Annotated in this window: 95 protein-coding genes, 5 tRNA genes and 1 pseudogene (1 of these 101 running past the window's edge); 64 read left to right on the plus strand and 37 right to left on the minus strand. The window is 63.4% G+C overall.

Annotated features, from left to right (window positions below; genetic code table 11):
- Positions 1–178 precede the first annotated feature (178 nt).
- Positions 179–676, plus strand: coding sequence for a response regulator (locus tag C2L71_RS02715; RefSeq protein WP_239926266.1), 498 nt, complete (start codon positions 179–181; stop codon positions 674–676).
- A 112-nt stretch (positions 677–788) separates the two neighbouring features.
- The gene (locus C2L71_RS02720) at positions 789–1,217 is read left to right on the plus strand and encodes a GtrA family protein (protein WP_239926268.1); all 429 of its coding nucleotides are present in this window, start codon (positions 789–791) and stop codon (positions 1,215–1,217) included.
- A 94-nt stretch (positions 1,218–1,311) separates the two neighbouring features.
- Here the strand turns inward: C2L71_RS02720 and C2L71_RS02725 are convergent.
- Positions 1,312–1,387, minus strand: a tRNA-Arg gene (locus C2L71_RS02725).
- Between the two features lie 65 nt (positions 1,388–1,452).
- On the opposite strand from C2L71_RS02725, the gene rlmD reads away from it, so the two are divergent.
- Entirely contained in the window at positions 1,453–2,790 is a 1,338-nt protein-coding gene (rlmD, locus tag C2L71_RS02730) for a 23S rRNA (uracil(1939)-C(5))-methyltransferase RlmD (RefSeq protein WP_103264267.1), read from the plus strand.
- Positions 2,791–2,918: 128 nt separating this feature from the next.
- Here rlmD and C2L71_RS02735 read toward each other — a convergent pair whose 3' ends face one another.
- The gene (locus C2L71_RS02735; protein WP_103264268.1) at positions 2,919–3,350 is read right to left on the minus strand and encodes a MaoC/PaaZ C-terminal domain-containing protein; all 432 of its coding nucleotides are present in this window, start codon (positions 3,348–3,350) and stop codon (positions 2,919–2,921) included.
- A 263-nt stretch (positions 3,351–3,613) separates the two neighbouring features.
- On the opposite strand from C2L71_RS02735, the gene C2L71_RS02740 reads away from it, so the two are divergent.
- Positions 3,614–4,537, plus strand: a complete 924-nt coding sequence (locus C2L71_RS02740) for a LysR family transcriptional regulator (protein WP_103264269.1) — start codon at positions 3,614–3,616, stop codon at positions 4,535–4,537.
- Here the strand turns inward: C2L71_RS02740 and C2L71_RS02745 are convergent.
- Positions 4,534–5,469: a ketopantoate reductase family protein gene (locus C2L71_RS02745; protein ID WP_103264460.1), complete on the minus strand. Its 936-nt coding sequence runs from the start codon at positions 5,467–5,469 to the stop codon at positions 4,534–4,536. The two genes, C2L71_RS02740 and C2L71_RS02745, sit on opposite strands and share 4 nt — an antisense overlap.
- A 433-nt stretch (positions 5,470–5,902) precedes the next feature.
- On the opposite strand from C2L71_RS02745, the gene C2L71_RS02750 reads away from it, so the two are divergent.
- The 15 genes from C2L71_RS02750 to C2L71_RS02820 all read left to right on the plus strand — a co-directional run bounded on the left by C2L71_RS02750 (position 5,903) and on the right by C2L71_RS02820 (position 22,457).
- Positions 5,903–6,436, plus strand: a complete 534-nt coding sequence (locus C2L71_RS02750) for a peptidylprolyl isomerase (protein ID WP_103264270.1) — start codon at positions 5,903–5,905, stop codon at positions 6,434–6,436.
- A gap of 37 nt (positions 6,437–6,473) precedes the next feature.
- A complete protein-coding gene (locus C2L71_RS02755) occupies positions 6,474–7,838 on the plus strand; it encodes a tetratricopeptide repeat protein (protein WP_103264271.1) in 1,365 nt (454 codons plus the stop codon).
- Between the two features lie 89 nt (positions 7,839–7,927).
- Positions 7,928–8,332, plus strand: a complete 405-nt coding sequence (ndk, locus tag C2L71_RS02760; RefSeq protein WP_103264272.1) for a nucleoside-diphosphate kinase — start codon at positions 7,928–7,930, stop codon at positions 8,330–8,332.
- A 275-nt stretch (positions 8,333–8,607) separates the two neighbouring features.
- Positions 8,608–9,645, plus strand: coding sequence for a 4Fe-4S dicluster domain-containing protein (locus C2L71_RS02765; RefSeq protein WP_103264273.1), 1,038 nt, complete (start codon positions 8,608–8,610; stop codon positions 9,643–9,645).
- Positions 9,635–10,546, plus strand: coding sequence for an FAD/NAD(P)-binding protein (locus C2L71_RS02770; protein WP_103264274.1), 912 nt, complete (start codon positions 9,635–9,637; stop codon positions 10,544–10,546). The genes C2L71_RS02765 and C2L71_RS02770 overlap by 11 nt, the downstream gene beginning before the upstream one ends.
- A 1-nt stretch (position 10,547) precedes the next feature.
- Positions 10,548–11,336 carry an NADH-quinone oxidoreductase subunit B family protein gene (locus tag C2L71_RS02775; protein WP_103264275.1) on the plus strand — a complete coding sequence of 263 codons (789 nt, stop codon included), beginning with the start codon at positions 10,548–10,550 and terminating at the stop codon, positions 11,334–11,336.
- Positions 11,337–11,347: 11 nt separating this feature from the next.
- Entirely contained in the window at positions 11,348–12,640 is a 1,293-nt protein-coding gene (locus C2L71_RS02780; protein ID WP_103264276.1) for a Ni/Fe hydrogenase subunit alpha, read from the plus strand.
- Positions 12,641–12,766: 126 nt separating this feature from the next.
- Positions 12,767–13,822 (plus strand): rod shape-determining protein, encoded by a 1,056-nt coding sequence (gene mreB / locus C2L71_RS02785; RefSeq protein WP_103264277.1) that lies wholly within the window; start codon positions 12,767–12,769, stop codon positions 13,820–13,822.
- Between the two features lie 17 nt (positions 13,823–13,839).
- Entirely contained in the window at positions 13,840–14,721 is an 882-nt protein-coding gene (mreC, locus tag C2L71_RS02790; RefSeq protein WP_103264278.1) for a rod shape-determining protein MreC, read from the plus strand.
- Positions 14,718–15,245: a rod shape-determining protein MreD gene (gene mreD / locus C2L71_RS02795; protein WP_103264279.1), complete on the plus strand. Its 528-nt coding sequence runs from the start codon at positions 14,718–14,720 to the stop codon at positions 15,243–15,245. Before mreC ends, mreD begins: the two co-directional genes overlap by 4 nt.
- 10 nt (positions 15,246–15,255) lie before the next feature.
- On the plus strand, positions 15,256–17,418 hold the full coding sequence (mrdA, locus tag C2L71_RS02800; RefSeq protein ID WP_103264280.1) for a penicillin-binding protein 2: 2,163 nt from the start codon (positions 15,256–15,258) through the stop codon (positions 17,416–17,418).
- 45 nt (positions 17,419–17,463) lie between these two features.
- On the plus strand, positions 17,464–18,666 hold the full coding sequence (gene rodA, locus C2L71_RS02805) for a rod shape-determining protein RodA (protein ID WP_103264281.1): 1,203 nt from the start codon (positions 17,464–17,466) through the stop codon (positions 18,664–18,666).
- A gap of 14 nt (positions 18,667–18,680) precedes the next feature.
- On the plus strand, positions 18,681–19,775 hold the full coding sequence (locus tag C2L71_RS02810; protein WP_103264282.1) for a YcjF family protein: 1,095 nt from the start codon (positions 18,681–18,683) through the stop codon (positions 19,773–19,775).
- Between the two features lie 44 nt (positions 19,776–19,819).
- The gene (locus tag C2L71_RS02815; RefSeq protein WP_103264283.1) at positions 19,820–21,754 is read left to right on the plus strand and encodes a TIGR03960 family B12-binding radical SAM protein; all 1,935 of its coding nucleotides are present in this window, start codon (positions 19,820–19,822) and stop codon (positions 21,752–21,754) included.
- On the plus strand, positions 21,747–22,457 hold the full coding sequence (locus C2L71_RS02820; protein WP_103264284.1) for a TIGR03936 family radical SAM-associated protein: 711 nt from the start codon (positions 21,747–21,749) through the stop codon (positions 22,455–22,457). Before C2L71_RS02815 ends, C2L71_RS02820 begins: the two co-directional genes overlap by 8 nt.
- A 59-nt stretch (positions 22,458–22,516) precedes the next feature.
- On the opposite strand, the gene C2L71_RS02825 is transcribed toward C2L71_RS02820, so the two are convergent.
- A tRNA-Asp gene (locus C2L71_RS02825) sits at positions 22,517–22,593 on the minus strand.
- Positions 22,594–22,868: 275 nt separating this feature from the next.
- Positions 22,869–22,945 (minus strand) — tRNA-Asp (locus C2L71_RS02830).
- A gap of 527 nt (positions 22,946–23,472) precedes the next feature.
- On the opposite strand from C2L71_RS02830, the gene C2L71_RS02835 reads away from it, so the two are divergent.
- From C2L71_RS02835 to C2L71_RS02870, 8 genes are all read left to right on the plus strand, one after another.
- Positions 23,473–23,964: a MarR family winged helix-turn-helix transcriptional regulator gene (locus tag C2L71_RS02835; RefSeq protein WP_103264285.1), complete on the plus strand. Its 492-nt coding sequence runs from the start codon at positions 23,473–23,475 to the stop codon at positions 23,962–23,964.
- The gene (locus tag C2L71_RS02840; RefSeq protein WP_103264286.1) at positions 23,955–26,117 is read left to right on the plus strand and encodes an ABC transporter ATP-binding protein; all 2,163 of its coding nucleotides are present in this window, start codon (positions 23,955–23,957) and stop codon (positions 26,115–26,117) included. The genes C2L71_RS02835 and C2L71_RS02840 overlap by 10 nt, the downstream gene beginning before the upstream one ends.
- The gene (locus C2L71_RS02845) at positions 26,114–27,988 is read left to right on the plus strand and encodes an ABC transporter ATP-binding protein (protein ID WP_103264287.1); all 1,875 of its coding nucleotides are present in this window, start codon (positions 26,114–26,116) and stop codon (positions 27,986–27,988) included. The genes C2L71_RS02840 and C2L71_RS02845 overlap by 4 nt, the downstream gene beginning before the upstream one ends.
- A 50-nt stretch (positions 27,989–28,038) precedes the next feature.
- Positions 28,039–28,773, plus strand: a complete 735-nt coding sequence (locus C2L71_RS02850) for an HAD family hydrolase (RefSeq protein WP_103264288.1) — start codon at positions 28,039–28,041, stop codon at positions 28,771–28,773.
- A 389-nt stretch (positions 28,774–29,162) separates the two neighbouring features.
- Complete coding sequence (locus C2L71_RS02855; RefSeq protein ID WP_103264289.1) at positions 29,163–30,728, plus strand: ribonucleotide reductase subunit alpha; 1,566 nt, start codon at positions 29,163–29,165, stop codon at positions 30,726–30,728.
- 3 nt (positions 30,729–30,731) lie between these two features.
- Complete coding sequence (locus C2L71_RS02860; protein WP_103264290.1) at positions 30,732–31,271, plus strand: RrF2 family transcriptional regulator; 540 nt, start codon at positions 30,732–30,734, stop codon at positions 31,269–31,271.
- Entirely contained in the window at positions 31,253–32,134 is an 882-nt protein-coding gene (locus tag C2L71_RS02865) for an HhH-GPD family protein (protein ID WP_187143243.1), read from the plus strand. The genes C2L71_RS02860 and C2L71_RS02865 overlap by 19 nt, the downstream gene beginning before the upstream one ends.
- A gap of 246 nt (positions 32,135–32,380) precedes the next feature.
- Positions 32,381–32,962: a manganese efflux pump MntP gene (locus C2L71_RS02870; protein WP_103264291.1), complete on the plus strand. Its 582-nt coding sequence runs from the start codon at positions 32,381–32,383 to the stop codon at positions 32,960–32,962.
- 118 nt (positions 32,963–33,080) lie between these two features.
- On the opposite strand, the gene pheA is transcribed toward C2L71_RS02870, so the two are convergent.
- Positions 33,081–33,932: a prephenate dehydratase gene (pheA, locus tag C2L71_RS02875; protein WP_103264292.1), complete on the minus strand. Its 852-nt coding sequence runs from the start codon at positions 33,930–33,932 to the stop codon at positions 33,081–33,083.
- 412 nt (positions 33,933–34,344) lie between these two features.
- Here pheA and C2L71_RS02880 point away from each other — a divergent pair, with 412 nt between their 5' ends.
- From C2L71_RS02880 to C2L71_RS02890, 3 genes are read left to right on the plus strand one after another with little or no spacing between them, the layout of a single operon-like run.
- Complete coding sequence (locus tag C2L71_RS02880; RefSeq protein ID WP_103264293.1) at positions 34,345–35,574, plus strand: hydrogenase small subunit; 1,230 nt, start codon at positions 34,345–34,347, stop codon at positions 35,572–35,574.
- Positions 35,575–35,580: 6 nt separating this feature from the next.
- Positions 35,581–37,245: a nickel-dependent hydrogenase large subunit gene (locus C2L71_RS02885; protein ID WP_103264294.1), complete on the plus strand. Its 1,665-nt coding sequence runs from the start codon at positions 35,581–35,583 to the stop codon at positions 37,243–37,245.
- A 1-nt stretch (position 37,246) separates the two neighbouring features.
- Entirely contained in the window at positions 37,247–37,933 is a 687-nt protein-coding gene (locus tag C2L71_RS02890) for a cytochrome b/b6 domain-containing protein (RefSeq protein ID WP_103264295.1), read from the plus strand.
- A 299-nt stretch (positions 37,934–38,232) separates the two neighbouring features.
- Here C2L71_RS02890 and C2L71_RS02895 read toward each other — a convergent pair whose 3' ends face one another.
- Positions 38,233–38,793 (minus strand): NADPH-dependent FMN reductase, encoded by a 561-nt coding sequence (locus C2L71_RS02895; RefSeq protein WP_103264462.1) that lies wholly within the window; start codon positions 38,791–38,793, stop codon positions 38,233–38,235.
- 294 nt (positions 38,794–39,087) lie between these two features.
- Here C2L71_RS02895 and C2L71_RS02900 point away from each other — a divergent pair, with 294 nt between their 5' ends.
- A complete protein-coding gene (locus tag C2L71_RS02900) occupies positions 39,088–39,516 on the plus strand; it encodes a viscotoxin-A3 (protein WP_103264296.1) in 429 nt (142 codons plus the stop codon).
- Between the two features lie 20 nt (positions 39,517–39,536).
- Entirely contained in the window at positions 39,537–40,052 is a 516-nt protein-coding gene (locus C2L71_RS02905) for a hydrogenase maturation protease (RefSeq protein WP_103264297.1), read from the plus strand.
- Between the two features lie 171 nt (positions 40,053–40,223).
- On the opposite strand, the gene C2L71_RS02910 is transcribed toward C2L71_RS02905, so the two are convergent.
- The gene (locus C2L71_RS02910; protein ID WP_103264298.1) at positions 40,224–41,897 is read right to left on the minus strand and encodes a putative bifunctional diguanylate cyclase/phosphodiesterase; all 1,674 of its coding nucleotides are present in this window, start codon (positions 41,895–41,897) and stop codon (positions 40,224–40,226) included.
- 301 nt (positions 41,898–42,198) lie between these two features.
- On the opposite strand from C2L71_RS02910, the gene C2L71_RS02915 reads away from it, so the two are divergent.
- The 3 genes from C2L71_RS02915 to C2L71_RS02930 all read left to right on the plus strand — a co-directional run bounded on the left by C2L71_RS02915 (position 42,199) and on the right by C2L71_RS02930 (position 44,245).
- Positions 42,199–42,621, plus strand: a complete 423-nt coding sequence (locus tag C2L71_RS02915) for a DUF488 domain-containing protein (RefSeq protein WP_103264299.1) — start codon at positions 42,199–42,201, stop codon at positions 42,619–42,621.
- 431 nt (positions 42,622–43,052) lie between these two features.
- A complete protein-coding gene (locus tag C2L71_RS02925) occupies positions 43,053–43,694 on the plus strand; it encodes a TetR/AcrR family transcriptional regulator (protein WP_103264301.1) in 642 nt (213 codons plus the stop codon).
- Positions 43,691–44,245: a flavodoxin domain-containing protein gene (locus C2L71_RS02930; protein WP_103264302.1), complete on the plus strand. Its 555-nt coding sequence runs from the start codon at positions 43,691–43,693 to the stop codon at positions 44,243–44,245. Before C2L71_RS02925 ends, C2L71_RS02930 begins: the two co-directional genes overlap by 4 nt.
- A gap of 48 nt (positions 44,246–44,293) precedes the next feature.
- Here C2L71_RS02930 and C2L71_RS02935 read toward each other — a convergent pair whose 3' ends face one another.
- The 9 genes from C2L71_RS02935 to C2L71_RS02975 all read right to left on the minus strand — a co-directional run bounded on the left by C2L71_RS02935 (position 44,294) and on the right by C2L71_RS02975 (position 51,227).
- The gene (locus tag C2L71_RS02935) at positions 44,294–44,893 is read right to left on the minus strand and encodes a helix-turn-helix domain-containing protein (protein WP_103264303.1); all 600 of its coding nucleotides are present in this window, start codon (positions 44,891–44,893) and stop codon (positions 44,294–44,296) included.
- A gap of 155 nt (positions 44,894–45,048) precedes the next feature.
- Positions 45,049–45,879 (minus strand): DNA-formamidopyrimidine glycosylase family protein, encoded by an 831-nt coding sequence (locus C2L71_RS02940; RefSeq protein WP_103264304.1) that lies wholly within the window; start codon positions 45,877–45,879, stop codon positions 45,049–45,051.
- A gap of 78 nt (positions 45,880–45,957) precedes the next feature.
- Positions 45,958–46,497, minus strand: coding sequence for a CarD family transcriptional regulator (locus C2L71_RS02945; RefSeq protein WP_103264305.1), 540 nt, complete (start codon positions 46,495–46,497; stop codon positions 45,958–45,960).
- 229 nt (positions 46,498–46,726) lie between these two features.
- Positions 46,727–47,401, minus strand: a complete 675-nt coding sequence (locus tag C2L71_RS02950) for a 4Fe-4S dicluster domain-containing protein (RefSeq protein ID WP_103264306.1) — start codon at positions 47,399–47,401, stop codon at positions 46,727–46,729.
- A gap of 22 nt (positions 47,402–47,423) precedes the next feature.
- Entirely contained in the window at positions 47,424–48,284 is an 861-nt protein-coding gene (locus tag C2L71_RS02955) for an ATP-grasp domain-containing protein (protein WP_204600447.1), read from the minus strand.
- Positions 48,281–49,012, minus strand: a complete 732-nt coding sequence (locus C2L71_RS02960; RefSeq protein ID WP_204600448.1) for an amino acid ABC transporter ATP-binding protein — start codon at positions 49,010–49,012, stop codon at positions 48,281–48,283. The genes C2L71_RS02955 and C2L71_RS02960 overlap by 4 nt, the downstream gene beginning before the upstream one ends.
- Positions 49,002–49,805, minus strand: a complete 804-nt coding sequence (locus tag C2L71_RS02965) for an amino acid ABC transporter permease (RefSeq protein ID WP_204600449.1) — start codon at positions 49,803–49,805, stop codon at positions 49,002–49,004. Before C2L71_RS02965 ends, C2L71_RS02960 begins: the two co-directional genes overlap by 11 nt.
- A 106-nt stretch (positions 49,806–49,911) precedes the next feature.
- Positions 49,912–50,787 (minus strand): transporter substrate-binding domain-containing protein, encoded by an 876-nt coding sequence (locus tag C2L71_RS02970; protein WP_103264309.1) that lies wholly within the window; start codon positions 50,785–50,787, stop codon positions 49,912–49,914.
- The gene (locus C2L71_RS02975) at positions 50,784–51,227 is read right to left on the minus strand and encodes a MarR family winged helix-turn-helix transcriptional regulator (RefSeq protein ID WP_103264310.1); all 444 of its coding nucleotides are present in this window, start codon (positions 51,225–51,227) and stop codon (positions 50,784–50,786) included. The genes C2L71_RS02970 and C2L71_RS02975 overlap by 4 nt, the downstream gene beginning before the upstream one ends.
- Positions 51,228–51,375: 148 nt before the next feature.
- On the opposite strand from C2L71_RS02975, the pseudogene C2L71_RS02980 reads away from it, so the two are divergent.
- Positions 51,376–51,750 (plus strand): annotated as a pseudogene (locus C2L71_RS02980) (carboxymuconolactone decarboxylase family protein); the annotation flags it as partial.
- 188 nt (positions 51,751–51,938) lie between these two features.
- Here C2L71_RS02980 and C2L71_RS02985 read toward each other — a convergent pair.
- The 4 genes from C2L71_RS02985 to nth all read right to left on the minus strand — a co-directional run bounded on the left by C2L71_RS02985 (position 51,939) and on the right by nth (position 54,663).
- Positions 51,939–53,081: an aldo/keto reductase gene (locus C2L71_RS02985; RefSeq protein ID WP_103264312.1), complete on the minus strand. Its 1,143-nt coding sequence runs from the start codon at positions 53,079–53,081 to the stop codon at positions 51,939–51,941.
- 75 nt (positions 53,082–53,156) lie between these two features.
- Positions 53,157–53,570 (minus strand): cupin domain-containing protein, encoded by a 414-nt coding sequence (locus tag C2L71_RS02990; protein ID WP_103264313.1) that lies wholly within the window; start codon positions 53,568–53,570, stop codon positions 53,157–53,159.
- 103 nt (positions 53,571–53,673) lie between these two features.
- Positions 53,674–53,964, minus strand: a complete 291-nt coding sequence (locus C2L71_RS02995; protein WP_103264314.1) for a P-loop NTPase family protein — start codon at positions 53,962–53,964, stop codon at positions 53,674–53,676.
- 36 nt (positions 53,965–54,000) lie between these two features.
- Entirely contained in the window at positions 54,001–54,663 is a 663-nt protein-coding gene (nth, locus tag C2L71_RS03000; protein WP_103264315.1) for an endonuclease III, read from the minus strand.
- A 113-nt stretch (positions 54,664–54,776) separates the two neighbouring features.
- Here nth and C2L71_RS03005 point away from each other — a divergent pair, with 113 nt between their 5' ends.
- From C2L71_RS03005 to C2L71_RS03030, 5 genes are all read left to right on the plus strand, one after another.
- A complete protein-coding gene (locus tag C2L71_RS03005) occupies positions 54,777–54,971 on the plus strand; it encodes a hypothetical protein (RefSeq protein ID WP_103264316.1) in 195 nt (64 codons plus the stop codon).
- 489 nt (positions 54,972–55,460) lie between these two features.
- On the plus strand, positions 55,461–58,949 hold the full coding sequence (mfd, locus tag C2L71_RS03015; RefSeq protein WP_103264318.1) for a transcription-repair coupling factor: 3,489 nt from the start codon (positions 55,461–55,463) through the stop codon (positions 58,947–58,949).
- A gap of 157 nt (positions 58,950–59,106) precedes the next feature.
- Complete coding sequence (locus C2L71_RS03020; RefSeq protein WP_103264464.1) at positions 59,107–60,204, plus strand: dipeptidase; 1,098 nt, start codon at positions 59,107–59,109, stop codon at positions 60,202–60,204.
- 126 nt (positions 60,205–60,330) lie between these two features.
- Positions 60,331–60,786 carry a MarR family winged helix-turn-helix transcriptional regulator gene (locus C2L71_RS03025; protein ID WP_103264319.1) on the plus strand — a complete coding sequence of 152 codons (456 nt, stop codon included), beginning with the start codon at positions 60,331–60,333 and terminating at the stop codon, positions 60,784–60,786.
- 5 nt (positions 60,787–60,791) lie between these two features.
- Complete coding sequence (locus C2L71_RS03030) at positions 60,792–62,123, plus strand: MATE family efflux transporter (protein WP_239926271.1); 1,332 nt, start codon at positions 60,792–60,794, stop codon at positions 62,121–62,123.
- A gap of 100 nt (positions 62,124–62,223) precedes the next feature.
- Here the strand turns inward: C2L71_RS03030 and C2L71_RS03035 are convergent, their stop codons facing one another.
- The 6 genes from C2L71_RS03035 to C2L71_RS03070 all read right to left on the minus strand — a co-directional run bounded on the left by C2L71_RS03035 (position 62,224) and on the right by C2L71_RS03070 (position 69,508).
- Positions 62,224–62,625 carry a PaaI family thioesterase gene (locus C2L71_RS03035; RefSeq protein WP_103264321.1) on the minus strand — a complete coding sequence of 134 codons (402 nt, stop codon included), beginning with the start codon at positions 62,623–62,625 and terminating at the stop codon, positions 62,224–62,226.
- Positions 62,626–62,788: 163 nt separating this feature from the next.
- Complete coding sequence (locus C2L71_RS03040) at positions 62,789–63,478, minus strand: hypothetical protein (RefSeq protein WP_129588466.1); 690 nt, start codon at positions 63,476–63,478, stop codon at positions 62,789–62,791.
- A gap of 633 nt (positions 63,479–64,111) precedes the next feature.
- Positions 64,112–65,248 (minus strand): 4Fe-4S binding protein, encoded by a 1,137-nt coding sequence (locus tag C2L71_RS03050; RefSeq protein WP_239926273.1) that lies wholly within the window; start codon positions 65,246–65,248, stop codon positions 64,112–64,114.
- Positions 65,241–66,788, minus strand: a complete 1,548-nt coding sequence (gene gltX, locus C2L71_RS03055; RefSeq protein WP_103264324.1) for a glutamate--tRNA ligase — start codon at positions 66,786–66,788, stop codon at positions 65,241–65,243. Before gltX ends, C2L71_RS03050 begins: the two co-directional genes overlap by 8 nt.
- A gap of 468 nt (positions 66,789–67,256) precedes the next feature.
- Positions 67,257–68,042, minus strand: a complete 786-nt coding sequence (locus C2L71_RS03065) for a lipoprotein intramolecular transacylase Lit (protein ID WP_103264325.1) — start codon at positions 68,040–68,042, stop codon at positions 67,257–67,259.
- Between the two features lie 95 nt (positions 68,043–68,137).
- Positions 68,138–69,508, minus strand: a complete 1,371-nt coding sequence (locus C2L71_RS03070) for an ATP-grasp domain-containing protein (protein WP_103264326.1) — start codon at positions 69,506–69,508, stop codon at positions 68,138–68,140.
- A 274-nt stretch (positions 69,509–69,782) separates the two neighbouring features.
- Between C2L71_RS03070 and metK the strand changes: the two genes are divergently transcribed.
- From metK to rlmKL, 5 genes are all read left to right on the plus strand, one after another.
- Positions 69,783–71,048, plus strand: a complete 1,266-nt coding sequence (gene metK / locus C2L71_RS03080; RefSeq protein ID WP_103264328.1) for a methionine adenosyltransferase — start codon at positions 69,783–69,785, stop codon at positions 71,046–71,048.
- 118 nt (positions 71,049–71,166) lie between these two features.
- A complete protein-coding gene (gene priA / locus C2L71_RS03085) occupies positions 71,167–73,530 on the plus strand; it encodes a replication restart helicase PriA (protein ID WP_103264329.1) in 2,364 nt (787 codons plus the stop codon).
- Positions 73,531–73,688: 158 nt separating this feature from the next.
- On the plus strand, positions 73,689–74,648 hold the full coding sequence (locus C2L71_RS03090) for an AEC family transporter (protein WP_170042416.1): 960 nt from the start codon (positions 73,689–73,691) through the stop codon (positions 74,646–74,648).
- 256 nt (positions 74,649–74,904) lie between these two features.
- A complete protein-coding gene (gene rpoD / locus C2L71_RS03095) occupies positions 74,905–76,173 on the plus strand; it encodes an RNA polymerase sigma factor RpoD (RefSeq protein WP_103264331.1) in 1,269 nt (422 codons plus the stop codon).
- A gap of 226 nt (positions 76,174–76,399) precedes the next feature.
- Complete coding sequence (rlmKL, locus tag C2L71_RS03100) at positions 76,400–78,709, plus strand: bifunctional 23S rRNA (guanine(2069)-N(7))-methyltransferase RlmK/23S rRNA (guanine(2445)-N(2))-methyltransferase RlmL (RefSeq protein WP_103264332.1); 2,310 nt, start codon at positions 76,400–76,402, stop codon at positions 78,707–78,709.
- 75 nt (positions 78,710–78,784) lie between these two features.
- Here rlmKL and C2L71_RS03105 read toward each other — a convergent pair whose 3' ends face one another.
- Entirely contained in the window at positions 78,785–79,483 is a 699-nt protein-coding gene (locus C2L71_RS03105; protein ID WP_103264333.1) for a YczE/YyaS/YitT family protein, read from the minus strand.
- A gap of 151 nt (positions 79,484–79,634) precedes the next feature.
- Positions 79,635–79,709 (minus strand) — tRNA-Ile (locus tag C2L71_RS03110).
- Positions 79,710–79,910: 201 nt separating this feature from the next.
- Here C2L71_RS03110 and C2L71_RS03115 point away from each other — a divergent pair.
- A tRNA-Val gene (locus tag C2L71_RS03115) sits at positions 79,911–79,985 on the plus strand.
- A gap of 516 nt (positions 79,986–80,501) precedes the next feature.
- Positions 80,502–82,871 carry a PAS domain-containing protein gene (locus tag C2L71_RS03120; RefSeq protein WP_170042418.1) on the plus strand — a complete coding sequence of 790 codons (2,370 nt, stop codon included), beginning with the start codon at positions 80,502–80,504 and terminating at the stop codon, positions 82,869–82,871.
- Between the two features lie 31 nt (positions 82,872–82,902).
- Here the strand turns inward: C2L71_RS03120 and C2L71_RS03125 are convergent, their stop codons facing one another.
- Positions 82,903–83,412, minus strand: coding sequence for a DUF6125 family protein (locus tag C2L71_RS03125; protein ID WP_103264335.1), 510 nt, complete (start codon positions 83,410–83,412; stop codon positions 82,903–82,905).
- A gap of 291 nt (positions 83,413–83,703) precedes the next feature.
- Between C2L71_RS03125 and trpS the strand changes: the two genes are divergently transcribed.
- From trpS to ribF, 9 genes are all read left to right on the plus strand, one after another.
- A complete protein-coding gene (gene trpS / locus C2L71_RS03130) occupies positions 83,704–84,750 on the plus strand; it encodes a tryptophan--tRNA ligase (protein WP_103264336.1) in 1,047 nt (348 codons plus the stop codon).
- 288 nt (positions 84,751–85,038) lie between these two features.
- Entirely contained in the window at positions 85,039–85,509 is a 471-nt protein-coding gene (locus tag C2L71_RS03135; protein ID WP_103264337.1) for a ribosome maturation factor RimP, read from the plus strand.
- Between the two features lie 27 nt (positions 85,510–85,536).
- A complete protein-coding gene (gene nusA, locus C2L71_RS03140) occupies positions 85,537–86,757 on the plus strand; it encodes a transcription termination factor NusA (RefSeq protein ID WP_103264338.1) in 1,221 nt (406 codons plus the stop codon).
- Between the two features lie 25 nt (positions 86,758–86,782).
- On the plus strand, positions 86,783–87,058 hold the full coding sequence (gene rnpM / locus C2L71_RS03145) for an RNase P modulator RnpM (RefSeq protein ID WP_103264339.1): 276 nt from the start codon (positions 86,783–86,785) through the stop codon (positions 87,056–87,058).
- 17 nt (positions 87,059–87,075) lie between these two features.
- Complete coding sequence (infB, locus tag C2L71_RS03150) at positions 87,076–89,832, plus strand: translation initiation factor IF-2 (protein WP_103264340.1); 2,757 nt, start codon at positions 87,076–87,078, stop codon at positions 89,830–89,832.
- 334 nt (positions 89,833–90,166) lie between these two features.
- Positions 90,167–90,607 carry a 30S ribosome-binding factor RbfA gene (gene rbfA / locus C2L71_RS03155; RefSeq protein ID WP_103264341.1) on the plus strand — a complete coding sequence of 147 codons (441 nt, stop codon included), beginning with the start codon at positions 90,167–90,169 and terminating at the stop codon, positions 90,605–90,607.
- Positions 90,608–90,616: 9 nt separating this feature from the next.
- Positions 90,617–91,663, plus strand: coding sequence for a DHH family phosphoesterase (locus C2L71_RS03160; RefSeq protein WP_103264342.1), 1,047 nt, complete (start codon positions 90,617–90,619; stop codon positions 91,661–91,663).
- The gene (gene truB, locus C2L71_RS03165) at positions 91,660–92,673 is read left to right on the plus strand and encodes a tRNA pseudouridine(55) synthase TruB (protein ID WP_103264343.1); all 1,014 of its coding nucleotides are present in this window, start codon (positions 91,660–91,662) and stop codon (positions 92,671–92,673) included. The genes C2L71_RS03160 and truB overlap by 4 nt, the downstream gene beginning before the upstream one ends.
- Entirely contained in the window at positions 92,657–93,580 is a 924-nt protein-coding gene (ribF, locus tag C2L71_RS03170; protein ID WP_103264344.1) for a riboflavin biosynthesis protein RibF, read from the plus strand. Before truB ends, ribF begins: the two co-directional genes overlap by 17 nt.
- Positions 93,581–93,617: 37 nt before the next feature.
- Here the strand turns inward: ribF and C2L71_RS03175 are convergent, their stop codons facing one another.
- On the minus strand, positions 93,618–95,768 hold the full coding sequence (locus C2L71_RS03175; protein ID WP_103264345.1) for an LTA synthase family protein: 2,151 nt from the start codon (positions 95,766–95,768) through the stop codon (positions 93,618–93,620).
- 296 nt (positions 95,769–96,064) lie between these two features.
- On the opposite strand from C2L71_RS03175, the gene C2L71_RS03180 reads away from it, so the two are divergent.
- Together C2L71_RS03180 and C2L71_RS03185 are read left to right on the plus strand one after the other, a co-directional pair.
- Positions 96,065–98,182, plus strand: a complete 2,118-nt coding sequence (locus tag C2L71_RS03180; protein ID WP_187143253.1) for a sodium-translocating pyrophosphatase — start codon at positions 96,065–96,067, stop codon at positions 98,180–98,182.
- Between the two features lie 528 nt (positions 98,183–98,710).
- Positions 98,711–100,066 (plus strand): CaiB/BaiF CoA transferase family protein, encoded by a 1,356-nt coding sequence (locus tag C2L71_RS03185; protein ID WP_103264347.1) that lies wholly within the window; start codon positions 98,711–98,713, stop codon positions 100,064–100,066.
- A 15-nt stretch (positions 100,067–100,081) separates the two neighbouring features.
- Here the strand turns inward: C2L71_RS03185 and C2L71_RS03190 are convergent, their stop codons facing one another.
- Positions 100,082–100,870 (minus strand): enoyl-CoA hydratase/isomerase family protein, encoded by a 789-nt coding sequence (locus C2L71_RS03190; RefSeq protein ID WP_103264348.1) that lies wholly within the window; start codon positions 100,868–100,870, stop codon positions 100,082–100,084.
- Positions 100,871–101,113: 243 nt separating this feature from the next.
- Between C2L71_RS03190 and C2L71_RS03195 the strand changes: the two genes are divergently transcribed.
- Positions 101,114–102,670: a GGDEF domain-containing protein gene (locus C2L71_RS03195; protein WP_103264349.1), complete on the plus strand. Its 1,557-nt coding sequence runs from the start codon at positions 101,114–101,116 to the stop codon at positions 102,668–102,670.
- Positions 102,667–103,998: a GGDEF domain-containing protein gene (locus C2L71_RS03200; protein ID WP_103264350.1), complete on the plus strand. Its 1,332-nt coding sequence runs from the start codon at positions 102,667–102,669 to the stop codon at positions 103,996–103,998. Before C2L71_RS03195 ends, C2L71_RS03200 begins: the two co-directional genes overlap by 4 nt.
- A gap of 80 nt (positions 103,999–104,078) precedes the next feature.
- Here C2L71_RS03200 and gdhA read toward each other — a convergent pair whose 3' ends face one another.
- The 3 genes from gdhA to C2L71_RS03215 all read right to left on the minus strand — a co-directional run bounded on the left by gdhA (position 104,079) and on the right by C2L71_RS03215 (position 107,932).
- Positions 104,079–105,410, minus strand: coding sequence for an NADP-specific glutamate dehydrogenase (gene gdhA / locus C2L71_RS03205; RefSeq protein ID WP_103264351.1), 1,332 nt, complete (start codon positions 105,408–105,410; stop codon positions 104,079–104,081).
- 264 nt (positions 105,411–105,674) lie between these two features.
- Positions 105,675–106,286 (minus strand): hypothetical protein, encoded by a 612-nt coding sequence (locus C2L71_RS03210; protein ID WP_103264352.1) that lies wholly within the window; start codon positions 106,284–106,286, stop codon positions 105,675–105,677.
- Between the two features lie 245 nt (positions 106,287–106,531).
- Positions 106,532–107,932: an MFS transporter gene (locus tag C2L71_RS03215; RefSeq protein ID WP_103264353.1), complete on the minus strand. Its 1,401-nt coding sequence runs from the start codon at positions 107,930–107,932 to the stop codon at positions 106,532–106,534.
- Positions 107,933–108,449: 517 nt separating this feature from the next.
- Between C2L71_RS03215 and C2L71_RS03220 the strand changes: the two genes are divergently transcribed.
- A complete protein-coding gene (locus tag C2L71_RS03220; RefSeq protein WP_129588467.1) occupies positions 108,450–109,880 on the plus strand; it encodes a helix-turn-helix transcriptional regulator in 1,431 nt (476 codons plus the stop codon).
- Positions 109,881–109,979: 99 nt separating this feature from the next.
- Here the strand turns inward: C2L71_RS03220 and C2L71_RS03225 are convergent, their stop codons facing one another.
- Both C2L71_RS03225 and C2L71_RS03230 read right to left on the minus strand, forming a co-directional pair.
- Positions 109,980–110,201: a 4Fe-4S dicluster domain-containing protein gene (locus C2L71_RS03225; protein WP_103264355.1), complete on the minus strand. Its 222-nt coding sequence runs from the start codon at positions 110,199–110,201 to the stop codon at positions 109,980–109,982.
- Between the two features lie 59 nt (positions 110,202–110,260).
- Positions 110,261–112,321, minus strand: a complete 2,061-nt coding sequence (locus C2L71_RS03230; RefSeq protein ID WP_170042420.1) for an FAD-dependent oxidoreductase — start codon at positions 112,319–112,321, stop codon at positions 110,261–110,263.
- A 358-nt stretch (positions 112,322–112,679) separates the two neighbouring features.
- Here C2L71_RS03230 and uvrC point away from each other — a divergent pair, with 358 nt between their 5' ends.
- Positions 112,680–115,106: an excinuclease ABC subunit UvrC gene (uvrC, locus tag C2L71_RS03235; RefSeq protein WP_239926275.1), complete on the plus strand. Its 2,427-nt coding sequence runs from the start codon at positions 112,680–112,682 to the stop codon at positions 115,104–115,106.
- 4 nt (positions 115,107–115,110) lie between these two features.
- On the plus strand, positions 115,111–115,343 hold the 5' portion of the coding sequence (gene rapZ / locus C2L71_RS03240; protein ID WP_103264357.1) for an RNase adapter RapZ. It continues 796 nt past the right edge of the window; the window shows 233 of its 1,029 coding nt (coding positions 1–233); its start codon is at positions 115,111–115,113; the stop codon falls past the right edge of the window.

Consider the following 115,343-nt stretch of genomic DNA (forward strand, 5'->3'; position numbering starts at 1 on the left):
AAGTACGTGGCCGAGAGCGAGTGGGGCTCGAGGCGCTATCTGGACGTGACTCTGCTGGAGGGGTAGCCGCACCGGACGGCGGGCTTATGAGGCTGTCGGAAAAGTGCGCAAGATTCTTGACGGTACCGGCGGCCGGATCCGTGTTTCGAGCGTGGTTGGCCAGGGATCGACCTTTACCGTGGACATCCCTTTCGACGTACCGATAGAATGCCCGGTCGACGAGGGTGAGGAGGAGGCCGTGTTCGAAGGACCCGTTGCAACCGACGACTCCCTTGCCTATGATTTCACGGGCAGGCGCATCCTCGTGGCAGAGGACAACGATCTGAACCTCGAGATAGCCGTTGAGCTTCTGTCCATGGTCGGAGCCCAGGTGGACGGTGCGACGACCGGTCTCGAGGCCCTTCGGGCTTTCGCCGATTCCGAACCCGGTCATTATGACATCGTGCTCATGGATGTCCAGATGCCCGAGATGGACGGTTATGAAGCGACGCGCGCCATCCGCGGTCTCGATCGCGCCGATGCGAAAACCGTTCCCATACTCGCGATGACCGCGAACGCGTTCGCGGAGGACGAGGAGCGCAGCCGTGCGTGCGGGATGGACGGTCACCTGAGCAAACCCCTTGATATTCGTCTGGTTTATGCCACAATAGACGGGTTTCTGGATCGGCGCGGCTAGCCTCGGGCTCGTCGCGCCATAGAGCCGCCCCCGCCCAGGTTCCAAGAAGGAGGGCGGCTCAGGGAGCCTCGCACGGGCGGTCGAGCTGCCTGCGGGGCGCGGTGGCAAGGAGATGCGCGGCGTGAAAAGGCTGTTCGCCCAGATCATGAAATTCGGCGTCGTCGGTGTGGTCGCTTTCGCTATCGACTACGGCTTGCTGATCTTTCTAACCGAGGTTTTCGGCATCCCGTACCTGGTTAGTGCGACCATATCGTTCACGGTGTCCGTGGTGTTCAACTATGTCGCATCGATGCGCTACGTGTTCGCGCACAAGGAGGGCATGAGCCGACGACGCGAGTTCATGGTGTTCATAGTGCTGTCGGTCATAGGATTGGGCATCAACAACGTGTGCTTGTGGGCGGGCACCGACGTGCTGGGCGTCGACTACCGTCTTACGAAGATCGTCGTCACGGCCATCGTCATGGTGTGGAACTTCGTCACGCGCAAGATCTTCTTGGATGCCGGCGACGAGCCCGGAGAGATACTGGGCGATATCGAATAGACGGTGCGTCGCCGAGGCGCCGGGCAGAGGGGCGCCTCGGAAGGCCTGGAAAAGAGAACGGATCGCCGCAACGGCGATCCGACCTACTTCGAACTGGTGCCCTCGACAGGATTCGAACCTGCGGCTTTCTGCTCCGGAGGCAGACGCTCTATCCCCTGAGCTACGAGGGCATGTCGGAAGATTATACGCTATCATGGCTCGGACGGAAAACAAATTCAAGATTTAGGCGCATATCATGGAAACGGTTACGATAGATCGCATGGGCTACGGGGCTCAGGCTGTGGGGAAGCTCGCCGACGGCAAAACGGTGTTCGTAGAAGGGGGCGCTCCTGGCGATGTGGCGGTCGTCGAAGTCGTCGAGGAGAAACCGGCGTTCGCGCGCGCGCGCATCGTCTCGCTTGTAAAGCCCTCATCTGATCGTGTGCCTGCGCGGATGGACGACGCTGCGTCCTTCGGCGCCTCATGGGCTCATCTGTCCTACGACGCGCAGCTTGCGGCCAAGCGCGGAAATGTATGCGCTGCGCTCACGCGCATTGGTCGTATCGATGAGGATCGCGCCGAAAAACTTGTGCAGCCGTGCGTGCCGAGCAAGCGCGCGTGGGGATACCGCAACAAGCTCGAGCTTGCTGCCGGGCGCGACCCTCGCGGCAGGTTTTTGCTCGGCTTCTTCCACGAGGGAACGCACGATATCGTCGCGGCGGCGTCCTGCCCGCTCGCTCATGATGCCATCGCCAAGGCGCCCGCATCCTTGCGCGGTGCGATCGGGTTTGCTGAAGGTTCGCAGGATTTGGGGATCTACCGCATCGGCGTGCGCCACAGCCTGAGAACTCGCGAGCTCGAGGTCGCGCTCTGGACGAAGCCGGGCGCGTTTCCGCGGGCGCACGTGGCGAAGACCGTCATGAGTGCGCTCAAAGCGACGAGCGTCGTGCGCGTGCTGGCCGATCCGGGCAAGGCGCGCAAGATCAAGGGCGTAGAAACGCTTGAAGGGAGGGGGCGCTGGGGCGAAGAGCTTTTGGACATGCGCTTCGAGACTTCTGCGCCATCGTTTTTCCAGGTGAACACCGCCCAGGCTGAGAGGCTGGTGATCGAGGTCGTCGAAGGGCTGGGAGGCACGATGGGCCCAGAGGGTCCGGAGGGTCTCGATGGTTTACTCGTGGCAGACCTGTACGCGGGCGGCGGAACCTTTAGTGTGCCGCTTGCCTTGGCGGGAGCGGATGTCGTTGCCGTCGAAGCGGCCGGCACATCGGTCCGCGATCTGCGTCGCAATGCCGATGCGAACGGTGTGGACATCGACGTCGTGGGGGGCGATGCTGCACGCGAGCTGCCCGACATCGGCGATATCGACGCGCTCGTCGTCGATCCGCCGCGGTCGGGACTCGCCGACGGCGTCGTGGAGAGCATTGCTGCCGTCGCACCTGCGCGCGTCGCATACGTGAGCTGCAATCCGTCCACGTGGGCACGCGATGCGGCGCGTTTCGAGGGGGAAGGGTACCGCTTGGTACGCGCTCAACCGGTTGATCTGTTCCCTCAGACCTACCACGTCGAGGTCGTAAGCGTGTTCGAACGGGTCTAAACGCGCCTGCTCGAACACGCTGACATTCGGGAGACGGGCGGTTTTCGCCTGTTCGGGGCAGGGGGCGCATCCCTTGTCCCGAGTTCTCGCTGCGGGCGGGGATGCACCCGCAGCGAGAAGCGGTTCTGCTAATCGACGAGGAACTTGAGGATATGGGTAGCCACGCAGACGACCGTGCCGTCTTGGTTAGTGATAACAACGTCCGCATACGTCTTCATCTCGGCTTCGTCGACGCGCGTGACGGTGTAGGTGGCCGTGAGCGTGTCACCGAAGTAGACGGGGTTCACGAAGCGCACATGATCGTAGCCGTACGATGCGCTGGGAATAGGCGACTCGTACTTCTGTTGGATAAGGGTCGAGGCGGTGCTGCCGAGTGCGAAGGCGAGCACGCCGTGGACGATACGGGTGCCGTAGCGCGTGCTCTTCATGAACGCCTCGTTGAAATGCATCTGGCTGAAGTCGCCGGTGATGCCGCCGAACTGGTAGACGTCTGATTCGCTGACTGTCTTGGTGAAGCTGCACGTGTTGCCAACTTCCAACGGTATGATGCTCGTGCCCATCGTCGTTCCTCCTCTGCTTTACGGTACGTTCGTTGCGACCCGACGCGCGAAATGCGCGTGTAGGCGACGCTGTTCCAGCATACGCTATCGCAGGGCGCTTTTGCCTGTGCATTGTTTTGACGGGAATGCGCCGGTTTCATGCAACGCATCGCTCGGAAGAGCACCGGGCGAAAGGGCGGTGTTGGGGAGGGCGCTTTGAAGCCTGACGCCCTATACTGGATGGTTGTTAATCGCAAGTCCGCGAGGGCATCGAAAGGGTCGCAATGAATCTTGCGCAACTGTACTATTTTCAGCATCTTGCCGAGATCCAACACTACACGCGCGCTGCCGAGGACCTCTGCATCTCGCAGTCCGCCCTGTCGCATTCCATCTCCGCCCTCGAAAAGGAACTGGGCTGCCCGCTATTCTCCCGCGAGGGACGCACGGTCGCGCTCACCGAGGACGGGCGGCTCTTCAAGCGGTCGGTCGACAATGGCCTCATGGATATCGAGGGCGGCATCGCGGAGGTGAAGCGGCGCCATGGGCGGTTCTCGGGGACGGTCAGCGTGGGTGCTATCGCCACTGTGCGATCGGATTATCTGCCTGCGGCAATGAAAGCCTATCGCGAGGAGTATGGACCATTCGTCGATTTTCGCATCGCGCAAGGGGAGACTGAAACGCTCAATAAGCTGCTTGACGAAGGGGGATGCGATCTTGTGATAGCCGGCCCCGTCGAAAGGCCTCGCGTCGCATGCGAGACGCTGTTCTACCAGCGTCTCGTTGTGGCTGTCGGACGGGGACACGCGCTTGCTGCGCTCGACAAGGTGTCTTACGACGATCTGGCGGGATGCGACATCGTCACGTATCGATCGGGGATTGCCTGCGGCGACACGCTCGATGCCTTCCTGAGAAGAACCGGCGCCCCGCTCGACGAGATGAATCTCATACGCAACTACGAGGATGAGATCATTCTCGGGGCGCTGGTCGTGCGCGAGCCCGTTGTCGCCCTGACGATGCTGACATCGAATCTGCTGCCGAACCCTGACATGGCCGTGCTGCCGCTCGCCGTGGAGGGCGCACGGGAATTCTACCCGGTATCTTTGACGTATCGGGAGAAGACGTTCCGCGATCCTGCCGCTCAGGCGTTCATCAACTTTGCGCGCACGTTTGAAGCGCCGCCCTATGTTCGCGACGACTTCCCGTTTTAAGCAAGCACGTATTCCCGGATGAAGCGCTCGATGCCGGTTACGCAGGCAACAAGGGTCTCGTTGACAGGAGTGGGAACGCCGTAACGCGCGCCCTGTGCGACCACGGCTCCGTTGATGACCCCGATCTCGGTGGGGCGGTGCTTTTCCAGACTCTGCAAGATGGAGGGCTTGAAGTCATAAGGAAGACCCGCCCGCGCGAGTTCCAGTACGTCCATCGGATCTTCGTAGGTGAGCGTGATGCCCGCGGCATTGGCCACGGCCATGCCCTCTTGCACTGCGGCCTTGGCCGTGGCGACGAGGTTCTCTTCCTGGTACATCGCGCCGTAGGGAAGGCGCGTGATGCCGCATACCGCGCCCGTCGCCACGTTGACAAGCAGCTTGTCCCAGATGACTCCCATGATGTTGTCGGAGACGATGCAATGCATCCCCGCGCTTTCGAAAGCAGCGCCGATGCGCCGGACGCGTTCGGTGATGCTGCCGTCGAGTTCTCCGATGAAGGTGTCCTTGCCGGGCAGCGTGGCTTGGACGCGCCCAGGTTCAAGCAGCATGCCGCCGATGTAGGTCTTGCCGCCGATGACGTGCTCCGATCCGACGATGGCGCAGAGCGCGTCTTCTGCGCCGAGTCCGTTTTGCAGCGACATGACAACAGTCTCGTCGCCTATGAGGCTCATGTTGTCGCGTATGGTCTGTTCCGTGTCGAACGATTTGCACAGCACGATGACAAGATCCGCTTCTCCCATGCCGGCGGCGCTCTCATGACCGAGCACGGGCGCTGTACGCTCGCCATTCGGCTCCACAAGAACCAGGCCCGTCTCATTCACGGCGTCCATGTGCGCCTTGCGTCCGATTAGATGCACCTCGTTGCCATCGAGCGCAAGCGCTCCTCCGATGGCACTTCCAAGCGATCCTGCTCCTAGAATGCAGACTTTCATGCATGCCTCCTCGTTCGATGTTGCGTTGCGGTTTGCAGCGCGGGCTTCGAGCGAATTCTCCGTGCGGCCGGAGATGGGTGTGGCCCGTATGCCGCTTGGTCCCTTTGCATACGCTCGCGTATGCCGCGGTTGCAGTCTGACCATCATCGCACATTCCAGGCTCCTGCGCGCGGTGGAGTGCGGAGGAGGTGCCGGTTTTCAGATCGGCGCGAACCTGTTTTTGACAGGAGGGTTGCAGAAAACGATGCGACCGAAGGACCGCCCTATGGCCGCCGTGAATGTTATAAGGTTTTTCCCTCCATAAAGCCATCACCTGCTAGAATCTTCCTTCGTGTATGGTGAAAACCGCTCGCGAAGTGCCCGGAACGCGTTCCCGCGGGGCAGCATCCGATGCAAGGCGAGCTTGAATGAGAAGATGCGAGAAGGAGCCGACATGGCGCAGTACACTCCGGAATACCTGCCGACGGGCGATGAGATCGCCGTCATCAAGACCTCGAAGGGCGATATCCGCGTGCAGTTGGCCGGCAAGGATGCCCCGATTCACGTGGGCAACTTCGTCGAGCTCGCCCGCAAGGGCTTCTACGACGGCCTGAAGTTCCACCGCCACGTCCCCGGCTTCGTCATCCAGGGCGGCTGCCCGAACACCCGCGATCTGACCTCGGATGAGGTCGTGAAGAAGGCCGGCAACCCCTTCGCGGGCCTCGGCACGGGCGGTCCGGGCTACTCCATCAAGGAGGAGTACTCCACCAACCCCAACAACAAGCACCTCGACGGCGCTCTCGCCATGGCACGTTCACAGGATCCCAATTCTGCCGGCTCGCAGTTCTATTTGTGCCTCGGTCCGCAGCATACGCTCGACTCGGGCTATACGGTGTTCGGACAGACGGTCGAGGGCAAGGACGTCATCGGCCAGCTGCGTGTGGGTGATGTGATCGAGACGATCGAGATCGAGAACGCTGTCGACTAGCGCGTTCGCCCCGTTTTCCAAGAAACGAAGGAAGCAGATGAACAACGAGGTATTCCAGCAAGCCCGTGCGAGCTACGCGCGCAAGGACTACGAAGGCGCTCTGGCGGCGTACACGCGCTGCCTGCAGGACGCCGGCCATCCTCTCGCTCCGGGCGAGCTGGGGCTGCTCTACCACCAAATCGGCAACTGCCTGATCAAGCTCAAGAACCCGAACGAAGCCATCCATGCTTACACGCAGGCAACGGCCGACGCGGCCTACGATGCGTGCGGGGCGGTGAACTACAACCTTGGTATGGCCTATGCGTCGCTCCACGACTACGAAGATGCGGTCAAGCATTTCGAGATCGCGGTATCTGATGCGAAGTACGACGCGCGCTACAAGGCCTATACCGGTATGGGCAATGCATTGCTCAAACTCGGCAAGTCCGCCGAGGCGGGTGTTGCGTTCCGCGAGGCTGCGCTCGACGAGGCCAATCCCGATCCTACGAAAGCCCTTTTGAATCTGGGCGTGTGCTTCATGGCGCTCGACCGTCCTGCTGATGCCGTGGCATCGTACGAAAGCGCTCTGCAGTTCGATATGCAGCCGGATACGCGCAACAAGCTCTATGCGAACCTCGGCCAAGCCTATGTCGCCTGCGGCCAGATGCAGAAGGCGGTCAATGCCTTCGAAGAATCGATTACCGACAAAACGTATTTCCTATCCGATTCGGCAAGCGTCGACTACCAGCGCGCCATCGCGGCGGTGGCTCAGGGAACATCCGAGATTACACAGGTCATTCAGCCTATACCGGCTGCCGCCTCGGCAGACATGTCAGGGCTCGATGTTGCCGCGGACGGAACGGCCGTCTACGTCGATCAGGATCCCTACGCTGGCGCCCAGGATCCTTACTACTATGCTGACCCATATGCTCAGCAGAGTCCCTACGGCGTCTCCGAGAGCGAGGATCGGTTCTTCAATGCCAGCGACGAGGAGCTTGAGCAATGGTCGCGAGGCCTCGCGAAGCAGGACCGCAAGCGCCGCAACGTCGGACTCAAGATCGTCGTCGTTATCATCGTGCTGCTGCTGCTCGCTTTCGGCGCCGCGGTGTTCCTGTACACGCAAGGTTGGGGCTATCCGTCTCAGGAGACCGTCGTGGAGGAGCTGTTTGCCGACCCGCAAGCGGCATCGTTGGTGTTCTCCTCGGAGGTGCCGGCTGATCAGATCGAGTCTATGACGGGTCTTATCTCGCAGGATTCTGACGTCGCCATCGACGGTATGAATCGTTCTATGAGCGCTTCGACCGTGTACGTAACCGCCACCACGCCCGAGGGCGGCGAGGTCCAGTACGAGGTCTCCCTCGTTCGCGACCTCGCAGGTTGGAAGGTATCGAACGTCGAGCTGTACTTCCCGAGTCAGAACTGACGAAAACGGCTTTGTGCCGTTTTGCCGTCCTGAGTGAGGCGGCTTGGTTCACCAATGCAATGTTTCCAAACGAGAAAGAGGGAATCACCATGGCAGTGCAGAAGACCTACACCATGATCAAGCCTGACGGTGTGAAGAACGGCCACATCGGCGAAATCGTCAATCGCTTCGAGCGGGCGGGCCTCAGGATCGAGCGTATGGAGCTTGGGATGGTCACCGACGAGCAGGCGAAAGCCAACTACGCCGAGCATGAGGGCAAGCCGTTTTATAAAGGCCTCATCTCGTACATCACGAGCGGACCTGTGGTGAAGATGGTCGTTTCCGGTGAAGGCGCGGTGGCAAAGTGCCGCTCGCTCATGGGCGCCACTAATCCGGCGGAAGCTGCCCCCGGCACGATTCGCGGTGACTTCGGTCTTATCATGGATGAAAATGTCATCCACGGATCCGACTCTCCCGAGTCCGCCGAGCGTGAAATCGGTATTTTCTTCGCGTAAGAAGGCGCGCCAGCCATCCGGTGGACGCACCGATTTGACGCACGGGAAGGCTTTCGTGCCGGCGTTCATTGCCTGTATCCCTTGCATCGTCGATGCAAGGGATACAGGGCGAGTCCGATCGCTTGGCGCGGCGCCGCGATGCTCGGCAGACGCGAAGCGCCATCGTGAACGAGGCGATAGTCGACACGAGTAGCTTCATGCCGATCGCGCAATAGATTCGCAGGACGATTATCGGATCCGCCAAGGCGCTCACTTAGACGAGAACGGACGAGAGCATGCTGTACCGCGTCATCGATTCCGAGGAACTGCCGTCGCTTGTGTCGGCGTTTATGAAGGACTACGAAGTGGTCGCGCCGGTCAAACGCGACGGGAGCTATGTGTTCGATGTTATCGGGTCGCCCGACGAGATCGAACTGAGCTACGAGACCACCATCTCATCCCCTAAGAAGTACCTCTTGCCGCCCGACGAGACGCTGCTTGCCTTCGATGCGCGCGCGAACGGCGTGACGGACTTCGCTGCGCAGATCACACCGCGCGTCATCTTCGGCGCGCACGCCTGCGACATCAACGCCATCAATCGGCTCGATCTCGTGTTCCGCGACGGTCGCTATCCCGACCCCTACTATACGGCTCGGCGCGATGCCACGCTTGTGGTGGGCCTGAGCTGCATGCCGCAAAGCACCTGTTTTTGCCATCTGTGGGACGCTGACGAGGCGCGCTTCGGCTACGATCTGTTTCTCCAGGACATCGGGGACAAGTACCTGGTGAGCATCGGCAGCGTGGAAGCGGCTAACATCCTCGAGGCTTCCTGCAAGCCGCGGGAAGCCACCGACGAGGAGCGCATCGCGTTTCGCCATGTCACACGTACGCGTCAGCAGTCATTCGATCACGCCATTCCCGACATCCAGGACGTCGCCATGCTCATGGACGCCTTTCACGATGATCCGTTCTGGGAAGAACTGGGCGGCGGCTGCCTGTCGTGCACGGCCTGCTCGGCGGTGTGCCCCACCTGCTTCTGCTTCGACATCCGCGACACGTTTGATCCCGACGGCAAGACCGGCAGGCGCGAGCGCATATGGGACGCCTGCACGTCGCCGCAGTTCGCCCTCGTGGCGGGCGGCCACAACTTCCGTCCGACCGCCGCGCGGCGCGTGCGGCATCGCATGTACCACAAGCTCAACGGCTTTCTTGCGAATCATGATCGTATGCTGTGCGTGGGCTGCGGTCGCTGCGTCAAGGCGTGCAAGGCCGGCATCAACCCCATCGAGGTGCTCAAGTTCTTCGTGAGGAAGGGGGCCGAGGATGCCCAATAGCTGTGCAGCGTCCACCGTTCAGGTGCGGCCGTTCTTCGATGAGCCCGCTCCGCTGTCCGGTTCCGACATGATGGCTGCGAATCCGTATCGGCCGTGGCCGGCGCGCATCACATCCATAACCGACATCACGGAAACCGAGAAGCTCTTCGAGTTTCGCCTGACCGACGAGCGCATCCGCGATGCGTTCCACCATGAACCCGGCCAATTCGTCGAGGTTTCCCTGTTCGGCGTGGGCGAGGCGCCCATCTCCATCTCCAGCTCGCCGTCGAAGCGTGGCTTCATCGAGCTTACCGTGCGTCGTGCCGGTGCCTTTACCCAGGCGCTGCACCGCATGCAGTGCGGTGACATCGTGGGTTTGCGCGGGCCGTTCGGGCGCGGGTTCCCGTTCGAGGATATGAAGGGCCATGACATCCTACTCGTGGCCGGAGGCCTCGGCATCGCGCCGTTGCGCTCGCTCATCAACAACATCCATGACGAGCGCTCCGAATTCGGCAAGGTCACCATCATCTACGGTTCGAAAACGCCCGCGGAGGTGATGTTCCGCAGCCAATTCGAGATGTGGCGCCATCGCAAGGACTTCGACCTGTATCTGACCGTCGACCATCCCGACGATACCTGGGATGGGGAAGTGGGTCTGGTCACGAAGCCTTTCGAGCACCTCGATATCGACGCGTCGAACACGTTCGGCGCCGTGTGCGGTCCTCCGGTGATGTATCGGTTCGTGATCGAAGAGATGCGCAAGAAGAATATCAGCTACGATCACATCTACATGAGCTTCGAACGTCATATGAAGTGCGGCATGGGCAAGTGCGGCCATTGCCAAATCGGGCACCAATACGCCTGTATCGACGGGCCGGTGTTCAACTACTGGGAAGCCAAGAACATCCAGGAGTCGATGTGATATGAGCGGATATGCCACCCCGGGTTTCACCGACAAGCTCACGGCACCACGCGTCGTCGTCGTGGGGCTGGCCAGCTGCTTTGGTTGTCAGTTGCAGATCACGAACGGCGAGGAGCACCTGCTCGACGTGCTCGGCCAGATCGATCTGAGCTACTGGCAGCTCGCATCGAGCGATCCCATGCCTGACGAGTTTGACGTCGCTATCGTCGAGGGCGCTGTGACCACCGAGGAATCCGAAGCCACGGTCCGCGCGCTGCGCGAGCGCGCGGACGTCCTTATAGCCATCGGCGCCTGTGCCACGACAGCCGGTATTCCCGGTATGGCAGCGGACCATTTTCTTGAGCGGCCGTCTCACGTATACGATCGGGTTCCGACGGCTTGCGGAGATATGATAGCCCCCCGCTCGGTGGGTTCGGTCGTGGATGTGGACTACGAGGTGCGCTCGTGCCCGGTGGATACCGTCGACTTCATCGACGTCCTGCAGCGCGTACTGTACGGGTCGAACAAGACGGTCTCCATGCGCACCATGTGCGGTGATTGCAAGCGCAACGAGACCGCTTGCTTTTTCGGGAAGGGTCGATTGTGCCTTGGTCTGGTGACCACGGCTGGCTGCGGTGCGAAGTGCGTAAAGCTGGGCCGGCCCTGCAATGGGTGCAGAGGGTTGTCGCCCGACGCGAACCTGCCCAGCGCCCGCGAGGCGTGCGAGCGCTACGGTGTGCCTGTCGCCGATTTCGACCAGGCGCTTGAGATGTTCAACCGAACCGATTTCGCTCTTGCCGCCGAGCAGTAAGGAAAGCGCTCATGACCAAGACCGCCATTCATATCGACCATATCGCGCGTATCGAGGGCCATGGCAATGTGCACGTGGTCATCGAGGACGGGGTCGTGCAGACCGTCGAGATGAACGTCGTCGAGCCGGCGCGCCTGTTTGAGAGCATGGTGCTAGGCCGCCGCTTCGAGGAGATTCCCTATATCGCCTCGCGCATCTGCGGCATCTGCTCGGCGAGCCACGTCGTGACCGACCTCAAGGCGATCGAGAGGATCTTCGGTATCCGCACGACCGATCGCACCAAGGCGTTGCGCGAGCTTTTGGTATACGGATCGTATCTCCAAAACCATGCATCGCACCTGTTCGTGTTTGCGACGCCGGATTTCGTCGGGACGAAGAGCGTCTTTCTGCTTGCCGAGACGAACCCCGAGCTTCTCCAGAAGGCGCTCGGGCTGAAGGCCCTCGGCAACGAGCTGTGCACAAAGGTGGGGGGCCGCAGCATCCATCCCATCACCGCGGTAGTGGGCGGCTTTACCCATGAGATCTCGGCAGAGGAGTACCGCGAGCTCGCCGACAAGCTGGAGGCGTCCGTGGAGTTCGCGGTCGAGACAGTCGACCTGTTCCGTTCCTTCCCTGTGCCCGATATCGCCACCGAAGGCGACATGCTGGCCATGGTCGAGGAAGGCTGCTACCCGGTGCAGGGCTCGGATACCGCACGTTTCCTCAAAGCGGGCATCGAGTTCTGCGCCGACGAGGTTCAGGAACGCGTCGAGGAGTATGCGGTGCCGCATTCGGCGGCGCTGTGCGCGCGTGTGCGTGAAACGGGCGCGCCCTACTTCGTGGGCGCCCTCGCGCGCATCAATGCCTCTTGGAGCCATTTGAGCCGAAACGCCAAGGTAGCCGCTGCAAAGGCGGGGTTGCGTCCGCCTGAGCCGAATCCGTTCATGAACAATGTCGCCCAAGCCATCGAACTCGTCGACGCGCTTGAGCGTTGTGCCGAGCTGTGTCGGCGTCTGGCCGAGCCTGACGGGTTCGACGGGGAGAGCAAGCCGGTGTCGTTCGAAGCCAGGGCTGGGCGCGCAGTGGGATTCACCGAGGCCCCGCGCGGAGCGGTCTTTCACGATCTGGAGCTCGACGAGCGGGGGCGCGTCGTCCATGCATCCATGATCACGCCCACCGCCCAGAACGTCGCCAACCTCGAGGCCGACATGCGCTTGCTCGCCGAGCGCCTGGTTGCCGACGGATCGGGGCAAGACGAGGTTCGGCGCAGCATCGAGAAGCTCGTGCGCGCTTACGACCCGTGCCTCAGCTGCAGCGTGCACTGAGCCGTAGGGTTCACGGGAGCCATGCGGCCGAAGGGGGGTGTGCCGCTTGTGGATTTTCCCCTGCCGAAAACCCCCTGTGATAGAATCTGAATCTACGTGAATCGAGATTCCAAGGGGTTTGCCTGTATGTCGTTTTTGGACGCGTTCTCGGGGTTGACCGGCCAGATGTCCACGGACATGGCCATCGACCTCGGAACTGCAAATACACTGGTCGCCATTCCGGGCGAGGGCATCGTGGTGAACGAGCCTTCGGTCGTGGCCATCGAGAAGAGCACTCACCGGGTGCTCGCCGTGGGCCATGAGGCCAAGAACATGATCAACCATACGCCCGAGGCGTTTTCGGCAGAGCATCCGCTGCATGACGGCGTCGTCGCGGATTACGATGTGACCGAGGCCATGATCTCGGCTTTCATCAACAAGGCTGCGCCGCGCAAATACCCGTGGCAGGCCAAGCCGCGCATCGTCATCTGCATCCCATGCGGCGCCACGTCGGTGGAGAAGCGCGCGGTGTTCGAGGCCGCCGTTCAGGCCGGCGCGCGCCAAGCTTACCTCATCGAGGAGCCTATGGCCGCGGCCATGGGCGCCGATCTGCCCGTCACCGAGCCGACGGGCTCGATGGTGGTGGACATCGGCGGAGGTACCACGGAGGTGGCCGTCATCTCCCTCGGCGGCATCGTCACCTCCTCGTCGCTGCGCCTTGCCGGCAATCGGATGGATGAGGCCATCGCCATGCACCTGCGTGACCTTCTGGGCATCAAGATCGGCGAGCGCACGGCCGAGGTCATCAAGATCAAGATAGGCTCCATCCTGCCGTTCGAGGATGGACGCGAGCGCGACATGATCATCTCGGGCCAGGACGTTATCACCGAGCAGCCGCGCGAGGTGACTATCCAGTCCGAGGATGTGCGCGCTGCGCTCGTGGATCCGTGCGAGGAGATGGTCCTGCACATCAAAGAGACGTTCAAGAAGACAAATCCGGACCTCGCATCCGACATCATCCAGAACGGTATTTTGCTCACGGGCGGCGGCGGCCTTCTGTCCGGCCTTGATCGCTACCTCACCGACAAGCTGGAGATTCCGGTGTGGGTGAGCGAGACCGCTCTCACGAACGTCGTCATGGGCTGTCTGAAGGTCCTCGAGACGCCGACGGCTCTCAAACAGACGCTCATGCGGTCGAAGTAAGGCCGGCCCGGCGTTCCATGGCTCTTCAATTCCAACAGAGAGGTTCGGCGTTAGTCCGCCGGGTGCTTCTTGTCGCCTTCCTGATCGTCTCGCTTGCTCTTTTGACGACCTATGCTCGCGAAGGGGAGACCGGTCCGCTCCACGGCGTGCAGAGTGCTGTGTCCGGCGCCTTTGCGCCCCTGTCGCGCGCCGGCGCGGCCGTCGGATCGGGAGCGGCCTCGGTCGGCGAGGGCGTTGAGGATCTCACTGCCAACGACGACACGCTTTCCGGTTTGCGCGATGCGAACGCCGAGCTGGTGGAACAGCTTGCCCAGGCCGAGGAGTACCGTCAGGAAGCCCAGCGCTTGCAGGGGCTGCTCGACATGAAAGACGCCTACGACATCGAGGGGACGGGCGCGCGTGTTATCGGTCGATCCGCGACGGCATGGGATCAGACTGTCGCTATCGACAAGGGCTCGGCTGACGGGGTGGACAGCGGCTTGACCGTTATGGGGCCTTCGGGAGTTGTCGGACAGATTGTGGCTACGACCGAGCACACGTCCACCGTACGACTGCTCACCGACCCGCAAAGCGGCGCGGCCGCATTGCTGCAGTCGACGCGTGCGGAGGGTGTGGTGCGCGGCTCGCTTGAAGGGCTGCTGTACCTTGAAAACCTCGACGCCGACGCCGAGGTGCAGGTTGGCGACATCGTCGTCACGTCGGGACTCGGAGGAAGCTACAAACGGGGTCTCGTCATCGGCACGGTGGTGAAGGTGGACGCTCGCCAGGGCGATGCCACGCGGCGCGTGGTGGTTTCTCCTACCGGCGCCGTGGAGGCGCTCGAAGAGGTGCTCGTAGTGTTCAGCGTCGGCTCGGATGCTGGCGCTTCCGATGGCGACCAAGGAGGCGATGGGCAGTGAACGTGACGCGCGAGAACATCATCGTCGCGGTGGGCGCTGTCGTTGCCGTGGTGCTTCAGGTGGTCGTGGCGCCCTCGATCGCTCTTTTCTCGGCCCAGCCGAATGTGCTCCTGGCCTATGTGCTCGTCGTCGCCATCGTGCGGCCGCTCGAAGCGGGACCGGTGTTGCCGTTCGTGTTGGGGCTCGTGTGCGATCTGCTGGGAACGGGGCCCGTGGGTGGCATGGCCTTTCTGTTTGTGCTTGCGTCGTTTGCCGCTTCACGTGCATTCGCGGTGCTCGACAACGACACGGTGTTCATGCCGCTTACCATCCTGGTGGCCGCTACGTTCGCCGTCGAGATGCTCTACGGCGCGCTTCTCATGGCGCTCGGCCTTGCGGTGAACCCGATCGATGCGTTCCTCTACCGGGCTCTGCCGTGCTCGCTCTACGATTGCGTCGTGGGCCTGGTGCTGTACCCGCTCTTCGCGCGCCTGCTTGCCGCAGGGGCCCAGGAACGCGAGATGCACACGCCTCGACTGCGATAGGAGCTCGTCGATGCTCATTGCCTTCATCGCAGCGCTCGTTACGCTTGTCGTGGCCGCCATCGTGGTGGTCGCGGTGCTCTTTTTGCGAAACCGCAGCAAGTCCGCGAATCTCAGTGTCAATAAGAACGTTCGGCCAATCAGCTCCGTTGGCGTATCCTCTTCGCTGGGCGACGCGGGCGGTCGGGTTGGCGGAGGCACTCCGCGCTCCTCGGCAGCTGCCCAAAGACCGGTTGCCAACCCCGCCGACAACCTCAGATCGCGGTTCGTTGCGATGGGAGTTCTGGCCGCAGCCGTCTTCGGATCGCTCACCGCGAAGCTGTGGAGCATGCAGGTGCTCTCCTCTGAGTCCTATGTGAGCGAATCCGAGGAGAACCAGTATGCCACCGTCTCGACGCCTGCTCCGCGCGGGTTGATATACGACGCAGCCGGGGTGGCTCTCGTGAAGAACCGTTCGTCGCTCACCGTGCTTGCAGACAGCGAGGTCGCCGACGATCACGATGTGCTCCAGCGGCTATCCACCGTGCTCGGGCTGCCGTACAACGTGGTGCGCCAGCGCATTCAGGATACCTCGACGGGCGCGCAGAGCCAGCGCGTGGTGGCGGGCGATGTGCGTCTGCGCGATGTCGCTTTTATCGCCGAACACTCCGATGCCTTCAAAAACGTGACCGTCCAGACGCGCACGGTGCGCGAGTACCCCTATGGCGGTCTTGCGGCGCACGTGCTCGGCTATACGGGAGCAGTATCTGAAGAAGAGCTGGCGGCCGTGCCCGAGGGTCGTGACATCGAGCTGGGCGACGACGTGGGAAAAACTGGCATCGAGCAGTTCTACGATAGGCTTTTGTCGGGCGACCATGGCCAGCGCAAGGTGGTGGCCGACGCAAGCGGCAACGTGGTGGAGGTCGTGAGCGAGACGCAGCCCACGAAGGGGTCGGATCTCTATCTTACCATCAAGGCTCCGGTGCAGTACGTGTGCGACCGAGCGCTTGCAAACCTCGTCGCCCCGGTGAACGGCGTTATCGGGACCGGCAAGGGCGTGAGCGCGTCGGCTGTGGTTATGGACGTGCGCGATGGGGGCATCGTGGCGATGGCGAGCTATCCCACCTTTGCGCCTGAAAAGTTCATCGGCGGTATCACCACCGAGGCCTGGGAGCTGTATTCGAGCGATGAGGCGTACAACCCGCTGCTCAACCGTGCCATCGGTGGTCTATATCCGCCCGCGTCCACGTTCAAGGCGTTCACAAGCCTTGCGGCGTTGGCTTATGGATTTGCGAACGGGGGGACCACGTGGAACTGCACCGGCTCGTGGGATGGCTGGGACACGGGCATCCCGCAGAGATGCTGGAACCACTCCGGCCACGGCACGCTCGATCTGCGCGGCGGTATCGTGAACTCCTGCGACGTGGTGTTCTACGATATCGCAAAGCAGTTCTGGGAGCATGGCGAGTCGCAGGGCGGGTCGATCGCCGATACCGCACTGCAGGACTATCTCAAAAAGTACCGGTTTGGAGAGACGACGGGCATCGACCTGTTCGGTGAATCGTCGGGTCGCGTGCCGACACCCGATTGGAAAGCCGAATGGTTTCGCAATCAGCCCGAGGAGGCGCGGTGGCAGGGCGGCGACATGACGAACATGATCATCGGCCAGGGCTACGTGCTAGCCACGCCTCTGCAGCTTGCCGTGGCGTACGGAGCTGTTGCCACGGGCAATATCATGAAGCCGCACCTGCTCAAAGAAGTTCATAACGCCGCAGGCGATGTCGCGGCCTCCTTCGAGCCGGAAGTTCTCGACGTGCCCGACGTGCCCGCCGAGAACTTGGCCACCGTGCGCGACGCGCTGCGCGGCGTTGCGACGGAGAACGCGGGCATCGCCGCGCTTTTCAATCGGTACGGAGTCCAAGCTGCTTGTAAGACCGGTACCGCTGAACACACCGACGACGAGGACACCGCTTGGTTTGCCTGCTATGCTCCCTACGATGATCCTCGGTACGTTGTGGCGTGCCTCGTCGAACACGGCGGCGGTGGCTCGGCGGTGGCTGCGCCGCTCGGAGCCGAGATCCTGGCTGCTGCGCTGGCTTATGACGAGGGAAGCCTGACCGAGGTGGGGGAGATCGCTGGTTCCACAGGCAAATCCGACGTGCACGCGTCGGGCGGGTCGGGCGGACGCACCGATTAACCGAACGATCGAAACCGTGAAGAAGCCAGGAAAGGAGGAACGACGATGCCACAGCTGCCCGAGATCAGCTCGGTGAAAACGTCGAACGGCGCGGTTCGGCAGCCCGCGCGCGAGCGGCGGTTTCCCTGGCTGAACCTTCCCTTCATAATCGTGATCACCTGTGTGGTGGCTTACGGACTGGTCATCGTCTACTCCGCCGTGCGCGGGCAGGAGGACTACAGCTTCTCGCGCCAGGCAGCGGGCGTGGCGGTGGGCGCGGTGCTCATGATGCTCGTGTGGCGCTTCGACTACCGGAAGCTGTCCGACTTCACGACACTGTTTCTCATCGTCAACGTCGTGCTCATACTCTCGCCCCACATCCCCGGCCTCGGAACCGATGCGGGCATGGGCGCGCAATCGTGGATCAAGCTGGGCATTCAGGTGCAGCCGGGCGAACTCGCCAAGGTCACCGTCATCCTGCTCGACGCGAGCATCGTGGCGCGCTACGGCGGCAGGCTTGACGATCCGCGCGAGTACTGCAAGGCGCTCGGCATCATGCTTGTGCCGTTTCTGTGCATCATGACCCAGCCTGACCTGGGCACCGGCCTCGTGTACCTGTTCATCGCGGCGGTGGCGCTCGTGGTGGGCGGCGCGCGGCCGAAGTTCCTGTTGATCACCCTGGTCGCAGGCATTGCGGCGGTGGCTGCGGTGTTCGCTCTCGACGAGGTTCTGGCCACGCGCAATGCCGACGGCACCGTGGAGTACAAGCTGCTCAAGAACTACCAGCGAGCGCGCCTGCTCGTGTTCCTCGATCCCGAGCTCGATCCCACGGGTGACGGCTACAACCTTAAGCAGGCCCAGATCGCCATCGGTTCGGGCGGCCTGTTCGGCAAAGGGCTGTTCCAAGGCACGCAGCACTCTCTCGGTCTTCTGCCCGAGGCGCAGACCGACTTCATCTTCTGCGTGCTGGCTGAGGAACTCGGGTTTTTCGGTGTAATGGTGCTGCTCGCCCTGTACGCAGCGCTCGTTTTGATATGCTTCAACATCGCGAGGTCGGCTGGCGACCTGTTCGGCACGGTCGTGGTCATGTGCGTCGTGGGGATGTGGCTGTTCCAGATCCTCGAGAACATCGGCATGGACTGCGGGCTCATGCCCATCACGGGCATTCCTCTGCCGTTCGTCAGCTACGGGTCATCGGGCATGGTGTTGAACTTCGTCATGCTCGGCATGATCGGCTCGGTGTGGACCCATAACGTATCCAAGCGGTAAGAAAAGGGGCGGTCATGCAGCTACCCGTTGACATAAAGGCGGTCATCGACGAGGCGCTCGATATCGACGAGGCGCGCCATACCGCGCTGTCGGTGAGTGTGTACTTAGACGATAGCGCTCCCAACGATTTGCAGGCCCATGTGCGCCAGGCGTTCGCGAGCGCCTCCCCGCACGCCCGCGTCTCGCTCACCTACCTGGACGGCAGGCCGTTCGCTCCCTTCGAGGGTGACGACATGTCCGTGATCGTGGCCGGTCTGAACGAGAAGGTCGGTGCCTACGCCGAGGAGCTGCGCGCCGCAGGCGTGCCTGTCATGGTGGTCACGACGCTGCCTTCGATCGTTTTCGAGTTGGCTGCGCAACAGGGCCATCCCATTCCGAGCGGGGATGTGGCAGCGCCGAAGCCCCCGGTTCCGGTGCTGCCTGCAGACAGACGCGGCGCCGACGCCGCGGAGCGGCCGGTGGAGCCGTTCGTCCTCGACGACGAGGCTGTCGCATCGCTCGACGAGCGCATGGGCGGCTGGGTTATCGAGACGTGCAGGGAGAAGCGCCTCGCGTTTGCGCTCGCGTTCCCCTTTGCCCGCAAGCCCCTGTCGCTTGAGGCGGTGAATACGACCGCGTTGCAGAACGCGGGCGTGGGCCTGCTCGTCATCATCCCCGGCGCAGATCTGCCGGTCATGACGCTTAACCAGGCGAAGATGCTGCTCATGGTAGCTGCAGCCTACGGTGAAGAGCTCAACCTGGAGCGCGTGAAGGAGCTCGCGGCGCTTGTGGGCGGAGCATTCGCCTGCCGTGCGGTTGCGCGCCAGATCGTGGCGTTCGTGCCCGGCCTCGGTTGGGCGGTGAAGGCGGCTATCGGCTATGCGGGCACCGTTGCGATGGGCCGTGCGGCCATCCAGTACTACGAGGACGGCGCGACGCTGTCCACGCTCGCTCAGGCGGTGGCCGAAGCGCGCGACAAGGTGGTGCGGGCCGCTGCGGGCCGCGCGGCCTCCACGGCTCGCGCGACCGGCGCGAAGGCTGTTGCCGGCGTACGCGAGCGTGCGTCAGGGGCGGCGGCAAGCGCTCGGTCCGTGGCTGCGAAGCGGATCTCGTCCGGCAAGGCGCGCTGAGCGTCTTCGGACGATCGGCGTCGCGACGAGCAAGGACGGTAAGCATGATTGACCTTTGGCCGCGTCTTGAGCCCTTGCTCGCTGACGCAGAGCGTCCTGCGCGCTATCTGAACCACGAGTACGGATGCGTGTACAAACCCGATGCAGACTTCCATTTTTGCATGGTGTATCCCGATACCTACGAGCTTGGCCAGGCGAATCAGGCGCTGCGCATACTTGTCAACGTCGTTAACGCACAGGACGGCATGGCCGCCGAGCGCGCGTTCCTACCCGCGCCGGCTCTGTGCGACACGCTGCGCGCCGAGGGGCTGCCGCTCTTTTCCATCGAGAGCTGTGCTCCTGTTGCGCAGTTCGACGTCGTGGGCATCACGTTGCCGCACGAGCTGGCCGCCACCAATGTGCTGGAAACACTCGATCTGGCCGGTATATCGCTGCACGCTTCCAAGCGGGACGAGGGCGATCCGTTCGTGGTGGCGGGCGGGCCCTGCGCATACAACCCCGAGCCCTACGCCCCCTTCTTCGACGCCTTCAGCATCGGCGAGGGCGAAGAGGCCCTGCCGGAAGGCCTTGCGCTCATCAAGCGGATGAGGTCCCAAGGCGCATTGCGGGCTGACATCCTTCGGGCGTTGGCGCGGATGCCGGGTTGGTACGTGCCCTCGTTCTACCGCTGGCGGAGCGAGGACGAGGCGCAGGATGGCGGATCGTGGATTGAGCCTGTGGAGGAGGGTCTTCCGACTGTCATCGAAAAGCGCCTGTTCACAAAGTTTGCGGAAAGTCCCGGTTGGGAGCCGTGCATCGTCCCGTTTACGGAAGTGGTGCACGACCGCTTAAATGTCGAAATACTGCGCGGCTGCGCACGCGGTTGCCGTTTTTGCCAGGCGGGCATGATGTACCGCCCCGTGCGCGAGCGTTCGGCTGACAACGTGGTGGAGTCGGTGGTGGCGGGCCTCGCGGCCACCGGTTACGACGAAGTGAGTCTGACGTCGCTCTCGTCGACCGATCATTCCCAGATTGCCGATATCCTCACGCGCTTGAACCGCTCCTGCGATGGTAAAGGCGTGCGCATCTCGGTGCCGTCCCAGCGTTTGGACGCCTTCGGTGTGGATATGGCGGAATTGGTTGCCGGGCAGAAAAAGGGCGGGCTCACGTTCGCGCCTGAAGCCGGGACGCAGCGCCTGCGCGATGTCATCAACAAGAACGTCACAGAGGATGACCTGTTTGATGCCTTGGATGCGGCCTTCGCAGCCGGGTGGCGGCGTTGTAAACTGTACTTCATGATAGGGCTACCCACCGAAACCGACGACGACATCAAAGGTATTGCGAGCCTTGCTCAGCGCGCCTACGACCGCATGAAGGCAGCCACGCCGCCCGACCAGCGGGGGGGCCTGCGCCTGAGCGTTTCGTGCGCCCTGTTCGTGCCAAAGGCGCAAACACCGTTTCAGTGGGACGGCCAGATCACGCCGGAAGAGGCGCTTCGGCGCGTGCAGCTTCTGCGCCGCTCGGTGAAGTACAAGGCGGTCGACGTGCACTGGCACGACTCAGCCACCAGTTTCGTGGAGGCGGTCATGAGCCGTGCGGGCCGTGAAGCGGCTGCGTGGGTGGAGGCCGCCTGGCGGCGCGGGGCACGTTTCGATGCGTGGTCGGAATGCTTTAACGAAGAAGCCTGGCACACAGCTGCTGATGAGGTGGGCATCGACCTGGAGGCCATCGCCCAGACATCGTACCCCTCGACGAGGGTCATGCCGTGGGCCCACGTGTCCACGGGCGTCTCGGAGCGCTTCCTCGCGCGCGAGCGCTCGCGCGCGGAAGCCGGCCGCACGACGCCCGACTGCACGTTTGGCGCCTGCTCGGCCTGTGGCGTCTGCCAGGCGCTCGATGCGGACAACGAGCTGGCCCAGCCCCGCGAGGCGAGCGGCTCGAATGCAGGCGGCGGGGCCGTCGCCCCTGCCCGCCGTTGCGAGGAGGCGCCCGATGCCTGATCCGAGCCTGTTCCGTCTGCGCGTGACGTTCTGCAAGCAGGGGCGCCTCGCGCTGCTGTCGCACCTCGAGCTCGCGCGCGCCCTCGAGCGCGCCGTTCGTCGCGCGAGGCTGCCGTTCGCGGTGAGCCAGGGCTTCTCGCCCCACATGAAGATCGCATTCGGCGCGGCGCTGCCCGTGGGGGTGGGCGGCACGCGCGAGCTGTTCGACCTTCAGATGACGCGCTACGTATCGCCCGAGCGCGCCCTCGAGGCGCTCCAGGCTGCGAGCGTGCCCGATCTCATGGTGAAGTCGTGCGAGTACATCGACTCACATGCGCTGGCGGCCTCCGCTGCGTTCCCTGTCAGTGCGTACCGTGCGCTCCTCTCCTGCGCGCCGGCCCAGCTGGCGGTGCCCGAGGGCGTTATGGTGATTCGCAAGAAGAAGGAGAAGGTGTTGCGCGTGGCGGAGTTCCTAGTAGGGGACATGGAGCTTACCGGCGCGACACTCGCCTTCTCGCTCGAGTCGAAGCCGACGGGCAGCTTGCGTCCCGATGTGCTGCTCGCGGCTTGCTGTGCGCAGGCGAACGGCGACGAGGAGGACCGCCCGCTCGCGCTGTTCGTAGAGAATGCCGAGCCGACTCTTATTGACGCGGATGCCTGCGGGCCCGACAACCCGTTGCGCGTAATCACCATCACTCGGATAGGGCAGCGGCCGGTTCGCTGAGCCCTTCGCCGCGGCGGAAACGAAAGAACCCGCCGGTGGGCAGGTTCTCGAATGCGAAGTGGCGGGATGTACGAGACTCGAACTCGCGACCTCCGACGTGACAGGCCGGCGCTCTAACCAACTGAGCTAACACCCCATGCTTTAGCAGCGGCGATTATTCTACCGGGACTTGCCGATGAGCGCAATACCCAATTTCCTCTCAAGGGCGGCTGCGCGGAAGCGCCAAAAGGGAGTCTGCAGCGGAATACGCCGGTAGGTCGAATGCGGTGCATGGCGAGAATCCGGCACAAGGCGCGCAGCTCCCCGATGCTGTTCGTGCGGCCGGGCACGGATCTTTAGGGCCGTTCGCGCAGGTGATTCGTGCGGCCGGGCAAATAAAAACCCGCCGAATCGGCGGGTTTCGCAAATAAGTGGCGGGATGTACGAGACTCGAACTCGCGACCTCCGACGTGACAGGCCGGCGCTCTAACCAACTGAGCTAACACCCCATGCTTTAGCAGCGCGGATTATATTACCGGTAGTCAGCGATCGGCGCAAGCCCCTAATTTGAAAAAGTTAGGGCGGCGCGTCGTGAAGACGCGGTCGGAACGCGTCGGCTCATGGGGCCGCATTGCAGGTTCGGAATCGTCGCGGGCCGTCGTATCGACGTCTCCTCGTTCTGGTCGGGTTCTAGAACGGTAGAAGAACACCGATTTCGGAACGATGAGCCAGCTTCGGGTGTGTACGGAGGCGTATCGACCCATAGTTTTTATCGTGACCCGGCATTATTCGGGAAGAAAGGGGACGGTAGCCTCGCGGCCCGCTTTCAAATTTCCGAATTCGGTGGTTTTCCGCCTCGGAGGCCGCGCCGGATGCGACGGCTGGTGCGGTAGGCCGCCGGGGAGAGATCAGCCTTGTGCTGCGAAGGCCACATGCGGGTTCTGTGGTAAAAGAAACATTTTGATGCAAAACTTCGAAGGAATGATAAAGTTTAGAATCTAAATTTAATACAAGAATGAGAGCGAGGAAGGTTGCGATGACGGATTCGTTCGCCGAAATGAAGCGCGAGCTGTACGAGCTCATGCAGCGTTCGCGGCGCGGGAACTTCGCGCCGCCTCTGCCCGAAGGTGTGACGCCCTCCGAAGCGCGGACGATCATGATGGTCGCCGGGCTCAGGTGTGAGGGCGAGGACGTCAGACCGGGGCGGGTGGCCGAGATGACGCACACGACGCCGAGCGCGCTGTCCCAGACGTTCAAGACGCTCGAAGAGAAAGGTCTCATCGAGCGCCGCCGTGCGAGTGGAGACTACCGCGCCGTCACGGTGAGCTTGACCGAAGAGGGGGAGCGCGTCGCCGAAGAGGGTCGGCGCCTGCGCGACGAGCATATGGATGCGGCCATGGCGTACGTGGGCGTCGAGGAGATGCAGCACCTCGTCCGCATCATGCGCAAGATGACCGAATTCTACGAGCAAGATTTCGAGCGCGCAGGCAAGAGCCGTGCCGAAGGAGATGACGCCCCGTGCGCATAATCCGTTATTTGAAGAACTGCAAGGTCGCGGTGGTTCTCATCGTGTGCCTGCTCATCGTGCAGGCATTCACCGATCTTGCGTTGCCGAACTACACATCCGACATTGTTGACGTGGGCATCCAGCAGTCTGGTGTGGAGCACGCCGCCACTGACGAGATGACGGCGAAGACTCACGACGAGATTGCCATGATGCTACCGGCCGACGACGAGCAGACGTTCCGCGACGCCTACACCGAGACGGACAGCGGTACGTACAAGCTGAACGACCAGGGCAAGAAGGAGCAGGAGGAGCTCGACCGTATGGTGGCCATGCCGCTTGTGGCCATCCACTACGCAAGCCAGATCCCCGACCTCGATCTCGACCAGGTGATGCAGGCCTACCAGACCGGCGCCATCGAGAAGCGGCAGATACTCGACATGCTCGACGAGGCGAAGTCCAAGATGGGCAATATGGGCGACTCCATTGTCGACCAGCAGGCCATCGCCGCAGCACGCGCTGAGTACGAGCAGCTGGGGTACAACCTCTCCGACATGCAGATGGGGTACCTTCTGCGCGTGGGCCTCGTCATGCTCGGGCTCGCGGCGCTCGGCATGGCGGTGGCCGTGATCGTGGGCTTTATCGCCTCGCGTACGGCGGCAAAGGTGGGTGCGACGTTGCGCGCGAAGCTCTTCCGCCGCGTCGTGTCGTTCTCCGACGCGGAGGTGCAGTCGTTCTCCGCTGCTTCGCTCATCACGCGCGGCACGAACGATGTGCAGCTCATCCAGATGGTCACTGTCATGCTTTTGCGTATGGTGCTGTACGCGCCTATCCTGGCCATCGGCGGCATCATCATGGTGTCGCGCACGAACCTGGCCATGAGCTGGATCATTGTCTTGGCCGTTGCGGTCATCGGCGTGCTCATCATCGTGCTCATGAAAGTGGCCATGCCCAAGTTCAAGATCATGCAGAAGCTCATCGACCGGGTGAACCTCGTGTCGCGTGAGATGCTCACGGGTCTGCCCGTCATCCGCGCGTTCGACCGCCAGCCCTTCGAGGAGCAGCGCTTCGACGAGGCGTCCACGCGCCTCATGAAAACGCAGCTGTTCACGAACCGCGTCATGACGTTCATGATGCCGCTGATGATGCTCATCATGAACGGCGTGTCGGTGCTCATCGTGTGGGTGGGCGGCTCCTACATCGACAACGGCACCATCCAGACCGGCGACCTCATTGCGTTCATCACCTACGCTATGGTCATCATCATGAGCTTCCTCATGATCGGGATGATCTCCATCATGTTGCCGCGCGCCGACGTGGCCGCCCAGCGCGTGAACGAGGTGCTGGAGACGAAGGCGTCCATCTGCGATCCCGCGCCCGAGAAGGCGCGCGACGCCGAGCTTTCCGCGAGCACCGGCGGCGCGGCCATTGCGTTCAACGACGTGAGCTTCAAGTACAGCGATTCGGCCGAGTGCGTGCTCGAGCACCTCGACTTCACGGCCGAGCCCGGCACGACCACGGCCATCATCGGCTCGACAGGATCGGGCAAGTCGACCGTGGTCAAGCTCATCGAACGATTCTACGACGTCACCTGCGGCTCCATCACCATCGACGGGGTGGACGTGCGCGACGTGAGCCAGGAGGCGCTGCGCGCGCAGCTGGGCTACGTGCCGCAGAAGGCGTTCTTGTTTAGCGGCACCATCGAGTCGAACGTGGCCTACGCCGACGAGGAGATGCCCGCAAGCCGCGTGGAGGAGGCCATCGACATCGCGCAAGCCTCCGAGCTCGTGGCATCGAAGGAGGAAGGGCTTGCCTCGCCTGTGTCGCAGGGCGGCACGAACGTGTCGGGCGGCCAGCGCCAGCGCCTGGCCATCGCCCGTGCGCTGGCCACGGAGGCGCGCGCGTACCTGTTCGACGATAGCTTCTCGGCGCTCGACTACAAGACCGACGCGGCGTTGCGCCAGGAGCTGCATGCGCGCCTAGGCGGCAAGACGGTAGTCATCGTGGCCCAGCGCATCTCGACGGTCCTGCACGCCGACAAGATCATCGTGCTCGACGATGGGCGCATCGTCGGCCAGGGCGTGCACGACGAGCTCATGAAGACCTGCGAGGAGTACCGGGAGATCGCGATGTCCCAGCTGTCGGAAGCGGAGCTGAACGGAGGTGATGCGGCATGAGCGCACAGAAGAACCCCGCGGGCAACGCCCCGCGACGCGGATTCGGCGGCGGTCACGGCCCCGGCGGGCATATGATGCCGGGCGAGAAGCCGAAGGACCTCAAAGGCACGCTCGGCAAACTCGTCGCCTTCATGGGCCGCTTCAAGGTGGCCATCGTGGTGGTGCTCGTGTTCGCCATCGGCTCGACCATCTTCAACATCGTCGGTCCGAAGGTGCTGTCCACGGCCACGACCGAGCTGTTCAACGGCATCGTGGCGAAGATCGACGGTTCGGGCGGCATCGATTTCGACGCGATCGCGCAGATCCTCTTGTTCACGCTGGGTCTGTACCTGCTGTCCGCGGCGTGCTCGTTCGTGCAGGGTTGGATCATGAGCTCGGTGTCGCAGCGCACGAGCTATCAGCTGCGCCGCGCCATTGCGGAGAAGATCGACCGCATGCCCATGGGGTATTTCGAGCGCACGAGCGTGGGTGACACGCTCTCGCGCATCACCAACGACGTGGACACGCTCGGGCAGAGCCTGAATCAAGGCGTGACGCAGCTCATCACGTCCGTAACCACCATCATCGGCGTGCTTATCATGATGCTCACCATCAACCCGCTCATGACGTTGGTGACAGTGGTCATCCTGCCCATCTCCATCGTGCTCATCATGGTGGTGGTGAAGCGATCGCAGAAGTTCTTCGTCACGCAGCAGAATACGCTCGGCGAGATCAACGGCATCGTGGAGGAGACGTTCTCGGGCCACGCCATCGTGAAGGCGTTCAACCGCGAGGACGGCACGGTGGACCACTTCAACGAGACGAACGCGCGCCTGTACAACTCGGCGTGGAAGAGCCAGTTCGTGAGCGGCCTCATGCAGCCCATCATGAACTTCGTGGGCAACCTGGGGTACGTGGCCGTAGCCGTCACGGGCAGCTTCCTCGCCGTGCAGGGCGTCATCACCGTGGGCGACATCCAGGCGTTCATCCAGTACGTGAAGAACTTCACGCAGCCCATCACCCAACTCACGCAGGTGTCGAACGTGCTGCAGCAGATGGCTGCCGCCGCCGAGCGCATCTTCGAATTCCTCGACGCGCCCGAGGAGGATCCGGAACAGGTGACGGCTCGTACGTCCGAAGTCGAGTGCAAGGTCGACTTCGAGCATGTGCGCTTCGGCTACGATCCAGAGAAACCTGTCATCAGAGATTTCTCCGCCCATGTGACCGAAGGCCAAACCGTGGCGCTCGTAGGACCCACCGGTGCCGGCAAGACCACCATGGTGAAACTGCTCATGCGGTTCTACGATGTGCAGGGAGGTTCCATCCGCCTTGGGGGCGTTGACATTCGCGACTTCGCGCGCGATGACTTGCGCAGTGTATTTGGCATGGTATTGCAGGATACCTGGTTGTTCCATGGCAGCATCCGCGACAACATCCGCTACGGCAAGCTCGACGCCACCGACGAGGAGGTGGAGGCGGCGGCGAAGGCGGCCTACGTCCACCACTTCATCCAGACGCTGCCCCACGGCTACGACACCGAGATCAATGAGGACGCGAGCAACATCAGCCAGGGTCAGCGCCAGTTGCTCACCATCGCGCGCGCCATCTTGGCCGATCGGCGCATGCTCATCCTCGATGAGGCCACGAGCTCGGTGGACACGCGCACCGAGGAGCGCATCCAGAAGGCCATGGACAACCTTATGGCCGGGCGCACCTCGTTCGTGATCGCGCATAGGCTGTCCACCATCAAGAACGCGGACCTTATCCTGGTTATCCGCGATGGCGACATAGTGGAGCAAGGTACGCACGAGCAGCTGCTCGAACTTGGCGGTTTTTACGCAGAGCTGTATAATTCACAGTTCGCTGAGACTATCGACGAGATCGAGGACTGACGCGTTTATCCCCGGGGATGACGCATGTCCCCGGGGAAGAAGCGAGTTGCATGCCCCAAATCGCCCAGCAACCTCCCGAACAGGTGCCCTTTGCAGGACCCGCAGAGTCCTCGCGCGAGGGCTCTGCGCGCCTTGCGGTGTTCGACTTCGACGGCACGAGCATTGCGGGCAATTCCCCGGTGCTGCTCGTGCAGCACCTTATGCGTCGCAAGATGCTCAAAAAGCGCGTTATCTTCCGTATCCTGCTATGGGCTGCCGCCTATAAGCTGCGTCTGCCCCAGAATGAGAGCTGGGTGCGCGGTCTTGTGTTCACGGCCTTCGAGGGCCATCCGGTCGCTGAGGTGGACAAGTTTCTGGCAGACTTCTACGACGAGCGCATATCCATGCTGTTCCGTCCCGAAGCCGACCAGGCCATGCGCACTCACGCCGAAGCGGGCGATATCGTGGTGGTCATCTCCGCGACTTTCGAACCCATCATCCTGCGCGCCATGGAGCATCATCCCTTCGAGCACCAGATATCCACGCGCATGCGCGCAGCAGCCGACGGCACCTATACGTGCGACGTGGAAGGGCTTCCCGTCGAAGGCGAAGAGAAGCTTGCGGCTGTGCAGCGCTTCGGCGATGAGCGCTACGGGGCAGGGAACTGGGAGCTTGCCTACGCCTACGGCGACCACCATTCCGATCGTGCCGTACTGGCCGCGGCGGTCCATCCGCGCGCGGTGAATCCGGATCGGCCCCTCGCGCGCACGGCGCGGGAGGAGTCCTGGGAAGTGCTCGACTGGTAGAACCTGCCGGGCGAGAGCGGGCGGAGTCGGCCGCTCGTACTCCCGTGCCTGCATGAATCGTCCGCGGAGCGTTTCGGCTTGGGCGAAACTCGCTCGACGCGCGACTCGCCCGTACTGCTCAAGACTGCCCGTCCCCCCCCGAAGGGCGAAGGTTGTTCAAGCAGCCTTCACGTTTCCGGAGACTCGCGTGGCGAAGTCCCTCAGAGCTTGCATGCAAGGGCTGTTGGTTCGCGGTGACGGGGAAGGAGATGGGCGGTTTCGGCGGCTTGACGATTTGTGGTATTTGGGAGGCCCCCTGTGCGGAACTGTGCTTCTCCGGTAAAATGCGACTCGAGTATATGCAATTTGCATACACGATCACGCTGACACGATGCGAAGGAGGTTGGGTTATGTTTGAGAACGATGCGAACAACTCGCCCAGCCAGAACGATGAATATAGCTCTTCTGCCGAGTACCTGCGCCGGGCGGCGAAGGCATGCGCCTCGGGCGATGCGGTCCTCGGTATGCACTTGTACTTGGCGGCTTTCGAGCAGGCTCGGCATGATGACGATCCCGTCCCCTCGGAGGATGCGCTCGGCGGCCTGAAACAGGCATGGCTTCTGGCCTGCAAACTCAAGGAACGCTCCATAGCCGAATACGTCTTCGAGCGCCTCGAGCCCTACCTCACGGTTGAGGAGACGTCGCGCTATGCCGAGCAGTTGCAAGATCTTGCACTCGATAAGCTCGAGGAGTACGGGCTGACGCGCGAGGATCTTGAGGATATGACCGACATGATCTCTCAGGACTTCTTGGGCATGGGCGTGGGTCCGCTCATGAAAGTGGAACACATCACCACCGCGCCCCGCTCCGGAGCCTCGATGGAGCAGGGCACTGACGCAGTGAAGGCCGATGCCGCCGAAGGCGCCGCTGCTGGAGCGCCGGAGCGCGCGGAAGCGTCGGCAGCCACTTTAGGCGAATCCACCGGTGCGGCTGAGCCGGCGTCGCGGACACCCGGCGCCGAGGATTCTGAGGGGCAGACGATCGTGTCATCCATGGAGGACATTTCCTATGATGACGTCGTTGGTTACAACGAGGTCGTTTCCATCATGCGCGATTTTGGGGTGGGCATGCAGCGGGATTCCGGCTTTCAGGAGCTCGTGTGCTTACTGAATGACCGTCACGGCCTTGATCGCATGCCTGCGTGCGACGCACTGCTGTTCAGGTCGCCAGCGCGCGAGGACGCGAATCGTTTCATGGCGGCTACGCTCGGTGAGCTTGGGCTTCCGGCCATCCGCATGCATATGGAGGAGAACCTCCAGGGCATGCCCGTTCTGTGCGTCATGGCGCAGGCTGACCGACAGCCGCGTCTCAATGCTGCCCGCAACGCCTTCGAGGGCGCAGGCGTGCTCATGCTCGAGGATCTCGACCTGTGGGTGTCTCCGCTTGCCGAGTACGGGGGCGACGATTTTGGCGGGCTTCTGATGGCAAGCCTGTCTCGCGGGGCGCGCGAGGCTATTTCGCTCATTCGGTCGGCGGTCGAGAATCCTGATGTGTTCGTGCTTGCGACCGCATCTGAGGCAGGGGAGATCGACCCGTTCTTCTTCGATCTGCTCGAGCCGCTGTCGGTCATCGATATCGATTATCCGACCGCTTCGGAGCGCGCCGATATCTGGATGGAGATCGCGCGCGAGCATCCGTCGCTGCGCGGAATCGATCGTGACGCCCTCGTGCGGTACTCGTCGCAGATGCCGCGTTACGACATGTACATGGCTGCTCGCGAGGCCATCGAGGAGGCTTACAAGGCGAGCCTCGTCGCGCGACGCTATCTGCCGGTGACGGCCGACAACCTGTTCGACAAGCTCGCGGCGTACCAGCCCCTCGACTCCGACGAGTATCGGGCGCTCGAGGACGCGGTCGTCAGCGATTTCAGGCGCGAGCTCGAACATCTCGAGGACCTTCTGAAGGGAGAGAGCTGATCGATGGATATCACGAGGCGCTGCGATTACGCTTGTCGCATACTCCGGGCGGCTTACAAAAGCGGTGATGCCTACGTGTCCGTGTCCGATATTGCTGAAGAGGAGGACATTCCCTACGCTTTCGCGCGCAGCATCCAGCATGATCTGGTGAAAGGCGGACTCATCAAGACGGTTCGCGGAGCGCACGGGGGACTCGCCCTCAACTGCGATCCGGCCGAGGTGACGCTGCTCGAGGTTCTCGAGGCTATCCAGGGACCGGTAAGCGTGTCGCTGTGCGTCCTCGATCCCGAGTACTGCGACAAGCGGCCGGAGTGCGCCTACAACAAGCTGTGGCAGGGAGCCGACCGACTGTTGAACGAATACTTCGGTTCCATCACGCTCAAGGATCTGATCGAACAGGGCGGCTCGCATCCTGTCGTCGAAGGCGTTCTGTCGTCTGGATCGTCGACGGTTCGGGGGTGCGACGCGGATTGCATGTCGCCCCGTATGTCTCGCAGTGCGCAGTCCTTCGCCGACGAGGAGCGATGCGAGCCGTGCGCGTAGGCTCCAACTCCGACTTGTGGCCCTGCGGCGGCCTGAGCCGCGATGCGTTCGTCGAGCTTGTGGTCTCCGAGGGCGCGCGGTTGTACCGCGAGCTTCCCTGGCGCAATGTCGACGACCCCTACGCCGTGCTTGTGTCCGAGGTCATGCTGCAGCAGACCCAGGTGAAGCGTGTGCTCAAGCACTGGGAGCGATGGATGGCGCTGTTCCCCACAATAGACGCCCTAGCCGCAGCTGATACGGCCGAGGTGCTCACCCAGTGGCAGGGCCTGGGCTACAACCGGCGTGCGCTTGCGCTCAAACGCGCCTGCGAAGCGTGCTCTGCGTGCTCGGGGGGAGCGCTGCCCAAGACCGCCGAAGAGTTGGAGGGGCTGCCGGGCATCGGCCCGGCGACGGCGGCAGGCATTGTCGCGTTCGCCTACAATCGCCCCTCCGTGTACATCGAGACGAACGTGCGCACGGTGTTCCTACATGAGCTGTTCCCTGAGCGCGACAAGGTCTCCGATCGCGAGCTTGCGCCTCTCGTGGAACTGACGTGTCCCGATGTCGATGCTCGCGGGTGGTATTATGCGCTGCTCGACTACGGCGCGCACTTGAAGACCCTGGTGGCGAATCCCTCCCGGCGCAGCGCGCATTATGCGCGGCAGTCGGCGTTCGAAGGCTCGCGACGCCAGAAGCGCGCCGAGCTCGTGCGCATCGTGTTGGCAGAGCCCGGCATCACTGCAGACGAGCTGGCAAGACGGCTTGATGCGTTCGAACGTGCCGGAGGTCGCGCCGGCGCGACCGTTCAGGAGTTCGAATCCATCGTGGCCGATCTCATGTCGGAGGGCTTCTTCCGCCGGGAAGGCGACGTGTTTCTTCCCTGATCCTTCCGCTGTGGTAGAATGCTCCTGTCCCGCGAGGGAGTAGCCGGCGCCTTTGAGGCGCGGTTCGGTCAACATGCTGCTTTCGGAAAAGAAAGCTGGCCGGCCTTGTATGGCAAGACTCGCGGTGTGGCGCAGCCGTCGCACCGCGTATTCTCGCAACCGACGCGTATGCGTCGGTATTTTTTTGCCCGAGGCTCCGAGGAGCGGACCGGCTGGAAGTTCGGATGAGAGCGAGAAGGGGTTATCGTGGGATTCGTCGAGCTGTTCTTGATCGCAGTCGGTCTTTCTATGGATGCATTCGCCGTGTCAGTGTGCAAGGGGCTGTGCATGAAGCGGCTCAACGTGCGCCAGGCGACGGTCATCGCGCTGTTCTTCGGTGGCTTTCAAGCACTCATGCCGCTTGTCGGTTGGGCGCTTGGCACGCAGTTCGAGCGCTATATCACGCCGGTCGATCACTGGATTGCGTTTGTGCTACTGGCTCTCATAGGAGGCAAGATGCTTTGGGATGCATTCCATGAGGCCGACGACGAAGGTCTGGCGTGCGCTGCCGATGGAAAGCTCGACCTGCGCGAGCTCACGATGCTCGCCATTGCCACGAGCATCGATGCGCTTGCCGTGGGCATCACGTTCGCATTCCTTCGGGTGGACATCGCCGTGTCTGTGGGGCTCATCGGTCTGACGACGTTCATCCTGTCACTTGTCGGCGTGGTTGTGGGGCATCGCTTCGGCGCGCGCTACGAGAAGCCTGCCACCGTTGTCGGCGGAATCGTCCTCATCATCATCGGCCTCAAAATCCTCATGGAGCACCTGGGCGTTATCGCCTTCTAAGGAATGAGACATCGACCCCCGGCCGGTTGATGACAGTATGGCGAAACGCCCTGTGGGTGTTTCGTGCGAGCAGGACTGCCGAGCGACCGAGCTCGTCCCCAGCCCTGACCCTCGCAGGTCAGGCGATCGGGTAGCTGCCGAGCACCTTTACTTCGCGCAGCTTCAGCCTCAAACAGTTGAGCGCCGTCTGGACGGCCAGATCGTTCACATCTTTCTCGAACTCTATGAAGAACATGTAGTTGCCGAGCGCTTGCTTGGTCGGGCGCGACTGGATCATGGACAGGTCGATGCCGGCGTAGGCGAACTCCGATAGGATCATGTTCAGCGTGCCCGCGCGGTTTACTTGTAGGAATAGTGCAAGCGACGTCTTGTAGCGCTCGCCTCTGAATACGGGTGGATGACCCTGGCGACCGATAAGGGCGAACAGCGTCTGGTTGCCGAAGTGATCCTCGATGTCGCGTTGCTCGATGCGTGCTCCGTACCGTTCAGCTGCAAACGCGTTCGCAATGCCGGCGATACTCGGATCTTCGGCTGCGCGGCGGGCGCTTTCGGCTGTGGACGACGTCGTGATGGTGCTGCGTCCCGGCAGCCGCTCGGCCAAAAAGCGCCGGCATTGCGCAAGACCTTGGGCATGCGAGGCGACGGCAGTCACGTCCTCGAGCTTCGCATCGGGATGGAGGACGAGGCAGTGGTGGATATCGACGACTTCTTCACCGAGAATGGCGGCCTGGGTTTTGAACGCAAAGTTGTCGAGCGTTGCCGTAACTGACCCTTCGAGCGAGTTCTCCTTCGCCACGACGCCGAACTCGCACTTTCCGCGATCGACGGCGTCGAACACCTCGTCGAACGAAGCGCATTCAAGCAAGTGCGGCTCGGCTATGCCGAGACGCGCTGCAAAAGCGCGTGCAGCTTCGTCGGTGTACGTGCCGGCGGGGCCGAGGTAGGCGAATACGGGTTCGGGTGCGGTCATGGGACCCTTCCTTCCGTCGTGTTTGGTGCGAGCGTCGGGGCCGAGCGGCTGGGCGCCTTGAACGCGCAGGACTGCTGGGCTTCGCGTGCGTGTAACCATGATACCCGTCTTTTGTCTGCGCGCAACGAAAAGAGGGGGTGGACGAACGTATGGTTTCGAGGGGCTTCGTTCTCCGGCAGCTGTAGGTTTCGTTGCGATGTCGTCAGGTCGACCAACCTTCAGCAACGAGTCTTGGTACAAAACCGCTGATGTGGGGCATGGTCTTGTTACGACGAAACAATTCTGTAACATTTTCATGCCATTTGCGGCTGAAACGTTGCGCCCGCCGCAGCATCCCCCCAAGCGACTCGGGTCTCGGGGAAAATACAACCATAGTATTGCAAGACGAGAAGGCACCTGAGGAGGTGTGCACATGGAAACAGAGGCCAAAGTTTCGGAGTTTCAGGATTTGCTGTCCTCGCGCGGGGTATCCCGCCGCGACTTCATGAAGCTTTGCGGCGCCATCGCCGTCGCGGCCGGGCTCGGAGAGCTTGCCGCACCGCGCGTGGCGCAGGCCCTCGAGAACTCCGTGATCGGCGCAACAAAGGGCAACCTGTACCCGGTCATCTGGATTGAGGGCGCGTCCTGCACGGGCTGCACCGAGTCGTTCGCGCAGGTCGAGTCCCCGGATCCTGCTTCGGTCGTACTTGAGCTGATCTCGCTCAACTACTCCGAGACGCTGTCGGCCGCGGCCGGCCACTCGATGGAGGAGGCCAAAGCGCAGACGATCGAGGCCGGCGATTACATCCTGATCTACGAGGGTGCGGTGCTCGAAGGGTGGAACGGCCAGGCGCTGCGCGTTGCGGACATGCCGGGCACGGCGCATCTTGAAGAGGCGGCAGCAAACGCCACCGCGGTGGTTGCGCTCGGCTCATGCGCGGTCAACGGCGGCTGGATGGGCGCTCATCCCAACACGTCGGGCGCACTCGGCGTGCAGGCGTATCTGAAGAAGGCCGGCATCGACGTGCCGGTTGTGAATATCCCCGGCTGCCCGGCGAACCCCGAGTGGCTCGTGTCGGTGCTCGTGGATGTTGTCATGCTCGGGAAGCTTCCGGATCTCAACGCCGAGAACAAGCCGGCCGGCATCTTCGATCAGACGATCCACGACAACTGTGAGCGTCGCGGGCATTTCGAGAACGGCGAGTTCGTCTATCAGTTCGGCTCCGAGGAAGAGGCCAAGGGGTACTGCCTGTATCCGTTGGGCTGCCGCGGTCCCCAGACGAAGTCGAACTGCGGCGTGACGCTGTGGAACAACCGCCGCAGCTGGTGCGTGCAGGCGGGTTCCCCCTGCATCGGTTGCTGCGAAGCCAACCCGAACGATCCGGGCCAGAACTGGGTCGAGGTCAACACTCCGTTCTACAAGCGCCATCGCGACCTGCGCATCGGCGACTGGATGGTCCAGCCCGGCACCATCGCACTCGGCATCACCGGCATCCTGGCTGCCGCGCTCGTCGTGCACGGTTTCGGCATGAAGGTATCCGGCCGCATGGACGGCGGCGCCGACTTCGAGAAGGTGCGCAAGTGGGACGAGAAGCATCCGAACCAGTCCATCGGACAGTACGATGCTGCTATGAAAAACGACGACGAGAAGGAAGGGAGGTAAGCCGACATGACCCGTTCAGTTATCGACCCGATCACCCGTATCGAAGGTCACCTGCGCGTGGAGATGGAAGTCCAGAACGGCAAGGTTTCCGACGCCTGGGTGTCCGGCGGCTGCTTCCGCGGCATGGAGCTCGTCGTGGAGAACCGCACGCCTGAGGATGCTGCGCAGATCGTGCAGCGCATCTGCGGCGTGTGCCCGGTATCGCACGCCCACGCCTCCACTATCGCGGCCGAGAAGGCCTACGGCATCCAGATTTCCAACAACGCGCGCATCATCCGCAACCTGCTCGAGGGTGCGCAGTTCCTGCATAGCCACATCCTGTGGTTCTACAACCTGGCTGCGCTCGACTACGTGAATCCGCTTAACGCGCTTGACGCCGATCCTGACGAGGCCTACGAACTGGCTCGTCTGGCCGGCACGTCCACGCGCAGCGATTTTGCAGCTCTGAAGGAGCGTCTGTCGAATTTTGCCGCCAATGGCCAGTACTCCATCTTCTCGGGCAACTGGTTTGACGCCGAGGACGGCACCGGCTATCAGCTGCCGCCCGCACTCGACCTCATCTGCACGGCGCATTACCTTGAGGCGCTCACCATGCAGGCGAAGGCCTCCGAGATTTCCGCGCTGCTGGGTGGCAAGATGCCGCACGTCATGACCCTTATCCCGGGCGGCACGGCCTTCGTGCCCACCGAGCAGAAGCTTGATGACCTCAAGTACCTTGTCAAGGAAGTGCGCGACTGGGTCGAGGCGACGATGATCCCCGACACGCTTGCTATTGCGCCGTACTACAAGGATGCGCTCAAGTGGGGCAAGGGCTGCGGCCGTTACGTTGCCTGGGGCGTGTTCGAGGGCCAGGAGCAGACGACCGACTACGTCGAGCAGATGAAGAATCGCTATCTGCCCATGGGCGTGATCGATGAGAACCTCAACATCTCCGACGTGCAGGAAAGCCTCATCACCGAGTACGTGGGCCACTCCTGGTACAAGGGCGAGGACACCTACACCTCCCCCTACTTCACCACCGAGCCGGAGTTCACCGAGTACAACGTGGACGACCGCTACACGTGGTGCAAGGCTCCCGCCTACGACGGCAAGCCCTACGAGGCTGGCGGGCTCTCCCGCATCTTGGCTGCGTACCTGCGCGACGTTCCGTTCGTCGTGGATCAAGTGGACGGGCTGCTCGAGGCCTTGGGTGCACCCGGTCAGATCAGCGCCGCGCAGTCGACGCTCGGCCGCACCGCCGTCCGCCAGATCGAGTCGCTCTATATTGCCAATCTCATGGTTGAGTGGGTCGACGAGCTGTGCGAGGCTGTGAAGGGCGGCGACAGCGAGTACTTCCGCGCTCCCGAAACCATCACTGGCGCCGGCACGGGCTTCTGGGAAGCTCCGCGCGGTGCGCTCTACCACTCCGAGAACGTCATCGACGGCAAGATCGATGGATACCAGATCATCATCCCGACCACCTGGAACATTGCGCCGATCAACGCCGAAGGCGAGCACGGCCCGATGGAGCAGGCGCTCATCGGCGTGCCGGTGGGAGACATCGAGAAGCCCATCAACGCTCTGCGCACCGTTCATAGCTTCGATCCGTGCACGGCCTGCGCGGTGCACATCACCGAACCGGCGACGGGCAAGAGCTTCGAGACCGTCACGAGCCCTTGGGGGGTGAAGTAATATGGCGCACTTGGCACACTACCGCGAAGCGCATCCGCTGCCCTTCGTCATCACGCACTGGATCAACCTCGTGTGCATGGTTCTGCTCATCATCACGGGCTTCAGCATCCACTTCCCGTTCTGGCCCGAGTTTATGGGCATCGCCCGCGGCGTGCATGTGTTCTGCGGCTTCGTGCTGTTCATCAACTGCATCGTCCGCGTGCTCATGGCCTTCTTCGTGAAGTCGTCTCCGACCGGCGGCACCCGCTCGCAGGTCACCGATTTCAAGACGTGGCTTCCGCAGAAGGACAACCGTCACCAGGCGGGTGCGTGGATCAAATACTACCTGTTCCTGAAGAAGGATCACCCGCTGGGCGCCAAGCTGGGCGTGCCGCAGAAGATCAGCTACCTGCTGATCCCCGTGCTCATCATCGTTATGTTCTACACCGGCTTGTGCCTGTGGAACCCCACGATGAACATCGGGTTCTTCGCCGCCGGCACGGATCTGGTGGGCGGCCTTATGTCGATGCGCATCATCCACTACTTCATGATGTACGTCTTCATCTGCTTCATGTTCATCCACCTGTACCTGGCCAATATCGAGGGCCTGTCCCCGACCAAGCTCATGCTGTTCCGCAAGGAGCACGGCGGTTTGGTCTACGACCCCGACAAGCACGTCATCGTGGGCGAGGACGACCTCAAGCACTAGGAAGCACCAATCTGGTTTCGAGATTCGGCGGCCGCACGGCCGCCGAATCTGTTGTATGCCGCGAGGTTCGGAGATCCCTGCTTCGTCGCTTCAGGCTGGGTATGCGTATCGTGTGACGCGTACCCAGCCTTCGCGATGGCCGGGTCATCTCCGAGTCTTTTGCTGTTTTTCGAACAAGATACGGAAGCCGAGAGCCCCAACAAGAGGCTTTTTGTATGACTTGAAGGCTGCGACTATCGTTCGGCTGACGGAGATCGAACGACCTGCGGGCTACGTTCGCTCATCGAGAGGTTCGCTTGCTAGTTCCCCTCGCGTTCCACGAAGGCGACGAAGGCGTCGGCTTGCGCTTCGAGGTAGGGAAGTGAGGCGTCCAGAGCGAGCATGCCCTCCGGGGCCTGCGTTCCCACGTGGGGGATGGTGAGGCGCGGCTTGTTCATCACGTTCGCATCGAGGAAGCTCAGGATGCCGACGAGCTGATCCTGGGCATGCGCGGCGCCGCTCATTCCGATGCTCGCGCCTGCGAGTGCGACGGGCTTGCCGGCCAGCACCTGCGGCTCGCCTTCGCCTGCGGGGCGCGAGAGCCAGTCGATGAGGTTCTTCAACGGCCCGGGAACAGCGTGGTTGTACTCGGGACTGAAGAGCCACACGCCGTCTGCGCTGCGCACGGCGGCACGGACGCGGGCGACAGGAGCAGGTTCGGGATGTTCGATATCCTGGTTCATGAACGGCACGTCGGCCCATTCGAGCAGCTCGAATTCGACGTCCGGATGGCGCTGTGCCATGACGGCTCGCGCCGCTTCGGCCAGCTGCCGGTTGTAGCTTCCTTTGCGCAGAGAGCCTGCGATGCCGAGAAAGCGCATGAACGCTCCTATCTTCTCGCTCGGATCCGGCCGTTTCGCGGCCGCTCCCATCATCCCAGAGCAGCGCGCACATTTCGCGGGAAAAGCATCTTTGTAGCCGAATTGATCGACAGGCGCACACTCCGCTGCTCGACGGAGATCGCCCCGCGATACTTCCTGCGAAAGCTCTTCCGGGTTCCCGCAGCCTCCGGGCTTCCACCGCGAACCCCCGCCGCCCGCGACGTCCTCGGCGGCCGGCGTGCGGCGCTTCGCTATAATGCAGGACGGAAACCCGAGCAAGGAGGACGGCGGATCGTGGCTGAATTGACCGACGAGCAGATAGCGCAGGAGGACGAGTTCCTCAAAGGACTGCCGCGCATCAATGTGGGCGCGCTGTTTTTGCCGCCCATTTGGGGTCCCGCCCACGGCTTCTGGGTCACCATTCTGTTCTATCCCATTTGGCTGTTCGCTGACAACATGTTCTACGCAGCGTGGACCGAGCGCACGCCGCTCGCCATCGTCGTCGCCCTGGTGGTGTTCGCCACGCTGACTGCGGGAACCGTCGCGTTTTCGATCATCGCCCAGCCCTTGGCGGCTCATCGTGCGGAAGCGCGCGGCGTGGACAGACAAGTCTACCTGCGCCGTCAGCGCGTATGGGCCGTCGTCTGCGTCATTGCCGGTCTTGCGATGATTGCGGGGGCCACGTATTACAATCTCGTCGTCCGACCGACGCTGGGGTTGTGATTGCTATGGGGGAAACAGACATGAAGGAAGGCTGCCGGCGCATCGGCGTGTTCTGCGTGGGCAACAAGCTCATGCTGGACGACGGGCTGGGCACTGCTGTCTACGAGGAGCTTGTCGAGCGCTACGAGATTCCGGAGAACGTGGAGCTGTTCGACCTGGGATGCCTGAGTCTCGACATGATCGAGCGCGTACGCGAATTCGACGTCATCATCACGGTGGACGCGGTGGACGGTACGGATGCGGAGCCGGGAACCGTGTTTCGCTTCGAGCCCGATGCCATGGCGCGGCGCACTGGTGCCACGGCTTCGCTGCACGATCTGAAGCTCGTCGACCTGTTCGATGCGGCCGCGCTTTTAGGTTACGAGGCTCAGGGCCTGTGCTTGGGCATGCAGGTAGAGAATCCTTCGCCGGTGGTCGCCACAATAGGCCTCACGCCGAAGGTGGCTGCCGCACTGCCGCTTTTGGTGGAGACCACGGCAGGCGAGCTCGCGCGCCTGGGCTCGCCGCTTTCCCGACGCGCTGTTTCCGAAGACTAATCCGCGCACGCGTCCGAGCTCTCCATAGGGATGCGGCTGCTCTCCGATTGCGGATGAACCCGTTCGCTCGCTTGATGACGGTTCGTATCCCGACACGGTGACCTGCGCCGCATTTCGACGACCGCTTTTGGGGCATGTCTGGTCAAGCTTTTGTTCCAGCATGCTGACCGTTTACGGGGTTTGCATGAATTTCCGCTCAAACTCGTCAGCGGGTACCGGTTTCGATACGAGAAAGCCCTGCACGCCGTCCGCTCCGATCGCGCGTACGGCGTCGAGTTCCAGTCGCTCCTCTACGCCCTCGACCGTGACCTGGATGCCCACGCTATGGCATAGGTCGATGACGGCGTCGATGAAGGCGCGATTGAACGCTTCGACGTGGATATCCTTGATAAACAATCGATCGATTTTCACGATGTCGGCCGGCGACTGCGAAAGCAGGCCGAGCGAAGAATATCCGGTGCCGAAATCGTCCATGGCCAGGCGCACGCCGAGGGAGCGCAGACGGTCGAACGTCGTACGCAGCGTGTCGAGGTCGGTGACGAAACAGCTTTCCGTCATTTCCAGCACGATACAGCGAGGTTCTGCGCCCGAGCTGACCAGCGTCTGTTCGACAAAGGGTACGAAGTCGGCTTCGAACAGCTGCAACGTAGATATGTTTACATTCATGACGAAATCCGGGAACATGCGTACCCAAGCAGCGCACTGGTTCATGGCTTGCTTCAGAACCCATCGACCAACAGCGCCGATGAGCCCATACGACTCCAGAACGGGGATGAACTCCGCAGGACTTACAGAGCCGAAACCTTCCGCGTCCCAACGCAATAGTGCTTCAGCGCCGGCCACATGCAATGTTTGAGCATCGACGAGCGGTTGAAAATGCAACGAGAATCCTTGCATATCGTCCAGCACTGATGTTTGGAGGCGATCGCTCAGTTCTAGTCGCCGCAGCTTCTCCTGCGACATAGCCGGCGAGTAGAAGGAGACTGTGTTCTTTCCCCGGTGCTTGCTTTCTTCAAGTGCGTTTTCTGCGTGCTTGATAAGTTCGAGCGCGCTTTCGCCATCCTCTCCGACAAGAGCGATGCCTCCTGAAACCGTGCAGAAGTACGGAACACCGTCAATGTCTTGCTGCCGGTTCGCGAAGGTGTGGATCGTGCGATAGAGATCTTGCATGGCATTGCGGTCGGCGTTATCGAACACGACGGCAAATTCATCTCCGTCGAAGCGGAAAGCCGAGGCGCCTTCAGGTAAGAGCCGCTGGAGCGATTGTGCGAAGCGACGCAGTACACCGTTTCCGAACGCGTGGTCGTTGAGGGAGTTTACACGTGAGAAGTCGTCAAGGCCCAGCAGCAGCACTCCGCCAGAGGGTCGTTCGCACGCGAGGAGGCGGTCGAGCACCTGAAGGCATTTGCCGTGCATGAATAGGCCGGTGATGGCATCCACCTTGCCCTTGCGTTCGAGGTTCGTGATGGCTCCCGAGAACAATACGGGCTCGCCCATGTCGTCGCGCATGAGAAGGCCACGGCATACGATCCATACGAGTTCGCCGGTGCGCGTACGCACCTGGTATTCGAGGTCGTGCTCGTCGGTCACGCCCGAGAGCATGGCTTCGATGGAGGCGTCGAAGCTCGGGCGGTCCCGTTCGATCACGTGTTGGCGCCAGCGGGGGATGAGTCCCTTAAACACGCGGTCGGGCAGGTTGAAGTCGTGCAGCATGTTCTCAGACACGACGGCCGTGTCTGTTTTCATGTCGATGATGTACAGGTAGTCGTCGGTGCTGAAGGCGATCGCATCGTAGAGCAACCGCGGGTCGAGGTCGAACGATTGCAGTGCTTCCTTCGTGTCCATGCAGCGCACCTCGCGTCTGTTCCCATGCTTTCGGCTTCGCCTTCTATTGTACTGGGAAACAGCATGGGAGTGATCAAAAATGGCGAAGATAGGGTATTTCCGCACCGTCGCAGATATAGAAGCCAACGTGCGGAAGCGGCTGCGATGGGGACTTGCAAGGCGTAGCGATTGCGTGACGAATCACCTGCGGATTCGCCACGGTGCTGTGATGCAAGGACCTTCGGAGGGCGGCGCAGGTATCCTGTAGGGAAAACCCTCCGGCCCGCAGTCGCGCGCGGCCGCCGAGAAGGAGCCTGCCCCTATGCAAATCAACACCATTAGTGCGTATGAGACCTCTGCTGAGCAGTTCTTCGAAGATCTCGCATCGTGGGGTGTCGATCTTTTGCTGGACACCCGCTTGAAGAACACGAATCAGCTCGCGGGCTTCACGAAGAAGAACGATCTGGCCTACTTTGTGCCTCGGCTTCTGCATGCCGACTACGTGCACGACAAGCTGTTCGCCCCGGCGCCAACGATGCTCGAGCGCTATCTGCACGGCAACATCGGTTGGGATGCCTTTGCTGATGCCTATCGAGAAGATATGCGCGAGCGCGATGCCGTGCCGCACTTCTTTAACCGCTACGGCGAGTACCGGAGCGTCTGCCTCCTGGGTACCGCCACCCACAAGCGCCGCAGCCACGTAGAAGTACTCCAGCAAATGCTCGAGGCCGCGACAAAGGCCTAGCGTTCTCGCGGATTCGACGCTGGACATCCCTTTCGCTCCCGCGGGTTCGGCGCTGAGAAACATCCCCCCGTCTTTGCAGCGTCGGTGCTCCAGCCCGCTTCTGTGGCTACGCCGGGAGCCGTGCCTTCTGTCGACGCCGGGCACCCGCCTTGTGCTGGCTGCACAGTCGACTGGAAGGCGACCATGCGTGCGTCCGTGTTCGCAGGCGCAGCGCTTCCAGTCCATTCCGTGCGGGACTATCTTCAACTCGATTCTGTTCGACGTTCTCTTCGGCAAAATGTTTCACGTAAAACATTCGTACGGTTATTTTGCGATCGAGAAATTCATGGACCATGCCAACCTCGGGCGCGCGACTGCCGGTTTCGATACTTCTTGCAAAACTAGCGATCGCTAGTATAATTGCGAGCATTCGCTAGTTTATAGGGGGATGAATGCGTGAGGGAAACACGAAAGCACGAATCGTCGAGGCGGCGTTCGGGTTGTTCGCGGAGCAGGGGTACCATGCCGTTTCCGTGCGCGACATCGCGGCGGCGGTGGGTATCAAGGATGCGTCGCTCTACAACCATTTCCCGGGCAAGCAGGCCATCTTCGACGCGGTGCTGGCCGCGCAGCTCGAGCGCACGCGCGCGGTGTTCGCGGAGCAGGGCGTCATGACCGCGCCGGTCGAGGACCCCGTCGGGTACGCCGGTGCGTTCGAGGAGACGGAGCGGCGGGTGCTGGCGGGGTTCCGGCATTTCTTCGCGGACGGAGACATGGTTCGGCTGCGCCGGCTGCTGGCCGCAAGCCGGTACGCCGACGCTCACGCTGCGGAGGCGTTCCGCTTCGTGTTCGTGGAGCAGCCCCTGGCCATCCAGCGCGCGGTGTTCGAGCACCTGATGGCCGTCGGGCAGTTCGCGCTCGACGACGCGCGTGCCCTCGCGCGCGAGTTCTACGGGCCGGTGTTCCTGCTGCTGCTCTCGGACGTTCCCTGGGAGGACGCGGAGCCGTTCATACGCGACCACCTGGGACGGTTCTTCTCTGCACATGCGATCGGGGCGCCTGTGGGCGCTGCGGCGGAAGGAGGTGCGCGATGAGCGCCATCGTGGTGTACGCGTCGCAGACAGGGTTCACGCGCCGGTACGCGGAATGGATCGCCGAGGAGCTGGGCTGCGAGGCCGTGCCGGTGGAGCGGGCTGACGCGATAGATGCAGGCGCGTGCGACGTGGTCGTGTTCGGCGGCTGGTTCCATGCGGGCGGTCTGGTGGGGAAGAAGTGGCTCGCGCGCACCCGGGCAGCGCACCCGGGCACCCCCTTCGTCGCGTTCGCCGTGGGCGCGACGCCGCCGGAGTGGACCGACATGGTGGACGAGGCGATGGCGCGGGAGTTTCCCTCGCCGGAGCTCGACGGCGTGGAGCGGTTCTACCTGCGCGGCGGGTTCGCCTACGAGAGGCTGAGCCTGCCGAACAAGCTGGCCATGAAGATGTTCTTCAAGATGCAGGAGAAGCAGGCGGCCACCGACCCACGCGCCGCCGAGATGCTCTCGGGCATGCGCGGCGGCTTCGACGGCACCGACCGCGCCGCCATCGCGCCGGTGGTCGCCCGGGTGCGCGAGCTGGCGGCCGCGGCCAGCCAGCCGCCGGCCTGACGGGCGCTCGGCCGGCCCGTTGCCGACCGCTTGCCGAGCCGGATGCGCCTAGCGGCGGGGGCGCGCGGCGGGATGCCGCATGAGGCCGTGCTCGGTGCACCAGGTGTAGAGCGTGCCGCCGGGCAGGTGCGGCAGGCGCGCCTCGCCGCCCTGCTCGGGGTACAGCTTCTCCACGGCCAGGCGGTCGTAGCCCACGACGGCGGCGAAGCCCAGGCTGTGGGCCTTCTCCATGGGATGGTCGAACGTGAGGTACCAGTCGCCCTCTGCGTCCTCCACCCGCACGGCGTGCGCGTCGTCGGCGGCTTGCACGGGCAGCGGCCCGAGCTTCCTGCCGCAGCAGGAGACGTCGGCGTCCCCCGTGGTGGTGATGATGTTTCCGCAGGAAGGGCAAACGCGGAATGCCGTGCGCCTCATAGTGCCTCCTTGGAGCTCGTCGGGGGAGAGGCTGCCTGCCAAAAGCGCTTCGACGGTGGCGCCCAGCTCTTCGGCGAGCGCGGGCAAAAGCGACACGTCGGGGCAGCCGCCCCCGCGCTCCCACTTCGACACGGCCTTGTCGCCCACGCCCACGAGCTGCGCCAGCTGGAGCTGCGTGAGCCCGCGTTCCTCCCGCAGGCTGCGGATGAGCTCGCCGGTGCGTCTGACGTCCATGGTTCTCCTCCTGGTTCGGTTTCGCGTGCCGTCCCACGATACCTGTGCGCGGCGGCGCGCGCAATGAACGCTCCGTAGAGTGCGAGGGTCCAGGCGCCGGCCTGACGGGCATCCGACCAGATGCCGGCGGCCGCGGGCAAGCGGGTCGGCGGGGGTCAGGCCAGCGGCTGGCAGATGGGGCAGTAGTAGACGTTGCCTCCCAGGTAGGGCTTCCTCGTCACCTCGCCGCCGCAGACGGGACAGCCGTCCTTCCACGTTTTCGCGGACAGGAGGCAGCAGTAGCCTCCGGGTCGGCCGTACAGGTCGCGCTCCACATCGCGGCCGCCCTGCGCGGCCATGGCTGCAATCGTGTCCTTCAGGGCCCGGAACAGGCGCGCGAGGTCGTCGCCCGCGAGAGAGGAGACCTTCGCCTTGGGGTTCAGCCGCGCGTTCAGCAGGATGTCCTGCAGCACCCCGTTGCCCACGCCGGGGATGCGCTGCTCGGTGGCGAGCAACGCCTTCACGCTGGTAGACGGCGGCACGCTGGCGACCAGTTCGCGAAAGCGCGCCTCGTCGTAGGCGTCCGACAGCACGGGCACGGCGTCGCGGGCCGCCACGTAGTACCCGTCGTCGTCCACACCGGTGTCGACGAGGGAGAAGATGCCGTACATGGAGGCGGTGCAGGCGAGATGTGTGCCGTCGTCGAAGGCGAGCAGCAACTGATGTTTCGCGGGAACGGGGTCGCCGGATGTCAGGTAGCGTGCGTTCACGCCCTCGCGCAGAAGCAGCGTTATGCCGTCGTCCAGCGCGAGTTCTACGTAGGGTCCGGTGGCCTTCGCGCCCTTCACGGTGCGGTCGATGAGGCGCGCCCCGTAGGTGGCGGGGTCGCCCGTATAGAAGGCGAACCGGTGGGGCGAGTGGTTCGCCTCGGCCGCGACGATGGTGCGGCCGGCGAAGGCGTCGGACATCTGCCGGGCGAGAACGAGGGCTTCGGGCAGCTCGATCATGCGGGCTCCTTTGGGTGGGCGCGCGGCCCCTGCGGCCGCGATGCCGCCAGTATAACAGGCCTCGTTCCTGGCGATGCGTCAGCGACGGCGAGCCTCGGCCTTCTTCACGCGATCGACGAGGAAGTCGCGCACGTCGTCGCGCTCGATGCCCAGCGATACGGACAGCTCGTCGCACAGCAGGTTCTCGGCTAGGTCGAAGTACTTCTTGTCCGTGGCGGTGATCTGGCGGCCGGCGCCGGAGCGGCGCACGGTGCGCTCGTGGACGGACTTCATGATAGGCACGAGGTCCTGCGGCGAGAACGTCTTGAGGCGCTTGTCGTATTCCTCCTTCAGGCGCCGCTCCAGCAGTGTGGGCGTGTTCGCACCCGGCTTCAGGGCGTCCTCGTCGATGGTCTGCGCGTTGGCGATGGAGTCGATGAGCGCGAGTGCCTCCTTGCGCGACATGGCGGGGCGCAGCGTGGGCGGCTCGGCCTCGCGGACGGCCACGAAGAGCTTGAGGGAGTTCTCGAACAGCGCGTGCAGCTCGAAGTAGTCCCGGCCCTCGAAGTACGCCTCGCGCACGGCGGCCACCTTGCAGACGTGATGGCGGTAGACGACGATGTCTCCGGGGGAAACCATGGCGACCTCCTGGTCTGATTGGGTGGGGAAACGGTTGTGCGATTCCATCGCGTCAGAAGGACGGCGCAGATCAGCATAGCTATTGTACCAAGTTTGACGCCGATGGCGCCCGCGTGCGATCGGCGAACGGTGGCGGCGGGAAGGGGCGACCGGTTTGCGGGCGCCGTGCAAGGATTATTCTGCCGCCCGTCCGAGTGCGTGCGCACGAGGCCGCCGCCCGTCCTTCCCCCTACTCTCCCTTGCTCACAGCCGCGCCGGCGGGGCAGGCGTGGTAGCAGTTGCCGCACTCGTCGCAGCGCTCGCCCAGGATGGCATAGGGCTCGCCGGGCACGATGGCCTTGAACGAGCAGCCCGCGAGGCAGGTGCCGCAGGCGATGCAGTCGTCCGTGATCCGCAGGCCCGGCTCCTCGTACGCGTCGCCGCCGAACGCGAAGCGCTCGCGGTGGAGCTTATGGTCGCGGTTGACCATGGCGTAGTCGTAGTCGTACAGCTCGCCGTGGAAGCGGTGCAGCACGAACACGCGCGTCTCGGGGTACTTGGCGATGTCGTACACGGCCACGTTGAAGTTGCGGTCGTGCGGGGCTTTGGCCTCGACTTCGGCCATCGATAGTTCGCGCACCTCGCCGGCCACGCGCATCTGGTAGCCGGGCTTGAACAGGGGCAGGTTGTTCTCGTCGAACACGACCTTGGCCTCCGTGCGCTCTCCGTTCACGGCCAGCCGCCCGCTCTGTTTAAGCTGGCGGTAGAACGGCTTCACGTCCATGGTGCGTAGGTAGAGTCCCTCGTCGTCGTAGGCGAAGAAGTGGGCGATGCGCGCCTCCACGCCGCCGTGCCCGTCGGGCGTGGCGAAGCTGCAGCAGCCGATCTCGTCGAAACGGTCGAAGACTTCCTTCATGGTGAGCATGGGCTGGGTCCTTTCTCGCAGGTCAGTTCGTGGGCAGGGCGTGCCAGCGGCGGGCGATGGCCTCGGCGTGGGCGCGCATGAGGTCCATCCCCAAAAACTCGGTGCAGTCCTCAGAGACGTTCGACACGGAGTTCGCGTCGATGATGCAGGGGCCGCGGCCGCACTCGATGACGTCGAAGCTGCCCAGCTCGATGGACAGCACGGCGGCGGCCCGCTCCGCGGCGTCGGTGACTTCGCGGGGAACGTCGGGGTAGGCGGCGTAGGTGGAGCCGAAGCGGTAGGCCGACAGGCCGTTGTCCGCCACGGAGCGCTTCACCACGAGCGCGCACGCGCCGTCCACCACCTCGATGCGCGTGAGGAAGCCGCGCGCCGGCTCCACGTACTCCTCGGCGATGAACGCGATGGCGGGGGCCTCGGCCAGGAACGACCGGGCCTCTTCAGCGCTGCGCGCGATGGCGGTGCAGGTGGTGCGGCCGCCGCAGTTCGGCTTGAGCACGCAGGGGTAGGAGAGCGATGCGGGGTCGATGTCCTTTGGAAGCGCGCAGACGTAGACGGCGGGCGTGACGAGGCCGGCCGCGGCCAGCGTCTCGGTCGCAAGGCGCTTGTCGACCTCGAAGAAGTGGGCGCGCGCCGGGTTCACCAGCGAGATGCCGCGCTCCTCGGCCGCGCGCGCGAGGCGCGCCATGCGCTCGAGCGAAGCCGTGTGCCCGCGGAACCGGGCGCTCGCGAACACGCGGCTGACCAGCATCTCGCAGGCGAGCGCCGCCTGCACGCTCGCCGCGTCCTCCATGTCCAGCAGAAGCGCGGGCGCCCCGCACGCCTCCAGCTCGGCCGCCAGCTTATGGTCGGACCACTCGTCCGACTCGTACAGCACGCCTATCATCGGATGCTCCATTCCAACAGCTTGCCCAAGAATCGCTGCAGCTCCGGTGTGGCCGGATGGTCGAACAGACGGGCGCTCTCGCCGTATTCCAGCAGGCGCCCGCCGTGCAGGAACGCCACCTTGTCGCAGGCGCGGCGGGCGAAGCCCATCTCGTGTGTGACCACGATGAAGCGGGTGCCGGTCTCCTTGAGGTCGCGGATGAGGTCAAGCACATCATTCGTGTACTCGGGGTCGAGGGCGCTCGTGGGCTCGTCGAGCAGCAGCATCTTGGGAGACGCCGCCACGGCGCGTGCGATGGCAACGCGCTGCTGCTGTCCGCCCGAGAGCTGGGTGGGGCGCTTGGCCTCCTCGGCCGCCAGCCCGAAGCGCGCGAGCAGGTCGGCGGCGCGCTCGCGGGCCTGGTCCTCGGGCACGCCATGAACCACGGAAAGCGGTAGCGCCACGTTCTCCAGCGCGCTCAAGTGGTGGAACAGCCCGCTCGCCTGGAACACGAAGCCCAGCTGAGAGCGGTAGGACGGAAGCGTGCGCTCGTCGTAGTCCACGCGTTCGCCGTCCACCTCCACTGTGCCGCCCGTGGGCGCGATGAGCCCGCCCACGATGCGCAGGAGCGTGGACTTCCCGCCACCCGACGGCCCGATGACGGCGAGCGTGGTTACGTCGTCATCGAAGTCGATGCCGCGCAGCACGGGCACGCCGTCGAACCCCTTCTCCAGGTGCTCAAGCCTCATGCGCATAGCTAAACCTCTTCTCGAAGCGCTTGCTCACGAACATGATTGGCAGCGTCAGGCACAGGTACAGCCCGCCCAGCAGCAGGAAGCCGCCGAAGAAGTTGTAGTTGGTGGCCGTGATCTCGCGGATGGTCTGCGTGAGTTCGATGACCGCGATAACCGACAGGAGCGACGAGTCCTTCACGATGGTGGCGAACTGCCCGGTGAGTGCCGGCAGCGTGCGCGCCACCAGCTGAGGCAGCACCACGTGGCGCACGGTCTGCGCGCGCGTGAAGCCTACGGCGCGGGCGGCCTCCAGCTGGCCTTCGTCGATGGACAGCAGACTGCCGCGCACGATCTCGGCGATGTAGGCGCCGGCGAACACGGACAGGATAACGACGCCCGCCACCACCTTGTTGTCGATGCCCCACGCCGTGCCGATGATGTAGTAGAACAGGTAGATCTGCACGAGCAGCGGCGTGCCGCGCACGAGCTTCACGTACAGGTCGCACAGGTAGCGCACGGGCAGCACGCGCGCGCTCTGCCCCAGGGCCACGGGCACGCCGATGGCCATGCTGGCCACGAGGCTGGCCGCCGAGAGCTCCACCGTGAGCAGGAAGCCGCTGCCGATGCGGTCGCGGTACTGCTCCACGAAGTCGAAGTTCAGCGTGATGCCGGCCATGCCGAGCGAGACCCAGAACACGGCGATCACGGCGACGCAGACCAAAAGGTAGTTCGCCGCGGCCTTGAGCGGCGGCGTTTCCTGGCGGGGCGCCGCCGTGAACGGGCGGGCGAGCGGTGAGGGTGCTTTCAACGGGCGCCTTTCTCAAACGGTCGGATCGCAGGGAGGCGCCGAGGTCCGCGGCATTGCGCCGCCGCGGGCCGCTTTGCCCCGGTCGTGAACGGACTGGCTCTACGGCTTAGAAGTCGAAGAACCACGTGAAGCCCAGCTCGTCGAAGGCGGCCTTCTCGGCGGCCAGGTGCTTCTCGGTCAGGCGGTCGAACTCACCGTCGACCTTGGACTGGGCGATGAACTCGTTCAACTGACTCAAAAGCTCGTCGTTACCCTTTTCGACGGCGATACCCCAGTATTCGGGATCTTGGAACGGGATGAACACGGCCTCGGTGGTGTCGGGATTCTTCTGATTATTGCGGTAGATGGTCAGCTGGTCGTACAAAAAGCCGTCGGCCTTGCCTTGCACGACCTCGGTCACGCACGCGCTTTCGTCAGCCAGGCGCACAATTTCTGCATTGGTAAGGTTCTTCGTGGCGAACACATCGCCGGTGGAGCCGGTCTTCACGGCCACCTTCCTGCCGGCCTGGTTCAAATCGTCGATGCTGCCGATGCCCGATTGGGCGTTCGCCAGGATAGCCAGCTGCGCCATGGCGTAGGGGTCGGAGAAGTCCACCGACTCCTTGCGGGCGTCCGTGATGGTGATGGACGACATGAGGCAGTCGGCCTTGCCGGTCTGCACCATGGGGATGAGGCCGTCGAACGCGGTGTTCTCGATGACTACGTCGTAGCCGTACGCCGCGCCGAAGTCCTTCATGAAGTCCACGGACACGCCGCTGGGATTGCCTGCGTCGTCCTTCGTCTCGAACGGGGGATAGGCCAGTTCCATGGCCACGGTCAGCGTCTTGTCGTCGTTGTCGCCCGCGGGCGCGGCGTCGTTCGAGCTTTCTGCGCCGCCGTTCGACGAGCAGGCGGTCAGGGCGAGGAGCGTCGCCGCGACGAGCGCGCAGGCGGCGAGGGCCGCGCGCAGGCGGCGAGGGCGGGTGGGGGCGGTGGTGTTCATGCGTGTTCTCCCTCCAGAGCGGTTTCGAAGTTCTCCTGCATCGTGCGAAGCGTGCGGTCGAGCGCCTCCAGCTCTACGTCGCCCAGGCCGCGGCACTGCACGTCGGCGAGCGTGTTCGAGATGGACTCGAACACGGACTGCAGCCGTCGCCCGCGCTCGGTGAGCGCCACGAGCGTCACGCGCTTGTCCTCGGGCAGCTTCGCTGTGGACACGTAGCCGCCGACTGCGAGCTTTCTCACGAGGGCGGTAACGGTGGACGGGTCACGGCCGATGCGCTGGGCCAGCTCGCTCATGGGCAGCTCGCCGTGCGCGAACAGCTGCACAAAGATGTCGCCGTGCGAGGGCGCGATCCCCGCGAGGCCGTGCTGCTCGAGCTGCTCGGTAATGAAGCGGTTCGCCAGGGCGAGCGTCCGGGCCAGTTGGTTGACGGTTCCGCGCAAGCCGACCTCCTTTCGATGCGTCGGATGCTCGGAGATTATACTTTGATGTCAAAGTAATGTCAAAAGCGTCTGCCGCCTGCCGCGGGGGAGGGGTCGGCCTTGCGGCGTTCATAAATACTAGAAAAAGTAGCAATTATGGTACACGCGCGGCGGCCTGACCCTGGCCGAGCGCGAGCTGGTCACGCTGTGCCTGCTGGCCACGCAGGGCGGCTGCGAGACGCAGCTGACGGGCCACGCCCTGGGCAACCTGAGGCTGGGCAACGGCAAGGAGCTTTTGGTGGGCGCCGTGTCGCAGTGCATCCCCTACGTGGGCTACCCGCGCGCTCTGAACGCGCTCGCCTGCATCGACGAGGCCGCCGAGCGCTTTGCGGCCAAGGGCGTCGGGGGAGTAGCGCCGGCAGGCGGCGCGGCGGACGCGAGAGGCGAGGCGCGAGGCGGCGCGGGAGGGTTTTTGCGCCGGAAACGGCCCGGAACGCACAAAAACGGTCGCTGTGAAGGGTTTTGGGGCGGACGCGCATCGTAGGATAATAGGCGACCTGGGATTACGCCGTCTGGTTCGTGACGTCGAAGCGCCTGCTGCGCTTCGACGGCGCCCGAAAGGCTTCACAGCGCCCAAAAGTGTGACTGCGGAGCCGTTTTTCGCGTTACCGCGGTTGCGGGCGCGCCGGCCATACCGAGCCCCGAGCCCCCAGTCGGCTCGGGGCTCGGCTCCTACGCGAACAGGGCGGCGGCCTGCTCCATGCGCTCGGCTATGGGCACGCCGAAGGGGCAGCGCGGCTCGCAGGCTCGGCAGGCGATGCAGTCGTCGGCCGCAGCGTTCAGGGCCCCGTAGTGGGCGCGCACGCCGGCGGGCACCTCGTCCTGCATCGCGGCCAGGTCGTAGAACTTGTTCACCAGGGCGATGTCGATGCCCGAGGGGCACGGCGCGCAGTGCCCGCAGTACGTGCACTGGCCATAGTAGGCGTGGCTCGGCGCGCCGGCCAGCACGCTGGCGTAGTCGCGCTCGGCGTCGGTCGCGCTTTCGTAGGCAACCGCGTCCGCCACGTGGGCGGGCGTGTCGAAGCCGGCCATGATGCTGGCCACGGCGGGGCGGGTGAGCGCGTAGTGGATGCACTGCACGGGCGTCATCGCCACACCGAACGGTGACGCGTCGGCGTCGAGCAGCCGCCCGCCTGCGTAGCCTTTCATGACGGTGAGGCCCACGCCCTCGCGCTCGCAGACGGCGTAGAGCCGGGCGCGCGCCGGGTCCATGCCGGCCAGCTCGTCGGAGTAGTCGAACGTGAACGCGTCGTCCAGGCTGGCCGTTGCGGGCAGCAGGTCGAAGGCGGGGTTCACGCTGAACATAATGGCCTCGACCTCGCCGGAGAGCGCGGCCTGCAACGCCACCTGGGGGTTGTGGGTGGAGAGCCCGATGTGGCCGATCGTGCCCGTGGCTTTGAGTGCGCGCACGTACCCGATGAAACCGCCTGCCATGATGCCCTCGTATTCCTCCAGGTCGTCCACGTAGTGGATCATGCCCAGCTCCACGTGATCGGTGCTCAGGCGTGCCAGCAGGTCCTCGAACGCGGGACGTGCGAAGGCCAAATCGCGCGTGCGCGTGTACTGGCCGTTCTGCCACGTTGAGCCGATGTGCCCCTGGATGATCCAACGGTCGCGGTTGTTCGCGATGGCCGCGCCCAAGTTGCTGCGCACCTCAGGTTCGGCCATCCAGCAGTCCAGGATGTTGATGCCGGCGGCGACGCACGCGTCCGCGACGGCCTTCACCTCGGCGGTCGACTTCTTCTCCATCCACTCGGCGCCGAAGCCGACCTCGCTTACCTCGAGGCCGGTGCTGCCCAGTTCCCGATAGCGCATAGTTCCCCCTTGCTTGTTTCTCCGTGCTTCAATAATACCGCCGAACGCACCTGCGCGGGCGTGTTCTTCCGCGCGCTACAGCGCCGCGTACTCCTCATCGCCCACCGGTTCGCACCACTCGTTCGAGCCGTTCACGGCAGGCACCTCCACAGCTAGGTGCGCGAACCAGCTGTCGGCGGCGGCGCCGTGCCAGTGCTTCACGTTGGCGGGGATGTTCACCACGTCGCCTGCCTTGAGCGCGCGGGCCGAGCGCCCCCATTCCTGGTACCAGCCACGCCCGCCCGTGACTAGCAGTATCTGCCCGCCGCCCTCGTCGGCATGGTGGACGTGCCAGTTGTTGCGGCAGCCGGGTTCGAACGTGACGTTGCCGATGGACACCTGCTCGGTGGAGAGCATGTGCAGGTAGCTCTGTCCGACGAAGTATTGGCCGAAGGAGTTCTTCTCGCCGCGCGGGAAGATTTCGCGCTCGAGGGTCGTGGTGACGCTCATGGGTGCCTCCTGGGTTCGCGATGTGTCGTTCCGCCTACGATACCCCTTGGAGCGCACTCGAAGTCAAGGGCTTTCCCGCGCGCCGAGCCCTGCCGACCTTCCGCTACCTCCCGAGCGTCCGGCGCAGGCAGGCGGCCGTGGCGCCCTCGCCGTGGGCGGCAAGGGCGGCAGGGGTTCCCGCGAACATGAGGCGCCCGCCGGCATTGCCTCCATCGGGGCCCGAGAGGGCCTCCAAGTGTAGGCGCTGGCACTCGGTTGCCAGCACGTCCACGAGCAGGGTGGACGTGCCCGACCTCGACACGCCCGCGAACACGGTGATCTTGCCCTTGGGGATGGCGAGCGTGATGTCGCGCAGGTTGCCTTCGCGCGTGCCGACGATGGTGAGGGTGTCCAAAGCAGGATCCTTTCGCCGAAGGGGAGTCAAGGGACCCTACACCTTGCCGCAGCTGGGGCAGAGGTCGCAGACGAAGCATGTCCCGCATTTCGGGTTGCGCGCGATGCACGTCTCGCGGCCGAACAGCACCCACTGGTGGTTGATGGGCCCCCACCACGCGCGCGGGTAGAGCTTGAGCAGGGCGCTCTCGGTCTTCGCCGGCGTGTCGGCCGAGGGGCCGGCGAACTTCAGACGGTGCGCGATGCGGAACACGTGCGTGTCAACCGCGATGCCCTCCACGATGCCGAACGCCTCGTTCAGCACCACGTTCGCCGTCTTGCGGCCCACGCCCGACAGCTTCTGCAGCTCGTCGATGTCATGCGGGATCTCGCCGCCGTAGTCGGCCACCACCATGCGGGCGGCCTTGATGACGTTCGCCGCCTTCGTATGGTAGAACCCTATGGTGCGGATGATGTCCTCCACGTCGCGCACGTCGGCGGAGGCGAGATCGGCCGGCGTGGGGTAGCGCTCCCAGAGCTTGGGAGTGACCTTGTTTACGCCCTTGTCCGTGGTCTGCGCGGACAGCAGCACGGCGATGGTCAGGCGGAACGGGTCTCCGCCGTATACGAGCGCGCACTCGGCGGCCGGATAGTGCTCGTTCATGCGGCGCGCCACCTCGAGCGCGCGCTCCCGCTTGGCGGCCATGGTCTCACGCGGCATAGGATCTCCTTCGGTCATTGCGGTGGTGGCACTGGCCAGTATAGCGAACTTCGCGGACACGTTGCCGCTATACTGGGAGGCGACGGCACGTTGTCGCGAGGAAAGGCAGGTCCATGGGCGCGACGTTGGTGGTGGGCGAGACGCATTTGAAGCACGAGCTGATCCTGCCGCAGGTCGACGCGGCGATCGAGCGTTGCGACGCCGACCGCGTCGTGTTCCTGGGACGGCTGCGCGGAAGCCGTGGCCGGCGGGACAACCCGGACTTCCAGCCGTGGGACAAGGTCGTGGCGGCGTCCGGCGTGCGGTAGCGGCGGGGCCTATGTCATCCTGAACGCAGCGCGAGGCCCGGGGCCCAAGGCGTCGAATCCTCCACAGTCTCGATGCAACGCCGAAAAAGCGTTCCGATAGTCACCGTTTCGACCGCTGTGAAGCCTTTTCGCGCGCTCGGAGCCCCCAGTTCGACGGCGGATCTGTTGTCCTCTGTGCGTTTGCGCAGGTCGCGAACTGCGTCGAGTCCTTTCTTGCCGCCGAAGCGCTTCACAGCGGTCGAAACGGTGACGGGGGCCCTTGAATTCGGAAGGGACCTCCGGAACGTGCGCCGAATCCCCCGTTCTTTCGATACATCGGTTTGCCGCCTGTGGTTTCTCCTTCACGAGGCGGTTTCGGCCCTGCGGCGGCCGTCCGCGGCGCGGTATACTGCTCCCCGGCCGTCCGCGGGCGGCCCGCCGCGCAACCATACGCACGAAGCCGCTTTCACGCGGCTTTTCGTGCTGCTCGCATATGGAAGAGGACACGCCATGCTCATCGACTCACTGACGTTCACCCTGGAGAAATCGGGCTGTCTCGACGCGTTCTGGGGTAGACTGGACGCGGGGGAGGACGGTACGCTGGGCGTGGCCTCGTCGGCGCGCCCGTTCCTCGTGGCGGCGCGGTTCGCACACCGGCCGCAGACGACGCTCGTCGTGGTGGCGGGTGAGGACGCAGCCGTGGCGTTCGCGCGCCAGGTGGCGGCGTATCTGGGCGACGAGCGCGTCATGCGCTTCCCCGAGCGCGCCGACTACCCGTGGGGCAGCAAGCCGAGCGATCCGGCCCAGGCAGCGCGGCGCATGGAGGTCGTGCACGCCCTGGCGTCCGGCCGCGAGGCCGTGGTGGTGGCCAGCGCCCGCTCCCTCGTGCGCGCGCTGCCGCCGGTGGGGTCGGACGTCCATCTGCCGCTTTCGTTCGAGGCCGGCCGCGAGCTGGCGGACATGGAGGGCTCGAAGGCGGCGGGCATAGCCGAGTTCGGGGACGTGGCGCGGGCCCTGGAGGAGCGCGGTTACCAGAACACCGGAGAGCTGGACGGTCCCGGCACGTTCGCCGTGCGCGGCGGCACCCTGGACGTGTTCCCCGGCAACCTGGTGTACCCGGTGAGGCTCGACTTCTTCGGCGACGAGCTGGACGAGATCCGCCGCATCGTGCCCACCACCGGACAGACCATCTCTTCGCTTTCGCATGTTGACGTGTATCCGATCGTTGAGTTTGCGGCTACCAAGAGCGCTCTTGTCCGCGCTCGCGACAAGCTCGAGCGACCTGCTCAGACAAACCCGGCTTTACGTGACATGCTGGAGAAGCTCGAAGGCGGCTTGCGCTTTGAGGGATCGGACGCGCTCCTTCCGTATCTGTACAATGCTACCTCTACGCTCGGGGACTACGTGCGTCCTGGAGCGCTTACCGCGCTCATCGAGCCGCGCTCGCTCTTCGACGATATGGTGCACGCCTATGACGACATCGTCGGACGAGCGAAGGGCTCGGGCATCGGTGCGGCGGGTCTGTATGTCGAGCCATCGAATGTGAGCTTCGGCGACGGCCAGCGGGCCACGTACGTGTCCATCATGCGCGTGGGCGGGCAGATCGACGACGAGCTGCCGGTCAAGCGCGTGGAGGTGGCGGGACACCCCGACAAGCTGTACGGCCGCTTGCGGACGCTCGTGGACGGCGGCTACACGGTGGTGTTCAGCGCTCCGAACTTCCGCGCCCGCCAGGACATGAAGCTGGCCTTCGTGGACCAGGGCCTGCCCATCCAGGAGACGCTGGACGTGCAGGGCGACGTCGACGAGCTCTCGGGTGCTGCTAAGCGCCGCCTGCGCCGCGGGGTGGTGAACGTCGTGGACGTGGACATCCCGCTCGGCATGATCATCCCGAAGGCGAAGCTGGCGCTCGTGAGCGTGTCGGACACGCAGGGGGCGGCCTCGCCCTCGCGTCCGACCCGCCGTATCGACATCACGGAGATCACCTTTCCCTACAAACCGGGCGACTACGTGGTGCATGCAGCGCATGGCGTAGCGCACTTCAAGGAGCTCGTGCGTCGCGACGTGGACGGCACGGCGCGCGACTACCTGCTGCTGGAGTACGCCGAGGGCGACAAGCTCTACGTGCCGGTGGAGCAGCTCGACCGCGTCACGCGCTACGTGGGGCCGGAGGGCGCGAGCCCCCGTCTCACGCGGCTGAACACGGCCGACTGGTCGCGTGCCATGAAGAAGGCGCGCGCCGCCACGAAGAAGCTGGCGTTCGACCTGGTGGACGTGTATACGCGCCGCGCGACGGTGCAGGGCTACCGCTTCGGCCCCGACACGCCGGCCCAGCGCGAGATGGAGGAGGCGTTCCCCTACCAGGAGACGCCCGACCAGCTGTCCGCCATCGCCGACGTGAAGGCCGACATGCAGTCCGCCAAGCCCATGGATCGCTTGATCTGCGGCGATGTGGGCTTCGGCAAGACCGAGGTGGCCATCCGTGCCGCGTTCAAGGCCACGCAGGACTCCAAGCAGGTCATGGTGCTCTGTCCCACCACCATCCTCGCGCAGCAGCACTTCACGAACTTCAAGGAGCGCTGCGAGCCTTATCGCGTGCGCGTGGAGGTGCTCTCGCGCTTCCGCACGCCCGCCCAGCAGGCCGAGGCGCTGCGCGGGTTCCAAGAGGGCGACGTGGACATTCTCGTGGGCACGCACCGGCTTCTCTCGCGCGACGTGAACCCGCACGACCTGGGGCTCGTGATCATCGACGAGGAACAGCGCTTCGGCGTGGGCCACAAGGAGCAGCTGAAGAACCTGCGCGAGTCGATCGACGTGCTCACGCTCTCGGCCACGCCCATCCCGCGCACCATGCAGATGAGCCTGTCGGGCGTGCGCGACATGAGCCTCATCCTCACACCTCCCGACGAGCGCCGCCCCGTCGAGGTGCACGTGGGCGAGTGGGACCCCGACTTGGTGAGCGCCGCCATCCGGCGCGAGCTGGCGCGCGGCGGGCAGGTGTACTACGTGTCCAACCGTGTGCGCACCATGGAGGAGGCCGTGGGCCGTGTGGCGGCCGCCGCCGGCGAGGCGCGCGTGGGCGTGGCGCACGGGCAGATGTCGAAGGAGGAGCTGGAGCGCGTGATGGAGGACTTCAGCGCCGGTGAGCTGGACGTGCTCGTGGCCACCACCATCATCGAGAGCGGCATCGACAATCCGCACACGAACACGCTCATCATCGAGGACTCGCAGCGCTACGGCCTGGCGCAGATGTACCAGCTGAAAGGCCGCGTGGGCCGCTCGTCGACGCAGGCCTACGCCTACTTCATGTTCCCCGAGCACGTGAGCCTGACCGAGGAGGCCCAGGCGCGCCTCACCGCGCTCGACGAGCACACCGACCTGGGCAGCGGCATGCGCATCGCTATGCGCGACCTGGAGATACGCGGAGCCGGCAGCCTCATGGGTGCTGAGCAATCGGGCAACATGTCGGCCGTGGGCTTTGACCTGTTCGCGCAGATGCTCGCCCAGGCCGTGAATGCCACGCGCGAAGGCGACCTCAAGGCCATGGACCAGCTGCCCCCCGCGCTCTCCGACATCACGGTGAACGTGCCGGGGCACACCTACCTGCCCGAGGACTACGTGCCCGACGCCGACGAGCGGGTGCTCTGGTACCGCAAGATCGCCTCGGCCGCCACCGGGCAGGCGGTGGAGGACGTGGCCGCCGACTTAGCCGATAAGCGCCCCGACATGCCGCAGGCTGCGAAGAACCTGCTTGAGCGCGCCCGTATCAAGGCTTTCGCGAACGAGCATCATATCAAGACCGTGTCGGTGACGGGGGGCCGTTTGGTGGTGGAACCCATCGACGTCTCGCGCGACCGGATGACGGGATTGCGCCGCGCGGGCGGCCGCTACCTGGCGGACAAGCGCAAGCTGCAGCTGCCGCTGCGCTACTTCAAACTGGACGAGGGCGATAACCTGCTCGGGCCTGTGTCAGAGTTTCTGAAAGAATTGGCGGGATGAGCGAGGCCGCTAAGGCAGGTTCGGCAACGGTTCTGGCGCGGTGCTCGGCGTCGCGCTGCGCCTGAGTCAGGTGACCTGCGCGATCAGCCGCATGGCGAGGACGCTCGGCATCGCCGACACCTCGCGCGCTCGATGTGCTTCGAAAGGAGATACGTGTATGGGAGCGTTTTTGACCTTCAATGACTGCGCTGTCGAAGACGCGGTGCGACTGGGGGAGGCGTTGGGCGACTGCGCGGATGCGGGTTCCGCGCAAGGGCGCCTGCGCGTGTTCGACTTGCACTCCGACACGCTCGATCGGTTGGCGCTCCATGGCGAAGCCTCTGCTCCCGGCGGGTTCGCCGCTCACGACGCGCACGTTCCGGCCGCGCGCATGCGCACGCTCGCGGACAATGACGCCCACATCTCGCTTGCGAGGACAGCGCCGTTCGATTGGTGCCAATGCTTCGCGGTGTTTGTGCCTGACAAACTGCGCGGCGATGCTGCTTGGTCCTTCTTTGAGCGCGTGCGAGGCTTTTGGTCCGACGAGCTGGATCGGTGCGCCGAGCGCCTTTTGCAGGTACGCACGGTCGAAGGGATGGAGGCGGCGTTCGCGGAGGGCAAGACGGCGGGCATGCTCACGGTGGAAGGCGCGTCGTTTCTCGAGGACGATGCGGACGCCGAGGCGCGCCTCGACGTGCTTGCGGAAACCGGCGTGCGCATGGTCACGCTTACATGGAACGGGCGCAACGCTCTGGGCAGCGGCAACGACACGACTGACGGGCTTACCGGTTTCGGGCGAGTTTGCATGCGCGAGCTGGAGCTGCGCGGCATCGCGGTGGACGTGTCGCACGTGAACGATGCCGGCTTCAAGGACGTGTGCGCGGTCGCGACGCGTCCCTTTGCCGCGTCGCATTCCAATGCGCGCGCTGTATGCGGCCATCCGCGCAACCTCACCGACTGGCAGCTGCGAGAGCTCGCCGACGCAGGCGGGATCGTCGGTCTTAACTTCTGCAGGGAATTCCTGTCCGACGTGCACGCCGATCCTACGCCTGACGACGTGCTGCGCCACGTGGACCATGTGCTGGAGGTTGCAGGCGAGGATACGCTCGCGCTCGGCAGCGACTACGACGGCTGCGATGTTCCCAGTTGGCTCGATCCCTGCGACCGAGCAGGAGCCCTGCACGCGCTCATCGCGAGCCGCTTCGGCAGAGCGGCGGCCGACAAGGCGTTCTTCGGAAACGCACGCGCGTTCTTCGTGCGCGCGGAGGAGGCATAGGACGATATTCGCCGTCGCTTGCCATGGGCGTTCTGTGAACTGTGTTGACCCGAATCCGATTTCGGACTTAAATACCGCGGGTACGATATCGGACTTACGGAACGAAGCGACGGAGGTAGCGACGCCATGGACGCACGGACGACGCGCGCCAATCGCGAATTCAACAACCTGTTCAGACTCGGGGACGAGCTGTACCACCACGTGGCTGCAAGGATGGGTCTGTCCGACAGCGCCTTCGACATCCTGTATGCCCTTGACGATCTAGGCGACGGCTGTCTCCAGAAGGATGTGTGTGCGGCTTCTGGCATGACGAAGCAGACGGTGAACACCTCGGTGCACAAGTTGGAGCGCGCGGGAATCGTAGAGCTTCGGGTCGAACGTGGCCGCGGAACGCATCTTCATCTGACGCGGTCGGGCCGCGAACTGGTGGCGGCATGCATCCGCCCGGTGGTGGAGGCTGAGGAAGCCGCTTTCGCCGCCATGTCGCCTGAGGAGTGCGAGGCACTACTGCGACTTTCTCGCGCCTACCTGGAGCTTTTACGTGCTCAGGTGGAAGCTCTGCCCTATCCGGAGAAGGGGTGAGCGCCATGGCTATCAAGCTATCGGATCACTTCACCTACGGGCGGCTCGTGCGCTTCGCGCTGCCGTCCATCGCCATGATGATATTCACGTCCATCTACAGCGTGGTGGACGGCCTGTTCGTGTCCAACTTCGCGGGCAAGGAGGCGCTCGCGGCTGTGAACCTCGTGTTCCCGCTGGCCATGGCGCTGGGCTCGGTGGGCTTCATGTTCGGTACCGGCGGCGCGGCCCTCGTTGCCAAGACGATGGGCGAGGGCGATGCCATGCGTGCGAACCGCCTGTTCAGCTTCATCGCTGTGGCGGCGGTCGTCACGGGCGTGGCGCTGTGCGCCGTCGGTGCGTTCTCGCTCGGGCCACTGCTCGGCGCTCTTGGCGCGCAGGGCTCGCTTATGGATCAGGGCCTCATGTACGGCTTCCTGCTGTTGGGCGCGTTGCCGTTTTTCATCGTTCAGAACGTGTTCCAGAGCTTTTTCATAGCGGCCGAGAAGCCGAAGGCGGGACTTGCGGTAGTCGTGGCAGCCGGCGTGACGAACATTGTGCTGGACTACCTGTTCATTGGCGTTTTCGGCTGGGGCATCGCGGGTGCGGCGCTGGCCACGGCGACGGGGCAGATCCTGACCGCGGCGGTTTCAACGGCATTCTTCGCGTGTAGCAAGACAAGCCGTCTTCGCTTCGCTCGCCCGGAGGTCGACTTCCGGGCATTGGGCAAGACGTGCGTGAACGGCTCGTCGGAGCTCATGACCGAAGTGGCGGCGTCAGTGGTGAGCACGCTGTATAACCTCCAGCTCATGAGCCTGGCCGGCGCGGACGGCGTGGCGGCCTACGGCGTGATCATGTACGTGAACTTCATCTTCACGGCGGTGTTCTTCGGATTCGCCATGGGCACGGGGCCCATCGTGAGCTACCACTACGGTGCGCGGAACACAGGCGAGCTCAAGGGACTTTTCCGCAAAAGCTTCACGCTCGTGGGCGGAACGGGATTGGCGATGTTCGCAGCCTCGCAGTTTTTGGCCGCGCCGCTCGTAGGGGTGTTCGTAGGCTACGACCCGGAGCTCGCCGCCATGACGCTGCACGGGTTCCGCATCTATGCTGTGTCGTTTCTGGTATGTGGGTTCAACATCTACGGCTCCGCGTTCTTCACGGCGCTCAATAACGGCAAGGTGTCGGCGCTTATCAGCTTCATGCGCACGCTCGTGTTCGAGACGTCTACGGTCATGTTGCTGCCTATTGTGTGGGGCATCGATGGGGTGTGGAGTGCCATTATCGTGGCGGAGGCGTGCGCGCTCGTGCTGACGACGTTCTTTCTCGTATATCTGCGAAAACCCTACGGGTATGCGTAAGCTGCGAGCCGAACCTGCTTTGCCCGGGATGCACCTTGCGATACGAAGAGCGCTCGCGCCCGAAAGGGGTTGAGCCGAAGCGGGGCCTTCTGCGGCGCGGCTACCGATAGCAGGTGGCGGTCATGCGGGCTATCTGCTTGCCGAGGTCATCTTCGACGAGGATTGTGTAAAACCCGAGGTTGCGTCCCGATTTGTCGCAGGTCGCCGTGGCGATGAGCTCCGTTCCCTTCGTAGCCGACAAAAACGAGATGCTCGACTCGACCGACACAGTGGGCTTCTCGCCGAGGTTGCAGGCGATGGCCAGTGCGAAATCGGCGAGCGTGAAAATAGCGCCGCCCATCACGTTGTGCATGGCGTTGCGGTGCACGTCGGCGAGCTTCATCGAGCAGACGGCGTGCCCTTTCGATCCTTCTTCGACACGGCAGCCCGCTGCGTCGGTTGCGAATCGGTCGTTGCGGAAGACGGCCTCGATCTCTTCGCGAGAGGGATGGTCTGAAAGCATAGGGTGTCCTTTCTGTGAGACGGGAAGGGGACGGCGGCTGCTTCGGCGACGGATCACATGCGCGGCTGCGATCGCACAGCTCAAGGCTGCATCCGATCGGCGTGAGCCGCCGAGAGGGTATCCGCGCAGGCGGGCGAGGCGTCGGAAGATGTGGCGAAAAAGCCTAGGCAGTCGCAGGCTCCGCGGGTGTTGCCACGGCTGCGAACAGCTCCAGATAGTCGCCGTCTTGTACGGTCACGGTTTGCGAGCCGCCTGCGATAACGTACTTCGTATCGGTGATGGAGTCGTCATCGAAGTCGAGATCCTTCATGACGAACGCTCCACTGTCGTTGCTGGTGTGCGCTGCGGCGTCCTCTTGGACGGTGATCGTGTACGTGCCGGCGGGAATGTCCGTACCCACCCGATACAGGCCGCTTCGGTAGGGCGCTTCGGGAGAGAATGCGGCTTTCGCAACGGGGTACATATGCAGCGAATCGTCGCCGGGCAAAAAGGCTATGACGTCGCCACGGTCAAGTTCGGTGAGGTAGTTGCCGAAGTACACGACGGCGTCGTCGATACTGTAGGAGTCGGAGCCCTCTTCGTCGAATACGTAGTACTCGCTTTCGGCCGATTGGCTTCCCTCCAGGAAGTACAGCCCCGGCTCGATGTCTGTGCCAATCGTGTACACGCCTTCTGTGCAGGCGTTGTCCTCGACGATCCCCGCGCCCGCGCCGACGATATCCTTGATGGATTCGAGCGTGTAGAACGATGAGCCGCTAGAGCTGTCGTCGTAACCGTCGTCGTATCCGTAACCGTAACGATGGTCGTAGTCGTCGGCGCTGCGCTCGCTGCGTGCGGTGTCGTTGTCGGACATGAGGACGGCGCATGAAACGCATCCGACACATCCGCCAATGCCGAGCAGGAACGCGAGCAAGCAACCGCCGAGTACCCAGGGCCAGGCTTTCTTACGGGGCGGCTGGGCTGCAGGGTACGGCTGCGGGGTGTTCGGAATGTGCGGAGGATAGGGAGGCTGCGCACATTCGGAGGCCTGATAGGGCTGCTGCCCGTACGGCGGAGCGTACGGGCCGGCAGGAGGCGGCGGGAAGGACCCTGCAGGTGGTGGAGGGTACGATCCCGCTGACGGCGCAGCGCTCATTCCGGCTGGCTGGTGGGAGGCGCCCTGCTGCTGCCCAGGAGCGGGAGTCGCGCTCCCTGCCGTTCCGGGATCTCCGCCCGGAAGCGGAGGCGGCGCAAACGGTACGGGAGGCGGCGGTGGAGTTGCAGCGCCGCCTGCGCTTGTAAAAGATTCGGTTCGATGATCGGGGGTGCCGTCTGCAGCCGGCCGCCGGCCGTCGTCTGGATTCGGACGTTCTGCTTCGGTCATGAGGGCTCCTCGTTTCGCGGTTTCGACCATTTTAGCACAGGCCGAAACCGCAGCGCGGTCCTGTCCCTCGCACATCGAAGCGCTCTCGCTGGCGTCGATGTGCGAGCGATCGAGGCGGATCTGTCAGTTGCAGGTGCCTTCGCCTTCGCTGTCTAGGAATACAGCTGCCGTTGCCTCAACGAGCTCGATGGCTCCTTCGGGGCATGCGGCGACGCAGAGTCCGCATCCGCTGCAGTACCGTACGTCGTAGGCGAGCTGGCCGGTCGTGGAATCACGATGACGCGCGCCGGTTGGGCAGGCGTCTGCGCAGGCGAGAAGGTTCGTGCATAGCGCGCAGTCAGTGCGTGACACCGTTACGGATGCATGATCTGCTATGGAGGGGTCGCAGTTGATGGCCTCGAGCAGCATCTTGCGCCGCGGCCACATCGTCTTGCGCGTGCGGCCTTGCGGCACGAAATTCTCGAAGTCGATACCATCGCTCAGGTTGAGCCGCGCTTGCGCGCGCGCTTTTTCGCGGCGCTCCAAGAATTCGTGCAGAACTTCGGAATTGCGCAGCCGACGTTTGCCCGATGCGATGTCGCCCACGTCGCCGACCAGGTTTTCGAACGCGCTGCGACGGTCGACGCCGACGGGGTTCGCCATGTCCTTGAGCAGGTTTTCCTTCTCGGGAATCGAATCAAGGGAGCCCACCGTGCGCCCCGTAGCGGCTTCAGCCGATTCGATGGCATGCGTGTACAGCATCTCGCCCATCTCCCCAGCGCGGTCGCAGTCGGCGCAGTATGATAGGTCTGCCGCCAACTTCACAGGGATGTTTTCGGCTAGCACGAGCGTCCAGAATTCGGGAGAGAGGCTTGCCAGGCATGGAAGCACGACGACATTTGCCGCCGGCTCGAGGCCGGGAAAGATGTTCTCCTTGCAGGTGACTACCACGTCCTCGCCTCGCTCGGCGATGCGCTTGAATCGCTCGTGCAGATCGTCCATCGTGATCCGGGGAGAGGCGAATGCATCGCATATCCCCAGACAGATGCCGCAGCGCGTGCAGGCATCGGCATCGATCGACGGGCGGCCGTCGTCTTCGAACGAGATGGCTTCGGCAGGGCAGGCCAGCGCGCAGCGCGAGCATGCGGCGCCCTGGGCGCGCATGCAGAATCCCCGCAGTACGGCGATCTGTCCTTCACAACTGCGGATTGAGGAATCTTCGAACTTCGGATCAGCCCCGGACTCCTGTGCGTTTTTGTCATTTTCAGGCACGTCAGCCACCGAACACCTCTTCTGTCACCTGGTCGATGCGGGCGAGGACGTCCTCGCGGGGCAAAAGCTCGATGCTCTCGAACAGGGGCGGCGACACCATGTTGCCGCACACCGCCACGCGCAACGGCTGGAACAGCAGCTTCGGCTTGAACTCCAGCTCCTCGCCGCGGGCGCGGCACGCCTCCTGCAGCGCCTCGGCCTCCCACGCGACTCCCTCGTCGGCCAGCACGCCGCGGCAGGCGCGCAAAGCCTCGTCGGCGCGCGCGCCTTCCTTCCTCAGTACCTTGTTAACGCTCTTCTCGTCGAGCTCGCGCACCTCGGGCCCCCAGAACATGAACGCCAGCTTGGCGGGGATCTCGTCGAGGCGCACGAGGCGCTCGGCCACGAGCGGGTAGAGCTGGGCGTACCACTCCGGGCGCGCGCCCAGGTCGGCCGCCGCCGCGTCGCGAGCCTCGTCGGCGAGCTCGCCGTCGGCCGCGACACCCGCATGCGCGCGGAAGAGCCACGGCATCGACGCCTGCACCCAAGCACCCGCGTCCATGGCCTTGATGTACTGGCCGTTCATCCAGTCGAGCTTCGTCTCGTCGAACACGGCGTCCTTCTTCGTCACCCGGTTGAGGCCGAATTTCTCGCACAGGGTGGCGCGGTCGATGAGCGTCGTCTCGCCGTCAAGCGACCAGCCCAGAAGCGCCAGGAAGTTCACCATGGCGTCGGACAGGTAGCCGCGCTCGTAGAACTCCTCCACCGAGGCCGCGCCGTGGCGCTTCGACAGCTTCTTGCCGTCGGGGCCCAGGATCATCGACAGGTGCGCGAACGTGGGCACGCGCAAGCCGAGCGCCTCGTAGATGAGGATCTGGCGGGGCGTGTTGGACAGGTGGTCGTCGCCGCGGATGACGTGCGTGACGCCCATGTTCGCGTCGTCGCACACCACGGCGAAGTTGTAGGTGGGGGAGCCGTCGGTGCGCACGACGATCATGTCGTCCATCACCTCGGCCGGGAAGCTGACGTGGCCGTACACGGCGTCGTCGAACTCGATGGCGGCGTGGTCCTCGGGCACGCGCAGACGCCACACGTGCGGCTCTCCCGCGGCGATTCGGCGGGCCGCCTCGGCGGGGTCGAGGTCGCGGCAGGTGCGGTCGTAGCCCGCGTAGCCTCCCTCGTTCGCTTCGGCCGCGGCGCGCTTGGCGTCGAGCTCCTCTTTTGTGCAGAAGCAGGGGTAGACGCTGCCGCGCTCCTTCATGCGCTCGAGTGCCTCTGCGTACGTGTCCATGCGCTGGGTTTGGAAGTACGGGCCGGCGTCGCCGCCCACCTCGGGACCCTCGTCCCAATCGAGCCCCAGCCATTTCATGGCGTTGAGGATGACCTGCACGTTCTCCTCGGTCGAGCGCTCGGGGTCGGTGTCCTCGATGCGCAGGATGAAATCGCCGCCCATGGCGCGCGCGAACGCCCAGTTGTAGATGGCCGTGCGCGCGCCGCCCACGTGGAGGCGGCCGGTGGGGGAAGGTGCGAAGCGCACGCGTACGTTTTTGTCCATATTCTCACCAGTCATGGCAGTGATGATCCTTCGCGTCGTCAGAGGTGGTTTCGTCATCGGTGACCTTGCGTAGGCCCGTTTGAGGGGCTTGCCGCGCGCAGCGGAGATGCGCGCCGATCACGATTGCCAGTATAGACAACAACGCGGTCGTCGCAAGCCAGACCCCTTCCATTCCCATTCAAATTATCGAGAGAGGGCTTGCTGGGCTTTGCGAGGGATGATTGCGTGCTGACTGTAGGTGCGTCGGGTAGCCGACTATCCGGGGGCTGCGTACTTCCGTGCATTGTGATGGGCGCTTTGATGCGCGCAAGACTCGAAGACAATGCATTTTTCATGTTGGGCCGTGATAGATGCACGCTGGATCAGCGCGAGTGCAGCGCTGGATTCCCGGAGAAAACGCGCTGCGCCCTCGTCGGAAACCCGCTGGATCCCAACGAAGGCCATTCGCTTCATTGGAGTCTGGATATATTCAGGCTCCGGATGCTATCCGTGCCGGATCGTCGCCATGCGGCCTGGGCGTCGCAGGAGGATGCCTGCGACGATCGCCGTCAGCGAGAACGCGGAGGTGATGGCGAGCCACACCGCGCCCATCCCCATCCAGAATTCGGGCGGATACATGGTGATGAGCAGCGAATCATAGGAAAACGTCCAGGTTCCATCCGCGAAGAACAGCGAGTGGAAGGCGGCGAAAAAGCCGTTGAAGTCCGTGACCACCCAGGCGGCAAGCAATGCGAACGCTGCGACTACCGCGATGCCTGCCGCAAGAAGTATTCCGCCGAGAGCGCGACGACCTCTGCGGTAAGCCACGTGAGCGCTTGCCGCCACGGCAAGAAGCGCGATGATGACGAGCGCGATTCGCGCATCGACGACGACGCGGTACACGTCGTCGAGGTGGGACAGGGCGTCAGCGGGCAACGTGTACTCTTCGGGAGCTGCAGCCAGCTCGTCGGGGCTTGCTTCCGCGTAGGGCGTGCCCGCGCTCCTATTGATTGCATGCAGCGTGGAGAATAGCTTGTCACGGTCGTTCGATCCTACCGTGTAATCGCGAGTAGCAACGGCGGCCTGCACGAGTTCGTCGTGAGAAAAGGGCGTGTCGGGATTGCCGTTGCCCGAGAATGCACCGGCGAGCGTTCCGGTGGTCTGCGGAAACGCTGCGCATACAGCAAATCCTGCTGCGACGAGCGTGATCGCGAGAGAAACTGCCGCTGCAATGGCGGCCGCGGTATTGAGCGCTTCGGCGAACGGCGCGTCGCTGCCCGGTGTATTCATGCATATCCCCTCTCTCAGGAAGCCGGCCGCCCCCGCGCTGGCACCTGCGCCCCTCCCCGCGCGATGCGTTTGCGAAGAGGGGCGACGCGGCTTCGTCAGTCTACATCCACCCAGATGGTGGCTGCCGTCATGCCCTGCATGTCCTTCGATATGGTAGGCAGGGGCCCCAGACGGCTGAACACGCCCTGAAAGACGCCGTCGTACAGATACAGGCCGTTCAGATTGTTGTACGACTTCGGATCCCATGGCACTTCGTCATCGGGGAGCTTGTCGATCCCCGTGTCGGGCGGCAGCGTCTCGGTTTTGAAGGGGACGATGTAGCGCTGCACGATGAAGGGGTAGCCGGCTCGGCCGTTTGCATAGCGATCGACGAGCTCCTCCCAACGCTCCTGCGACACAGCGGCGCCAGCGTACACCTCGTCGGCGCCGTAATGATCGGTCGGCTTGATGATCCATTCGCATCGGTTCGCGCGGATCTGCGGCAGGTTTACGTGCTCGTCGTCCAAAAAGGCTGTCATGGGCACCGTCTCTTCGATGAAGGATATCTCGTCCGCATCGAGGAAGGCGGTCGTGCGTTCGTCGAACAGCACCGAGAAGATCTGCTTGTCGTGGACGATATGTCCCGCGAAGCTGCCGATGAGCGCAACGCACTCGGCGCGCACGGCATCAACGAGCTGCTGAGACTCGTCCCAATGATCGATCACGTCGTTCGTCACGCAGCGTCGCCATACCGCATCGATGCGCTCTCCGGAGCTATCGCGCAGAACCTCGCCGTCGAAGGACAGATCGCGTACGTCGGCTACCGCGCAGGGCACTCCGCGACGCTCGAACGCCTCTGCGTAGAGGCGGAACTCGTCCACCACGCCGTTCTCCAGGTAATCGACGATGGCAATGCGCGGGTTGTCGACGCGTCGCGTGTAGGTTGCGTAGATGTCCATAAACGCATCCACCCAGCTTTCGAATAGCTCGCAGCCTTCGACGCGATGGCGCTTCGAGAACTCCTCGAAGGTTCGCGAACGCGCGACCGACAGAGTGATCTCGCGGTTCTCGTTCATCCCGCTCGACCCGTCGCCGTTGAACTCGCAGAATCTCACGCGGTAGTCGTCCTCGTCGAGGAACGTGTCCACGCGTGCGAACGGCAGCAGCGAATCGTAGCCCCGCGGCAGCAAGATGAGTTCTTCAAGGCGCGGGTCGAAGTCGAACGCGCGGCGATAGGCGGGGTCGTTCAGATAGTGCTGGATGACCTTGCAGAGGATGCCGTGGGCGGTTTCGGCCGTCTTCTTCATCACGGTGTAGGTTTCGGCGTTGAACAGCCGGGGCACGAAGCTCGAAGCTACCACCTGATGGTGGACGATGGCGGTCGAATTCCGCATGTAATCGTAGGCGGAGCGGCGGCTTTCGACGTCGCCGCCGAGGGATTCCATGATGTCGAAGTATTCGCGGGTGTAGTCGGCGTTGGTTGGCATGGGCGATCCTGCTTTCATCCAGGGCATGATGTAGAAAAGTGTACCATGACCGAAAACTCGTGCACATGCGCCCATCCGGGAAACGCCGCGCCGTCATGCAAGGGTAAACAGCCTTAAACCGTTTCGCCCGATTTCGTACGCGGGGATATTCTGCGGAGCAACCGCAGCGGCATGCATCTTTTCCTCTGTGACGGCGAGAATGTGATACATTGATCCGAAACCGAGGGCATGCTCGAAGAGGTGTGCCTTGCACGTTGCGAGGAGATAGAGCCACATGGACGACCTGCATGATTCGTACCTGTTCACGTCCGAATCCGTGACCGAAGGTCACCCCGACAAGGTGTGCGACCAGATCTCGGACGCCATACTCGACGCCATTCTGGCGAAGGAGACCGAGTTGGCTGCATCCGGCTACATCGCTCCGAGCGGACAGCCGGCCGATCCTGCGCAGGTGAGGTGCGCCTGCGAGACCATGGCAACGACGGGCATGGTCATAGTCACGGGCGAGATACGCACGCAGGCGTACGTCGACGTGCCGGCCATCGTGCGCGAGGTGCTGCGTGACATCGGCTACGACCGTGCGAAATACGGTTTCGACTGCGACACATGCGGCGTGCTGAACGCTATTCACGACCAGAGTCCCGACATCGCGCAGGGCGTCGATGAGAGCTGGGAGGCTCAGCACGGCCTGGCCGATGACGATCCCTACGAGCGCGTCGGCGCGGGCGACCAGGGCATGATGTTCGGCTACGCGTGCGACGACACGCCCACGCTCATGCCCATGCCGGTGTATTTGGCCCATCGCCTGGCGGAGCGTCTGACAGAAGTGCGCAAAGACGGCAGCATGCCTCATCTGCGCCCTGACGGCAAGACTCAGGTTTCGGTGCGTTATGCGGACGGACGCCCCGTGCACGTGGAGAAGGTGGTCGTATCCACGCAGCATTCCGAAGAGATAGCGCACGATGATCTGCGTACGCAGATAATCGAGAACGTGATCGACCCGGTGCTCGCGCGCGAGGGCGTGGCGCTCGCCGAGGACGCCGAGATTCATGTGAATCCCACGGGCCGTTTCGTGATCGGCGGCCCCATGGGCGACGCGGGTCTTACCGGTCGCAAGATCATCGTCGATACCTACGGCGGCATGGGCCGTCACGGGGGTGGCGCATTCAGCGGCAAGGACTGCACAAAGGTGGATCGCTCGGCTGCCTATGCTGCCCGGTGGGTGGCGAAGAACGTGGTTGCAGCCGGTCTCGCGCGGCGTTGCGAGGTGCAGGTGGCCTACGCCATCGGCATGGCGAAACCCGTGAGCGTGATGGTGGACACCTTTGGCACCAACGAGGTTCCCGAGGTTGACATCATGGCCGCCATCGAGGCCGTGTTTGATTTGCGTCCCGGCGCCATCGTCGACGAGCTGGACCTGCGCCGCCCGATATATCGCAAGACCGCCGCCTACGGTCACTTCGGGCGCGAGCTTCCCGAGTTTACCTGGGAGCGCACCGATAAGGCCGACGATCTGCGGAAAGCGTGCGGTCTGGCGTAGGCGCCAAAACCGCGCGCGAAAAGGCGGGCCTGCGGGCTCGAGCAGGAGCGCGGGGATTTCTTGCGACAGAGGGCTCGGTCGGGCCGGGTCCGCACGGGTGTGCGCTATACTTAAGGCCATGAAACTCGCATCGATCATCCTGGACATACCCACGCAGGCGCTGGACGCGCCTTATACCTATGCCGTGCCAGACGACGCAGGCGGAGACCAGCCTATCGAGGTTGGTTGTGCCGTTGTCGTGCCGTTCGGGCATAGACAGGCCGTCGGCTTCGTCATCGGTATCGAGGAGCGTATCGCGGAGGAATGGCCGGACGGCCTCGATCCGTCGAAGATTAAGCCCATCGCGCGCGCGGTGAGTCGCCCGTACTTCGATGAGGAGGGCGCCGCCTGCGCGCAGTGGCTTTCGGAGCGCTATCTTGCGCCACTTTCATCGTGCGTGCGCCTGTTCACGCCGCCTGGAGGCGTGCCGCGCATGGTGCGCGCGAACGCGGGCTACTGGCGGCTCGAGGAACCGGCCGTCGGCGAGGTGGACGACCGCTGGGTGGTGCCGGGTCCGGCATTCGATGGGTTCGAGCCCCGCAAGAACGCCGTCAAGCAGGCTTCCATCGTGGCGGCGCTGCGCGCGGGCGAGCTGCGCGTGGCGGAGCTCGTTGCAGAATTCGGCGCGGTGTCGGTCGCTCTCAAGACGCTGGAGGGCAAGGGCGTCGTTCGCATCGAGCGCCGCCGGAGGATGCGGGGCTTCGCGGTTCCGCCGGCCCGCCGGCCGCCGGAACCGGCCGACGGTGCGGAATCGGCCCAACCTGCGGGGCCGTCCTTCATTCCCAGCCGCAAGCCGCCGCTTACGGAGGGCCAGGCCGAAGCGCTTGCGGCTATCGACGCAGCGCGTGCACGCGAGACGGGGGAGGTGGTGCTCGTCGACGGCGTCACCGGCTCGGGCAAGACCGAGGTATATCTTCAGGCCATCGAGGCAGCACTCGCTGCAGGGCACACGGCATGCGTGCTCGTGCCGGAGATATCGCTCACGCCGCAAACAGTGGCGCGCTTTCGCGGGCGCTTCGGCGACACCGTGGCCGTTATGCACTCGCGCATGAGCGCCGGTGAGCGCTTCGACCAGTGGGACTTCATTCGCTCGGGAGCAGCGCGTGTGGTGGTGGGCGCGCGCTCGGCGCTGTTTACGCCTTTGCGCGACGTGGGCCTCATAGTTATCGACGAAGAGCATGAGGGCTCCTACAAGCAGGACAGCGCCCCACGCTACCACGCGCGCGACGTGGCCGTGTGGATGGCCCGCCGCTCCGGTGCGGCCGTGGTGCTCGGTTCGGCCACGCCTTCCATCGAGGCGCTCTATGCCTGTTCTCAGGACCCCGCCTGGCATCATGTCGTGCTGCCCGAGCGAGCCAACGGGCGTCCTTTGCCCGCCATACAGGTGGTGGACATGGCCAAGGAGTTCGGCGGCGGCTCGCGTTCGATGTTCTCGCACGCGCTCGTCTGCGCGCTTGCCGAGGAGCTTGGCGTCGGGCACAAGGCAGTGCTCCTGCTCAATCAGCGCGGTTTTGCGAGTTTTCTGCTGTGCCGGGAATGCGGGTTTGTGCCGGAGTGCCCCTCGTGTTCGACTTCGCTCACGTTCCATGAGCGCGGCAACTTCCTCATCTGCCATCATTGCGGTTATCGCGAGGTGGCGCCGTCCGTCTGCCCCGAGTGCGGCAGCCCTTACCTGAAGAAGTTCGGTGCCGGCACCCAGCGCGTCGAAGCGGAGCTGCGGGTGCTGCTCGACGGTATGTTCGGAACGGACTCAGGCGTGCCGATCGTTCGCATGGATGCCGACACTACGAGCGGCAAGGGCGCGCATCAACGGCTGCTCGAAGAGTTTGCCGCCGCGGATGCCGCCGTGCTCCTCGGTACGCAGATGATCGCGAAGGGGCTCGACTTCGAAGATGTGACGCTCGTGGGCGTCGTCAACGCCGACACCATATTGAAGCTGCCCGACTATCGTGCTGCCGAGCGCACGTTCGACCTGATCGAACAGGTAGCGGGTCGGGCTGGGCGCGCCGAGCTGCCGGGACGGGTGCTCGTGCAGACCTACGAGGCCGACGCGGCCCCCATCCGCGCCGCCGCTCGCTACGACCGCGCGCTGTTTCTGCGCGACGAGCTGCCGAAGCGTCGGCTTATGGGATATCCTCCCTACGTGCGCATGGCCAATGTGCTTGTGTGGGGCAAAGACGAGCCTTCCGTACGCCTCGCCGCATGTTCGTTGCATGATGGCCTTGCAAGCGCGGTGCGCGATTTTGGGGGCGATGGATGGAGCGTGCTGCCTGCGACGCCGTGCGTGCTCGCGAAGCTTCGGGGAACCTATCGCTGGCATATTGTGGTGAAGTGTCCGGTCGAAGACGATCTTTCGCGAGCGCTGCTGCCGTTCTTTCGGAAGCGCAAACCCGAGCGCGACGTGAACGTTGCGGTGGATATTGATCCGGACGATCTGCTGTGAGACGGCTGCGCCTATGAACTTGCTGCATGTCGCGGCTTGGAAGCTGTGCCGGCATCTCATGGGACGCCGAAGCGCCCGCATGTGGGAAAGGGTATCATAGTCGGCGATGCCGCGTTGCGGGATCGCCGACGGAGAAGGGGAAGCGAAGGTATCGCGCGATGGAGGTATTGGGACACGCGGGTTTTCAGATGCTGGTTCTGTTTACTATAGTGCTGCTCGGAGCCGTGGCGCGCAAACGGGATCTGATGAACGACACGTTCGATTCGACGTTGTCGCGCTTGGTTATGACCGTGGCGCTGCCGGGCATGATTCTCGATTCGGTGCTGGGCAACCAGAACCTTCCAAGTTCCGAGACCATCCTCGTCATGATGGCCTGCTCGACGGCGGTATACGTGATCGTGTGCCCGGTTGCCTTTCTCATCGTCCGCTTCCTGTACCGGGGCGTCTCCAAGAGCGCGCGGGGCGCGCACGCCTTCCTCATCGCGTTCGGCAACACGGGGTTCATCGGCTTCGCTGTGCTCGATGCCGTGTTCGGGGCTGACGCGGTGCTCTACGGGGCGATCTACAACATTCCCTACAACCTTTTCCTGTATTCCGTCGGGCTGCTGTTTATCATGAGTTCCGACGATGCGGGCGGCCGCGGGCCGGGCGCCGCGTACCAGTTGAAGCTGATCGCTAAGCAGTTGGTGAGCCCGTGCCTGCTCAGTTGCTTTGCTGCCATGGCCCTTGCGCTTCTGGGCGTCACCGATTCGGGCTTCGTGGGACAGGCATGCGGGCTGCTCGGGCAGATGACCGTGCCCGCGGCCATGCTGGTCATAGGCTCGACGCTCGCGAAGATGCCGCTGAAGGACATGATATCCGACGGCTGGGCTTACGTGACGACGGCATTGCGCCTGGTGGGCGTGCCCCTCCTGGTGTTCGTGGTGGGCGGGATATTCATTAAGGACCCCTATATCCTGGCGATCACCGCGCTTCTGTCGGGCATGCCCGCGGCATCCTCTGGCACCATGATGTGCCTCGCCTACGGAGGCGATGTGCAGGCGATGGCGCGAGGAACCTTCCTTACCACGGTGCTTTCGCTGGTCACGCTGCCGATCATTGCCCTCATCGTGGCGTAGCGCTCGTCCGAGGGGTAGCTACGTCGATGAAGCGCTTCATCCTTCTCGTTCGGGGGGGGGTGCCGATCGGCCGTATCCGCTCTTTGCGTCAGGCGGAATGCAAGGAGCGAGAATCGCGAGAAGGATGGCGGATATATCCGCGATTCGATTGAGGGTTCATGTTCTTCGTCACTTGTGGTATATTGTTCAGCTGTATCTTTGCGCCCGGTGCGTGAGTTTTGCCGTGCCCGCGCTCACAGCAGGAAAGGAAGATCACGTGGCCCAAGCTTCGAAGAAAAAAGCATCAGCCCCTGAGAAGAACGACACTGCGAAAGCCCCGGTTCAACCCGAAGAGATACTAGAAGACGATGCGCTCGACGACGAAGGCTCCGACGACCTCGTCGCGGAGCCCGGCGTCGATGCGGACGACCTCGGATCCGATTCCTCCGCCATCGAGGACAAGCTCGCCGACGGGCTGACGGAGGACAGCGACGACGAGGATCTGCTCGAAGGCATTCCTGAAGAAGAGTTGAAAGCCACCGTTGAAGTGCCGCTGCCCAAGGTGAGCAAGAGCAAGGTTCGCAGCGCGCGCAAGCGCGGCGCCGATGCGGGCATCACGGTGCTCACGGGCGACCCCGTTCGCATGTACCTGAAGGAGATCGGCAAGGTCCCGCTGCTCACCGCGGCGGAGGAGATCGACCTCGCCATGAAGATCGAAGCCGGCGTGGCCGCCACGGAGGAGCTCGAGCGCGCGGAGGACGAGGGCATCGAGCTCGAGCGCCGCGAGAAGCGCCGCCTCGGCCGCATCGAGCAGGTGGGCATCGACGCGAAGCAGCAGCTCATCGAGGCGAACCTGCGCCTCGTCGTGTCCATCGCCAAGCGCTATGTGGGTCGCGGCATGCTGTTCCTCGACCTCATTCAGGAGGGCAACCTCGGCCTCATCCGCGCGGTGGAGAAGTTCGACTACACTAAGGGCTTCAAGTTCTCGACGTACGCCACCTGGTGGATCCGCCAGGCCATTACGCGCGCCATCGCCGACCAGGCTCGCACCATCCGCATCCCCGTGCACATGGTGGAGACCATCAATAAGCTCGTGCGCATCCAGCGCCAGCTGCTGCAGGAGCTCGGCCGCGAGCCCACGCCCGAGGAGATCGGCAAGGAGATGGGCCTGCCCGCCGAGCGCGTGCGCGAGATTCAGAAGATCTCGCAGGAACCCGTGTCGCTCGAAACGCCCATCGGCGAGGAGGAAGACTCCCAGCTGGGTGACTTCATCGAGGACGACGCTGCGGTGGTGCCGCCTGATGCCGCCTCGTTCAGCATGCTGCAGGAGCAGCTGTCGAAGGTGCTCGACGGCCTGGCCGAGCGCGAGCGCAAGGTCATCAGCCTGCGCTTCGGCTTGGAGGACGGCCATCCGCGCACGCTGGAGGAAGTGGGGCGCGAGTTCGGCGTCACGCGCGAGAGAATCCGCCAGATCGAGAGCAAGACGCTCGCGAAGCTGCGCCACCCGTCCCGCTCGAGCAAGCTGAAGGACTACCTGGAAGATTAGAACCGTATCGACCCGCAGAAATTTCTGCGGGTCGATACCTTTTCTGCCGTCATTGACTTACTTCCCGTTGAGAGGCCGGCATCGTCGGGCCCGATCGTTTATGGATATTGGGGCGCTGGTCTGATCCCCCTTAGGTTGATCGGATACGATATGCACCAACCGATGCTTTCGCATCCTGTTGGACTGCGAGGCGCTGCCAGCCGCATGACCGATTGGACCGCATTTCATGGACAAGGAAAACCTCGAATTCTTCGCTAGCTGTCTTTCCGGGTTGGAGTCACCGCTCGCCGAGGAACTGAAACGGCTCGGGATCAAGCGCGTGCGTCCGCTTGGTGGGGGTGTGGCCTTCTATTGCGACGTGCGACGTGCGCTCGAAGCGTGTTTGTGGTCGCGGCTGGCCTCGCGCATCATGCTCGTGGTGGGACGCGTCGACGCGCGTATGGCTGATCTCCTTTTCGACGATGTGCTGGATATTCCCTGGGAGGACGTCATCGCGCCCGGCGCCAGCATCGCGGTGTCGGCGCACGGTTCGAACGACGAGCTGCGCAACACGCGCTTCACGGCGCTAAAGGTGAAGGACGCTGTGTGCGATCGGCTGCGCGAGGTGCGAGGACTTCGTCCCGATGTAGATACCGAGAATCCCGATGCGGCCATCGATGTGCGCATCCGCGACAAGCGCGCCACCGTTTCGCTCGATCTGTCGGGCGCATCGCTGTACCGGCGCGCGTATCTCGCTCCCGACGATGGGGCGGAAGCGCCGCTCGAATGCGCGCTGGCTGCCGGTCTGCTGGCGATCGCCGGGTGGGATGAAATCGCGCATGCGGGCGCATCGCTGGTCGATCCTACGTGTGGCGACGGTTCCGTGGTCGTCGAGGCGGCGAGCGTAGCGTGCGATCTGGCGCCCGGGCTTACGCGCGATCGATGGGGCTTCTTCGGATGGGCGCGCTTCGACGAGCATGTGTGGGATGACTTGCTGGCTGAAGCCGATGAGCGATTCGAGCGCGGGCTGGCCGGGGCCGCGGTCGAGGGGACGATTGACGACCCCGGCTCGGCCCGACCCAACCTGGACGTCGTGCGCTTCGCAGGCGCGTCCACCTCGTCGCCGGCCATTGCCCGGGCTCGCGGTCGCGCCAAGCGCGCGGGTTTGCGTCAGGCGGTCAGTATCGAGGCGTTCGGTGCGGAAGGCGTGGTTGGGCTCGTCGAGCGCGTAGGCGCCGCCGCTGCGCGTGCGGGCGAGCGTTCGGGCCACGAAGCCCCGGTCGGCTTCGTGGCCAGCGTGCTGGGCGCGCGCGAGCGATCTTCCGAGGCGAGCGCCCAGGCCGATGCTTCTGCATTCGTCGCTGCGGCGGCTGCGGCGCCTGCAGGCTCGACGTTCGCCGAGGCGGGCGGAGCCGCTGTCGAAGCGCGTTTTGGGGCGCCGCCCCACGTGCGGGTCGTGCTCGGGCGCGACCGCGTCGCTGTCGAAGCGCTCGTGTTCGCTACGCCGCCCATCAAGGCGACGTCGGTCACAGTGCCCGATCCGGCGGGTGGAGCGGAACATCGCGTGGAGGTGTTGGAGCCTGCATCGGAACAATTCGCTGCGCGCCTTTTCAAAGTGGCTAAGGAGCGCCGCAAATGGGCGCGACGCGAGGGAGTGGAAAACTACCGCGTGTACGATGCCGATCTGCTCGATTATGCGGTCGCTGTCGACGTGTATGCGGGAGCGGGGGATGCTGCGGGTACTGCCTTCCTGCATGTTGCCGAGTACGCGCCGCCCGCCTCGGTCGATCCCGCCAAGGCCCAACGCCGCTTCGACGATGTGCTGGCCATCGCGCCGGTGGCGCTCGGCGTGCGCCCGGACCACGTATTCGCGAAGACGCGCCGTCGCGACAAGGGCGGAAGCCAGTACCGTGATGCGGGGAGCCGTTCCTATGTCACGCATATCGACGAGGGCGGCTATTTGCTCGAAGTGGACTTCTCGGGATACCTGGACACGGGCATTTTTCTCGATCATCGCATCACGCGCCAGTTGGTGGGCTCGAAGGCGGCTGGCAAGCGCTTCCTCAACCTGTTCGCGTATACCGGTACGGCCACCGTGCATGCGGCCGGCGGGGGAGCGGTGGAGACCACCACGGTGGATCTTTCGCAGACCTATCTGGATTGGGCCCGGCGCAACATGGAGGCCAACGGCTTCGACGGTCCGGAGCACTCCTTCGAGCGCGCGGACGTCATGGCCTGGATCACCGAATGCCGGCGCAAGCCCCTTCGCTATGATCTGATCTTCGCGGATCCGCCGACGTTCTCGAATTCGAAGGCCATGGGCAAGCGTACGTGGGACGTGCAGCGCGACCACGTAGAGCTCCTCATCGGTGCGTCCCGCCTTCTGACGGAAGGCGGCGAGATCGTGTTCTCCTGCAACCTGCGGAGCTTCAAGCCCGATGTCGATGCGCTTGCCAGATATGGCGTGGTCCTCGAGAACATCACGGCGCAGACCATTCCGCACGACTTCGAGCGCAATCCGCGCATCCACCAGTGCTATCTTGCGAGACGTCCCTAAGCGGAGCGCAAGATGCAGGCTTCGCGCAGGAAGGCTTGAGGCCGCTCGCCCGCCGTCGGCTTTGCATGCCGGTGATCATGCGCCGGCTTCGGGCGCGCGCTCGCCTTTCCCCGTCTTCCGGCTTCCGCTCGAAGGCTCGGCAAGCGGCGGACGTGCGCCGCCCATGAGATCAATGAAAGCGTTCGCGACCAGCCCGGTGGCGAACGCGGCGACGAGCGTGCCCTCGCGCACGCCTTCGATGCCCCCAAGCAGAACGAGCGAAGCCGCCACGGCCAAGGAGACGCATACGAGGTCGAAGCCCACTTTCGTACGTCCGAAGTTCCAGCCCGCCTTGCCCGCGACTGCGCAGACGAGTGCTTCGCCGCTGTTCATGGCAACGTTGGCGACCACTGTGCAGGCCACGCCGAATGCGAGCACGACCACCCCGATCGCGAGCAGCACGAGCGATTCTGGATAGGAGGAGGGCTCATAGAGGACGAACAGGTTGTTGAACGCGTCGATACCCAAGCTGAACACCACGGAGATGGGGATCTGGAGCAGTGCGATCGCCTTGAAGTCGCGCCGGAGCACGGCGATCTGTCCTAGCAGCAGCGCGATGTTCCAAGCGAACATGAACGCGCCGTAGGACATGTTCGGAAACGATAGGCTCAGCACGTAGCCGAGCGAGGATATGGGGGAGGTGCCCAGGCTCGTTTTCGTGACGATGACGATACCGGCCGCCATAATGACAATGCCTGCGGCAAGCAGGCAGGAGCGCACTGCTATCTGTTTCATGGTCCACTTCCGGATCGAGTCTTGCGATGATGATGGAGAGGCCGTCCCGTTCGGGTACCGTCCTGCTCCAATGCGATCGTATCGACGGGGCTCGCGATTGGCTGCTGACGAAAAAAGCCGTCGATCTGTGCGATCGACGGCGGTTGTATCGTGGTGGGCCCAGCAGGATTCGAACCTGCAACCAAAGGATTATGAGTCCTCTGCTCCACCGTTGAGCTATAGGCCCCTCAAGCGCTCCGCTATTCTATCCCAAAACGCGCATGGATGCCAGTTGGATGTATGTGCGGTTTGCGAGGAGCGTCTACGATGGCCGGATGCATGCGGGTGCGCCCGTAAAACGAATTTCGTGATTCGGGGAATCTTCCCTTGCGCGAAATGCGAAATGCCGCTAGAATATTCCAGCACGTTGGAACGCATCAACGTATTCGGTCGCTTGGCTCAGCGGGAGAGCATCGCCTTCACACGGCGGGGGTCACAGGTTCAAATCCTGTAGCGACCACCATGAACCATCCGGGCCGTCGGGGCAACCCGACGGCCCGCTTCGTCTTTGCGCGGTTGCCGGGTTCCCTTCTCGGTTGCGCTCCGTCCTCTTCGCTGCTGGGGTTCTGCCGGGTTGCCGGCATGATATGCGGGCTTTGGACGCGTTTCCACTCTTCTCGATCCGCTTTGGCATGCGCATCTGGCGATACTATGCGAAGCATCGTGGCACGTGCAACCTCTTGTACCATATCGCGGTCGAACTCGGTATACTGCAACGTATACGCGACGGAAAGAGAAGGCGGGCATGAGCGGCGCAAGCGCGATGGGAGAACAACCGAAAACAGTGTTGGGCGTTTACATCGCGCCTGCTGAGCACAATGCTCTTTGCGCAGCGGCCGAAGACAATTTTTGTTTCGAGTTTGCGACGTCGGTTGAAGACGCCCTGCGGCTCGTCGACGCTTCCGTTCCTGATGCGATCTTATGCGATTTCGCTGCGCCGGGTGCCGGGGATCTTCTCGGGCGGTTGCGGGACGGTGGAATGACGTCGAGCTTCGCCGTGCTCGCCCTCGCGCCGGAAGACGACGAGGTTGCGCAGGCGGCCGCTCTCGAGCAGGGGGCCGAGGATGTCATCGCACTACCTGCTCATCCGCGCCTTGTCCGCGCGCGCCTCAAGAAAGCTCTGTGCAACCGGAACGCGCCCGAGGCCCGCTTGCGGGAAGGCGACGTCCAAAGCCTGCCGCTGGAAAAGGCGAGCGATCTCGCTCTGAAGCTCATCAACGAAGCTCCCGGCGGCTTCATCCGCATGAGGATGGCGCCCGATGGCAGCGTTGTGCCCGTGTTCGTGAACGACGGGTTCTGCCGCATGATGGGCATGGGCCGTGCCGAGGCGATGCTGCTCGTCGTCTCGGACGTTTATGCGGGTGTGCATCCGGACGACGTGGCGGCGCTTCAACAGGCGATCGCGCAGGCCATGGAGAAGCGTACCGTCTTTTCGGCTCGGGCGCGCTTTCTGCACAAGCAGAAGGGCTACCTGTTGTTTCAGGCGTTCTACCGCGCAACGGCAGACGCGGATGGTTCGAGGTGCATCAACGCCTACTTTGCCGATATCACGTCGGAGGGGGAGCGCGAGGAACGCCGCCGCGAGCTTCTGGACAACCTGCCGTGCGGCGCGATCATCTTCGAGATAGCCGCGGACGGCACCATCGACTGCCCCCACATCAACAAACGCTACATCGAGCTGGTCGGTCGGGACGCTGCCGAGCTGCGCCTGCACGACGCCATCCGGGCCGTCCACGTCGATGATCGCGAGCGCCTGATGCGTGCTATCGACGAAGCCGTGCTCGAAGACCGCCAGATGGAATGCGATATCCGCACGCTCAGAGGAGACGGCAGCTATGTGCCGTTCCATCTTGTGGGGCGCGTAGTGGAAAAGGGCCCGATCAAAAGTGTCATGTACACCACCTATACGCCCATCAGCGAAGAGACGCGCTCACTGAGCGTCGCCCTGGCCGACCAGCGGAGGGCGGAGCGCCAGGCGCAGGAGATCAACGAGCAGCTGAGCTTCCTCAACGACGTCTCGCGCTACCTGCTGGTGGGATCCGACCCGAACGACTCCATCCGCCTGGCGCTCGAGAAGATGCGCGAGTACTTCGACGGCGATCGTTCCTACGTCTTCGAGCTGGACGAGAAGCGGCAGGAGTCGAACAACACCTATGAGACCTGTGCTCCAGGAGTGGTTCCGGAGAAGGAAAACCTACAGCACGTTCCCTATGCGTTGCAGGAGTACGCTCTGGGCATTCTGAGGAAAGGCGAAAGCATCTTTCTGAACGACTCCCGCGGCATTGCGGACAGCGGTATCGATGCGGGCCAGATCATCACCAACCAAGGCATCCAGCGCCTCATTCTCGTGCCGCTGCGCAGCGGCACGGAGCTTGTCGGCTTCATGGGGGTCGACAACCCCATGCGCAACGCCTCCCACGTGAGTCACCTCATGGCTCTAGGCGACTATATGACGGCCATGCTGCGGCGTCGCGACAACGAGGAGCAGATCCTGCGCGACAACCGGGTGCTGCGCGACATCATGAACGACATGCCGGGCGGCTTCGTGCAGCAGCTGGTGACTCCCGACGGCAGGACCGTGCCCATCTTCATCAACGAGGAGTTCTGTCGCATAAGCGGCATGAGCCATGACGAGTGCGTCAGGTTCTACAGCACGGACGGCTTCACGGGCGTGCATCCCGACGACGAGGAGATGGCGCGCCTGGCGCTGGAGAAGCTCGTCGCCACCCGTGAGACCATCACGCTACGACTGCGCCTCATCCGCGGCGACGGCAGCTACGTGCCCATGCAGGTGTTCTACCGCGTGACCGACGATCGCGACGGCAACCTGCTGCTCAGCGGCTACTACACCGACCTGACCGATGAATTGGCCGCCAGGGAACGCGAAATGGCCGAGCACGACGAGCTCACGGGGCTGTTCAACCGCACGAGGCTCGCCCGCATGCAGGCGAGCGTCTACCAGGAGCTTTCGTCGTGCGGCGTGCTGTTCTTCGACGTGAACCACCTGAAGACCGTGAACGACACACAAGGCCACGAGCAGGGCGACGTGCTGCTGAAGCTGGTAGCGGACGGCATCCGGGCCGTCACCGACGAGCGCATACACGGCTACCGCTACGGCGGCGACGAGTTCCTCGTGGTGGCGTGCAACGGCGACGAGGCTGAGCTTCCTGCGCTTGCAGCGCGATGGAAGGAGGCCATGCGCGCGCTGTCCAGCGATCGGGGAGTGGCGGCCACGGCCGCCATCGGGAGCACGTGGAGTCGTGCGCCCCTCGCACTGGGCGATCTCATCCGCCGGGCCGACCAGGCCATGTACGACGAAAAGCAACGCGTGCGGCAAAGCGCCGACTGATTGTTGTCGAACCCGAGTAGCGGAAACGTATCTACTTCAATGTGAACTTCCACGAGCAGTTGCAGGTTTCATCTTCGATCTCGGGATAGCAGCTCAGACACTCGCATGCGATGCGATCGTCGATGTTCTCGGCGAACACCCCGTACTCGATGATGCCCACGCTCTTGCAGGGGTGAAACCCCATACCCTTGCGGTCGCGCGCGTTCTGCACGCGGCAATCGACGATGCGGTAGAGCAACTCGCCCTTTTCCAGTATGATCTCGTCGACGTTTGCGGCCGACTGGCAGCGCAGGGGGAGCGCCTGCGCGAGCCCTTCGAGTCCGGGATGCTCGGGCAGTCCGAGGAAGCCCTTGATGCGTCGCGCCTCCGACACGCTGAACCGCCGCCAGGCTTCTCGGTCGTGGTGCATGGCTGCGTCCATGCCGTCGTCGCGTTCGACCGATTGGAACCAAGTGCCGTCCAGCGCGACAAGGTTCTTGGCGTAGATCTCCAAAAGCTCGACCATTTGGTCGTGCGTAAGGCTTTCGATGACGTCGTTCATGGCTCAACTCCTTGCAGGAGGCGTTCGCCGGTTCCCTGCGGCGGGTAGGTGGCGGCGCCCGATCGTGTCGTTCGGTTCATCCGGGCCCCGAACGGGTTCCGTTGGGCGACGATTATAGCGCTCGGCTCCCGAGGCTTGCGCCGAGGCTTCCCGATTCGGGCGTTTTTGCGGGGCGCGCGTCCAAAACCGCTATACTGTTGCGGTGCGGATCGGGGTGCTCCGGCCCGCCGATACGCGGCACCGCCAGGACGTGGCCGCGCCCGTGACCCACCGCAGGTAAGGAATGACGCAATGAGTATCGATAGCTTCGAGGCAAGCCGCAAGCGCTCGGACGAGATCCGCGCCGATTTATCCGTCCATCCTGAGAACTACACCATGCTGACCGGCGACCGCCCGACAGGTCGGCTGCATCTGGGCCACTACTTCGGCACCATTCGCGAGCGCGTCGCGCTCCAGGACATGGGCATCGCCACGCGCATCATCATTGCCGACTATCAGGTGATCACCGATCGCGACACCACCGAGCACATCGCAGACAACGTGCGCAACATGGTTGTGGACTACCTGGCCTGCGGCATCGACCCGGACAAGACCATCGTATTCACGCATTCGGCCGTGCCCGCCCTGAACCAACTCATGCTGCCGTTTCTGTCGCTCGTAACCGAGGCCGAGCTGCAGCGCAACCCCACGGTGAAGTCCGAGATGGAGGCGTCGGGCCATGCACTTACGGGCCTTTTGCTCACCTATCCCGTGCATCAGGCGTGCGACATCCTGTTCTGCAAGGGCAATATCGTGCCGGTGGGCAAAGACCAGCTTCCCCACATCGAGCAGACGCGTATGATCGCGCGCCGCTTCAACGAACGCTACGCGCAGGTGTTTCCCGAGCCTGAGGGCGTGCTCAACGACGCTGTGGAGATCCCCGGACTCGACGGGCGCAAGATGTCGAAGAGCTACGGCAACGCCATTGCGCTGTCGGCGACCGACGAGGAGACGGCCAAGCTCATCAAAAAGTCCAAGACCGACGCCGACCGCATGATCACCTACGACAAGGAGAGCCGGCCCGGCGTATCGGCGTTGCTGACCACGGCCGCCCTCTGCACCGGGCGCACCGAGCAGGAGATTGCCGACGAGATTGGCGAGTCCGGCGCTGGCGCGCTCAAGAAGTACGTCGCTGAAAGCGTAAACGGCTTTCTGGCGCCCATTCGCGAACGTCGACGCGAACTGGAAGGCGATATGGCCTACATCGAGGACGTGCTACACGAGGGGAACCGCCGCGCCAACGAGATTGCGAATGCAACGCTCAACGAGGTGCGCGAGGCGATGGGCATGGTGTACTGAGCAAGGCTCCGAGCGCTTTCGAGGTGTTGCTCGGACGATCCGAAAATGTGAGGAGATTGCGGGCAGCCCGATCGCATCTCTAGGCAAGTCATGCTGAATATGGTATAAACTACGAAGCAATGCGCGTGGGACGGGTTGGATGTGGCGCGCACCATACTTTCGAGACATGAGAAAGTGGGCTTGCCCCGCTTTCTTTGTTTGTAGGGCCCCGGATGCACGGGGTCAGCAGGATGGAAGAAGACGCCGGCTTCGCTCGAGGAACGAGCGTGCGGCGGGGAAGGAGAAGGCGTGCTCAGCAAGAAGGAACAGCAGCTGCTCGATGCGCTGGCCCCCCGCGCGGAGGCCGAGGGCGTCGAAGTCGTCACCGTGGAGATTGTGGGGGCGAAGAAGGCGCCGACGATACGCGTGTTTATAGACACGCCCGACGGCGTGAGCTTTGACGAGCTGTCGACCGCGCAGGCGTGGATCAACGACATCATGGACGAGCTCGATCCGTTTCCCGGAGCGTATACCCTTGAGGTATCCTCGCCGGGCATCGACCGCCCGCTGCGCACGCTCGATCATTTCGCCCGGTTCGCGAACGAGACGGCCGTAGTGAAGACCACCCAGCCTTGCGAGGGGCGCAGCTCCTGGACGGGGACGATCCTTTCCGCGAAGGAAGGGCTTGTCGTTCTCGACGTGGACGGCGAGTCCGTGCAGATACCGTTCGATACCATCAAACGTGCCCGCTTGAAGGGCGCGATCGATTTCGGCTCCTAGAGCATTCGGAGGAAAGGAAGCGAAAACGTGGCAAGTTCAGAACTGATTGAGGCGCTGCAGGCGCTGGCCCACGAACGCAAGATCGACGAGTTCTACCTCATCGAGCGTCTGGAGCAGTCGCTCGCGAAAAGCTACGAGCGCATTCTGGATCTCGAGTGGGACGCGCGCGTGACCATCGACCGCCAGACGGGTCGCATTTATGTGTATGAACTGGTGCCCGTGGGCGAACCCGACGAGGAGACCGGCGAGTACGAGGAATACGAAGAACGCGACGTCACGCCTGCCGATGTGAGTCGCATTGCCGCTCAGAACGCCAAGGGCGTTATCGCATCCATCGTGCGCGAGGCCGGCCGTCAGTCCATTTTCGAGGAGTTCTCGGACCGCGTGGGCGATCTTGTGACGGGCACGGTCTTGCAGGGCACGCCCGACTTCACCATCATCAAGATCCGCGATGGCGTGGAGGCTGAGCTTCCGCACTACGACGTGAAGCGCAATCCGAACGAGCGCAACGAGCGCCCGGCCGGCGAGCACTACCGTCACAACCAGCGCCTGAAGGTGCTCATCATCGAAGTGCGCGATCCGAATTCCGATGCGCCGAAGATGCGTGGCGAGCAGGCGCGGCCTCCCATCGTCGTGTCGAGGACGCACCCTGATCTTATCCGCCGCCTATTCGAGATCGAAGTGCCCGAGATCTACGACGGGATGGTGGAAATCAAGTCCATCGCCCGCGAGCCGGGCGCGCGCTCGAAGGTGGCCGTCGCCTCCCGTGAGGCGAATCTCGATCCGGTGGGCGCGTGTGTGGGTCCCAAGGGCAGCCGCGTGCGCATGGTGGTTGAAGAGCTGCGCAACGAGCGCGTCGACGTGATCCAGTGGGCCGAGGATCCGGCCGTCTACGTGGCGAACGCGCTGTCGCCGGCCAAGGTCACGCGCGTGATGGTGGACGAGGAGAATCATTACGCCACCGTCATCGTGCCCGATGATCAGCTGTCGCTCGCCATCGGCAAGGAGGGGCAGAACGCGCGTCTGGCCGCGCGCCTCACAGGATGGCATATCGACATCAAGAGCACGAGTTTCACCGGCGAGCCGCTCGCCGCATCCGACGGCAATATGCTCATCGATGAGGCCGAGATCGACGATGACGAAGCGGGGGTGTGCGCGTTCGTGGGCGAAGACGGCGTCCGCTGCCGCAACCATGCTCGTCCGGGCAGCCGGTACTGCGGCGTGCACGCCGAGTTCGACGAGGTATAGGTCGAAGCAGGAGAGGGGCGGTTCCATGGCGACAACGAAGCGGCAGCGCAGCTGCATCGCATGCGGGAAGCTGGCCGGCAAGGCCGAGCTCATGCGCATCGTGCGCGACCCGTCCGGCGTCGTGTCGTTTGACAAGACCGGCCGTGCGCCGGGCAGGGGGGCGTACGTCTGCTCCGAGGAGTGCTTCGCCGCCGCATGCAAGAAGAAAAAGCTCGACCGGGCGCTCAAGGCGACGCTCGGCAGCGACGAGTACGACAGGATCGCCGCCGACGTCGCAACGCACGCGCGCGAAGCGAGATAGAAGTAGAGGAGTGGTATATGGCCAGCATGCGAGTACATGAGTTGGCGAAGGAATTCGATATGTCGAGCAAGGAGCTGCTCGACAAGCTGCAGCAGATGAAGATCCCCGCGAAGAGCCATGCGAGCATGCTCGCGGACGCTTACGTCGATAAGATACGCAAGAACCTCGAGCCCGAGATCAAGCAGCGCGCGGGCAAGCTGGAGGATGAAGAGGCCAGAAAGCTGGCTGAAGAGCAGGCCGAGGCCGAGCGCAAGCGCGCCGAGGAGGAGCGCGCCCGTCGCGAAGCCGTGGAGCAGGAGCGTGCCGCCCGCGAGGCCGAGCGCGCGCAGCGCGCCGAGGGCTCGTCCGACGATGAGAGCGGCGCGGGAGCCGATGGTTCCGACAAGCCGAAGAAGGCGCCTGCATCCTCGCCGTTCGAGAGCCTGGCAAGCCAGATCGAGAGCGAGAAGGAGCGTGTCGCCCGCGAGGCCGCCGAGGCCCGAGCCCGAGCCCGAGCCGCCAAGATGGCGGCCGAGGTCGCCAAGAAGCAGGCGGTGGAGGAGGCGCTGCGCAACCGCAGCTCAAAGGGCTCCAAAAGCGCAACAGCAGTGCAGAACGCCAAGAAGCCTGCACCGGTCTTGGGCGCGAAGAAGCCCGCATTCGACTCGCTGCTTTCCCAGATCGAGGCCGAGAAGCAGCGTATCGAAGCCCAGAAGCAGGCGCATCCCGCCGCCGGCGCGCGCCGCGGCGCCAAGCCCGAGCGTCCAAAGAAGGGCAAGAAGGGCGCATCGCACTTCGAGCAGGTTGTTCCTGAGCTGGAGATGCAGCAGGTTTCAGGCGAAGACCGCTACGCCCAGATGGCCGTGCAGGCCGAGAAGCTGCAGCGGGACAAGGTGCTGGCCGAGGCTCGCGCTGCCGTAGCTGCCGCCACCTCGCACGAAGGTGAGGGCCGCCGCAAGAAGCGCAAAGAAAAGCGCGAAGCCGAGAACCGCGAGCGTCTCGAGCTCGAGGCCATTGAGAAGGGTCTCGATCCCACGCTCGTCCTCGACGATTCCGTCGTGGAGATACCTCAGGGCGCTACGGTGGCGAAGTTTGCCGAGATCCTCGGCGTACAACCCAACGACGTCATCAAGCGCCTGTTCATGTTGGGCCAGGTGCTTACGCTCACCCAATCCATGGGCGACGAGCTGGTGGAGCTCATCGCCGACGACATGGGCCGCAAGGTGCGTGTCGTGTCTCCGGAAGAGGAGTACGCAGTCGTCTACCACGATCGCGATGAGGACCTCAAGCCCCGTCCGCCCGTCGTCACCGTCATGGGCCACGTCGACCACGGCAAGACGTCGCTTCTGGACGCCATCCGCGACACGGGCGTTGCCGCGGGTGAGGCCGGCGGTATCACGCAGCACATTGGCGCGTCGGTTGTGAACATCGACGGTCGCAAGATCACGTTCATCGACACGCCGGGCCACGAGGCGTTCACGGCCATGCGCGCCCGCGGCGCCCAGGTCACCGACGTCATCGTGCTCGTGGTGGCCGCCGACGACGGCGTCATGCCGCAGACCGTCGAGGCTATCAACCACGCGAAGGCGGCCAACGTGCCCATCGTGGTGGCGGTGAACAAGATCGACAAGCCGGGTGCGAACCCCGACCGCGTGCGTCAGGAGTTGACTGAATACGAGGTCATTCCCGAAGAGTGGGGCGGCAAGAATATGTTTGTCGAGGTGTCCGCGAAGCAGAAGCTGCACATCGACGATCTGCTGGAGACCATCCTTCTGCAGGCGGATGTGCTCGAACTCAAGGCGAACCCCGACGCCGAGGCTTCCGGCTTCGTCATCGAGGCGAATCTGGACAAGGGCCGCGGACCGGTGGCCACCGTGCTCGTCCACCGGGGCACGCTTCATCCGGGCGATGTCGTGGTGGCGGGCGCCTCCTACGGCCGCGTCCGTGCGCTCATCGATCCGCGCGGCAAGCATGTGGACGAAGCGCTACCGGCCGACCCGGTGGAGATCCTCGGCCTCAACAGTGTTCCTACCGCCGGCGACGAGTTCCGGGTGTTCGAGGACGAGCGCGACGCCCGCAAGCTGGCCGAGGAGCGCGCGCTGCGCGCCCGCCTGGCCGAGCAGGAGACGAAGTCTCATGTGAGCCTGGACGACCTGTTCAGTCGCATCGAGGAGGGTAAGCAGACCGACCTGAACCTCATCGTGAAGGCCGACGTGCAGGGCTCTATCGAGGCGCTGCGCGACGCGTTCGAGAAGATGGACCAGTCCGAGGTGCGCATCAACATCGTGCACTCGGCCGTGGGCGGCATCACCGAGACCGACGTCACGCTGGCCTCCGCCTCCGACGCCATCATCATCGGCTTCAACGTGCGCCCCACGGGCAAGTCGAAGGTGCAGGCCGAGAAGGAGAAGGTGGACATCCGCCTGTACCGCGTCATCTATCAGGCTATCGAGGAGATCAACGCCGCGCGCGTGGGCCTCTTGTCCCCCGACATCGTGGAAGAGGATACCGGCATCGCCGAGGTGCGCGAGACCTTCAAGGTGCCGAAGGTGGGCACCGTGGCCGGCTGCTACATCGTCGAGGGTGAGTTGCACCGCGACGACAAGGTGCGTATCGTACGCGACGGCACCGTGATCTTCGAGGGCGTCATGGCATCTTTGCGCCGCTTCAAAGACGACGTGAAATCCGTGAAGCAGGGCTACGAGTGCGGTATCGGCATCGAGAAGTTCCAGGACCTCAAGGTGGGCGACACCATTGAGGGGTACGTCGTGAAAGAAGTCGAGCGCACGGAATAGCGAGAAGGACCTGCTCCGCGAAGCGCCCAGCAATGCTCAGTCGCTCGGCAGTCCTGCTCGCGCGAAACCTCCAGTGGACGTTTCGACTCGTGCGGAACTCGCTTGGTGGGCACCGCCGGACGCCCCGCTATGGCAACTTTGCGGTTACCGTGACGGGGCGTCCCTTTTCGACCGCTCCCCTCGCGGTATGCTGGACCTAAGGGCTGACGTTGGATGCCGAGGTCGCTCGGTTAGCTAGAAGCCCTTTTTGTCATCCTGATCGTGTGAAGCGAGGCGAAGGATCCAGCGCAGCGCTGACTGGAAACGAAATGCCTCTTCGGAAGGAGATGGGACCATGAAGCAGAGTTCATCGAACCGCAAGGTCAACGAGCAAGCGCGCGAAGTGATTGCGAGCATCCTTTTGTTCGAGATATCCGATCCGCGTCTTGAGCTGGTTACCATTACGGGTTGCGAGGTCAGCTACGATCGCAGCGTATGCAACGTGTTCTATACCACCGAGCCGGAGCGCTATGACGACGTGGCGGCAGCCTTTCAGAAGGCGTCGGGAGCTATCCGATCGTTGATGGCGAAAAAGCTTTCGTGGAGGGTAGCGCCCGAGCTGCGTTTTTTACTGGATACGAGCGTGGATCAGGCCGAGCGCATTGCCACGGCGCTTGAGCGGGATGCGGTGCGCAACAGGAAACCCATCGACGTTCAAAGCGATGTGCCGGCCGATGCCGATGCGTTCGCCGAACATGAGGTCGAAGCTCAGGCTTCGGCCGAGCGTGACGAATAGGAGGCGCCGATGGCGGTCACGCCCCAGACGAACATTGATCTTCCCTCCGTTGCGCGTTTCCTTGCGTCCCGCGACGATTTTGTCATCTGCGGGCATGTGAGCCCCGATGGGGACTGTCTTGGCTCTCAGTTGGGGCTGGCCGCCGCTTTGCGCTCGCTCGGCAAACGTGCGACCTGTCTGCTGGCGAAGGACGAACCCGTCGATACGCGGCTCGGGTTCTTGCCCGGCATCGCGGATATGGTTCCGGCCTCGTCGTTTTCGGGCGAGGCGGTCACGTTTGTCGCGGTGGATGTGCCCACGCGCGAGCGCATGGGAGAGGCCGCTGCGGCATTGCTCGACCGCTGTGCTGCATCGCTCACGCTCGATCACCACGCTGCCGATACCGCGATGACCGAATTGGCGTACGTTGATCCGGAAGCTGCATCCGTTACGATGCTCGTGTGGGAAGTTGCGCGCCTTATGAGAGCGGATCGCGTGGGCGATGTGGCTACGTGCTGCTATACAGGCCTTGTGACCGATACGGGCCGCTTCCAGTATCAGAACACCGACCGCGCAGCGCTCGCTGCTGCTGCGGACATGGTGGGCGCAGGCGCCGATCCGTCTTCAGTGTCACGCGAGGTCTTTCAGAACCGCAGCTTGGCGTCCATCCGCCTTGAGAGCATTGCTGTCGATCGCATGGAGCTGGAGGCTGGCGGCTCCGTCGCGCTAAGCTGGCTCTCATTGGCTGATTTCGCTGCCTTGGACGCGGTCAAGGCTGATGCAGAGCCCGTCATCGATGCGCTGCGCTCGGTGGCTGGCGTGCGGGTTGCCTGCGTGCTGCGCGAGCAGGACGATGTCGTACGCGGCAGCATCCGCGCGAAGGATGATACCGACGTCGCCGCCATTGCTCGGCACTTCGGCGGAGGCGGCCACCGGGCTGCCGCCGGTTTTACGCTCAAGCGCTCGCTCGAGGAAGCGCGCGGCATCGTGCGCAGGGTGCTCGTCGAGGCTGTCGGCGCTGGTTGCGACCGGGCGGTTGATGCAGTCCGTCCATCCGAGGAGGCGCGCCGGGCGTGAAGAGGGGGACGTCGGGGCGTTCGCTTGTCGTCGGAGTGAACAAGCCTGCCGGCATGAGCTCGCATGATGTTGTGAACCGCTGCCGATCGATCTTCGAGGAACGGCGCGTGGGGCACACGGGGACGCTCGATCCCATGGCGACCGGTGTGCTTCCCGTGTGCGTTGGCCCGGCGACGCGGCTGGGGCCGTATCTGACCGGCCACGACAAGCGCTATCGTGTAGCGGTCGCCTTCGGTGCGGGCACCGACACCGACGATGCCGACGGTGCCGTGGTGCGGACGGCGCCGGTGCCGAGGCGCGTGCTTGACGAGGGGTTCGCCGCTGCATTCGTCGCCGGGCTCGTAGGTTCTCGCAAGCAGATGCCTCCTGCTTATTCCGCCGTCAAAGTGGGCGGCAGAAAGTCGTACGAAGCTGCCCGGGCCGGCACCATCATCGACCTTGCGCCGCGCGATATCACCGTGTACGATGCGCGGCTCTTGGCTGTGCGGGAGGTCGGTGCACGCGATTATCCCGTGTGGGACATCGAATTCCACGTGTCGAAGGGGACCTATATTCGTGCGCTTGCCCGCGATGCGGGCCTGGCGCTCGGGTGTCCGGCGCACGTTGAGGCGCTTGAGCGCACGGCAATCGGCATGCTCGGACTCGAGGAGTGCGCGAGCCTCGAGGCTCTTGCCGAGCTGAAGGATCGTGCTGCGCTCGATCCGGTGCGTCTGCTGGGCGTTCGCTTCGCCTTCGTATCGAAGGACCTGGCGGGAAAGGCCGCGAACGGAGCGCAGCTGCCGTCAGCCGCGTTGGAGCTGTTCGAGCGAAGGACATCGCCGCTTTCCGCGGAGTTCTGCGCCTGCACGGCGGGTGTGCGGGAGAGCCTCGAGCCTCCTGCAGATGGCGAGCTTGTCGCACTTGTCGCGGAAAACCGACTTGCGGCGTTGTACGAGTACGATGAGGCGCTCGGCTGGTACCGGGCGCGGTGTGTGTTTCAGAAGGGGGTGTCTCGTGGCGGAGATCTATAGAGTCGACGCATCGTTCGACCACAGCTTTTTCAAGGACTCGTCGTGTGCCTTCGGCGTTTTTGACGGCGTGCACCTGGGGCATCGTTTTCTGCTTGGCTGCGCGCAGAAAACAGCACGCGAGAGCGGCGGAAAGAGCATTGCGCTCACGTTCGATATTGACCCCGACGAGACCTTCCATCCCGAGCGCTTGAAGAAGCTTATGGGAAACGACGAGCGTCTCGCCATGCTTGCAACGACGGGGGTCGATGCTGTTGTGATACTTCCGTTCACACGGGAGTTCGCTGCGTCGAGTCCTGAAGAGTTCCTTTTGCAGACGTTCGACGGTACTCCTCCTGCATTCCTGCATGTAGGATTCGATTTCAAATTCGGCGCTCGTGCTGCGGGCACGGTCCGGGATCTTGATGCGTGGGCTTCGAACATGGGAACGCAGGTGTGCGCGCATGGCCTCAAGAGCGAGGATGGCGCGCCCATCACGGCCACGCGCATTCGCCTGCTTTTGGCGGAAGGTGATATCGAGGAAGCGAATCGCCTGTTGGGTCGCCTGTACTTCATGACAGGGACGGTCTCTCCGGGACGCGGGGAAGGGGCCGACTTCGGTTTCCGCACGGCCAATCTGACGGTGCCCGATCAGTTGCGCCCGCTCAGCGACGGCGTTTACGCTGCTTGGGCCGATGTCGACGGCGCCCGATTCAAGGCTGCTGTGAACGTCGGCGTGGCGGCGACGTTCGCCGATCGTGCCACGGCGACCTGCGAAGTGCATCTGATCGATTTCGACGGCGATCTCTATGGCAAGCGCGTGAAGGTGGAGTTTGCGCACTGGTTGCGCCCCATGCGCAAGTTCGACGACCTTGACGAGCTTATCGCGACGGTCAAGGATAACATAACCTGGGTGAAGGAGAACCTGTAGAACGTCCTTTCCGCTTTCGGCTTCTGCCGAAGGATCTTTACGAAGGTCCGACGGCGTCCAGCCATTGGGGGGAGCGTTCTGAAGATTTCTCGAACAGGTTGCCGTATTGCACGATGGCGTAGGCGTTCAGGGCATCGTCGACGTCGGTCTGCTCGCCAAACCAGTGCCAAGAACCGTCGGCTGTGAGGAAGCCGTTGAGGTTAATGGCGGGTATGCGCTCGCTCGTGGTCAGCAGGAAGCTCTGGTAGCTCGTCAGCGGCAGGCCGGCAACTCCTGCAAGGCGCGCTCCCAGGTAGTTGAGGCTCGTGCGCTGCCCACACGGGGCGAGGGCTGTGCAGGCGTCGCCTTCATCGTCGGGGGCCGGGTTGTCGTTCGCGTCCATGGGCTCTGCGGCGAGCGGAGCAGCGCCGTTCTCGAGCGCCTTCTCGTTTGCCCATATCAAATAGGGGACAGTATAGCGTTCCTGCACGGCTTCCAATCCGATTTCATCGGCGGTGGAGCCGTCATGGGTGGCCTCGAATAGCCAGTCGCTGAATCCGGGTTGGTGGTCGCCGAAGAAACAGAGCACGACGGGACGATCAAGCCCGTCGAGCCGCTCGGTCAAATACGCCAGATCCTGATCGGCCTGACGGATGCAGCTTGCGTATTCGTCGAGGTCGGTAGATTCCGATCCGTCGGCCAGCGGCACGGAGACGGCCAGCTCCTCGCCGATCCCTCCCGTGTCGTATCCTCCATGATTCTGGATGGTGACGTCGAACACGAACTGCGGTCCGACCTCCTCGGCGAGGAGGTCGAGCACGTAGTCGTACGTCGCGCGGTCGGTGGTGAGGCCGCGCAGCGTGTCCGCGCCGCCGAACACTGATATGTCGGAGAACTCGTCGAAGCCGAGCTGCGCATACACCCGGTCACGGCGCCAGTTTTCGGCTTCGGCCGGATGGACGGCGTGGGTGCCGTAGCCGAGCGCCGACAGATACGACACGAGGCTTTCCGTGCCGTCGAGGTCGTAGAGCACGTACGGATACACGCCGCCGCCGAGATGGCCCATGCTCGAGCCGGTGAGGAACTCGAACTCGCTGTTGCATGTGCCGCCGCCCAGCGCCGAGACATATGCTTCGCCTGCATCGAGGGCCGATGCCGCGATGTCGTAGTACGCAGCGGGCCGTGCCTCGGTTCCAGCCAGTCCGGGGTAGCGCGAGAGATCTGCGAATGTCTCGTTCATGATGGCGATGACGGAAGGCGGTTCTTGATCGGATACGCGCTGCGCCGGCACGGGTGCGTGGGCGGCTAGCAGCTCGTCGGCGGTCTGCGCGTCATAGCCTTCGGGGCGGGTGGGGGAGAGGTCCTGGGCGCGCTTGAGGAAGCAGAGGGCTGTTCCCTGCTCGGCGTAGGATTCCTTCACGCCCCAGACGTCCACGGTGCAGCCGTAGGCATCCTCCAGATTGCACGAGGTGATCCATATTCCGAATCCGGCCGCCACCACGAAGGCGGCCGTTGTGCTGAGGGCTGCACGTCGAATGGAAAGCCGCACTTTTGGTACGAACGCGAGCAGCGTGCAGTACCCCGCGAGCATGACGATACATTCGAGGAGACGAGCGTCGAGCAGGTAGGAATAGCCTGAGCCCACCGATGCCGCCGTCGAGAGGGCGAAGAGGTCGGCGGGCACCACGGGCTGACCTTTGAACAGGATGACGTAGTGGTTTGCCGCGCCCGCGATGAAGCAGGCTGCGAGGAAAGCGGCCACTGCGGCGCGCGATTGCTGTCCGAGCGCGTAGACGAGCGCGAAGAGCGCGGCGAGCACGCACAGGTTGACGAGGATATAGTACGGGTCGATGCTTAAAAACCCCTCGTTCGACGGTCGCTCTATAAGGTAGAAGCTCAAGGGCACGGCGAACGCGATAAGAAGGGGTCGCGCTCGCTTCCAGCCTGCCAGGGCGCGCGTGGAGCGTCGTTCGCGCAGAAGCAGGGCTGCTCCGCAGAGCGCCAGGCAGAAGATGGACGCCGCTGTGCCGAAGACGGGTGCGTCCACGCCTCCCAATGCCGCGTACAAGCCGATCGACGCCGCTACGACGAAGCAGGCGACCGCGGCGGCGATGGAATTGCGCGCGGGTCGGGGGCTCGTTGTTGCGGCGTTGGCTCCATATGCCGAGTTCGCAGCGGACGCTGCGCTGCTGCCCGGTGATGATGACATGAAACGCTCCTCGAACTGGGTGCTGAAAGACTGCTGTTTCGTTTTCGAAGTGCACAGTATAACCGTTCGGCAGGCGTGTGCGCTCGCGTCCGCATGCCAGCGGTTGCTCGCACCGGTGCGCCGACCGGGGTTTTTGCTCTGCAGTCCAAAAAACTGCGATTCGGACTTCACATTACCTGCAAATCCCCTAAAATGAGGCAGTTGCGATCTTCCCACCTCAATGCCCGGTGCGAAGGCCGCATCGGTTCGTGTCGGTCAAATCAAGGAGGAATCACGTGACTACTGCAGTCGCATGGATGGCTCCCGTGTGCGCCCTGATAGGCATCTGCATGGCGGGCTACCTCGGATCGTGGGTGCTTCGGCAAGACCCCGGTCCGGACAAGATGAACAACATCTCTATCAAGATCCAGCAGGGCGCCAAGGCGTTCCTCATGAGCGAGTACAAGCTGCTCGTCATCTTCATGGTGATCGTGGCCGTCGTGATGGCTGTGGCACTGTCGCCCATCACGGCGCTCGCGTTCGTCACGGGCGGCGTCATGTCGGCCGCCGCGGGCTATGTCGGCATGCACGTGGCCACGCGCGCAAACACGCGCACCGCGTACGCCGCCGAGGAGTCGGTGGCCAAGGCGCTGAACATCAGCTTTAAGTCCGGCCTTACGATGGGCTTGTGCGTGGCGTCGTTCGCGCTGCTGGGCCTGTCCCTGTGGCTCATCGCCATGGTGTTCGGACTGGCCATGGGCGTGGACATCAACGCCGAGCTCGCCAACCTCATGCACACGAACATCGGCATGGTGGAGGGCTTCGCTACCGGCGCTTCCGCCGTAGCGCTGTTCGCCCGTGTGGGCGGCGGCATCTACACGAAGGCGGCCGACGTGGGCGCCGACCTCGTGGGCAAGGTCGAAGCGGGCATTCCGGAGGACGACCCTCGCAACCCGGCCACCATCGCCGACAACGTGGGCGACAACGTGGGCGACGTTGCGGGCATGGGCGCCGACCTGTTCGAGAGCTATACGGGCGCGATCCTCGCCCCCACTATCCTGGCGGCCACGTTCGGCGCGCTGGGCGGCTACTTCGCCACAGGCGACCTCGTGTGGGCGCTCGTCACGCCCGTGATCATCGCGGGTTGCGGCATTATCACGTCCATCATCGGCCTGTTCGCTGTGCGTGCCAAGGAGGGCGCGGCGTTGCACAAGGCGCTCAACCGCGGTACGTATCTGGCTGCCGGCATCGAGATTATCGTAATCTTTTGCCTGTTCTACATCTGGAGCACCCAGTCTGTCGAGGCGCAGCCTCTGTGGCTGTTCGGCTCGGTATTGTGCGGCCTTGTCGCAGGTCTTGCCATAGGCAAGATCACCGAGTACTTCTGCTCCGATAAGTACAAGCCGGTGCACAAGATCGCCGACGCGGCCGATACCGGCGCGGCGACGGTCATCATTGAGGGCATCGGCACGGGCATGCTCTCCACCATCGCGCCCATCGTATTGGTGGCGCTCGCTATTATCGGCGCGTTCACGTTCGGCAATATGGCATTCCCGCTTGCCTCCGCCGAAGGCGGCATCGCCGTGGGCCTGTTCGGCGTGGGCCTGGCCGCGACGGGCATGTTGTCCAACACGGCCATCACCATCGGCGTGGATGCCTACGGTCCCGTGGCCGACAACGCGGGTGGCATCGCCGAAATGGCGGGCCTGCCCGAGGAAGTGCGCGATCGCACCGACGCTCTGGACGCCGTGGGCAACACGACGGCCGCCATCGCAAAGGGCTTCGCCATCGCATCCGCGGGCCTGTCGGCTATCTCGCTGTTCGTGTCCTACCAGGCCACGATGCATCACGCCATCCCTCAGTTCGAACTGACGCTCACCGACCCGCTCATTGTGGCAGGTATCTTCATCGGCGCGATGATGCCGTTCATGTTCGCGGCCCTCACCATGGGCGCGGTGTCGCGTGCGGCCCACGCGATGGTGGAGGAAGTGCGCCGCCAATTCCGTGAGATCAAAGGCATCATGACCTACGAGGCCGAACCCGAATACGACAAGTGCGTGGCCATCTCCACGTCCTCGGCGCTGCGCGAGATGATGCTGCCCGGCATCTTAGCCATCATTGTGCCGGTCGCCATCGGCTGCTTCAACCCGGCCATGCTCGGAGGCTTCCTGGCAGGCGCCGTGGCTACCGGCATGCTCATGGCCATCTTCATGTCTAACGCCGGCGGCGCATGGGACAACGCGAAGAAGTACATCGAGCAGGGCCATCACGGCGGCAAGGGCTCCGAGGCCCACAAGGCCGCCGTCGTGGGCGACACCGTGGGCGACCCGTTCAAGGACACCTCGGGCCCGTCCATGAACATCCTGATCAACCTGATGACCATCGTGTCGTTGACGTTTGCCCCGCTGTTCATCATGATCCAGGGTATTCTCTAGGCTTAACGCCTTCTCATCTGGTTTAACGAGCCCCGGCTAATGGGCTGCCTCCCATTTCTCGAACTAGAGAAATGGGAGGTTTTTTTATGGCGGAGAGGCGTGAATGGCAAATTCATGAACTTGAACAGAAGTCTTCTCTGTCTAAAGCGTTAAACCTCTGGAAAAATCAGAAAATGAAGATGAAAAGGGATTATTTGAAAGGTAAAATCGACCATGTCGAAAGCTCATTCGCTTCAAAAAAGTGAAGATCGAGATCGCTTCGATTTCTACGGGCGTTATGTTCTACTGGTGCGCATTTCACGGCGATTTGGATGCTGCAAGTTTGATCGATCGAAAACTTGCGAGCTACTTGTCAACGATCGAGGTGAAAAACTGAAGCAGTCCCCTGGGGGTGTCTGCTGTTGATTTTGGAAAACTCGGCTGCGATCGGCAGGCCCGAACTTGGTTCCGCATCCTGCAAACGGACAAGCCGGGCTGCTGCGCAGCGCAGAGGCGAATGCTAATCGGAGATGCAAACAGGAGGATGCTATGGGTGGATTGAAGGGGCTGAAGGTAGTCGACCTCACCGTGTTCGCGGCGGCGCCAGGGTGCGCGCGTCTGTTGGGCGAGCTGGGGGCGACAGTATACAAAGTCGAGCGCGAGATCGGCGATGACCAGAGGACGCAGGGTGTGTCGTGGGGCATGAAGTTCAAGACCGATGCCGATGACGCAGCATTCGATTGCGGCGGTTTCAACCGTAAGTGGGTTTCGTTGAACTTGAAGACCGAGAAGGGCATGGAGGTCATGATGCGCCTTCTGGCTGACGCCGACGTGTTCATCACGAGCAATCGCACCCCGGCGCTCCGCCGCTTGGGACTTGACTACGAAACGCTCCACGAGAAATACCCTCGGCTCGTATGGGCGCAGCTGCGTGGGTACGGCGAACGCGGCGAGATGGCCGACGAGCAGGGATTCGACGCGATAACATACGGTGCACGTGGGGGAGTAACCATGAGCTTTCCGAACGCGGGCGAGCATTTCGAGGTGGGCAACTGCCCCGTTGCTTTCGGCGATTGGAACTCCTCGAACGCGCTTGCCGTGGGCGTTTTGGCGGCGCTCTGGAACGCCGAGCGCACCGGGGTGGGGGACAAGGTGGTGACGAGCCTGTACCATGTCTCCAACTGGGGCATGATGAGCGCGATCTGCGCTCAGCAGCAGGGGCAGCCCCACCCGAAGAACCGCGCCGAGGCTCCCTGTCCGACCAACAATAGCTACGTTACATCCGACGGCGTGTGGTTCGTGATGTGCTTCGGGAACTACAACAAGTTCCACCGCAAGGTGTTCGAGAGTATTGGAATGGATTCGCGTTACTGGGAGGATCCGGAGTACAACAGCCTCGAAGCTCTCGCTCGTAACGGCAAGAACGTCGAGGTCATCGCCGAGATGGAGCGAATCTTCAGGCAGAGGACCTGGGCGGAGTGGGAGCCGTTGCTCGTCGAGCGGGAGCTGGCGTGCGAGCGATGCCGAACGGTGGCCGATGTCCTGGAAGATCCCGAGGCGTTCGCCAACGACCAGCTGCGTCGCGTGCAGTACGACGATCAGGGATACGGCTCCGACAACTCCTACACTGTGACCACTGCTCCCGTGCGTCTGGCGAGCCTTGGGGATCCGGTGCTCTACCGGTCTCGTCCCGTGGGCTATGACACGCGCGAGGTATTGGAGGAGCTGGGCTTCTCCAATACTGAGATTGATGAGGCTGATGCCGAAGGAGCGGTTTGCTGCTATGCCGGTGCGCCCATGCCCGAGAGCGTGCTCGCACCCAGCTACGGCATCAGCCCCGCAAACGCCGCCGAGGCCGCCGAGATGGCAGCCGCCCGTGCGGCCGAGGAGGCGTCCTCGCGCTAGCAGGCGCCTCGCTGGCTATCTGCCGCTCCAGGAGGGTTCGCGCTTCTCCGCGAACGCTCGCGGGCCCTCCTGCGCATCTTCGGTTGCGTTCACGAGCTCTTGGTAGCGATCCATGATCGCCCAGCCTTTGCCAGGGCATAGGTCGTTTTCGGCCGCCGCCTCCTTCATGGCGGCCTTCGAGTATTCCACGGCCAAAGGCGCGCTCTTTACGATGCCTGCGGCAAGCTTGCGTGCCGCAGGCATGAGCTCTTCTTCATCGACGACGCGGCTCACGAGTCCCCAGTCGCACGCTCGTGCCGCATCAATGTTGTCGCCCACCAGGATCAGCTCGGCAGCGTATTTATGGGGGATCTGCTGCATGAGCCGCAAGATGGCGCCGTCGCCGGTGGATGCCCGGCCGTGGCGCGCCTCCGGAAGCCCGAAGACGGAGTGCCGGCTGGCGATGGCGATGTCGCAGGCAAGCACAAGGCCCATGCCGCCGCCGACGCACACGCCGTTTACGGCGGCAATGAGCGGCTTTTTGAACGCATGCTTCGACATGCCGAGCAGCCCCCAGTCCTCTTTGCCAGGCGGCAGATGATAGGTGCCTGCAGCGAGTTCTTTCAAGTCGGCGCCTGCACAAAAGCACGTGCCAGCATTCGTGAGGATGCAGACGCGCTGCGTCGGATCGTCGTCCCAGCGCTCCAGCTCGTTGGAAAGTTCCTGCATCATGAGCGAGCTCATTGCGTTGCGCGCCTCAGGGCGGTTCAACGTGATGGTCAGCATCCCATCGCGTGCCTCGGTTCGTATCGTCTCATATGCCATAGCCGTTCCTTCCCCCTCGTTTGTGTCCTTTATTGTAGGTCAAGGCAGCCGACAAGGCTATGACAAGCCGGCTGCAGTTTCGGATTCGGAGTGGACCTGCGGGTCGAAAGCGGCTTGCGACGCGATCGTCCGGACTCCGGCGACCCCGCCCTGTCGTCGGTTCTCGATGCAAGGGGGTGACCCCGGGGGGGGGTGCTGTTATGGTATGCTGATCTTATCTGCCTTCAGAAGAAGAGGAGCTGCATGGCGGAAGATTCCAGCACATCACGAGGGCGTTCGCGATTCTCGTTCAGGCGGATGGCCGTATGCGGCGTTCTGCTTGCGCTCGCTTCCGTCGTGGCCGTGTGTCTGACCGGTGCCGTTATCGCGGTGTACGATATGCAGCACGAGGCCGATGTGACGCTTGCGGCAGCCCAACCTCGCATAGAAGACCGCATCGATGAAACGTTCAAGCTGCTCGAGACACTGTCCGAACATCCTACGCTCTCCGATCCCGACGTCGATGTCATGGAGAAGGTGAATCTGGTCGACGCAGTGAACGAGCATTTCGGGTTCTTTTTATTGTGCTATGTCGACGAAGACATCAACGTGTGGGATGCCACGGGAGCCGCTAGCCTGGCCAGCCGTTCGCATATGCAGCGCGTGTACTCCACCGGCCAACGCTACGTCACCGACAGCTTCGTGGCGGGCGCGGACGGAACGACGCTCAACTACACCATCATCGTGCCGTTGCGCGACGAGCAGGGCGCGATGACGGGCTCGGTGTTCGCGTCCATATACTTCGACGAGATCATGGCCATGCTCGACGACAGCCTTGCCAGCTCCTATGTGAAATCCCTGGTGATCGGCGGTAAAGGGCAGGTTATGTCCGCCACTTCGGGTTTCGTGTACGACGACCCTTTCCTCGATCCTATCCGTGACTCTATCGCCTTCGGGATGACGGCCGACACCGTGCAGAGCGAGCTGCTCGCGTTGAATCCGGTGAGTTTCTGGACTGTAAACGGCTTAGATGTGAAGTACTACACGGTCGCTCCCATCGCGGAGACCGAGTGGGATGCTGTGTGCGTGACGAGTTTCTGGGAAGCCTACTCCAAGGTCATGTGGGCTATCTCTCCCCTGGCGCTTGTGGCTGTTGTCTTGATAGCCACGGCCTTCCTTATCATAAGGCGCAGCTTCATGCGGCAGATGCAAGAAGCGCGCACGTTGGAAAGGTCGGTGTCGGAACTGCAGAAGAAGCTTTATAGCGACGATCAGCCCGCCGACGCCGGCATAGCCGACATCCTCGAGCTCACTTCTTCGGGTCTTTCGGACGGCCTGACGGGCACGATGACGCGCTCCGTGTTCGCCAGCCGTTTGCAAAACGTGCTGGAGAACGCCGACGACGGCATCTACGCACTTTGTTTCATCGATCTCGACGATTTCAAGCATGTTAACGACACGTTCGGCCATGCGACCGGCGACGTTGCACTCAAGAGCGTCGGGTACCTTCTACGGGAGTATGAGCGTCGCTACGACGGGCTGGTGGGGCGTTACGGCGGAGACGAGTTCACGCTGCTCATGACCGACTTCGACGATAGAAGCGAGCTGTATCGCGTTCTCGAGGAGCTCACGAGCAGCTTGCATGCAGACGTCCAAACCACCGGCTCCGCATTCTCGGTCCACTGCAGCGTAGGCGTGTCGGTATGGGATCATCAGGCGAGCGCAGACGAGCTCATGAAACAAGCCGACAGCGCGCTGTATCGCGTCAAGCAGCGCGGGAAGGAGTCGTTCTGCATCTACCAGGACGAGGAACGGTCATGAAACGGAAAGGCCTTCGCGGCGCTGTTGAGTTCGCGGCGTTCTCTCTTGTGGTGATTGCAGCGTGCGCTGCGCTTGGACTATTCGTTTATGGAGAAGTGGAGAACGCCCGCAGACACGATGCGGACAACGTGTTGGCTTCCTTCCAGCAGACCATTACCTTGAAGCTGCGCGGCGATCTGAGCCAGACGAGCGATTTCGTCGCCGCTCTCAAGGTGGATCCCGACGATGAATCTTGGTTGGCCGCCTCGGCGGCCGAGTTGCTCGAACGCGACGAGGCGATCTACATGGGATACGTGGTGGACGAGACGATGCGCTATGCGTTTCCTGAGGATCGGTTCGCCGACTTGGTGGGACGCGATCTTACCCAGTTCACCTATGTCTATACGCTTGCCAAGTGGATCGACGGATTCGTTGTCGAAGGCCCGGTCGAGCTCTCGAACGGTATGCAGGCGTTTTTGTTCATCGAACCAGTGGACGTCGATGGTGCGTATTACGGTGAGATCGCGGTTGGCTTGAAGGCGGAGTACGTCATCGACCAGCTCGATCTTTCGATGCTTGAAGACGAAGGTTACCTCTATGAACTGTGGGCGGTCAGCCCTCAGGACGGTCGCAAAGACATCATCGCCGTTTCGAACGGGGGGCATGATTTCTCTCACGGGGCCAAGACATCCTTCGACATGCCCACCCAGTGGACGCTGTCCATCATGCCGGCAGACGGCTGGGTTCCGCAGTCGTGGATGTTCTGCATTGCGGCGTGCTCGGTCGGGTTCGCGCTGCTCGTCGTCGCCGCCGCGTTCATGGCTCTGCGCATACGCCGCATGCGCCAGCGGATCGAAAGAGAGAAGCGCATCGACCAGGAGACGGGGATGTTCACCTACGACGGCTTTGTCGAGACGTTCGATAAGGCAGCGGGCGGCTCGGGGGAGCCGCTCACACTGATCTGCCTGATGGTGGACGATTTCGAGAAAACGGCGTTCGCCATCAGTTGGGAAGCGCGCCGCTGCTATCTGGGGAAGGCGCGCGAGGAGATCGATGCCGTCGTGCACAGCAGCCATGTGGAAGCCCGCATCGGCAGCGGAGCCTTTGTCGTTGCCGTTCGCGAACGGATCGAAACGCATGCGCTCGCGGACCTAATGCGCGCGCTCGAGCTGGCTCTCATGTGGAAGGTCCGCATCGACGGAAAGAAGACGTTCTGCCGCGTGCGGTCGGCGGCCGTATACTATCCAGAGGATGGCGCCGACCTGACCGCTCTTGTGGAGCGCACGATATCGCTGCTTGAGCGCGATAAACCCGAAAGTTGCGCGCCGGCACGGAAGCGCCAAGGTTAGGCTTCCTGCGCTACCGGAACCACGAGAGCGGCCCGCGAACTGGCGGGCCGCTCTCGTATTCGCCTTGTATTCCGCTTGTCCTACACGATGCCCTGGGCCATCATGGCGTCGGCGAGTTTCTTGAAGCCGGCGATGTTGGCGCCCATGACGTAGTTGCCCTCGTGGCCGTACTCGCGGGCCGCGTCGTCGGCCGCGTGGTAGATGTTCTTCATGATGCTCTGCAGCTTCGTGTCAACCTCCTCGAACGTCCAGGACAGACGCTCGGAGTTCTGGGACATCTCGAGGCCGGAGGTGGCCACGCCGCCGGCGTTGGCAGCTTTGCCGGGACAGAAGACCACGCCGTTGTCCATAAGGTAGTCGGTGGCGTCCATCGTGGTGGGCATGTTCGCGCCCTCGGCGACGATCTTCGCGCCGTTGGCCACGAGCTGCTTGGCATCGTCGATCAAAAGCTCGTTCTGCGTGGCGCAGGGCAGGGCGATGTCAACGGGTACACTCCACACGCCGCGGCCTTGTGTATATACGACGCCCTCCTTGCGCGCGGCGTATTCGGAGATGCGGCCGCGCTCCACTTCCTTGATCTGCTTCACCAGCGCGAGGTCGATGCCTGCCGGGTCGTGGATCCAGCCGGTGGAGTCGGAGAGGGTGACCACTTTCGCGCCGAGCTGCTGCGCCTTCTCGGTGGCGTAGATGGCGACATTGCCCGAGCCGGACACGGCAACCGTCTTGCCCTCGAAGGAGTCGTCATGGCAGTTCAAATACTCCTGAACGAAGTAGACGAGCCCGTAGCCGGTGGCCTGCGTGCGCGCCAGCGATCCGCCGTAGGACAGGCCCTTGCCTGTGAGCACGCCTTCCCACACATTCTTGATGCGCTTGTACTGGCCGAACATGAAACCGATCTCGCGGGCGCCTGTGCCGATATCGCCGGCCGGCACGTCGGTGTCGGCGCCGATGTGGCGGAACAGCTCGGTCATGAAGCTCTGGCAGAAGCGCATGATCTCCATGTCCGATTTGCCCTTGGGGTCGAAGTCGCAACCGCCCTTGCCGCCGCCCATGGGCAGGGTGGTCAGGCTGTTCTTGAAAATCTGCTCGAAGCCGAGGAACTTGATGATGCCGAGGTTCACCGATGGGTGCAGGCGAAGCCCTCCCTTGTAGGGCCCCAGGCAGCTGTTGAACTGCACGCGATAGCCGCGGTTGACGTGCACGTTGCCTGCGTCGTCGGTCCAGGGCACGCGGAACATGATGACGCGCTCGGGTTCGACGATGCGTTCGAGCAGCGCCGCCTTCTCGTAGGCGGGATTCGACTCGATGACCGGCTCGAGTGAGGTGAGCACCTCGGTGACGGCCTGAATGAACTCGGGCTCGTTGGGGTTCTTGGCCTTCACCTGCTCGATGACGCGTTCGACATAACTCATCTTCGTGGGACCTCCTTCAGGGGGAAATGCGCTAACCACTCTATTATAAAGAGGGGGACGGTCGGGAAATCGTTATTTAAAGAACTTGAAACAAAAGATTCGAGAACGGTTGTGGATGTGGAGGACGATGGTCGCGCAAGCCGCAAAGCCGCCCGACTGCAAGTCGTGTGGCTTTGCGGCTTGCGCTTGAGAGCTCGATGCGTGGGATCGTGCAATTCATGCGGACGAGAACATGTACTCATGCCCGGTTGCTTGTAAGCCGAGCTATCTCTTCTTGATGACCTTCGTGACGCGTTTCGCCTTTTTGAGCGTGGGCTTCTCGCGTTCGACCGCAGCCATCGTGGTGAAGACAAGTGCCGCCAAGACGATGTTGACCACGGATACGGGGTCGGGCACGTGCACGACCAAAAGCGCTGCGAGCTCGTAGAGGATCGAGCCGATGCCGATCACCGCGATTATACTCGTGATAGCTCGCGGGCTGCGCTTATCGTACATCCAGTTGAAACCGATGAAATTGGCGCAGAAGCTCAGAAGCGCCGTGAAGAGGCAGAGCAAGCCTTCGACTCGGAGCAGGAAGGCGAAATCGAAGCCGTTCAGCTGTGTTCCGCCTCTCATTTCCACGTCGAGGTTGCCGACAAGAAAGAACTCCTGATTCTGTGCGTAGGCGAAAACCGTGCAGAAAATGCCGATCAGCACGGCGATGATAGCCCACACAAACAGAGCGTTGAACAGGCGATGCATCCTCGTTCGGATGCGCGTCATAGGGTAACCGTCATCGCCGATCTCGACACCGTCGGCATCGAACCAGACAATGTGCGGTTTGCGCTCGGGCTTCGGCTCGTCAACGAGCCCGGTCTTCTTTTTCTTTCGTGCCATAGAAGGCGGCCTTCCTTCTTGTCGCCGAGGTTTCGGAATAGGTGCTAACAGGGATCATGGTACCAAAAGGCGCAGGTTGTTCGGTGCGCGATCGCATTCTGCGGCGCGTTCACCGCACAAACGACAGCTTTCTATCTGGTGTCCTGCGGCGCCGTGGCGCTTTCGGCTGTCCGGGGAAGAGAAGAGGGCTTCGATGCACGAAGCCCTCTTCTGGGAAACGTTGTTCGAGGATGAAGAAAAAACGTTTACTTGTCCAGCAGACCCTTGGTGATGTCCTCAAGCGTACGACCGCGCGTCTCGACGCCGAAGATCGCAAGCCAGATGGCCATGAAGATGGCCAGCGCGGAGTTGATAACGTACGCACCGAGCGTGCCCATGGGGCTTGCCACGAAGAACGCGATCCACATCGGGCTGAAGATACCGCCCAGACGACCGAAGGCGTTCGCCACACCGGCACCGCGAATACGGCAGGCGGTCGGGAACGGTTCGGACAGATAAATCGCCGACGTGGTGACGGAGTTCGTGAACGTGCACACGCACACGAGGAATCCGAAGAACATGACCAGAGCAGGCTGGTCGGTCGGCAGCATGGACCAAATGGGACCCAGGATGGCGATCAGAACGAAGGTCACGATCAGGATGGTCTTGCGGTTGACCTTTTCGACGTAGAACGTCAGAAGGCCGACGCCCACCGGGATGCCCAGCTGCATGACAACGGTCATGAGCGTGGAGAGGCCCGTGTCGAAGCCGTTCGCCTTCAGGATGGTCGGCGTCCAGGAAATGACCGTGTACACCAGGACGTTCATGACGAAGCAGAGGAACATGGCCGTGAGCGTGCGGGTGATCATCTTCTTGGTGAAGAGGAACTTCCACGGCAGCTGCGTCACGTTCTCGGCATGCTCGCGGCGCTCGATCTCTTCGGCGGGGACTGGCGGAAGCGCCACGCCCTTGGAGGCGATCTTGTTCTCGAGGTTCGACACGATCTTGCCAGCTTCCTCGTTGCGGCCCATGAGGGCGAGCCAACGAGGCGACTCGATCAGGTAGAAGAAGCACAGCACCATCACGACTGCACCGAGGACGCCGCAGAAAACGAACACCTCGCGCCAGCCGGCGATCGGCAGGATGATGAGGTTCATCACAGAAGCGAAGAGCGTACCGCAGTTGGCGATGAGGCCGACGTAGGACTGGTACTTGCCGCGCTTCTGTGGAGGCGTGAACTCGGTCAGCGCCGAATAGCCCGCCGGGAACGCGGCACCAAGGCCGACGCCCATGAAGAAACGGCATCCGGTGAGGAAGTTCGCGTCGGGAGAGGCGGCTGCCACGAAGCAGAATACGGTGAAGAGGCTGCCGCAGACGAGAACCGCCTTGCGACGTCCGATACCGTCGGAGATGGCGCCGGCCAACAGGCCGCCGATCAGGTATCCGACCATCGTAATGGAGTTGAAGAAAGCGAACTGTTCAAGCGTCATGAAGCCCTGATCTTGCAGGACCATGCCGATGGGTCCGCCGACACCCATATCGACGGAGTCGCAGAACGTGAGGCCGGCAAGCAACCACATAACCTTTTTGTGGAAGCCGGAGATCGGGATGCGGTCAAGACGCGCTGCGATTCCGTGGAACGAAGTGTTCGCATCAGCTGAAGCCATTACAATCACCTTCCTTTCTAAAATCCGCCCTGGCGCAACGACAGGGCACGGGGGATGGGGTTCCTGCAACCGTCGCAGGGAGCGGGGATGCAAGATGGGAGTGGGAGTTTCATCCTCTTGAAACGTCTCCGGGTACGGCTCCGACCGAATTGAGGGTACTGCGTCTCTCGCAACAGTTTCGCAACAAAGATTGCTTCCTCCCCTTATTTGTGATCGCGAACCGCAGTGTATTATAGGGAGATTCTAAGGATTATCAACACCTTTACGGACATTTAGAACGTTTTGGGTGATTTCTTGAATCAGCATCTCATTCCGATTGAATGCGTTTCCCGAGGGGACGCCCTCGAGGGGCTTCAGGTTGTCGTTGGCTGCGCAAAGCGTTCACGCCGTTACCGCATCGCTTGCGCAGGGTCGCCGCCGCAGAAGCCTCCTTCGATCCGCCAAGGAGGGTGCAGGGGCGGGGCTCATCTTCGGGCGTACTACAATATGAAGTGTCCGAGGGGGAGTTGGAGGGGTTTTGGCGACGACGAGTAAGGCCGCATTCAATCCGACGCGGGCTTGGGAGCTTGCCGGATTGGCGTTTTTGTGGCCGTGTCTGCAGTCCTCGGGTTTCTACCCGCTATCGGTGGTTCCATCGATAGCGTCGATGGATGCTGCGACGGTTGCTTTTTTCCATCTGTGCTATTCCATCGAGTTGATCGTCGCTTTCGCCGTGATGATCGCGCTTCGAAGGCGGCTCGAAGCCCTGTTCCGATCGAGTCGGACGATCCCCGTGCTCGGCGGGTTCCTTGGCGCGGTCGGTCACGCTCTCCTGATCGCCTGCGAAGCAGGGTCCTCCTCTTCGCGCATTCTCATTATGGCGGGCATGCCGCTTGTCGCGACATTCGAAGCTGCGTTTGTACTGCTCTGGGGGTGTCGGCTCTCAAGCGATGGCGGAGGCCGGGCGGTGCTCGGTATTGCCATCTCGTTCGCGGCATCGCAGCTGGGGCTGATCGTGGTTTGCAGCGGTTTTTTGCCCTATGCGCCGTTTCTTCTTGTGTGCGCGGTTTGTACGGGAATGTGCGCGGCTTTTTCGGCGCGTGGCGCGTCATTGTCGCGCACGTTCGATCTATCGTCCATGCGACAGCTTCCATGGCGCATGGCTGCGCTCATGATGCTGCTCGTCTACTTTTGCGTCGTCTACGTCCGTCTGCGGATTCCCGAGTTCTCGGGGGATGCGTCGATGTCCAGCAAGTTGTTCGCATCGGTTTTGTGCTTGTGTACTTTTTCCGCAGTGGTGCTCTGTCTCCGACGATTCGCAGATCCGGAGAGCGGGCTCGTTGTGGTGTTCATCATCTTGGCCAGCGTGTATATGGTAGGCCTTTTGATGGTCGCCCTCTTCCCCGACGACGGAAGCGTGCTCGCGCGGCGCGTGTTGATTGCCGGTGAGCACTGCGTGGAGGTTTTCATCTGGATGACCTTCGCTTACGCCGCCGCCCGCAAGCGTTTGTCCGCGGTCCTCGCATTCGGCATCCTCGGTATTCTCTTAGTTGCTTTGCCGTGGATGCTCTCCTTCGATTTCCGCTATCTCGTGCCCATCGCGGAAAGCGTCGTATCGAGCGATGCCCTCAATTCGGTGGTGACGGTGGCGTTGTGCGTGACAGCCTTGGGAACGATCGCGTACCTGAGCGTGTATGCGCTGCAAATCGCTCGGAAAGCTTCCGAGGATGCTCATTCTTCGCACAACGAAGCCGCAAAGAGGGCTTTCGCGAATGTGGGACTGACGGAACGGGAATTGGAGGTGGGGATCCTAGTTTACCGCGGCTACAGCGCGAAGCGGATTGCCGAGATGCTCTACGTTTCTGAGCCGACGGTGAAAAGCTACACGTCGCGCGTATATCGCAAGATCGGCGTCCATTCGAAGCAGGAGCTGATCGGCTTCGTGGATGGGCGGGATCTTTTCATGTAGCGCGTCCTCTCTCGTATCGCGCCGGTGCTGTTCTGTGAGGCGAACGGGCCGCCGAGCCTCGGTTTGGCCCTGCGGCCCGTTCGCCTCGCGTCTGTTCGATTATCTGCCGTAGTTGATGCCGAAGCTTACTTCGGCATCTTGCAGGCCGATGGAATCGGTGGGGCAGTTGAGCCAGCATTGGCCGCAGGTTTGGCAGCTTTGCACGTAGGCTATAACCGACTTCATATGGTCGGCGTCCATGCGGAAGACGTCCATAGGGCACACGTTCACGCATGTCTCGCATCCGATGCATGAGTCGAGGTTTTGACGAATGACTGACATCAGGCCATCCTTTCGTTCGTGGTTTTCTTCTTGTGTGAGGATCGGTTCAACCGGAGAGGCTAGTTTGCCTCGGGGTAATGCAGCTTGGCGTCCAGGGGATTCTGCGGCACGGGATAGCGGGCGAGGTAGTCTGCGTTCACGTCGCCCGTCCAACGTTCGGGCAGATCGACCTTGCCCCATGAAATGCTGCCGTCTTCGCCTTTCGTCATGGTGAGGAAGTACAGGTACTTGTCGTCGCGCGACGGATAATCTTTGCGGTAATGGTGTCCGCGTGATTCTTTGCGCTCGAGTTTCGCGCGCACTTTCAGCTCCATGGCGAGCAGAAGGTGCTCGGCTTCGTGAGCCTGCCGCAGCGCGTGTCCAGACTGGGCGTAAATCTTGTCTTTAACGAGGTCGCGCAACGTGGTGATGTTCGTCAGCGCCGCGTTGAGGGTCTCTTCGGTCGCACCTCCCCAGTTCATCCATCCCGGAGCCATGATAGAGTGCAGCACTTCCTTGATCCATTCGGGATGGTAGCCGCGCTCCAATGTGGTGGGCTGCAGTGCCTTTTCCTTGAGCTGATCCACCGCGGCTTGCGGAAGCGTCACGTCGCCGACGCCGTCGGCGTACTGGGCGGCGTAGGTTCCGGCATGGAAGCCCTGCACGCTCATGAAGCTGGAAGTGGAGCCGCGCTGGGCTCCGTAGCAGGGCCCTCCGACGTAGCAACCGTTGGTGCCGTCGCCGGCGGCATAGAGGCCGGGCAGGCCGGTCGCGCAGGTGAGGTCGTCCACGCCACACCAGATGCCCGCCGCCGTGTGCACGCTCATGCCGACGGCGGCTCCGTAGACGTGCCCCTTCGGCAGGGGGCTGGTCATCTTGCCTTTGCGCGGATCGCTCTCGTTGCCGTTGGTGCTGGCGACCGATGCCGCCGCCCCGCTCTCTTCGCCGTCCATGAGCGTGATGTCGTTGTATTCCAGGTTGAAGCCGTTCGCGAATTCGGTGTAGCGCTCGTTCACCTTCTTCTGCTTGCTCATCGATTCCGCGCTCACGGTGCCGCCGGTCGGCCAGACGGGCTCGAGGTAGGGGTAGGCGTTGTTGGTGAGGGAGTTCGAAGGCGCGTAGCTCGTGGTCATGTGGAAATCCTCGAACTCCAGACCCGTGATGGGCAGGCCGTGGTTGTAGCCGATCCACACGCCATCGTAGGTGTCGGAGCCTATCGGATAGCCCATGGGCTTGATCACGCCGTTGCCCGTGGCCAGAACGACCGCCTTCGCGGCGATGGAGACGAACGTCTCGCTTTGGTAGTGCAGGCCCACGGCGCCCATGCAGACTCCGTTCTCCTCCACGATGTCGGTGATCATGATGTGATCGAGGGTGGTCACCCCGTTGTCGTCGAGGACCTGGCAGAACACGCGGCGACGGTCGGGAACGGAATTCTTGTAGCCCTTGAGGTCGTCGTGGTAGATGTTACCGTCAACCCAGAATTCGGTGTCGGCGGCGCGGTCGTAGGATTGGATCCAACCCCATTGCTGCAGGCGTTCGAACGCCTCCTTCGACTCCGCGCACCACGCATCCTCCCAATTCAGATTCGCAAAGCAATCGCAGCTGTTGCGCATGTAGTGATCCCAGGTATCCATATCGGCGTCCAGCTCGGGATCGTAATAGGCCGTGCAGCTGGGCCATGCGGAAAGCCCGCAATAGCCGGGAGTGCCTTTTTCGGCGAGGATGACACTCTTGCCCGCTGAAGCCGCGGCGTAGGCGGCATTCAGGCCGGTGAGGCCTCCGCCTACCACGAGTACGTCGCAGGTGTATTCGGTGGTGGGTGGAGCCTCGACGGCGGGTGTCGGGTACTCGCCTCGTCGCGGCAGGTAGGTGATATCGGCGGTGGTGTCGGGAACAAGCCCATCGGCGCTTGCGGTCATACGGGTATCGCCGGCGAATGTTCCCGGTCCATCGGAGTCGGCGCCGTCCGCCTCGGAGCTTTTCTGCGGAGCGCATCCGGCCAGGCCGAGCGTTCCCATCGCTCCGATCGCACCCGCTGCCACGGTCGCATTGCGGATAAACGCCCTCCTTGAGACGCCTGAGCCGCCCGGCACGCCTGAGCCGCCCGGCGTTTCTAGTGGTTGAACGGTTTTCTTCATAGTGATCCCTTTCGTTTCTCGACTTTCCGCTGCGTTGGAGCGCGAACCCCCTCGCCGCAGTGCAACCATAGGAAAAGCGGCTCAAGCGGGGAATATACGTTTCGTATATTTCGCGATCCTATACAAAGCGGATGGCGTCGAAGCGCTTCTTTCTGCCGAGGCGTGCGTGCGGCGGACTCCTCGCTGCTGTGCGTGTAGCAAGGAAGCGGCTTGTCCGGCGAAAGGCCGCGATTGCGGCGAAGCCCGCGGGCCGAGAAAAGGAGGCAATGATCCCCGATCGCGTGTTTCACGTGAAACATTTGTTTGCCGAATGAGGAGCCACAAGGCGACGCGTCGAGGGTTTGCTATACTGGCGGCTATGGACGATCTGCATGAGAGCGCCTGTGAAGGCGAGTCGATAGAAGAGGGACACGGCGGCGGCATCCTGGGAGGCGGCGGCTTCGTGAGCGATGGCGGAGGCGGCGTGGAGCGCCTCTTCTCGGATGTCGTAGCGAGCGTTCCCGACGGCAGCATCGAAGCCTCCGATGCGGGCGGCTTCGAGCGCTGGGACGCCGACGAACCAGCCGATGCCGAGGCCGCCGAGCGCCTCGAGCGCGAGGGCCGCCGCCGGCCCGCGCTCAACCGCGCCGTGCGCGAGCGCGGGGATGGCTCCGCCGACGATGCGCTCGCCGCCAAGCTCGAGCGCATCAAGCAGGAGCTGAACGCCGTGCCCACGCTGCCGGGCGTGTACCTGTGGAAGGACAAGTCCGGCCAGGTCATCTACGTGGGCAAGGCGAAACAGCTGCGCGCTCGCATGCGCCAGTACGTGAACTACCAGGACGAGCGCGCGAAGATCCCGCTTCTGGTCGACCAGATCGACAGCTTCGACTACCTCGTGGTGGAGAACGAGCACGAGTCGCTCGTGCTGGAGAAGAACCTCATCAACCAGCATGCCCCGTTCTTCAACGCCGACTTCAAGGACGACAAGTCCTACCCCTTCATCGCGCTCACGAAGGGCGACGTCTTTCCCGCCATCAAGTACACGCGCGAGAAGCACCGCCCCGACACCAAGTACTTCGGCCCCTACACCGACAGCCGCGCCGCCCGCGACATGGTGGACATCGCCCGCCGCGTCGTGCCGCTGTGCGCCACGTCGTGCGCCGATTGGCGCGGACTCAAGCGCCGCCTCGACAAAGACCCGCTCGCCCTGCTCGACCGCGACGCGCGCCCGTGCTTCGACGCGCACGTGGGCCTCGGCCCCGGCGCGTGCTGCGGCGGCATCACGCCCGAGGAGTATCGGGTCAACGTCAAGCGCATCGAGCGCTTCCTGTCGGGTCAGCACCGCGAGTTCGTCGACGAGCTGACCGAGGAGATGCAGACCGCCGCCGCCGAGCTCGACTTCGAGCGCGCGGCGCGCATCAAGGCCCGCATCGACACGATCAACAGCCTCACCGACAGGCAGCACGCGGTGTCCACGCGCAACCTCGACGCCGACGTCGTGGGCCTGTTCCGCGAGGAGACGGTGGCGGGCGTGCACGTGTTCATGGTGCGCGAGGGACGCATCATCAACTCCAACGAGTTCGTGCTGAACCGCGGCAAGGACGTGCCCGACCAGGACCTGCTGCACATGTTCCTCCTGCGCTACTACGACGCCACCACCTCCATCCCGCATGAGGTCATCCTGCGCGATGAGCCCGAGGATAATGACGCCATGGAGGCATGGCTCACGGAGAAGCTGGCCAGCCCCCATGGCGCCAAGGTGCGCATCTGCGCTCCGCAGAAGGGCGAGAAGGCCGAGCTCGTTGGCATGGCCGAGACGAACGCGAAGCACACGCTCATGCGCTACAAGGTGCGCACGAACTACGACGACAAGCGCATCAACAACGCGCTTCTGCAGCTGGAGAGCGCGCTCGCCCTCGACGAGCCGCCCATGCGCATCGAGTGCTTCGACATCTCCACCATCCACGGCTCCTACACGGTGGCCTCGATGGTGGTGTTCACGAACGGCAAGCCCGACAAGAATCAGTACCGCCGCTTCAAGATCAAGACGCCGCTCGACGAGGCGAACGACTTCCTGTCCATGCAGGAGGTCATGAGCCGCCGCTACGCGCCCGAGCGCATGGCCGACGAGCGCTTCGGCAGCAAGCCCGACCTCATCATCCTCGACGGCGGCAAGCCGCAGCTGTCGGCGGCGCTCGAGATGTTCGAGCAGATGGGCATCGACGACATAGCGCTGTGCGGTTTGGCCAAGCGCGACGAGGAGCTGTTCGTGCCGTGGCAGGACACGGGCCCCGTCGTGCTGCCCAGCGGCTCGGCGTCGCTCTACCTCGTGAAGCAGGTGCGCGACGAGGCGCACCGTTTCGCCATCACGTTCCACCGCGAGCTGCGCGGTAAGGGCATGACGGCCTCCATCCTCGACGACGTGACGGGTTTGGGCCCGGTGCGCAAGAAGGCGCTGCTTAAGCACTTCAAGTCCTTCAGGAACCTGAAAGGCGCCACGCTCGAGGAGATCAAGGAGGCGCGCGTCGTGCCGAACGAGGTGGCCGAGGAGCTCTACCGCGTGCTGCAGCAGTATAATAACGAGCGGAAGGACGAGCGCGTCGTGGGAGGCGAGGTCGACGAGGTCGTCCGCGCGCCCGCCATCGATGCGACTGACGGCCTGGACGCTGCCGATGCGCTCGACGAGCGTGCGGCCGCCTGCCCGCCCGCAGGCGAGGGCCCGGCCGGCACCTGGTCGCCTGTCGTGGACGAGGCGGTACGGGTTGCCGTGCAGGGTCGCAGCGAGCAAGAAGACATGGAAGGATGACGGTATGGCTGATGTGAATGCCGGATTGGCGGACATGCCCGAGTTGGTTGTAGTGAGCGGCATGAGCGGAGCGGGGCGCACCGAGGCCATGCACGCTTTTGAGGATCTAGGTTACTTCTGCGTCGACAATCTGCCCTCGAGTCTTATCGGCAACTTGCTTGAACTCACCGGAATGCCGGGCCAGCCTGATGCAAAGCGCCGTCTGGCCGTCGTGTGCGATGCTCGCAATCGCGATTT

Origin of the sequence: Enteroscipio rubneri (assembly GCF_002899715.1) — a bacterium.
Lineage (GTDB): Bacteria > Actinomycetota > Coriobacteriia > Coriobacteriales > Eggerthellaceae > Enteroscipio > Enteroscipio rubneri.

What these genes read in the sequence shown, in the direction of transcription:
- C2L71_RS02735 (WP_103264268.1), bottom strand. Translation starts at nt 3,350, where the DNA reads ATGGGCACGAGCATCATACCGTTGGAAGTTGGCAACACGTGCAGCTTC.
- C2L71_RS02970 (WP_103264309.1), bottom strand. Translation starts at nt 50,787, where the DNA reads ATGAACACCACCGCCCCCACCCGCCCTCGCCGCCTGCGCGCGGCCCTC.
- nth (WP_103264315.1), bottom strand. Translation starts at nt 54,663, where the DNA reads ATGCCGCGTGAGACCATGGCCGCCAAGCGGGAGCGCGCGCTCGAGGTG.
- C2L71_RS03035 (WP_103264321.1), bottom strand. Translation starts at nt 62,625, where the DNA reads ATGCTTTCAGACCATCCCTCTCGCGAAGAGATCGAGGCCGTCTTCCGC.
- uvrC (WP_239926275.1), top strand. Translation starts at nt 112,680, where the DNA reads ATGGACGATCTGCATGAGAGCGCCTGTGAAGGCGAGTCGATAGAAGAG.
- C2L71_RS02860 (WP_103264290.1), top strand. Translation starts at nt 30,732, where the DNA reads ATGGATATCACGAGGCGCTGCGATTACGCTTGTCGCATACTCCGGGCG.
- C2L71_RS02810 (WP_103264282.1), top strand. Translation starts at nt 18,681, where the DNA reads ATGCAGCTACCCGTTGACATAAAGGCGGTCATCGACGAGGCGCTCGAT.
- C2L71_RS03210 (WP_103264352.1), bottom strand. Translation starts at nt 106,286, where the DNA reads ATGGCACGAAAGAAAAAGAAGACCGGGCTCGTTGACGAGCCGAAGCCC.
- C2L71_RS02895 (WP_103264462.1), bottom strand. Translation starts at nt 38,793, where the DNA reads ATGCGCTTTCTCGGCATCGCAGGCTCTCTGCGCAAAGGAAGCTACAAC.
- C2L71_RS02780 (WP_103264276.1), top strand. Translation starts at nt 11,348, where the DNA reads ATGACCAAGACCGCCATTCATATCGACCATATCGCGCGTATCGAGGGC.
- C2L71_RS02745 (WP_103264460.1), bottom strand. Translation starts at nt 5,469, where the DNA reads ATGAAAGTCTGCATTCTAGGAGCAGGATCGCTTGGAAGTGCCATCGGA.
- C2L71_RS02880 (WP_103264293.1), top strand. Translation starts at nt 34,345, where the DNA reads ATGGAAACAGAGGCCAAAGTTTCGGAGTTTCAGGATTTGCTGTCCTCG.
- pheA (WP_103264292.1), bottom strand. Translation starts at nt 33,932, where the DNA reads ATGACCGCACCCGAACCCGTATTCGCCTACCTCGGCCCCGCCGGCACG.
- C2L71_RS03160 (WP_103264342.1), top strand. Translation starts at nt 90,617, where the DNA reads ATGGCGGTCACGCCCCAGACGAACATTGATCTTCCCTCCGTTGCGCGT.
- C2L71_RS03125 (WP_103264335.1), bottom strand. Translation starts at nt 83,412, where the DNA reads ATGAACGACGTCATCGAAAGCCTTACGCACGACCAAATGGTCGAGCTT.
- C2L71_RS02905 (WP_103264297.1), top strand. Translation starts at nt 39,537, where the DNA reads ATGAAGGAAGGCTGCCGGCGCATCGGCGTGTTCTGCGTGGGCAACAAG.
- C2L71_RS03105 (WP_103264333.1), bottom strand. Translation starts at nt 79,483, where the DNA reads ATGAAACAGATAGCAGTGCGCTCCTGCCTGCTTGCCGCAGGCATTGTC.
- C2L71_RS03065 (WP_103264325.1), bottom strand. Translation starts at nt 68,042, where the DNA reads ATGAATACACCGGGCAGCGACGCGCCGTTCGCCGAAGCGCTCAATACC.
- C2L71_RS02750 (WP_103264270.1), top strand. Translation starts at nt 5,903, where the DNA reads ATGGCGCAGTACACTCCGGAATACCTGCCGACGGGCGATGAGATCGCC.
- C2L71_RS02930 (WP_103264302.1), top strand. Translation starts at nt 43,691, where the DNA reads ATGAGCGCCATCGTGGTGTACGCGTCGCAGACAGGGTTCACGCGCCGG.
- C2L71_RS02940 (WP_103264304.1), bottom strand. Translation starts at nt 45,879, where the DNA reads ATGATCGAGCTGCCCGAAGCCCTCGTTCTCGCCCGGCAGATGTCCGAC.
- ndk (WP_103264272.1), top strand. Translation starts at nt 7,928, where the DNA reads ATGGCAGTGCAGAAGACCTACACCATGATCAAGCCTGACGGTGTGAAG.
- C2L71_RS03180 (WP_187143253.1), top strand. Translation starts at nt 96,065, where the DNA reads ATGGCTCCCGTGTGCGCCCTGATAGGCATCTGCATGGCGGGCTACCTC.
- rlmD (WP_103264267.1), top strand. Translation starts at nt 1,453, where the DNA reads ATGGAAACGGTTACGATAGATCGCATGGGCTACGGGGCTCAGGCTGTG.
- rodA (WP_103264281.1), top strand. Translation starts at nt 17,464, where the DNA reads ATGCCACAGCTGCCCGAGATCAGCTCGGTGAAAACGTCGAACGGCGCG.
- C2L71_RS03215 (WP_103264353.1), bottom strand. Translation starts at nt 107,932, where the DNA reads ATGGCTTCAGCTGATGCGAACACTTCGTTCCACGGAATCGCAGCGCGT.
- mrdA (WP_103264280.1), top strand. Translation starts at nt 15,256, where the DNA reads ATGCTCATTGCCTTCATCGCAGCGCTCGTTACGCTTGTCGTGGCCGCC.
- C2L71_RS02850 (WP_103264288.1), top strand. Translation starts at nt 28,039, where the DNA reads ATGCCCCAAATCGCCCAGCAACCTCCCGAACAGGTGCCCTTTGCAGGA.
- trpS (WP_103264336.1), top strand. Translation starts at nt 83,704, where the DNA reads ATGAGTATCGATAGCTTCGAGGCAAGCCGCAAGCGCTCGGACGAGATC.
- C2L71_RS03030 (WP_239926271.1), top strand. Translation starts at nt 60,792, where the DNA reads ATGGCTATCAAGCTATCGGATCACTTCACCTACGGGCGGCTCGTGCGC.
- C2L71_RS02835 (WP_103264285.1), top strand. Translation starts at nt 23,473, where the DNA reads ATGACGGATTCGTTCGCCGAAATGAAGCGCGAGCTGTACGAGCTCATG.
- C2L71_RS03020 (WP_103264464.1), top strand. Translation starts at nt 59,107, where the DNA reads ATGGGAGCGTTTTTGACCTTCAATGACTGCGCTGTCGAAGACGCGGTG.
- C2L71_RS02925 (WP_103264301.1), top strand. Translation starts at nt 43,053, where the DNA reads ATGCGTGAGGGAAACACGAAAGCACGAATCGTCGAGGCGGCGTTCGGG.
- C2L71_RS02955 (WP_204600447.1), bottom strand. Translation starts at nt 48,284, where the DNA reads ATGATAGGCGTGCTGTACGAGTCGGACGAGTGGTCCGACCATAAGCTG.
- C2L71_RS03200 (WP_103264350.1), top strand. Translation starts at nt 102,667, where the DNA reads ATGAAACGGAAAGGCCTTCGCGGCGCTGTTGAGTTCGCGGCGTTCTCT.
- C2L71_RS02815 (WP_103264283.1), top strand. Translation starts at nt 19,820, where the DNA reads ATGATTGACCTTTGGCCGCGTCTTGAGCCCTTGCTCGCTGACGCAGAG.
- C2L71_RS02720 (WP_239926268.1), top strand. Translation starts at nt 789, where the DNA reads ATGCGCGGCGTGAAAAGGCTGTTCGCCCAGATCATGAAATTCGGCGTC.
- rlmKL (WP_103264332.1), top strand. Translation starts at nt 76,400, where the DNA reads ATGGACAAGGAAAACCTCGAATTCTTCGCTAGCTGTCTTTCCGGGTTG.
- C2L71_RS03190 (WP_103264348.1), bottom strand. Translation starts at nt 100,870, where the DNA reads ATGGCATATGAGACGATACGAACCGAGGCACGCGATGGGATGCTGACC.
- infB (WP_103264340.1), top strand. Translation starts at nt 87,076, where the DNA reads ATGGCCAGCATGCGAGTACATGAGTTGGCGAAGGAATTCGATATGTCG.
- mfd (WP_103264318.1), top strand. Translation starts at nt 55,461, where the DNA reads ATGCTCATCGACTCACTGACGTTCACCCTGGAGAAATCGGGCTGTCTC.
- gltX (WP_103264324.1), bottom strand. Translation starts at nt 66,788, where the DNA reads ATGACTGGTGAGAATATGGACAAAAACGTACGCGTGCGCTTCGCACCT.
- C2L71_RS03175 (WP_103264345.1), bottom strand. Translation starts at nt 95,768, where the DNA reads ATGTCATCATCACCGGGCAGCAGCGCAGCGTCCGCTGCGAACTCGGCA.
- C2L71_RS02960 (WP_204600448.1), bottom strand. Translation starts at nt 49,012, where the DNA reads ATGAGGCTTGAGCACCTGGAGAAGGGGTTCGACGGCGTGCCCGTGCTG.
- C2L71_RS02770 (WP_103264274.1), top strand. Translation starts at nt 9,635, where the DNA reads ATGCCCAATAGCTGTGCAGCGTCCACCGTTCAGGTGCGGCCGTTCTTC.
- gdhA (WP_103264351.1), bottom strand. Translation starts at nt 105,410, where the DNA reads ATGAGTTATGTCGAACGCGTCATCGAGCAGGTGAAGGCCAAGAACCCC.
- C2L71_RS02865 (WP_187143243.1), top strand. Translation starts at nt 31,253, where the DNA reads ATGCGAGCCGTGCGCGTAGGCTCCAACTCCGACTTGTGGCCCTGCGGC.
- mreC (WP_103264278.1), top strand. Translation starts at nt 13,840, where the DNA reads ATGGCTCTTCAATTCCAACAGAGAGGTTCGGCGTTAGTCCGCCGGGTG.
- priA (WP_103264329.1), top strand. Translation starts at nt 71,167, where the DNA reads ATGAAACTCGCATCGATCATCCTGGACATACCCACGCAGGCGCTGGAC.
- C2L71_RS03040 (WP_129588466.1), bottom strand. Translation starts at nt 63,478, where the DNA reads ATGTCCGACAACGACACCGCACGCAGCGAGCGCAGCGCCGACGACTAC.
- C2L71_RS02765 (WP_103264273.1), top strand. Translation starts at nt 8,608, where the DNA reads ATGCTGTACCGCGTCATCGATTCCGAGGAACTGCCGTCGCTTGTGTCG.
- C2L71_RS03070 (WP_103264326.1), bottom strand. Translation starts at nt 69,508, where the DNA reads ATGCCAACCAACGCCGACTACACCCGCGAATACTTCGACATCATGGAA.
- C2L71_RS02820 (WP_103264284.1), top strand. Translation starts at nt 21,747, where the DNA reads ATGCCTGATCCGAGCCTGTTCCGTCTGCGCGTGACGTTCTGCAAGCAG.
- C2L71_RS02915 (WP_103264299.1), top strand. Translation starts at nt 42,199, where the DNA reads ATGCAAATCAACACCATTAGTGCGTATGAGACCTCTGCTGAGCAGTTC.
- C2L71_RS03185 (WP_103264347.1), top strand. Translation starts at nt 98,711, where the DNA reads ATGGGTGGATTGAAGGGGCTGAAGGTAGTCGACCTCACCGTGTTCGCG.
- C2L71_RS02740 (WP_103264269.1), top strand. Translation starts at nt 3,614, where the DNA reads ATGAATCTTGCGCAACTGTACTATTTTCAGCATCTTGCCGAGATCCAA.
- C2L71_RS02775 (WP_103264275.1), top strand. Translation starts at nt 10,548, where the DNA reads ATGAGCGGATATGCCACCCCGGGTTTCACCGACAAGCTCACGGCACCA.
- mreB (WP_103264277.1), top strand. Translation starts at nt 12,767, where the DNA reads ATGTCGTTTTTGGACGCGTTCTCGGGGTTGACCGGCCAGATGTCCACG.
- C2L71_RS03090 (WP_170042416.1), top strand. Translation starts at nt 73,689, where the DNA reads ATGGAGGTATTGGGACACGCGGGTTTTCAGATGCTGGTTCTGTTTACT.
- C2L71_RS02845 (WP_103264287.1), top strand. Translation starts at nt 26,114, where the DNA reads ATGAGCGCACAGAAGAACCCCGCGGGCAACGCCCCGCGACGCGGATTC.
- C2L71_RS02945 (WP_103264305.1), bottom strand. Translation starts at nt 46,497, where the DNA reads ATGGTTTCCCCCGGAGACATCGTCGTCTACCGCCATCACGTCTGCAAG.
- C2L71_RS02935 (WP_103264303.1), bottom strand. Translation starts at nt 44,893, where the DNA reads ATGGACGTCAGACGCACCGGCGAGCTCATCCGCAGCCTGCGGGAGGAA.
- C2L71_RS03005 (WP_103264316.1), top strand. Translation starts at nt 54,777, where the DNA reads ATGGGCGCGACGTTGGTGGTGGGCGAGACGCATTTGAAGCACGAGCTG.
- C2L71_RS03230 (WP_170042420.1), bottom strand. Translation starts at nt 112,321, where the DNA reads ATGAAGAAAACCGTTCAACCACTAGAAACGCCGGGCGGCTCAGGCGTG.
- C2L71_RS02910 (WP_103264298.1), bottom strand. Translation starts at nt 41,897, where the DNA reads ATGGACACGAAGGAAGCACTGCAATCGTTCGACCTCGACCCGCGGTTG.
- C2L71_RS03195 (WP_103264349.1), top strand. Translation starts at nt 101,114, where the DNA reads ATGGCGGAAGATTCCAGCACATCACGAGGGCGTTCGCGATTCTCGTTC.
- C2L71_RS02990 (WP_103264313.1), bottom strand. Translation starts at nt 53,570, where the DNA reads ATGAGCGTCACCACGACCCTCGAGCGCGAAATCTTCCCGCGCGGCGAG.
- C2L71_RS02855 (WP_103264289.1), top strand. Translation starts at nt 29,163, where the DNA reads ATGTTTGAGAACGATGCGAACAACTCGCCCAGCCAGAACGATGAATAT.
- rbfA (WP_103264341.1), top strand. Translation starts at nt 90,167, where the DNA reads ATGAAGCAGAGTTCATCGAACCGCAAGGTCAACGAGCAAGCGCGCGAA.
- C2L71_RS03225 (WP_103264355.1), bottom strand. Translation starts at nt 110,201, where the DNA reads ATGTCAGTCATTCGTCAAAACCTCGACTCATGCATCGGATGCGAGACA.
- C2L71_RS02985 (WP_103264312.1), bottom strand. Translation starts at nt 53,081, where the DNA reads ATGCGCTATCGGGAACTGGGCAGCACCGGCCTCGAGGTAAGCGAGGTC.
- C2L71_RS02885 (WP_103264294.1), top strand. Translation starts at nt 35,581, where the DNA reads ATGACCCGTTCAGTTATCGACCCGATCACCCGTATCGAAGGTCACCTG.
- C2L71_RS02950 (WP_103264306.1), bottom strand. Translation starts at nt 47,401, where the DNA reads ATGCTCACCATGAAGGAAGTCTTCGACCGTTTCGACGAGATCGGCTGC.
- C2L71_RS02755 (WP_103264271.1), top strand. Translation starts at nt 6,474, where the DNA reads ATGAACAACGAGGTATTCCAGCAAGCCCGTGCGAGCTACGCGCGCAAG.
- metK (WP_103264328.1), top strand. Translation starts at nt 69,783, where the DNA reads ATGGACGACCTGCATGATTCGTACCTGTTCACGTCCGAATCCGTGACC.
- C2L71_RS03025 (WP_103264319.1), top strand. Translation starts at nt 60,331, where the DNA reads ATGGACGCACGGACGACGCGCGCCAATCGCGAATTCAACAACCTGTTC.
- C2L71_RS02890 (WP_103264295.1), top strand. Translation starts at nt 37,247, where the DNA reads ATGGCGCACTTGGCACACTACCGCGAAGCGCATCCGCTGCCCTTCGTC.
- rnpM (WP_103264339.1), top strand. Translation starts at nt 86,783, where the DNA reads ATGGCGACAACGAAGCGGCAGCGCAGCTGCATCGCATGCGGGAAGCTG.
- C2L71_RS03120 (WP_170042418.1), top strand. Translation starts at nt 80,502, where the DNA reads ATGACGTCGAGCTTCGCCGTGCTCGCCCTCGCGCCGGAAGACGACGAG.